This is a genomic window from Streptomyces sp. NPDC057002, assembly GCF_042673825.1.
Classification (GTDB): Bacteria; Actinomycetota; Actinomycetes; order Streptomycetales; family Streptomycetaceae; genus Streptomyces.
In genome coordinates this window covers 1-114,621 of record NZ_JBHURZ010000009.1, presented here as the reverse complement: position 1 = coordinate 114,621, position 114,621 = coordinate 1, and the positions used below count along the sequence as shown (strand labels likewise).

Annotated in this window: 95 protein-coding genes, 4 pseudogenes and 1 riboswitch (1 of these 100 only partly in view); of the genes and pseudogenes, 61 read left to right on the top strand and 38 right to left on the bottom strand. The window is 71.7% G+C overall.

Annotated features, from left to right (window positions below; all coding sequences use genetic code 11):
- From carA to ACFT32_RS35805, 10 genes are all read left to right on the top strand, one after another.
- On the top strand, nt 1–1,090 hold the 3' portion of the coding sequence (carA, locus tag ACFT32_RS35850; RefSeq protein WP_382497584.1) for a glutamine-hydrolyzing carbamoyl-phosphate synthase small subunit. 53 nt of this gene lie to the left of the window's left edge; the window shows 1,090 of its 1,143 coding nt (coding positions 54–1,143); its start codon lies off the left edge, out of view; its stop codon occupies nt 1,088–1,090.
- Entirely contained in the window at nt 1,083–4,391 is a 3,309-nt protein-coding gene (gene carB, locus ACFT32_RS35845) for a carbamoyl-phosphate synthase large subunit (RefSeq protein ID WP_382497582.1), read from the top strand. The genes carA and carB overlap by 8 nt, the downstream gene beginning before the upstream one ends.
- A gap of 70 nt (nt 4,392–4,461) precedes the next feature.
- Nucleotides 4,462–5,568, top strand: a complete 1,107-nt coding sequence (locus ACFT32_RS35840; protein WP_382497580.1) for a quinone-dependent dihydroorotate dehydrogenase — start codon at nt 4,462–4,464, stop codon at nt 5,566–5,568.
- Nucleotides 5,565–6,410: an orotidine-5'-phosphate decarboxylase gene (pyrF, locus tag ACFT32_RS35835; RefSeq protein WP_382497578.1), complete on the top strand. Its 846-nt coding sequence runs from the start codon at nt 5,565–5,567 to the stop codon at nt 6,408–6,410. Before ACFT32_RS35840 ends, pyrF begins: the two co-directional genes overlap by 4 nt.
- Nucleotides 6,411–6,687: 277 nt before the next feature.
- Nucleotides 6,688–7,011: an integration host factor gene (locus ACFT32_RS35830; RefSeq protein ID WP_003977346.1), complete on the top strand. Its 324-nt coding sequence runs from the start codon at nt 6,688–6,690 to the stop codon at nt 7,009–7,011.
- Between the two features lie 37 nt (nt 7,012–7,048).
- Nucleotides 7,049–7,606 (top strand): guanylate kinase, encoded by a 558-nt coding sequence (gmk, locus tag ACFT32_RS35825; RefSeq protein ID WP_382497575.1) that lies wholly within the window; start codon nt 7,049–7,051, stop codon nt 7,604–7,606.
- 70 nt (nt 7,607–7,676) lie between these two features.
- The gene (rpoZ, locus tag ACFT32_RS35820) at nt 7,677–7,949 is read left to right on the top strand and encodes a DNA-directed RNA polymerase subunit omega (RefSeq protein ID WP_003988945.1); all 273 of its coding nucleotides are present in this window, start codon (nt 7,677–7,679) and stop codon (nt 7,947–7,949) included.
- A 115-nt stretch (nt 7,950–8,064) separates the two neighbouring features.
- Complete coding sequence (gene coaBC, locus ACFT32_RS35815) at nt 8,065–9,267, top strand: bifunctional phosphopantothenoylcysteine decarboxylase/phosphopantothenate--cysteine ligase CoaBC (protein ID WP_382497573.1); 1,203 nt, start codon at nt 8,065–8,067, stop codon at nt 9,265–9,267.
- Nucleotides 9,268–9,504: 237 nt separating this feature from the next.
- Entirely contained in the window at nt 9,505–10,713 is a 1,209-nt protein-coding gene (gene metK / locus ACFT32_RS35810; RefSeq protein ID WP_215122649.1) for a methionine adenosyltransferase, read from the top strand.
- 120 nt (nt 10,714–10,833) lie between these two features.
- Nucleotides 10,834–12,987, top strand: a complete 2,154-nt coding sequence (locus tag ACFT32_RS35805) for a primosomal protein N' (RefSeq protein WP_382497571.1) — start codon at nt 10,834–10,836, stop codon at nt 12,985–12,987.
- 102 nt (nt 12,988–13,089) lie between these two features.
- Here ACFT32_RS35805 and ACFT32_RS35800 read toward each other — a convergent pair whose 3' ends face one another.
- A complete protein-coding gene (locus ACFT32_RS35800) occupies nt 13,090–13,641 on the bottom strand; it encodes a hypothetical protein (RefSeq protein WP_382497570.1) in 552 nt (183 codons plus the stop codon).
- A 334-nt stretch (nt 13,642–13,975) separates the two neighbouring features.
- Between ACFT32_RS35800 and fmt the strand changes: the two genes are divergently transcribed.
- Complete coding sequence (gene fmt, locus ACFT32_RS35795) at nt 13,976–14,908, top strand: methionyl-tRNA formyltransferase (protein ID WP_382497568.1); 933 nt, start codon at nt 13,976–13,978, stop codon at nt 14,906–14,908.
- Between the two features lie 65 nt (nt 14,909–14,973).
- Complete coding sequence (locus ACFT32_RS35790) at nt 14,974–16,401, top strand: RsmB/NOP family class I SAM-dependent RNA methyltransferase (RefSeq protein WP_382497566.1); 1,428 nt, start codon at nt 14,974–14,976, stop codon at nt 16,399–16,401.
- On the opposite strand, the gene ACFT32_RS35785 is transcribed toward ACFT32_RS35790, so the two are convergent.
- The gene (locus ACFT32_RS35785) at nt 16,382–18,529 is read right to left on the bottom strand and encodes an MMPL family transporter (protein WP_382497564.1); all 2,148 of its coding nucleotides are present in this window, start codon (nt 18,527–18,529) and stop codon (nt 16,382–16,384) included. The genes ACFT32_RS35790 and ACFT32_RS35785 overlap by 20 nt on opposite strands.
- Nucleotides 18,530–18,612: 83 nt before the next feature.
- Between ACFT32_RS35785 and rpe the strand changes: the two genes are divergently transcribed.
- The 8 genes from rpe (at nt 18,613) to ACFT32_RS35745 (ending at nt 26,207) form a co-directional block, all read left to right on the top strand.
- On the top strand, nt 18,613–19,299 hold the full coding sequence (gene rpe, locus ACFT32_RS35780) for a ribulose-phosphate 3-epimerase (protein WP_382497563.1): 687 nt from the start codon (nt 18,613–18,615) through the stop codon (nt 19,297–19,299).
- 78 nt (nt 19,300–19,377) lie between these two features.
- A complete protein-coding gene (locus tag ACFT32_RS35775) occupies nt 19,378–20,421 on the top strand; it encodes a sugar-binding transcriptional regulator (RefSeq protein WP_382497562.1) in 1,044 nt (347 codons plus the stop codon).
- A gap of 24 nt (nt 20,422–20,445) precedes the next feature.
- The gene (locus ACFT32_RS35770) at nt 20,446–20,799 is read left to right on the top strand and encodes a barstar family protein (protein ID WP_382498116.1); all 354 of its coding nucleotides are present in this window, start codon (nt 20,446–20,448) and stop codon (nt 20,797–20,799) included.
- A 108-nt stretch (nt 20,800–20,907) separates the two neighbouring features.
- Complete coding sequence (locus tag ACFT32_RS35765; protein WP_382497560.1) at nt 20,908–22,350, top strand: GuaB1 family IMP dehydrogenase-related protein; 1,443 nt, start codon at nt 20,908–20,910, stop codon at nt 22,348–22,350.
- A 90-nt stretch (nt 22,351–22,440) separates the two neighbouring features.
- Nucleotides 22,441–22,743 carry a hypothetical protein gene (locus tag ACFT32_RS35760; RefSeq protein ID WP_382497558.1) on the top strand — a complete coding sequence of 101 codons (303 nt, stop codon included), beginning with the start codon at nt 22,441–22,443 and terminating at the stop codon, nt 22,741–22,743.
- A gap of 272 nt (nt 22,744–23,015) precedes the next feature.
- Nucleotides 23,016–24,482 (top strand): amino acid permease, encoded by a 1,467-nt coding sequence (locus ACFT32_RS35755; protein ID WP_382497556.1) that lies wholly within the window; start codon nt 23,016–23,018, stop codon nt 24,480–24,482.
- Between the two features lie 10 nt (nt 24,483–24,492).
- Complete coding sequence (locus ACFT32_RS35750) at nt 24,493–24,945, top strand: Lrp/AsnC family transcriptional regulator (protein WP_184597150.1); 453 nt, start codon at nt 24,493–24,495, stop codon at nt 24,943–24,945.
- A gap of 116 nt (nt 24,946–25,061) precedes the next feature.
- A complete protein-coding gene (locus ACFT32_RS35745; RefSeq protein WP_382498115.1) occupies nt 25,062–26,207 on the top strand; it encodes an MFS transporter in 1,146 nt (381 codons plus the stop codon).
- Here the strand turns inward: ACFT32_RS35745 and ACFT32_RS35740 are convergent.
- The gene (locus ACFT32_RS35740) at nt 26,182–26,739 is read right to left on the bottom strand and encodes a Repetin (RefSeq protein ID WP_382497555.1); all 558 of its coding nucleotides are present in this window, start codon (nt 26,737–26,739) and stop codon (nt 26,182–26,184) included. The two genes, ACFT32_RS35745 and ACFT32_RS35740, sit on opposite strands and share 26 nt — an antisense overlap.
- A 309-nt stretch (nt 26,740–27,048) precedes the next feature.
- Here ACFT32_RS35740 and ACFT32_RS35735 point away from each other — a divergent pair, with 309 nt between their 5' ends.
- Both ACFT32_RS35735 and ACFT32_RS35730 read left to right on the top strand, forming a co-directional pair.
- Complete coding sequence (locus tag ACFT32_RS35735; protein ID WP_382497554.1) at nt 27,049–27,837, top strand: carbon-nitrogen hydrolase family protein; 789 nt, start codon at nt 27,049–27,051, stop codon at nt 27,835–27,837.
- 44 nt (nt 27,838–27,881) lie between these two features.
- A complete protein-coding gene (locus ACFT32_RS35730) occupies nt 27,882–29,579 on the top strand; it encodes a flavin monoamine oxidase family protein (RefSeq protein ID WP_382497552.1) in 1,698 nt (565 codons plus the stop codon).
- Here ACFT32_RS35730 and ACFT32_RS35725 read toward each other — a convergent pair.
- Together ACFT32_RS35725 and ACFT32_RS35720 are read right to left on the bottom strand one after the other, a co-directional pair.
- The gene (locus ACFT32_RS35725; RefSeq protein WP_382497550.1) at nt 29,540–30,484 is read right to left on the bottom strand and encodes a hypothetical protein; all 945 of its coding nucleotides are present in this window, start codon (nt 30,482–30,484) and stop codon (nt 29,540–29,542) included. The two genes, ACFT32_RS35730 and ACFT32_RS35725, sit on opposite strands and share 40 nt — an antisense overlap.
- Nucleotides 30,485–30,557: 73 nt before the next feature.
- A complete protein-coding gene (locus ACFT32_RS35720) occupies nt 30,558–31,256 on the bottom strand; it encodes a DUF5995 family protein (protein ID WP_382497548.1) in 699 nt (232 codons plus the stop codon).
- Nucleotides 31,257–31,431: 175 nt separating this feature from the next.
- On the opposite strand from ACFT32_RS35720, the gene ACFT32_RS35715 reads away from it, so the two are divergent.
- Nucleotides 31,432–32,562 carry a glycoside hydrolase family 6 protein gene (locus ACFT32_RS35715; protein WP_382498113.1) on the top strand — a complete coding sequence of 377 codons (1,131 nt, stop codon included), beginning with the start codon at nt 31,432–31,434 and terminating at the stop codon, nt 32,560–32,562.
- Nucleotides 32,563–32,571: 9 nt separating this feature from the next.
- On the opposite strand, the gene ACFT32_RS35710 is transcribed toward ACFT32_RS35715, so the two are convergent.
- Complete coding sequence (locus ACFT32_RS35710; protein ID WP_382497546.1) at nt 32,572–33,951, bottom strand: uracil-xanthine permease family protein; 1,380 nt, start codon at nt 33,949–33,951, stop codon at nt 32,572–32,574.
- A 107-nt stretch (nt 33,952–34,058) separates the two neighbouring features.
- The gene (locus ACFT32_RS35705) at nt 34,059–35,267 is read right to left on the bottom strand and encodes an MFS transporter (protein WP_382497544.1); all 1,209 of its coding nucleotides are present in this window, start codon (nt 35,265–35,267) and stop codon (nt 34,059–34,061) included.
- A 133-nt stretch (nt 35,268–35,400) separates the two neighbouring features.
- Between ACFT32_RS35705 and ACFT32_RS35700 the strand changes: the two genes are divergently transcribed.
- Nucleotides 35,401–36,687, top strand: a complete 1,287-nt coding sequence (locus tag ACFT32_RS35700) for an ROK family transcriptional regulator (RefSeq protein WP_382497542.1) — start codon at nt 35,401–35,403, stop codon at nt 36,685–36,687.
- A 417-nt stretch (nt 36,688–37,104) separates the two neighbouring features.
- Here ACFT32_RS35700 and ACFT32_RS35695 read toward each other — a convergent pair whose 3' ends face one another.
- Both ACFT32_RS35695 and ACFT32_RS35690 read right to left on the bottom strand, forming a co-directional pair.
- Nucleotides 37,105–37,881 (bottom strand): SDR family oxidoreductase, encoded by a 777-nt coding sequence (locus ACFT32_RS35695; protein ID WP_382497540.1) that lies wholly within the window; start codon nt 37,879–37,881, stop codon nt 37,105–37,107.
- A gap of 121 nt (nt 37,882–38,002) precedes the next feature.
- On the bottom strand, nt 38,003–38,890 hold the full coding sequence (locus ACFT32_RS35690) for an RNA polymerase sigma-70 factor (protein ID WP_382497539.1): 888 nt from the start codon (nt 38,888–38,890) through the stop codon (nt 38,003–38,005).
- 254 nt (nt 38,891–39,144) lie between these two features.
- Nucleotides 39,145–39,275: riboswitch (FMN riboswitch) on the top strand.
- Nucleotides 39,276–39,419: 144 nt separating this feature from the next.
- Here ACFT32_RS35690 and ACFT32_RS35685 point away from each other — a divergent pair.
- The 9 genes from ACFT32_RS35685 (at nt 39,420) to ACFT32_RS35645 (ending at nt 46,833) form a co-directional block, all read left to right on the top strand.
- Nucleotides 39,420–40,028 (top strand): riboflavin synthase, encoded by a 609-nt coding sequence (locus ACFT32_RS35685; RefSeq protein ID WP_382497537.1) that lies wholly within the window; start codon nt 39,420–39,422, stop codon nt 40,026–40,028.
- A complete protein-coding gene (locus ACFT32_RS35680) occupies nt 40,025–40,669 on the top strand; it encodes a nicotinamide riboside transporter PnuC (RefSeq protein WP_382497535.1) in 645 nt (214 codons plus the stop codon). Before ACFT32_RS35685 ends, ACFT32_RS35680 begins: the two co-directional genes overlap by 4 nt.
- A complete protein-coding gene (locus ACFT32_RS35675; RefSeq protein WP_382497533.1) occupies nt 40,666–41,961 on the top strand; it encodes a bifunctional 3,4-dihydroxy-2-butanone-4-phosphate synthase/GTP cyclohydrolase II in 1,296 nt (431 codons plus the stop codon). Before ACFT32_RS35680 ends, ACFT32_RS35675 begins: the two co-directional genes overlap by 4 nt.
- A 56-nt stretch (nt 41,962–42,017) precedes the next feature.
- Complete coding sequence (ribH, locus tag ACFT32_RS35670) at nt 42,018–42,503, top strand: 6,7-dimethyl-8-ribityllumazine synthase (protein ID WP_184597131.1); 486 nt, start codon at nt 42,018–42,020, stop codon at nt 42,501–42,503.
- Nucleotides 42,504–42,537: 34 nt separating this feature from the next.
- Complete coding sequence (locus ACFT32_RS35665; RefSeq protein ID WP_361934420.1) at nt 42,538–42,810, top strand: phosphoribosyl-ATP diphosphatase; 273 nt, start codon at nt 42,538–42,540, stop codon at nt 42,808–42,810.
- Between the two features lie 55 nt (nt 42,811–42,865).
- Nucleotides 42,866–43,714, top strand: a complete 849-nt coding sequence (gene hisG, locus ACFT32_RS35660) for an ATP phosphoribosyltransferase (RefSeq protein WP_382497530.1) — start codon at nt 42,866–42,868, stop codon at nt 43,712–43,714.
- Between the two features lie 13 nt (nt 43,715–43,727).
- Complete coding sequence (locus ACFT32_RS35655; protein ID WP_382497528.1) at nt 43,728–44,180, top strand: PH domain-containing protein; 453 nt, start codon at nt 43,728–43,730, stop codon at nt 44,178–44,180.
- A 245-nt stretch (nt 44,181–44,425) separates the two neighbouring features.
- Nucleotides 44,426–45,760, top strand: coding sequence for a hemolysin family protein (locus ACFT32_RS35650; protein ID WP_382497526.1), 1,335 nt, complete (start codon nt 44,426–44,428; stop codon nt 45,758–45,760).
- Entirely contained in the window at nt 45,757–46,833 is a 1,077-nt protein-coding gene (locus tag ACFT32_RS35645; protein WP_382497524.1) for a hemolysin family protein, read from the top strand. The genes ACFT32_RS35650 and ACFT32_RS35645 overlap by 4 nt, the downstream gene beginning before the upstream one ends.
- A 23-nt stretch (nt 46,834–46,856) precedes the next feature.
- Here ACFT32_RS35645 and ACFT32_RS35640 read toward each other — a convergent pair whose 3' ends face one another.
- Both ACFT32_RS35640 and ACFT32_RS35635 read right to left on the bottom strand, forming a co-directional pair.
- Nucleotides 46,857–48,719, bottom strand: coding sequence for an AAA family ATPase (locus ACFT32_RS35640; protein ID WP_382498111.1), 1,863 nt, complete (start codon nt 48,717–48,719; stop codon nt 46,857–46,859).
- Between the two features lie 433 nt (nt 48,720–49,152).
- Nucleotides 49,153–49,809 carry a uridine kinase gene (locus ACFT32_RS35635; protein ID WP_382498109.1) on the bottom strand — a complete coding sequence of 219 codons (657 nt, stop codon included), beginning with the start codon at nt 49,807–49,809 and terminating at the stop codon, nt 49,153–49,155.
- A 210-nt stretch (nt 49,810–50,019) separates the two neighbouring features.
- Between ACFT32_RS35635 and ACFT32_RS35630 the strand changes: the two genes are divergently transcribed.
- The 3 genes from ACFT32_RS35630 to ACFT32_RS35620 all read left to right on the top strand — a co-directional run bounded on the left by ACFT32_RS35630 (nt 50,020) and on the right by ACFT32_RS35620 (nt 52,391).
- Nucleotides 50,020–51,399, top strand: coding sequence for a peptidase C39 family protein (locus ACFT32_RS35630; protein ID WP_382497523.1), 1,380 nt, complete (start codon nt 50,020–50,022; stop codon nt 51,397–51,399).
- A 91-nt stretch (nt 51,400–51,490) separates the two neighbouring features.
- Nucleotides 51,491–51,631, top strand: a complete 141-nt coding sequence (locus tag ACFT32_RS35625) for an SCO1431 family membrane protein (RefSeq protein WP_382497521.1) — start codon at nt 51,491–51,493, stop codon at nt 51,629–51,631.
- Nucleotides 51,632–51,731: 100 nt separating this feature from the next.
- Nucleotides 51,732–52,391 (top strand): TetR/AcrR family transcriptional regulator, encoded by a 660-nt coding sequence (locus tag ACFT32_RS35620; protein WP_382497519.1) that lies wholly within the window; start codon nt 51,732–51,734, stop codon nt 52,389–52,391.
- A gap of 50 nt (nt 52,392–52,441) precedes the next feature.
- On the opposite strand, the gene ACFT32_RS35615 is transcribed toward ACFT32_RS35620, so the two are convergent.
- A complete protein-coding gene (locus ACFT32_RS35615; RefSeq protein ID WP_382497517.1) occupies nt 52,442–53,710 on the bottom strand; it encodes a glycoside hydrolase family 18 protein in 1,269 nt (422 codons plus the stop codon).
- 331 nt (nt 53,711–54,041) lie between these two features.
- Here ACFT32_RS35615 and ACFT32_RS35610 point away from each other — a divergent pair, with 331 nt between their 5' ends.
- The gene (locus tag ACFT32_RS35610; RefSeq protein ID WP_382497515.1) at nt 54,042–55,214 is read left to right on the top strand and encodes an acyl-CoA dehydrogenase family protein; all 1,173 of its coding nucleotides are present in this window, start codon (nt 54,042–54,044) and stop codon (nt 55,212–55,214) included.
- Here ACFT32_RS35610 and ACFT32_RS35605 read toward each other — a convergent pair.
- Nucleotides 55,177–55,425 (bottom strand): hypothetical protein, encoded by a 249-nt coding sequence (locus tag ACFT32_RS35605; protein ID WP_370869173.1) that lies wholly within the window; start codon nt 55,423–55,425, stop codon nt 55,177–55,179. The two genes, ACFT32_RS35610 and ACFT32_RS35605, sit on opposite strands and share 38 nt — an antisense overlap.
- Before the next feature lie 205 nt (nt 55,426–55,630).
- Nucleotides 55,631–56,065: a hypothetical protein gene (locus ACFT32_RS35600; RefSeq protein WP_382497512.1), complete on the bottom strand. Its 435-nt coding sequence runs from the start codon at nt 56,063–56,065 to the stop codon at nt 55,631–55,633.
- A gap of 268 nt (nt 56,066–56,333) precedes the next feature.
- Here ACFT32_RS35600 and ACFT32_RS35595 point away from each other — a divergent pair, with 268 nt between their 5' ends.
- The 4 genes from ACFT32_RS35595 (at nt 56,334) to fxsA (ending at nt 60,431) form a co-directional block, all read left to right on the top strand.
- Nucleotides 56,334–56,774 carry an Lrp/AsnC family transcriptional regulator gene (locus tag ACFT32_RS35595; protein WP_039932055.1) on the top strand — a complete coding sequence of 147 codons (441 nt, stop codon included), beginning with the start codon at nt 56,334–56,336 and terminating at the stop codon, nt 56,772–56,774.
- A 66-nt stretch (nt 56,775–56,840) separates the two neighbouring features.
- Entirely contained in the window at nt 56,841–58,442 is a 1,602-nt protein-coding gene (locus ACFT32_RS35590; RefSeq protein WP_382497510.1) for an amidohydrolase, read from the top strand.
- 532 nt (nt 58,443–58,974) lie between these two features.
- Entirely contained in the window at nt 58,975–59,778 is an 804-nt protein-coding gene (locus tag ACFT32_RS35585) for a polyprenol monophosphomannose synthase (RefSeq protein ID WP_382497508.1), read from the top strand.
- 77 nt (nt 59,779–59,855) lie between these two features.
- Nucleotides 59,856–60,431 carry an FxsA family membrane protein gene (gene fxsA / locus ACFT32_RS35580; RefSeq protein WP_382497507.1) on the top strand — a complete coding sequence of 192 codons (576 nt, stop codon included), beginning with the start codon at nt 59,856–59,858 and terminating at the stop codon, nt 60,429–60,431.
- Between the two features lie 129 nt (nt 60,432–60,560).
- Here the strand turns inward: fxsA and ACFT32_RS35575 are convergent, their stop codons facing one another.
- The 4 genes from ACFT32_RS35575 to ACFT32_RS35560 all read right to left on the bottom strand — a co-directional run bounded on the left by ACFT32_RS35575 (nt 60,561) and on the right by ACFT32_RS35560 (nt 64,029).
- Nucleotides 60,561–60,938, bottom strand: a complete 378-nt coding sequence (locus ACFT32_RS35575; protein WP_184597099.1) for an RNA polymerase-binding protein RbpA — start codon at nt 60,936–60,938, stop codon at nt 60,561–60,563.
- Between the two features lie 278 nt (nt 60,939–61,216).
- Nucleotides 61,217–62,563 (bottom strand): MFS transporter, encoded by a 1,347-nt coding sequence (locus ACFT32_RS35570; RefSeq protein WP_382497505.1) that lies wholly within the window; start codon nt 62,561–62,563, stop codon nt 61,217–61,219.
- A 48-nt stretch (nt 62,564–62,611) separates the two neighbouring features.
- Nucleotides 62,612–63,379 (bottom strand): glycerophosphodiester phosphodiesterase, encoded by a 768-nt coding sequence (locus tag ACFT32_RS35565; RefSeq protein ID WP_382497503.1) that lies wholly within the window; start codon nt 63,377–63,379, stop codon nt 62,612–62,614.
- Nucleotides 63,376–64,029: a YitT family protein gene (locus ACFT32_RS35560; protein ID WP_382497501.1), complete on the bottom strand. Its 654-nt coding sequence runs from the start codon at nt 64,027–64,029 to the stop codon at nt 63,376–63,378. The genes ACFT32_RS35565 and ACFT32_RS35560 overlap by 4 nt, the downstream gene beginning before the upstream one ends.
- Before the next feature lie 100 nt (nt 64,030–64,129).
- Here ACFT32_RS35560 and ACFT32_RS35555 point away from each other — a divergent pair, with 100 nt between their 5' ends.
- Nucleotides 64,130–65,629, top strand: a complete 1,500-nt coding sequence (locus tag ACFT32_RS35555; RefSeq protein ID WP_382497499.1) for a PLP-dependent aminotransferase family protein — start codon at nt 64,130–64,132, stop codon at nt 65,627–65,629.
- Nucleotides 65,630–65,773: 144 nt separating this feature from the next.
- Here the strand turns inward: ACFT32_RS35555 and ACFT32_RS35550 are convergent, their stop codons facing one another.
- On the bottom strand, nt 65,774–67,462 hold the full coding sequence (locus ACFT32_RS35550; protein WP_382497497.1) for a hypothetical protein: 1,689 nt from the start codon (nt 67,460–67,462) through the stop codon (nt 65,774–65,776).
- 52 nt (nt 67,463–67,514) lie between these two features.
- Nucleotides 67,515–67,709, bottom strand: coding sequence for a hypothetical protein (locus ACFT32_RS35545; RefSeq protein WP_030843336.1), 195 nt, complete (start codon nt 67,707–67,709; stop codon nt 67,515–67,517).
- Between the two features lie 297 nt (nt 67,710–68,006).
- Between ACFT32_RS35545 and ACFT32_RS35540 the strand changes: the two genes are divergently transcribed.
- The 5 genes from ACFT32_RS35540 to ACFT32_RS35520 all read left to right on the top strand — a co-directional run bounded on the left by ACFT32_RS35540 (nt 68,007) and on the right by ACFT32_RS35520 (nt 73,471).
- Nucleotides 68,007–68,399: an ankyrin repeat domain-containing protein gene (locus ACFT32_RS35540; protein WP_382497495.1), complete on the top strand. Its 393-nt coding sequence runs from the start codon at nt 68,007–68,009 to the stop codon at nt 68,397–68,399.
- A gap of 300 nt (nt 68,400–68,699) precedes the next feature.
- Nucleotides 68,700–70,118 carry a HEAT repeat domain-containing protein gene (locus ACFT32_RS35535; RefSeq protein WP_382497493.1) on the top strand — a complete coding sequence of 473 codons (1,419 nt, stop codon included), beginning with the start codon at nt 68,700–68,702 and terminating at the stop codon, nt 70,116–70,118.
- Nucleotides 70,119–70,305: 187 nt separating this feature from the next.
- Nucleotides 70,306–71,433, top strand: a complete 1,128-nt coding sequence (locus tag ACFT32_RS35530; RefSeq protein WP_382497492.1) for a glycosyltransferase family 4 protein — start codon at nt 70,306–70,308, stop codon at nt 71,431–71,433.
- Complete coding sequence (locus ACFT32_RS35525) at nt 71,430–72,608, top strand: glycosyltransferase (protein ID WP_382497490.1); 1,179 nt, start codon at nt 71,430–71,432, stop codon at nt 72,606–72,608. The genes ACFT32_RS35530 and ACFT32_RS35525 overlap by 4 nt, the downstream gene beginning before the upstream one ends.
- Nucleotides 72,605–73,471 (top strand): SGNH/GDSL hydrolase family protein, encoded by an 867-nt coding sequence (locus ACFT32_RS35520; protein WP_382497488.1) that lies wholly within the window; start codon nt 72,605–72,607, stop codon nt 73,469–73,471. Before ACFT32_RS35525 ends, ACFT32_RS35520 begins: the two co-directional genes overlap by 4 nt.
- 110 nt (nt 73,472–73,581) lie before the next feature.
- Here the strand turns inward: ACFT32_RS35520 and ACFT32_RS35515 are convergent, their stop codons facing one another.
- The 5 genes from ACFT32_RS35515 to ACFT32_RS35495 are packed head-to-tail and all read right to left on the bottom strand — an operon-like array spanning nt 73,582 to nt 77,970.
- The gene (locus ACFT32_RS35515) at nt 73,582–74,451 is read right to left on the bottom strand and encodes a biotin-dependent carboxyltransferase family protein (protein ID WP_382497486.1); all 870 of its coding nucleotides are present in this window, start codon (nt 74,449–74,451) and stop codon (nt 73,582–73,584) included.
- Complete coding sequence (locus ACFT32_RS35510; RefSeq protein ID WP_382497484.1) at nt 74,448–75,065, bottom strand: allophanate hydrolase subunit 1; 618 nt, start codon at nt 75,063–75,065, stop codon at nt 74,448–74,450. Before ACFT32_RS35510 ends, ACFT32_RS35515 begins: the two co-directional genes overlap by 4 nt.
- Nucleotides 75,062–75,820, bottom strand: coding sequence for a LamB/YcsF family protein (locus tag ACFT32_RS35505; protein WP_382497483.1), 759 nt, complete (start codon nt 75,818–75,820; stop codon nt 75,062–75,064). Before ACFT32_RS35505 ends, ACFT32_RS35510 begins: the two co-directional genes overlap by 4 nt.
- 15 nt (nt 75,821–75,835) lie before the next feature.
- Nucleotides 75,836–76,672, bottom strand: coding sequence for a putative hydro-lyase (locus ACFT32_RS35500; RefSeq protein WP_382497481.1), 837 nt, complete (start codon nt 76,670–76,672; stop codon nt 75,836–75,838).
- Nucleotides 76,669–77,970 (bottom strand): MFS transporter, encoded by a 1,302-nt coding sequence (locus tag ACFT32_RS35495; protein ID WP_382497479.1) that lies wholly within the window; start codon nt 77,968–77,970, stop codon nt 76,669–76,671. The genes ACFT32_RS35500 and ACFT32_RS35495 overlap by 4 nt, the downstream gene beginning before the upstream one ends.
- A 126-nt stretch (nt 77,971–78,096) precedes the next feature.
- On the opposite strand from ACFT32_RS35495, the gene ACFT32_RS35490 reads away from it, so the two are divergent.
- From ACFT32_RS35490 to ACFT32_RS35475, 4 genes are all read left to right on the top strand, one after another.
- A complete protein-coding gene (locus ACFT32_RS35490; protein ID WP_382497478.1) occupies nt 78,097–78,792 on the top strand; it encodes a GntR family transcriptional regulator in 696 nt (231 codons plus the stop codon).
- Nucleotides 78,793–78,906: 114 nt separating this feature from the next.
- Entirely contained in the window at nt 78,907–80,433 is a 1,527-nt protein-coding gene (locus tag ACFT32_RS35485) for a hypothetical protein (protein ID WP_382497476.1), read from the top strand.
- 106 nt (nt 80,434–80,539) lie between these two features.
- Entirely contained in the window at nt 80,540–81,421 is an 882-nt protein-coding gene (locus tag ACFT32_RS35480; RefSeq protein ID WP_382497474.1) for a hypothetical protein, read from the top strand.
- Between the two features lie 35 nt (nt 81,422–81,456).
- Nucleotides 81,457–86,094, top strand: coding sequence for a hypothetical protein (locus ACFT32_RS35475; protein WP_382497472.1), 4,638 nt, complete (start codon nt 81,457–81,459; stop codon nt 86,092–86,094).
- A 29-nt stretch (nt 86,095–86,123) separates the two neighbouring features.
- On the opposite strand, the pseudogene ACFT32_RS35470 reads toward ACFT32_RS35475, so the two are convergent.
- The 4 genes and pseudogenes from ACFT32_RS35470 to ACFT32_RS35455 all read right to left on the bottom strand — a co-directional run.
- Nucleotides 86,124–86,252: pseudogene (locus ACFT32_RS35470) on the bottom strand (NAD(P)-binding protein); the annotation flags it as partial.
- 10 nt (nt 86,253–86,262) lie between these two features.
- Nucleotides 86,263–87,825 (bottom strand): APC family permease, encoded by a 1,563-nt coding sequence (locus ACFT32_RS35465; RefSeq protein WP_382497470.1) that lies wholly within the window; start codon nt 87,823–87,825, stop codon nt 86,263–86,265.
- A gap of 39 nt (nt 87,826–87,864) precedes the next feature.
- Nucleotides 87,865–88,152, bottom strand: a pseudogene (locus tag ACFT32_RS35460) (aldehyde dehydrogenase family protein); the annotation flags it as partial.
- A gap of 18 nt (nt 88,153–88,170) precedes the next feature.
- Nucleotides 88,171–88,370 (bottom strand): annotated as a pseudogene (locus ACFT32_RS35455) (SRPBCC family protein); the annotation flags it as partial.
- A gap of 6 nt (nt 88,371–88,376) precedes the next feature.
- On the opposite strand from ACFT32_RS35455, the pseudogene ACFT32_RS35450 reads away from it, so the two are divergent.
- Nucleotides 88,377–88,931, top strand: a pseudogene (locus ACFT32_RS35450) (oxidoreductase C-terminal domain-containing protein); the annotation flags it as partial.
- A 76-nt stretch (nt 88,932–89,007) separates the two neighbouring features.
- Here the strand turns inward: ACFT32_RS35450 and ACFT32_RS35445 are convergent.
- Complete coding sequence (locus ACFT32_RS35445) at nt 89,008–89,571, bottom strand: hypothetical protein (protein ID WP_382498107.1); 564 nt, start codon at nt 89,569–89,571, stop codon at nt 89,008–89,010.
- A 420-nt stretch (nt 89,572–89,991) separates the two neighbouring features.
- On the opposite strand from ACFT32_RS35445, the gene ACFT32_RS35440 reads away from it, so the two are divergent.
- From ACFT32_RS35440 to ACFT32_RS35420, 5 genes are read left to right on the top strand one after another with little or no spacing between them, the layout of a single operon-like run.
- On the top strand, nt 89,992–93,072 hold the full coding sequence (locus ACFT32_RS35440) for a nitrate- and nitrite sensing domain-containing protein (RefSeq protein WP_382497468.1): 3,081 nt from the start codon (nt 89,992–89,994) through the stop codon (nt 93,070–93,072).
- The gene (locus tag ACFT32_RS35435; protein ID WP_382497466.1) at nt 93,069–93,503 is read left to right on the top strand and encodes a roadblock/LC7 domain-containing protein; all 435 of its coding nucleotides are present in this window, start codon (nt 93,069–93,071) and stop codon (nt 93,501–93,503) included. The genes ACFT32_RS35440 and ACFT32_RS35435 overlap by 4 nt, the downstream gene beginning before the upstream one ends.
- A gap of 9 nt (nt 93,504–93,512) precedes the next feature.
- On the top strand, nt 93,513–93,908 hold the full coding sequence (locus ACFT32_RS35430; RefSeq protein ID WP_382497464.1) for a DUF742 domain-containing protein: 396 nt from the start codon (nt 93,513–93,515) through the stop codon (nt 93,906–93,908).
- 24 nt (nt 93,909–93,932) lie between these two features.
- Complete coding sequence (locus ACFT32_RS35425) at nt 93,933–97,583, top strand: hydantoinase B/oxoprolinase family protein (RefSeq protein WP_382497463.1); 3,651 nt, start codon at nt 93,933–93,935, stop codon at nt 97,581–97,583.
- Nucleotides 97,564–98,169 carry an ATP/GTP-binding protein gene (locus tag ACFT32_RS35420; protein WP_382497461.1) on the top strand — a complete coding sequence of 202 codons (606 nt, stop codon included), beginning with the start codon at nt 97,564–97,566 and terminating at the stop codon, nt 98,167–98,169. Before ACFT32_RS35425 ends, ACFT32_RS35420 begins: the two co-directional genes overlap by 20 nt.
- Nucleotides 98,170–98,258: 89 nt before the next feature.
- Here the strand turns inward: ACFT32_RS35420 and glpK are convergent, their stop codons facing one another.
- From glpK to ACFT32_RS35395, 5 genes are all read right to left on the bottom strand, one after another.
- Nucleotides 98,259–99,779, bottom strand: a complete 1,521-nt coding sequence (gene glpK, locus ACFT32_RS35415) for a glycerol kinase GlpK (RefSeq protein WP_382497459.1) — start codon at nt 99,777–99,779, stop codon at nt 98,259–98,261.
- Nucleotides 99,780–99,798: 19 nt separating this feature from the next.
- Nucleotides 99,799–100,593 (bottom strand): MIP/aquaporin family protein, encoded by a 795-nt coding sequence (locus tag ACFT32_RS35410; protein ID WP_382497457.1) that lies wholly within the window; start codon nt 100,591–100,593, stop codon nt 99,799–99,801.
- A 715-nt stretch (nt 100,594–101,308) separates the two neighbouring features.
- Nucleotides 101,309–102,961 carry an EAL domain-containing protein gene (locus ACFT32_RS35405; RefSeq protein WP_382498105.1) on the bottom strand — a complete coding sequence of 551 codons (1,653 nt, stop codon included), beginning with the start codon at nt 102,959–102,961 and terminating at the stop codon, nt 101,309–101,311.
- 207 nt (nt 102,962–103,168) lie between these two features.
- Nucleotides 103,169–104,359, bottom strand: a complete 1,191-nt coding sequence (locus tag ACFT32_RS35400) for a lipid-transfer protein (RefSeq protein WP_382497455.1) — start codon at nt 104,357–104,359, stop codon at nt 103,169–103,171.
- The gene (locus ACFT32_RS35395) at nt 104,356–104,781 is read right to left on the bottom strand and encodes a Zn-ribbon domain-containing OB-fold protein (protein WP_382498104.1); all 426 of its coding nucleotides are present in this window, start codon (nt 104,779–104,781) and stop codon (nt 104,356–104,358) included. The genes ACFT32_RS35400 and ACFT32_RS35395 overlap by 4 nt, the downstream gene beginning before the upstream one ends.
- Before the next feature lie 129 nt (nt 104,782–104,910).
- Here ACFT32_RS35395 and ACFT32_RS35390 point away from each other — a divergent pair, with 129 nt between their 5' ends.
- Together ACFT32_RS35390 and ACFT32_RS35385 are read left to right on the top strand one after the other, a co-directional pair.
- Nucleotides 104,911–105,720: a M15 family metallopeptidase gene (locus tag ACFT32_RS35390; protein WP_382497453.1), complete on the top strand. Its 810-nt coding sequence runs from the start codon at nt 104,911–104,913 to the stop codon at nt 105,718–105,720.
- A gap of 47 nt (nt 105,721–105,767) precedes the next feature.
- Nucleotides 105,768–106,304, top strand: a complete 537-nt coding sequence (locus tag ACFT32_RS35385; protein ID WP_382497451.1) for an NUDIX domain-containing protein — start codon at nt 105,768–105,770, stop codon at nt 106,302–106,304.
- A 2-nt stretch (nt 106,305–106,306) separates the two neighbouring features.
- Here the strand turns inward: ACFT32_RS35385 and ACFT32_RS35380 are convergent, their stop codons facing one another.
- A complete protein-coding gene (locus tag ACFT32_RS35380; RefSeq protein ID WP_382497450.1) occupies nt 106,307–108,673 on the bottom strand; it encodes a TIM-barrel domain-containing protein in 2,367 nt (788 codons plus the stop codon).
- Nucleotides 108,674–108,884: 211 nt separating this feature from the next.
- On the opposite strand from ACFT32_RS35380, the gene ACFT32_RS35375 reads away from it, so the two are divergent.
- Both ACFT32_RS35375 and ACFT32_RS35370 read left to right on the top strand, forming a co-directional pair.
- On the top strand, nt 108,885–110,852 hold the full coding sequence (locus ACFT32_RS35375; protein ID WP_382497448.1) for an acetoacetate--CoA ligase: 1,968 nt from the start codon (nt 108,885–108,887) through the stop codon (nt 110,850–110,852).
- 180 nt (nt 110,853–111,032) lie between these two features.
- Nucleotides 111,033–111,923, top strand: coding sequence for a hypothetical protein (locus tag ACFT32_RS35370; protein WP_382497446.1), 891 nt, complete (start codon nt 111,033–111,035; stop codon nt 111,921–111,923).
- Nucleotides 111,924–111,993: 70 nt separating this feature from the next.
- On the opposite strand, the gene ptsP is transcribed toward ACFT32_RS35370, so the two are convergent.
- Both ptsP and ACFT32_RS35360 read right to left on the bottom strand, forming a co-directional pair.
- Nucleotides 111,994–113,664 carry a phosphoenolpyruvate--protein phosphotransferase gene (gene ptsP, locus ACFT32_RS35365; RefSeq protein ID WP_382497444.1) on the bottom strand — a complete coding sequence of 557 codons (1,671 nt, stop codon included), beginning with the start codon at nt 113,662–113,664 and terminating at the stop codon, nt 111,994–111,996.
- A 78-nt stretch (nt 113,665–113,742) separates the two neighbouring features.
- Nucleotides 113,743–114,192 (bottom strand): PTS glucose transporter subunit IIA, encoded by a 450-nt coding sequence (locus tag ACFT32_RS35360; RefSeq protein WP_215122727.1) that lies wholly within the window; start codon nt 114,190–114,192, stop codon nt 113,743–113,745.
- Nucleotides 114,193–114,621: the final 429 nt, after the last annotated feature.

Genomic DNA, 114,621 nt, shown 5'->3' with positions numbered 1-114,621 from the left:
GGACGGCCGGATCTTCCGCGGCCGCGCCTACGGGGCCGTGGGGGAGACCTTCGGCGAAGCGGTGTTCTCCACCGGCATGACCGGCTACCAGGAGACCCTCACCGACCCCTCGTACCACCGCCAGGTCGTGGTGATGACCGCCCCGCACGTGGGCAACACTGGGGTGAACGACGAAGACCCCGAGTCCAGGAAGATCTGGGTCTCCGGGTACGTCGTGCGCGACCCCGCGCGCGTGCCGTCCAACTGGCGCTCCCGGCGCTCGCTGGACGAGGAGCTGGCGAAGCAGGGCGTCGTCGGCATCTCCGGCATCGACACCCGTGCCCTCACGCGGCATCTGCGCGAGCGCGGCGCCATGCGCGTCGGCATCTTCAGCGGGGAGGCGGTGCGGGAGGACGGCGCGCTGCTGGCCCGCGTCCAGGAAGCCCCCCAGATGAAGGGCGCGAACCTCTCAGCCGAGGTCGCCACCACCGAGCCTTACGTCGTCCCGGCGATCGGCGAGAAGAAGTTCACCGTCGCCGCCGTCGACCTCGGCATCAAGGGCATGACCCCGCACCGCATGGCCGAGCGCGGCATAGAGGTGCACGTGCTCCCGGCCACCGCGACCGTCGAGGACGTCTACGCGGTCGAGCCCGACGGCGTGTTCTTCTCCAACGGCCCGGGCGACCCGGCCACCGCCGACCACCCCGTCTCCGTCATGCGGGGCGTCCTGGAGCGCGGCACCCCGCTCTTCGGCATCTGCTTCGGCAACCAGATCCTGGGCCGCGCCCTCGGCTTCGGCACCTTCAAGCTGAAGTACGGCCACCGCGGCATCAACCAGCCGGTGCAGGACCGTACGACCGGCAAGGTCGAGGTCACCGCGCACAACCACGGCTTCGCCGTCGACGCACCGCTCGACCAGGTCTCCGAGACCCCGTTCGGCCGCGCCGAGGTGTCGCACGTCTGCCTGAACGACAACGTGGTGGAGGGGCTGCGGCTTCTCGACCGCCCCGCGTTCAGCGTCCAGTACCACCCCGAAGCGGCAGCCGGCCCGCACGACGCCGCCTACCTGTTCGACCGCTTCGTATCCCTGATGGAGGGCCAGCGTGCCTAAGCGCACCGATATCCAGTCCGTCCTGGTCATCGGCTCCGGCCCGATCGTCATCGGTCAGGCCGCCGAGTTCGACTACTCCGGCACCCAGGCGTGCCGCATCCTGCGCGCCGAGGGCCTCCGGGTCGTCCTGGTGAACTCCAACCCGGCGACGATCATGACCGACCCGGAGATCGCCGACGCCACGTACGTCGAGCCGATCACCCCCGAGTTCGTCGAGAAGATCATCGCCAAGGAGCGCCCCGACGCCCTGCTGCCCACCCTGGGCGGCCAGACGGCCCTCAACACGGCCATCTCGCTGCACGAGGCGGGGACCCTCGACAAGTACGGCGTCGAGCTCATCGGCGCCAACGTCGAGGCGATCAACAAGGGCGAGGATCGCGACCTCTTCAAGGAGGTCGTCGAGGCCGTACGCCAGAAGATCGGGCATGGCGAGTCCGCCCGCTCGGTGATCTGCCACTCGATGGAGGACGTGCTCGCCGGCGTCGAGACGCTCGGCGGCTACCCGGTCGTCGTCCGCCCCTCCTTCACCATGGGCGGCGCCGGCTCCGGCTTCGCCCACGACGAGGAGGAGCTGCGCCGCATCGCCGGGCAGGGCCTCACGCTCTCGCCGACCACCGAGGTGCTCCTGGAGGAGTCCATCCTCGGCTGGAAGGAGTACGAGCTGGAGCTGATGCGCGACAAGCACGACAACGTCGTGGTCGTCTGCTCCATCGAGAACTTCGACCCCATGGGCGTGCACACCGGCGACTCGATCACCGTCGCGCCCGCGATGACGCTGACCGACCGCGAGTACCAGACCCTGCGCGACGTCGGCATCGCCGTCATCCGCGAGGTCGGTGTCGACACCGGCGGCTGCAACATCCAGTTCGCGGTGAACCCCGAGGACGGTCGCGTGATCGTCATCGAGATGAACCCGCGCGTGTCGCGTTCCTCGGCGCTCGCCTCCAAGGCGACCGGCTTCCCGATCGCCAAGATCGCCGCCAAGCTCGCCGTCGGCTACACGCTCGACGAGATCCCGAACGACATCACGCAGGAGACCCCGGCCTCCTTCGAGCCGACGCTCGACTACGTGGTCGTGAAGGCCCCGCGCTTCGCCTTCGAGAAGTTCCCCCAGGCCGACTCCACCCTCACGACCACCATGAAGTCGGTCGGTGAGGCCATGGCCATCGGCCGCAACTTCACCGAGGCCTTCCAGAAGGCCCTGCGCTCGCTGGAGAAGAAGGGCAGCCAGTTCACGTTCGTCGGCGCGCCCGGCGACAAGGCCGAGCTGCTCCGCGAGTCCGTCCGCCCCACCGACGGCCGCATCAACACCGTCATGCAGGCCATCCGCGCGGGCGCCACCCCCGAGGAGGTCTTCGAGTACACGAAGATCGACCCGTGGTTCGTCGACCAGCTCTTCCTGATCAAGGAGATCGCGGACGAGCTGGCCGAGGCGCCCGAGCTGACCGCCGGCCTGATCGCCGAGGCCAAGCGGCACGGCTTCTCCGACACGCAGATCGGCGAGATCCGCGGCCTGCGCGAGGACGTCGTCCGCGAGGTCCGGCACGCGCTGGGCATCCGCCCGGTCTACAAGACGGTCGACACCTGCGCCGCCGAGTTCGCCGCGAAGACGCCGTACTTCTACTCCTCCTACGACGAGGAGAGCGAGGTCGCGCCCCGCGAGAAGCCGGCCGTCATCATCCTGGGCTCCGGCCCGAACCGCATCGGCCAGGGCATCGAGTTCGACTACTCCTGCGTCCACGCCTCCTTCGCGCTGAGCGACGCGGGCTACGAGACGGTGATGGTCAACTGCAACCCGGAGACCGTCTCCACCGACTACGACACCTCGGACCGTCTGTACTTCGAGCCGCTGACGCTCGAGGACGTGCTGGAGATCGTCCACGCCGAGCAGCAGGCCGGACCCGTCGCGGGCGTCGTCGTCCAGCTCGGCGGCCAGACCCCGCTGGGCCTGTCGCAGGCGCTCAAGGACAACGGCGTGCCGATCGTCGGCACCTCCCCGGAGGCCATCCACGCCGCCGAGGACCGGGGCGCCTTCGGACGGGTCCTCCAGGAGGCCGGCCTCCCGGCCCCCAAGCACGGCACCGCCACCACATTCGCCGAGGCCAAGGCCATCGCCGACGAGATCGGCTACCCGGTCCTGGTGCGTCCGTCGTACGTCCTCGGCGGGCGCGGCATGGAGATCGTCTACGACGAGACGCGCCTGGAGGCGTACATCTCCGAGTCGACGGAGATCAGCCCGTCCCGGCCGGTCCTGGTCGACCGGTTCCTCGACGACGCGATCGAGATCGATGTCGACGCGCTCTACGACGGCCAGGAGCTCTACCTCGGCGGCGTCATGGAGCACATCGAGGAGGCCGGCATCCACTCCGGCGACTCGGCGTGCGCCCTGCCCCCGATCACGCTCGGCGGCTTCGACATCAAGCGTCTGCGGGCCTCCACGGAGGGCATCGCGAAGGGCGTCGGGGTGCGCGGCCTGATCAACATCCAGTTCGCGCTGGCGGGCGACATCCTCTACGTCCTGGAGGCCAACCCGCGCGCCTCCCGGACGGTCCCCTTCACCTCGAAGGCGACGGCGGTGCCGCTGGCCAAGGCCGCCGCCCGGATCTCGCTGGGCGCGACCATCGCCGAGCTGCGCGCAGAGGGCCTGCTCCCGGCCACCGGTGACGGCGGCGAGCTCCCGCTCGACGCGCCGATCTCCGTCAAGGAGGCCGTCATGCCGTGGTCGCGCTTCCGCGACATCCACGGGCGCGGCGTCGACACGGTCCTCGGCCCGGAGATGCGCTCCACGGGCGAGGTCATGGGCATCGACTCCGTCTTCGGCACGGCGTACGCCAAGTCGCAGGCGGGCGCCTACGGCCCGCTGCCCACCAAGGGCCGCGCCTTCATCTCGGTCGCCAACCGTGACAAGCGCTCGATGATCTTCCCGGCGCGCGAGCTGGTCGCCCACGGCTTCGAGCTGATGGCCACGTCCGGCACGGCCGAGGTGCTCAAGCGCAACGGCATCAACGCCACCGTCGTGCGCAAGCAGTCCGAGGGCACCGGCCCGAACGGCGAGAAGACCATCGTCCAGCTCATCCACGACGGCGAGGTCGACCTCATCGTCAACACCCCGTACGGCACGGGCGGCCGCCTCGACGGCTACGACATCCGTACGGCGGCCGTGGCACGGTCCGTGCCCTGCCTGACGACGGTCCAGGCGCTCGCGGCGGCGGTCCAGGGCATCGACGCCCTCAACCGCGGCGACGTGAGCGTCCGGTCGCTCCAGGAACACGCGGAACATCTGACCGCGGCCCGCGACTAGCAGCCCCGAGGGGGACACCGGAAACGGTGTCCCCCTCTTCGTGAGGACGTCACGTCTTCGTGAGGACATCATGTACAAGATCTTCTTCAGTCTCCTCTTCAAGCGGCTGGACCCGGAGCAGGCGCACCACCTCGCCTTCCACTGGATCCGCCTGGCCGCCCGCGTTCCCGTGCTGCGCACCTTCCTCGCGGCCGCCCTCGCGCCCCGCCACAAGGAACTGCGCACGGAGGCCTTCGGGCTGCGCATGCACGGCCCCTTCGGGCTCGCCGCGGGCTTCGACAAGAACGCCGTGGGCATCGACGGCATGGCGATGCTCGGCTTCGACCACGTCGAGATCGGCACGGTGACCGGCGAGCCGCAGCCCGGCAATCCCAAGCAGCGGCTGTTCCGGCTGGTCAAGGACCGGGCGCTGATCAACCGCATGGGCTTCAACAACGACGGCTCGCTCCGCGTCGCCGCCCGCCTGGCCTCCCGTACGCCGGTCTTCAGGACCGTCGTCGGCGTCAACATCGGCAAGACCAAGGTCGTACCCGAGGAGGAGGCCGTCGGGGACTACGTGAAGTCCGCCGAGCGGCTGGCGCCCTACGCCGACTACCTCGTGGTCAACGTCTCCTCGCCGAACACGCCCGGTCTGCGCAATCTGCAGGCCACGGAGGCGCTGCGTCCCCTGCTGAGCGCCGTCCGCGAGGCCGCCGACGGTGCGGTGTCGGCGCGGCGTGTCCCGCTCCTGGTCAAGATCGCGCCGGACCTCGCCGACGAGGACATCGACGCGGTCGCCGACCTCGCCGTGGAGCTGGGCCTGGACGGCATCATCGCCACCAACACCACCATCGCGCGTGAAGGACTCGGCCTGAAGTCCGACCCCTCCCTGGTCAAGGAGACCGGCGGCCTGTCCGGGGCGCCCCTGAAGGAACGCTCCCTTGAGGTCCTGCGCCGCCTCTACGCGCGCGTGGGCGACCGGATCACCCTGGTGGGCGTGGGCGGCGTCGAGAACGCCGAGGACGCCTGGCAGCGCATCCTGGCCGGTGCCACGCTGGTCCAGGGCTACAGCGCCTTCATCTACCAGGGGCCCTTCTGGGGCCGCGCGATCCACAAGGGGCTCGCCGCGCGCCTGCGCACCAGCCCGTACGCCACGCTCGCCGACGCGGTGGGCGCAGACGTGAGGAAGACGGCATGAGCGGTCTCGAACCCTTCGGCGCGCGCCTGCGTCGGGCCATGGACGAGCGCGGCCCGCTCTGTGTCGGCATCGACCCGCACGCCTCCCTGCTCGCCGAGTGGGGCCTGAACGACGACGTGACGGGCCTGGAGAGGTTCAGCCGCACGGTCGTCGAGGCCCTGGCCGACCGGGTCGCCGTGCTCAAGCCGCAGAGCGCGTTCTTCGAGCGCTTCGGCTCGCGCGGTCTGGCCGTCCTGGAGGCTTCGGTGGCCGAGGCCCGGGCGGCGGGCGCCCTGGTCGTCATGGACGCCAAGCGCGGCGACATCGGCTCGACCATGGCCGCGTACGCCGAGTCGTTCCTGCACAAGGACGCACCGCTGTTCTCCGACGCGCTGACGGTCTCGCCCTACCTCGGCTACGGCTCGCTCAGCCCGGCCGTCGCACTGGCCCGGGAGAGCGGCGCCGGGCTGTTCGTGCTGGCGCTGACCTCCAACCCGGAGGGCGGCGAGGTCCAGCACGCCGTACGTTCCGACGGCCGGAACGTCGGAGCGACGATGCTCGCGCACCTGTCCGCCGAGAACGCGGGGGAGGAGCCCCTGGGGTCCTTCGGCGCGGTCGTCGGTGCCACTCTCGGTGACTTGTCGTCGTACGACCTGGACATCAACGGCCCGCTTCTCGCACCCGGCATCGGCGCCCAGGGGGCCACGCCGGCCGATCTTCCGGGGGTCTTCGGGGCGGCGGTGCGCAATGTCGTGCCGAACGTCAGCCGGGGAGTGCTACGCCACGGTCCCGACGCGGTCGCGCTGCGTGACGCCGCGGAACGCTTCGCGGAGGAGATCCGTCACGCTGTGACCTCCTCCTGACCACTTCCTGACCTTCTTGTGAGTCCTCCGATGAGTGGCCGGGGGCGGGCTTGAGTCTGAATACATCCTCAAATCCGGGGCAGTATGTCCTAAATGTCTGTTCAGATGAAGGCTGACCAGGACTTTTCCGCTGTTCTCGCTGACTCTGGCGGACTTGCCCGCTAGTCTCCGACGAGAGTCAACGGGCAAGCGTGTTGCTCGTGGCTCCCCAGGTGTGGGGCGACTAGGTTCCTCACCGGTCCGTATCCGACAGTTCGACATCCGAGGTGACGTAGGCGTGGCTCTTCCGCCCCTTACCCCTGAACAGCGCGCAGCCGCGCTCGAAAAGGCCGCCGCGGCTCGCCGGGAGCGGGCCGAGGTCAAGAATCGACTCAAGCACTCCGGCGCCTCCCTCCACGAGGTCATCAAGCAGGGCCAGGAGAACGACGTCATCGGCAAGATGAAGGTCTCCGCTCTCCTTGAGTCCCTGCCGGGCGTGGGCAAGGTCCGCGCCAAGCAGATCATGGAGCGACTCGGCATCTCCGAGAGCCGTCGTGTGCGTGGTCTCGGCTCCAACCAGATCGCCTCCCTGGAGCGCGAGTTCGGCAGCACCGGCAGCTGAGTCCGGACCACTCCGGTTCAACTGGAATAATCGCTGCATGACTGAACGTCCGCGGCTGACCGTGCTCTCCGGCCCCTCGGGGGTCGGCAAGAGCACGGTCGTCGCTCATATGCGCAAGGAACACCCCGAGGTCTGGCTCTCGGTGTCGGCGACGACCCGTAAGCCCCGCCCCGGCGAGAAGCATGGTGTCCACTACTTCTTCGTCACCGACGACGAGATGGACAAGCTGATCGCCAACGGCGAACTGCTGGAGTGGGCCGAATTCGCCGGCAACCGCTACGGCACGCCGCGTGCGGCCGTGCAGGAGCGCCTGGAGGCCGGTGAGCCGGTCCTCCTGGAGATCGACCTGCAGGGTGCCCGTCTGGTCCGGGAGTCGATGCCCGAGGCCCAGCTGGTGTTCCTGGCTCCTCCCTCCTGGGAGGAGCTGGTGCGCAGACTCACCGGGCGGGGTACCGAACCGCCCGAGGTGATCGAGCGCCGGCTCGAGGCGGCGAAGATCGAACTCGCCGCCGAGCCGGAGTTCGACACCACCCTGGTCAACACCGCCGTCGAGGACGTGGCTCGCGAGCTGCTAGCCTTGACGAACGTCGTGTGACCATCGCTGATCGTCCCGGTCCGCGCTGATCACCCCGACAGATTCTTTCCCACCCATCGGAAGGTAGAGCGTGTCCTCTTCCATCTCCGCGCCCGAGGGCATCATCAACCCGCCGATCGACGAGCTCCTCGAGGCCACCGACTCGAAGTACAGCCTCGTGATCTACGCGGCCAAGCGGGCCCGCCAGATCAACGCGTACTACTCGCAGCTCGGCGAGGGCCTCCTCGAGTACGTCGGTCCCCTCGTCGACACCCACGTCCACGAGAAGCCGCTCTCGATCGCCCTCCGCGAGATCAACGCGGGGCTGCTCACGTCCGAGGCCGTCGAGGGCCCGGCGCAGTAAGTAGTATTTCCAGCTTGACGCTGACTTTTCCACAGGCCCGGCAGGTCGACTGCCGGGCCTGTGGTGTGTCATGGAGTCGTACGTTGTGCCGGTTGCCGAGGTCCGGGGAGAAACGGTGGACAAGCCGAAGGTCGTTCTGGGGGTCAGTGGCGGCATCGCCGCGTACAAGGCCTGTGAGCTGCTGCGGCGGCTGACGGAGTCGGGCCATGACGTGCGTGTGGTGCCCACGGCCTCCGCGCTGCACTTCGTCGGCGCCGCCACCTGGTCCGCGCTCTCCGGGCACCCGGTCTCCACCGAGGTCTGGGACGACGTCCACGAGGTCCCGCACGTCCGCATCGGACAGCATGCCGACCTGGTCGTCGTCGCCCCGGCCACCGCCGACATGCTCGCCAAGGCGGCCCACGGCCTCGCCGACGACCTCCTGACCAACACCCTGCTCACCGCCCGCTGCCCGGTCGTCTTCGCCCCCGCCATGCACACGGAGATGTGGGAGCACCCGGCCACCCAGGAGAACGTGGCGACGCTGCGCCGCCGCGGCGCCGTGGTCATCGAACCGGCCGTGGGCCGTCTCACCGGCGTCGACACGGGCAAGGGCCGGCTGCCCGACCCGGGCGAGATCTTCGAGGTGTGCCGCCGGGTGCTGGCCCGGGGCGTGCGGGAGCCGGACCTCAAGGGCCGGCACGTCGTGGTCAGCGCGGGCGGCACCCGCGAGCCCCTGGACCCGGTCCGGTTCCTGGGCAACCGCTCCTCCGGCAAGCAGGGGTACGCCCTCGCCCGCACGGCGGCCGCGCGCGGCGCCCGCGTCACGCTGATCGCGGCCAACAGCACCCTGCCGGACCCTGCCGGGGTGGACGTCGTCCCCGTCGGCACGGCCGCGCACCTGCGCGAGGCGGTGCTGAGAGCCGCCGCGGACGCCGATGCCGTGGTCATGGCGGCGGCGGTGGCGGACTTCCGGCCGGTGACCTACGCGGCCGGGAAGATCAAGAAGAAGGACGACCAGGAGCCGGAGCCGATCGTCCTGGCGCGTAATCCGGACATCCTTGCGGAGATCTCCACCGACCGGGTTCGCCCCGGACAGGTGATCGTCGGCTTCGCCGCGGAGACGGACGACGTGCTCGCCAACGGCCGCGCCAAACTGAAGCGCAAGGGCTGCGATCTGCTGGTGGTGAACGAGGTCGGGGAGCGCAAGACCTTCGGTTCCGAGGAGAACGAAGCCGTCGTTCTGGGCACCGACGGCAGCGAGACCGCGGTGCCGTACGGACCCAAGGAAGCCCTGGCCGAAACCGTGTGGGACCTGGTGGCCGGGCGCCTCGGCTGATGTTTCAGTCGCCCTGCGCCTTCGTGAAACCCGGCCGATCGGGGCGTGGCGCCTCTGGCCAACGCAGGTCGGGATTGGGCAGAATGCCCGTGCCGCAGGTCACAGCACTTCCGAGTGGCGAGACAGGGGGGCCGTGGCCGAAGCGTGACCCGTAAACTGTTCCACGGACGGCGCGAGGTGCAGCCCCCGCCGTCCGCCAATGATCAGCCAGCAGCCGCTGCAACCCCAGGGAGCGTTGTGTCCCGTCGCCTGTTCACCTCGGAGTCTGTGACCGAGGGTCACCCTGACAAGATCGCTGACCAGATCAGCGACACCATTCTCGACGCGTTGCTCCGCGAGGACCCGACCTCTCGGGTCGCCGTCGAGACTCTGATCACGACCGGCCTGGTGCACGTGGCCGGCGAGGTCACGACCAAGACGTACGCGGACATCGCGACGCTGGTCCGGAACAAGATCCTCGAAATCGGCTACGACTCCTCGAAGAAGGGCTTCGACGGCGCCTCCTGCGGCGTCTCGGTGTCCATCGGCGCACAGTCCCCGGACATCGCCCAGGGTGTCGACACGGCGTACGAGTCCCGTGTCGAGGGCGATGAGGACGAGCTCGACAAGCAGGGCGCGGGCGACCAGGGCCTGATGTTCGGCTACGCGACGGACGAGACCCCGACGCTGATGCCGCTGCCGATCTTCCTGGCCCACCGCCTGTCCAAGCGCCTGTCCGAGGTGCGCAAGAACGGCACCATCCCTTACCTGCGCCCGGACGGTAAGACCCAGGTCACCATCGAGTACGACGGTGACAAGGCGGTCCGCCTGGACACCGTCGTGGTCTCCTCCCAGCACGCCTCCGACATCGACCTGGACTCGCTGCTGGCTCCGGACATCAAGGAGTTCGTCGTCGAGCCGGAGCTGAAGGCGCTGCTCGACGAGGGCATCAAGATCGACACGGAGAACTACCGTCTCCTGGTCAACCCCACCGGCCGCTTCGAGATCGGCGGCCCGATGGGTGACGCCGGCCTGACCGGCCGCAAGATCATCATCGACACCTACGGCGGCATGGCCCGCCACGGCGGCGGTGCCTTCTCCGGCAAGGACCCGTCCAAGGTCGACCGCTCCGCGGCGTACGCGATGCGCTGGGTCGCCAAGAACGTCGTCGCCGCGGGCCTCGCCACCCGCTGCGAGGTCCAGGTCGCGTACGCGATCGGCAAGGCCGAGCCGGTGGGCCTGTTCGTCGAGACCTTCGGCACCGCCAAGATCGACACGGACAGGATCGAGAAGGCGATCGACGAGGTCTTCGACCTCCGCCCGGCCGCCATCATCCGCGACCTCGACCTGCTCCGCCCGATCTACGCCCAGACCGCGGCGTACGGCCACTTCGGCCGCGAGCTTCCCGAGTTCACGTGGGAGCAGGCGGACCGTGTGGACGCGCTGCGAAAGGCGGCGGGCCTGTAGGTCCGACGCCCTCACGGCACCGAGTGAGGCCCGGCACCCTTCGGGGGGCCGGGCCTCGTCGTCGCCCGGGGGCTTCGCCGGCCCCGCCGGTTGTCAGTGGTGTTTGGTAAGAATGCAAGCGTGAGCAGCGAGAACGGACAGGCGGACGGCGGTGCGGAGGGTGCGCCGCCCGAGCAGCTCGCGCTCATCCGGGAGAGCGTGCGGAAGGCCAAGACGCCACGGGCCAAGCCGCGGACCTGGCGGGGAGCCGCGCTCGCCAAGGAGCTGCCGGTGGCGCGCGTCCTGGTCGACAAGGGCGTGCTCCATCTCGACCGGTACTTCGACTACGCGGTGCCCGAGGAGCTGGACGCCGAGGCCCAGCCGGGCGTGCGGGTGCGGGTGCGGTTCGGGGCCGGGCGGCACCGGGTGCGGGACGGGCGGCGCGAGGGCGGCGGGCTGATCGACGGGTTCCTCGTCGAGCGACTGGCCGAGTCCGAGTACTCCGGCCCGCTGGCCGCCCTGGCCCAGGTCGTGTCACCGGAGCGGGTGCTGAGCGTGGAACTGCTGGGGCTGGCCCGGGCGGTCGCCGACCGGTACGCGGGCAGCCTCGCGGATGTCCTGCAACTCGCCGTGCCGCCGCGTAACGCGCGCGCCGAGCAGCGCGCCTCGCCCGTCCCCCTGCCGCCGCCTCCGGCCCCCGAGGCGGGATCCTGGCAGCGGTACGAGCGGGGAGCGGCCTTCGTGGAGTCGCTGGCGTCCGGCGGTGCGCCACGGGCCGTGTGGAACGCGCTGCCGGGGCCGCAGTGGAGTGAGGAGCTGGCCCGGGCCGTCGCGGCGACACTGGCCTCCGGGCGCGGGGCGCTCGTCGTCCTGCCCGACGGACGGGCCGTCGCGCGAGCGGACGCCGCACTGACCTCCCTGCTCGGGGAGGGGCGGCACGCGGTGCTCACCGCCGACGCGGGGCCCGAGAAGCGGTACGCGCAGTGGCTCGCGGTGCGGCGCGGTTCCGTGCGGGCCGTGATCGGTACGCGGGCCGCGATGTTCGCGCCGGTGCAGGACCTCGGGCTCGTGGCCCTCTGGGACGACGGGGACGACAGCCACAGCGAGCAGCACGCCCCGCAGCCCCATGCGCGGGAGGTGCTTCTGCTGCGCGCGGCCCAGGACAAGTGCGGCTTCCTGCTGGGCAGCTGGGGTTGCACGGTGGAGGCCGCACAGCTCGTCGAGAGCGGGTGGGCCCGGCCGCTCGTCGCCGGACGGGAGCAGGTCCGGGGAGCGGCTCCGCTCGTGCGCACCGTGGGGGACGGGGACCTCGCCCGGGACGAGGCCGCCCGGGCCGCCCGGCTGCCGACCCTCGCCTGGCAGGCCGTCAGGGACGGCCTGCGGCACGGCCCGGTGCTGGTGCAGGTGCCCCGGCGGGGATATGTGCCGCGCATGGCATGCGCCAACTGCCGGGCACCCGCGCGGTGCAGGCACTGCTCCGGGCCGCTGGAGACACGGGACGGCGGTGCCCTGTGCTGCGGATGGTGCGGCCGCGAGGAGAACGGCTGGCACTGCCCGGAGTGCGGCGCCTTCCGGCTGCGCGCTTCGGTGGTGGGCGCGCGGCGGACCGCCGAGGAACTCGGTCGGGCCTTCCCCGCGGTTCCGGTACGGACCTCGGGGCGTGAACACGTGCTCGACACGGTCCCTGGGGCGCCCGCGCTGGTGGTGAGCACGCCGGGGGCCGAGCCGGTCGCCGAGGGCGGGTACGCGGCGGCGCTGCTGCTGGACGGCTGGGCCATGCTCGGGCGGCCCGATCTGCGGGCCGGGGAGGACGCGTTGCGGCGGTGGATCGCGGCCGGGGCACTCGTCCGGCCGCAGTCGGCAGGCGGCACGGTGGTGGTCGTCGCCGAGCCGACGCTGCGGCCCGTCCAGGCGCTCGTACGGTGGGATCCCGTCGGTCACGCGGTGCGGGAACTCGCCGAGCGGGCCGAGCTGGGGTTTCCGCCGGTCTCGCGGATGGCGGCCGTGTCGGGGCCGGCCGAGGCGGTGGCCGAGTTTCTCCGTACGGCGGAACTGCCGCCGGAGGCGGAGGTGCTGGGGCCGGTGCCGTTGCCCGTCCCCGCCGCGGGGCGACCGCGGCGGACGGGGGCGCCGCCGCCCGGGGAGCAGTGGGAGCGCGCGTTGCTGCGGGTACCGCCCGGGAAGGGGGCCGCGCTGGCCGCCGCGCTCAAGGCCGCGCAGGCAGCTCGGATGGCTCGGGGGAGTGGGAGCGGGGACGGTGTCTGGGTGCGGATCGATCCGGCTGACATCGGGTGAGCCGCAGAGCGGGTGAGCTGTCGCGGAAGGTCCGGCAGGGTGTCGCCCGGATGTGCGACTGCCCTCCCGAAGGCGTCCCGGGAGGGCAGGGCGAGGGGCGGTTCAGCCGTTGCGCGGGCCGGGGAACGCCGTCGGCCGTGCCTCGTCGCGGAGTGCGGGGCTGCCTGCCGTCGGCTGCGTGGGCATGGAGCGGGCGGCGGGGACCGTCGGGACCGTGGGCAGGCCGGTGGGCATACCGACCGCGCGACCGCCCGTCGGCTCCGGTGTGCGCTCCGGCTCGGTGGCGGCCGCCTGGGCCGTGGTCGCGGCACGGCGTGCGCCGTAACGGCGGTGCACCGCCTGTTTGGTGACTCCGAGCGCGGAGCCCACCGCGTCCCACGAGAAGCCGAGTGAGCGGTCGAAGTCCACGGCCGCGGTGACCAGGGTCTCGACACTGTCCCGCAGCTCCTGGGCGAGACGTACCGTCGGGGCGGGGGCGCGTCCGTAGACGACGAAGCCCGTGGAAGGGCCGGAGCGGCGCGGGCGGTAGACATTGCCCAGCTGGGCGGTGAGGGTGCGCAGTGCGTCCACCTGCCGGCGGACCCGCTCGATGTCCCGCACCAGCAAGTGCAGGCTGGCCCGAGCCTGGGCGTCGTGGGTTGCGTGGTCGGCCATGAACAAGCCTCTCGAACCGGCGTTGAAAGGAATGGGCCGTGATCACGGCCCGTTGTGGTCAACTCTGTCTTGACCAACGCGGATTCGCTCCGCGGGTCACGGTGTGGGGGCGTAGGGGCATATGCGTGCGCCTGTTTGCGCGGGGTGTGCGCCTCGGCCTTCGGCCTTCGGCCTTCGGCCTGTGTCTCCCACCCGCGCACCGCCCGTAACAGCCGATGAAGAGGCCGAGCTCTCCCGTGGGGGCCGGGCGCCGTCGGCGGCTTTCCGTGCGGGCCTCATAGACTTGGGCGTTGCCCGTTGTCGATCCCCGCCCCCGAGAGGCCCCCACCACCCCATGAAGCTCGTCTTCGCCGGTACACCCGAGGTCGCCGTTCCCGCTCTGGACGCTCTTCTCGCCTCCGGGCGGCACGAGGTGGCCGCTGTCGTCACGCGGCCCGACGCGCCGGCCGGGCGCGGGCGCAGGCTGGTCGCGTCGCCCGTCGCCGAGCGGGCGGAGGAGGCCGGGATCGAGGTGCTGAAGCCCGCGAAGCCGAAGGACCCCGAGTTCCTGGAGCGGCTGCGGGAGATCGCGCCGGACTGCTGTCCCGTCGTCGCCTACGGCGCGCTGCTGCCCCGCGTCGCCCTCGACGTCCCCGCGCACGGCTGGGTCAACCTGCACTTCTCGCTGCTGCCGGCCTGGCGCGGGGCCGCGCCCGTGCAGCACGCCATCATGGCCGGCGACGAGATCACCGGGGCATCGACGTTCCTGATCGAGGAGGGGCTCGACTCGGGGCCGGTGTACGGGACGGTGACCGAGGAGATCCGGGCCACCGACACCAGCGGGGACCTGCTGACGCGGCTCGCCTTCGCCGGTGCCGGGCTGCTCGCGGCGACCATGGACGGGATCGAGGACGGCACGCTGAAGGCCGTACCGCAGCCGCCCGACGGCATCAGCCAGGCGCCGAAGGTCAACGTCGAGGACGCGCACCTCGACTGGGCCGCCCCCGCGCTGCGCGTCGACCGGATGGTGCGGGGCTGCACCCCGGCCCCCGGCGCCTGGACCACGTTCCGCGGCGAGCGGCTCAAGCTCATCCAGGTCACCCCCGTGCCCGACCGGGCGGACCTCGCCCCGGGGCAGATCTCCGCGGGGAAGAACAACGTGTACGTCGGCACCGGTTCGTACGGTGTCGAGCTGCTGTGGGTGCAGGCCCAGGGCAAGAAGCCGATGAGGGCCGCGGACTGGGCGCGCGGTGTGCGGATCGCCGACGGGGAGCGGCTCGGGGGCTGATGGCCCTGCTCCCGGCGGCGTAGGCTGGACGGCGCACTTCTTCTCACACCCGGAGCACCTTTTTCGTGAGCGAACAGCCCCGTCGGCCCCGTACGTCCGGCAAGCCCTACCGTCGGCCCAAGAAGGACCCCGTCCGCATCCTCGCCTTCGAGGCGCTGAGGGCGGTGGACGAGCGGGACGCCTACGCCAACCTCGTCCTGCCGCCGTTGCTGCGCAAAGCGCGGGAGAACGAGGGACCCGAGAAGTTCGACGCGCGGGACGCGGCGCTCGCCACCGAGCTGGTGTACGGGACCCTGCGGTGGCAGGGGACGTACGACGCGGTCATCGCGAGCTGCGTGGACCGGCCGCTCGGGGACGTCGACCCGCCGGTGCTGGACGTGCTGAGCCTCGGTGCGCACCAGTTGCTCGGGACGCGGATCCCGACCCACGCGGCCGTGTCCGCCACGGTCGAGCTCGCGCGCGTCGTGCTCGGCGACGGACGGGCCAAGTTCGTCAACGCCGTCCTGCGGAAGATCGCGCAGGACGACCTGGACGGCTGGCTCGAGCGGGTCGCGCCGCCTTACGACAAGGATCCCGAGGACCACCTCGCCGTCGTCCACTCGCATCCGCGATGGGTCGTGTCCGCGCTGTGGGACTCCCTCGGCGGCGGGCGGGCCGGCGTCGAGGAGCTGCTGCGCGCCGACAACGAGCGGCCCGAGGTGACCCTGGTGGCGCGGCCCGGGCGGGCCACCACAGGGGAACTGCTCGATGAGGACGCCGCCGTTCCGGGGCGCTGGTCGCCGTATGCGGTACGGCTGACCGAGGGCGGCGAGCCGGGCGCCATCGAGGCCGTCCGGGACGGGCGCGCGGGCGTGCAGGACGAGGGCAGCCAGCTCGTCGCGATCGCCCTCGCCAACGCGCCGCTGGACGGGCCCGACCGGCGGTGGCTCGACGGGTGCGCGGGGCCCGGCGGCAAGGCCGCGCTGCTCGGCGCCCTCGCCGCCGAACGGGGTGCGACGCTGCTCGCCTCCGAGAAGCAGCCGCACCGGGCCGGGCTCGTGGCCAAGGCGCTGGAGGGCAATCCCGGGCCGTACCAGGTGATTACCGCGGACGGGACCCGACCGGCGTGGCGGCCCGGCAGCTTCGACCGGGTTCTGGTCGATGTGCCGTGCACCGGTCTGGGCGCCCTGCGGCGCCGCCCCGAGGCACGCTGGCGGCGTCGGCCCGACGACCTGGAGGGGTTCGCTCCGTTGCAGCGCGGGCTGCTGCGCACGGCCCTGGAGTCGGTGCGGGTCGGCGGCATAGTGGGCTACGCGACGTGCTCGCCGCACCTCGCCGAGACCCGGGCCGTGGTCGCCGATGTGCTCAAGCAGGTGCCGGACACCGACCTCGTCGACGCGCGGCCGCTGCTGCCCGGCGTACCGGATCTGGGCGACGGGCCCGACGTCCAGCTGTGGCCGCATCTGCACGGCACCGACGCCATGTACCTGGCCCTCATTCGCCGGACCGGCTGACCCCCACCCCGACGCTCTCCTGGTGTGCCGCACCGCCGTCCTCCCTGGCCAGCCGGTGCGGCCACCACACCTTCGGTCCTACGTCCAGGAACAGCGACGTCACCAGGACCGAGCGCACGATGAACGTGTCGATGAGGACGCCGAGGGCCACCGCGAAGCCGATCTCGGCGAAGGCGACCATCGGGAGGGTGCCGAGGGCGGCGAACGTGCCGGCCAGCACCAGGCCCGCGGAGGTGATGACCGCGCCGGTGGCGGCGAGCCCCGTGACCACGCCCTCTCTGGTGCCCTTGCGGGCCGCCTCCTCGCGGATGCGGGTGGTGAGGAAGATGTTGTAGTCGATGCCCAGGGCGACCAGGAAGACGAAGACGAACAAGGGGAAGTCGGTCGCCTCGCCCGCGTAGTCGAAGATGTGGCGGAACGCGAGCGCGCTGAGGCCCAGGGCCGCCGTGAAGGACAGGATCACCGTCCCGACCAGCAGCAGCGGGGCGAGCAAGGACCGTAGCAACGCGCACAGGATCAGCAGGACGACCGCCAGGACCAGCGGGATGATCACGATGTTGTCGTGGATCGTCGCTCTGTCCATGTCGATGAGCCCGGCCGTGGCGCCGCCCACCTGGGCGTCCGCGTCCGGCACCGCGTGCACCGCGTCCCGCACCCTGTCGACGGTCTGCTTGGCCGCCTCGCTGTCCGCCGGATCGGCCAGGGTCGCCTCGAACAGCACCTTGCCCTCGTACACGGGTTTCGTGGCCGGGGGCAGGCCGAGCGAGGTCGGCACGACGCCCTCGGTCCCGGCGACCGCGCGGCCCACCTGCCGGGCCTGTGCCTGGTTGGAGACGATGACGAGCGGACTGCCGCTGCCGGCGGGGAAGTACTGCTCGGAGACCTCCTGGCCGACAATGGAGTCCGGCTTGCCCGTGAACGCGTCGGCATTGCTGATGCCCTCCGCGCGCAGCTGGATGAGACCGAGCGAGCAGACCGCGAGGACGAGAGCCGTCACCGCCCACACCGTGCGCGGGCGGCGGGCGATACGGCGGCCGGTGCGGGCCCAGACACCGCGCCCGGTGGGGTCGGCCGAGCCGAGGTGCGGGATCACCGGCCAGAAGATCCAGCGGCCGAAGATCACCAGCAGGGCCGGGAACAGGGTCATCATCGCCAGGAGGGCGACCGCCACGCCGATCGCGGCGACCGGGCCCAGACCGCTGGTGGAGTTCATCTCCGCGACCAGCAGCACCAGCATGCTCAGCACGACCGTCGCCCCGGAGGCGAGCACGGCCGGGCCTGCCCGGTGCAGGGCGAGCGCCATCGCCTCGTGCCGGTCCTCGTGGCGGCGCAGTTCCTCCCGGTAGCGCGCCACGAGCAGCAGCGCGTAGTCCGTCCCCGCGCCGAACACGAGCACCGTGAGGATGCCGGCGCTCTGCCCGTTGACCGTCAGTCCGGCGTGCTCGGCGAGGAAATAGATCAGCGCCTGCGCCGTGAACAGCGCCGCGATCACGGCGAGCAGCGGGACCAGCAGCAGGGTGGGACTGCGGTAGGTGATCAGCAGCATGACGATGACGACGGCCATGGCCGACACCAGCAGCGTCGAGTCGATGCCCTCGAAGGCCTTGGAGAAGTCCGCCGACGTGCCACCCGGCCCGGTGATGTGCACGGCGAGGCCGCCGTGGCTGTCACCGGTGACGTCCCGCATGGAGTCGACCGCGGGCGCGATCCGCTCCCAGCCCTTCTCGTCCATCGTGATCGGTACGAGGATCTCCGCCGCCCGGGGATCGGCCGGCCGGTCGTAGACGGGCCCCCGGGTCTCCGCGCCCCGGATGCCGTGGTCGCTCAGCTGCCTCAGCTCTGCCGCGTCCTCGGTGATCTGCGCACGGTCCTGTGCGGTGAGCCCGCTGTCCCGGGCATAGACGACGACCGCGGGGATCTGCTCGGGCCGGAAGTCCTTCGACAGCTCGAGCACCTGCGTCGACTCCGCGGACCCCGGCAGCCAGGACGCCGCGTCGTTGTCCTGGGCGTCGGTGAGCTTCATCGCGAACGGCGCCACCACGAACAGCACGACCAGCCACAACCCCAACACCAACCACTTGGCCCGCCGCCCGCAGACCAGATGCCCGATGCCCCGGTTGTTCGTCATCCTGACCTCCGCACCGATGCTCCGAAGGGGCCAGTGCCCGGACCCCCACCGCCCGAGCCCGGCGCAGCGCATAGGGTTAGGCCATGGCCGCGCAGATCAACCCCAGCATCCTGTCCGCCGACTTCGCTCGCCTCGCGGACGAGGCGAAGGCGGTGGAGGGAGCCGACTGGCTCCACGTCGACGTCATGGACAACCATTTCGTCCCGAACCTCACGCTCGGGGTGCCGGTCGTAGAGTCTCTCGCCCGTGCGACGGACACTCCGCTGGACTGCCATCTGATGATCGAGGCCCCCGATCGGTGGGCGCCCCAGTACGTGGAGGCGGGGGCCGGTTCCGTCACCTTCCATGTCGAGGCGGCCGCCGCACCGGTCCGGCTCGCCCGGGAGATCCGCGCCAAGGGCGCCCGCGCCTCCATGGCGCTGAAGCCCGCGACCCCCATCGAGCCGTACGAGGACCTGCTCCCCGAGCTCGACATGCTGCTGATCATGACGGTTGAACCGGGCTTCGGGGGACAGGCCTTTCTCGACATCATGCTTCCGAAGATTCGCCGCACCCGCGAGTTGATCAGCAAGCACGGACTGGAGCTCTGGCTCCAGGTCGACGGCGGAGTTTCGGCTTCCACCATCGAGCGGTGCGCCGACGCCGGAGCCGATGTCTTCGTGGCCGGATCGGCGGTCTACGGAGCAAAAGACCCGGCCCAGGCGGTACGTGCACTACGCACGCAGGCTGAGGCGGCGACGGCCAAGGCATCCTGGGCCTGCGACCACTGAGCCACAGCAAAGTGAACGGCTCCGATCAGGGCTGATCAACCGCGCCGGATCTGCAAGGATGAACGGCGAATCCAGAGTGTGAACAGCAGTGAGGAGATCGCCGTGTCGGGTATGTCGGCGGGCCGGTCAGCCATGCGGATGGGACCCGCTGAGCTGGTGCAGGCGGCGGCCATGGCCCGCCGCTTCTACCTCGAGGGCAAGTCCAAGATCCAGATCGCGGAGGAGTTCGGCGTCAGCCGCTTCAAGGTGGCCCGGGTCCTGGAGACCGCCCTCGAACGGGATCTCGTACGTATCGAGATCCGTGTGCCGGCCGAACTGGACGCCGAGCGCTCGGACGCGCTCCGCGCCCGCTACGGCCTCAGGCACGCAGTCGTGGTCGAGTCCCCGGCCGAGGCCGAGGAGACACCCGACCCCGAGAACCTGGGAGAGGTGGCCGCCGACCTGCTCGGCGAACTGGTCAACGAAGGTGATGTGCTGGGACTGGCCTGGGGCCGTTCCACGATCCACATGGCGGCGGCGCTCGACCGGCTGCCGCCGTGCACGGTGGTGCAGCTGACGGGCGTGTACGACGCCGGGACCGCCGAGCGCGGCTCGGTCGAGGCCGTACGCCGTGCCGCCCAGGTGTCCGGCGGTGACGCCCACCCCATCTACGCGCCGATGCTGCTGCCCGACGCGGCCACGGCCACGGCACTGCGCAACCAGACGGGGATCGCCAGGGCCTTCGAGCACTTCGACAAGGTCACCGTCGCCTGTGTCTCCATCGGCTCCTGGGAGCCGGGCATCTCCACGGTGCACGACATGCTCAGCGACGAGGAGCGCGCGCACTACGCCTCCCTCGGTGTCGCCGCCGAGATGTCCGCGCACCTCTTCGACGCCGAGGGCCGCCGGGTCGGCCGCGACCTGGGTGAGCGGTGCATCACCGTCAAGACCCACCAGCTCCGCCGCGTCCCCGAGGTCGTCGCCATCGCGGGCGGGCAGCGCAAGGGGCCCGCGATCGACGCGGTGCTGCGGTCCGGGCTGGTCACCAGCCTGGTCACGGACACGTCGGCCGCGGACTACCTGATGACGGCGGGCCCGGCGCCGAAGTCCGCGCTCAACCGGGCCGACCCGGACGGAGTCTGACGGATGGTGAGCAAGTCGCACCAGGTGCCGGACGACCCGGCGGGCCGGATCGTGGTCGTTCTCGACCTCGACGGGGTCACGGACAAGGCGGGCCTCATGGACCGCTGCGCCCGTGACCTGTCCCTGCCCGACTGGTTCGGCCGCAACTGGGACGCTCTCGCCGACTGCCTGGCCGACCCCGCCCTCTGGCCCGAGGGGTCCGAGGAGCGGGGGCTGCTGGTCGTCGTGCGGGGCTGGCGGACGTACGCCGAGGCGCGGCCCGAGGAGTGGCAGGTCGCCGAGGAGATCTTCGCCGAGGCGACGGACCGGGGTCCGGGCCTCTTTGTGACCCTCGGCCTTGGAGCATCCTCCGAGAGGCCCCCTGACCAGCCTGGATGATCCGCTCAGGGACGTCCGGGCCGTCGTCGTGGGACAATGAAGTACGTGCTCTTTCCCCCGGACCGTCCGGTTCGGGGGTCACCTCTGAACGACTGGGATGTGCAGCACGTGCGTTTCCTCAATGACATCCAGCCCGGGTACGACCTGACGTACGACGACGTCTTCATGGTGCCGAGCCGCTCCGCGGTCGGCTCGCGGCAGGGCGTCGACCTCAGCTCCCCGGACGGCACGGGCACCACCATCCCGCTCGTCGTCGCCAACATGACCGCCATCGCCGGCCGCCGCATGGCCGAGACCGTGGCCCGCCGCGGCGGCCTCGTGGTGATACCGCAGGACATCCCGAACGACGTGGTCACCGACGTCGTCTCCTGGGTGAAGAGCCGGCATCTGGTCCTGGACACCCCGATCATCCTGTCCCCGCACCAGACCGTCGCCGACGCGCTGGCACTGCTGCCCAAGCGCGCGCACAACGCCGGGGTCGTCGTCGACGAGAACCACAAGCCGGTCGGCGTGGTCACCGACGCGGACCTGTCCGGCGTGGACCGCTTCACGCAGCTGACCGAGGTCATGTCCCGGGACCTGCTGCTGATCGACGCGGACATGGACCCGGGCGAGGCCTTCAACACCCTCGACCACGCCAACCGCCGCTACGCCCCGGCGGTGAACAAGGACGGCACGCTCGCGGGCATCCTCACCCGCAAGGGCGCCCTGCGCGCCACGCTCTACAAGCCGGCCACCGACCCGCAGGGCCGGCTGCGCGTCGCCGCCGCCGTCGGCATCAACGGCGACGTCGCGGGCAAGGCCCAGGAGCTGCTGGACGCGGGCGTCGACGCGCTCGTGATCGACACCGCGCACGGCCACCAGGAGTCGATGATCAGCGCCCTGAAGCTGGTGCGCGACCTCGACCCGCGGGTGCCGATCGTCGCGGGCAACGTCGTGGCCGCCGCGGGCGTGCGCGACCTGATCGAGGCGGGCGCGGACATCGTCAAGGTCGGTGTCGGACCCGGCGCCATGTGCACCACCCGCATGATGACCGGCGTCGGCCGGCCGCAGTTCTCCGCAGTCCTGGAGTGCGCCGCCGAGGCGAAGAAGTACGGCAAGCACGTGTGGGCCGACGGCGGCGTCCGCCACCCGCGCGACGTGGCGATGGCGCTCGCGGCCGGCGCGTCCAACGTGATGGTCGGGTCCTGGTTCGCGGGCACCTACGAGTCCCCGGGCGACCTCCAGCACGACGCGCAGGGACGGGCGTACAAGGAGTCCTTCGGCATGGCGTCCGCGCGTGCCGTGCGCAACCGCACCTCGGAGGAGTCGGCGTACGACCGGGCCCGCAAGGCGCTGTTCGAGGAGGGCATCTCCACCTCCCGCATGTTCCTCGACCCGGCCCGCCCCGGCGTCGAGGACCTGATCGACTCGGTCATCGCCGGCGTCCGCTCCTCCTGCACGTACGCCGGTGCCGGCTCTCTGGAGGAGTTCGCCGAGAAGGCCATCGTCGGCATCCAGAGCGCCGCCGGCTACGCCGAGGGCAAGCCGCTGCACGCCAGCTGGAGCTGACACGCCAACGCCCTTCCGTACGGCCCTCGGTGTCCCGCCCTGCGGGAAAACCGGGGGCCGTTCGGCAGGCGCGGGCCCTAGCGTCGGTGCATGGAGATCGCCGCCTGCAGGGCCCAGCACATCGAGGTGCTGGAGCGCCTCATGCCGTCGCACAGCGTCGACGGCCACCACGCCGCCCGCTTCGCGCGGCAGGAGGCAGGGCGGAGCACCTACCTGATCCCGTGGCCGGACGGCCGGCCAGTGGGACACGCGGAGATCCGCTGGACCGGGTGCGAGGCGCCCGAGGTGCGGGCTGCCGATGCCCTGGGAGCGGAGCGATACGGGCCGGACGAACAGGCCGTTGATCTCCGGGCAGCCCGGGACACACCTGGATCCCGACGGCGTCCCGCATGAGCGGGCCGACCCCTGCGCGTTCCGCGTCAAGGCCCTCTGACGGCCCGTCACGCAACGGTCGACAGCCGTCCCGCAACGAACACCCACCGAGACCCGAGGAACGCAACGATCTTGCGGGCATGCGCAAGGTTGCTGAATTTCACCAGCAACGCCGATCCTCGTAGGCTGTCGCCTCGTACGTGGCGTGGCAGGGACCCCGCTCGGTGGGGCTCTGCTCAAGAGGTGCCGCCGGTCCCTGCCGCCCTGACCGGCAGCGATAAGGAGCCCAGCACGTGCTCGACCAAGGCGCACCCCCGCACGGCAGTAGTCAGACCACCCCGCCCGCCACGGGCGTCGGTGCGCGCCTCATGCGTCGCAAGCCGGTGGAACACCTGGTCGCGGAGGGTGGCCAGGGCGAGGGAGGGTCGCTGCGGCGCTCCCTCGGCCTGTGGCAGCTCACCATGATCAGCATCGGTGCCACCCTCGGCACCGGCATCTTCGTCGTCCTCGGCGAGGCCGTCCCCAAGGCGGGACCGGCCGTCACGCTCTCCTTCGTCATCGCCGGCCTCACCGCCCTGTTCTCGGCCCTGTCCTACGCCGAGCTCGCGGGCACCATCCCGGTCGCCGGATCCTCGTACTCGTATGCGTACGCAACGATGGGCGAGCTGATCGCCTGGGTCTGCGGCTGGTGCCTGGTCCTGGAGTACGGCGTCTCCGTCGCCGCCGTCGCGGTCGGCTGGGGCGAGTACCTCAACGAACTGCTCGACGGGACCATAGGCGTCACCATCCCGGCCGCCCTGTCCGCGCCGCCCGGCGACGGCGGCGTGTTCAACCTGCCCGCGCTGATCGTCGTCCTGCTCGCGATGGCGTTCCTGCTGGGCGGCGCCAAGGAGTCCGCCCGCGCCAACACCGTCATGGTCATCGTGAAGATCGCCGCGCTGGTGATGTTCTGCGCCATCGGCGTCCAGGGCTTCCGCTCCGGCAACTACGAGAACTTCATGCCGCTCGGCATGGCGGGTGTGAGCGCCGCCGGGGCGACCCTGTTCTTCTCCTACATCGGCTTCGACGCCGCCTCCACCGCCGGCGAGGAGGCGAAGAACGCGCAGCGCGACCTGCCCCGCGCGATCATGCTGTCGCTGGTCATCGTCACGGCGCTGTACGTCCTCGTCGCCGCCGTCGCGGTCGGCGCCAAGCCCTGGAAGAACTTCACCGACTCCGAGGCCGCCCTCGCCCAGATCATGCGCGAGGTCACCGGGCAGACCTTCTGGGGCACGCTGCTGGCGTTCTGCGCGGTCATCGCCATCGCCAGCGTGGTCCTGACCGTGCTGTACGGCCAGACCCGCATCCTCTTCGCCATGTCCCGCGACGGGCTGGTGCCGAAGGTCTTCTCCAGGGTCCACCCGAAGACCAAGACCCCCCGCGCCAACACCCTGATCGTGTCGCTGTTCTGCGGTGTGCTGGCCGCCGCGATCCCGCTCGGGCAGCTCGCCGACGCCACCAGCATCGGCACCCTGTTCGCCTTCGCGCTCGTCAACGTGGCCGTCGTGGTCCTGCGCCGGACCCGCCCGGACATGCCCCGCACCTTCCGGGTGCCGCTCTCCCCGGTCATGCCGGCGCTGGGCTTCGGCTTCTGCATCTGGATGATGGGCAGCCTGTCGGCCGTGACCTGGGTGGTCTTCGGTGTCTGGATGGCCGTCGGGCTCGTGTTCTACTTCGTGTACGGCTATCGCCGTTCCCGACTCGCACCATCCGAAAAGTGATCAACCCACTGTGCTGAACGATCTCGACGAACGCATCGTGCACGCCCTCGCCGAGGACGCCCGCCGCTCCTACGCCGACATCGGCCAGATCGTCGGACTGTCCGCACCCGCCGTGAAACGGCGTGTGGACCGGCTGCGCGCCACCGGAGCCATCACCGGCTTCACCGTCCGGGTGGACCCGGGCGCTCTCGGCTGGGAGACCGAGGGGTTCGTCGAGATCTACTGCCGGGGCAACACCTCCCCGGAGACCATTCAGCGGGGCCTGGAGCGCTATCAGGAGGTCGTGGCCGCGTCCACCGTCACCGGGGACGCGGACGCGATCGTCCAGGTCTTCGCCTCCGACATGCGGCACTTCGAACGGGTCCTGGAGCGGATCGCCGGGGAGCCGTTCGTCGAGCGGACCAAGTCCGTGCTCGTGCTGTCGCCGCTGCTGCGGCGCTTCTCGTCGGGATCGCCCACGTAATCCAGCGGCGTGATCGGCCCGACCGGCCTACCATCGGTGTCATGACCTGGCGACATTGATCTCCATCCGCGTCCTCCGATGAGCGCCGTGGGCACCGTACGTCCGGTGTCCGCCGGCTGACCGGCACGCTGTACGGCTACGCGTTCCTCGAGGACTTCGTCCTGCTCTACCCGGTGTACGCGCTGTTGTTCCGCGACACCGGGCTGTCGGTCTGGCAGATCTCCTCCCTGTTCGTCCTGTGGTCGATCACCGGCGTGGCTCTGGAGGTCCCCTCCGGCGCCTGGGCCGACGCCGTCTCCCGCCGGCTGCTGCTGTGGCTCGGCCCGCTGTTCACCGCCGCCGGCTTCGCCCTGTGGACGCTCCTCCCGTCGTACGGCGCCTTCGCGCTGGGCTTCGTGCTGTGGGGCGCGGGCGGAGCCCTCGCCTCCGGCGCGCGTGAGGCGCTGGTCTACGACGAACTGGAGCGGCTCGGCGCCGCCGACCGCTACGCCCGTGTCATGGGCCGGGCCCGTGCAGCCGGTCTGGTGGCCGTGATGGCGGCGATGGGACTGGCCGGCCCGGTGTTCGCCTGGGGCGGGGACACCGCCGTCGGCGCCGCCAGCGTGCTGGTCTGCCTGCTGGCGGCGGCGACGGCGGCCCGCCTCCCGGAACACCGGACCCCGGCGGCCGGGCAGGACAGCTGGACCGCGACCCTGAAGGCCGGGCTCGCCGAGGCCCGCGCCGACCGGTCCGTACGCGGAGCGCTCCTGCTGGTCCCGGCCGTGACCGCCGTGTGGGGCGCCCTCGACGAGTACACGCCGCTGCTGGTCCAGGACACCGGTGTCTCCGACGTGCTGGTGCCCTATCTGCTTCTGCTGATCTGGGCGGGCGCCACGGCCGGGGGACTGCTGGCCGGGACGGGCGAGCGCCTGGGCACGAAGGGCCTCGCGGCGCTGCTCGCGTGCGCGGCACTCGCCCTGGCCGTGGGTGCCGGGGCCGGCACCCTGGCCGGAATCGCCCTCGTGGCGCTCGCCTTCGGCGGCTTCCAGGCGGCGAGCGTGCTGGCCGACGCCCGGCTCCAGCAGCGCATCGACGACACCGGCCGGGCCACCCTCACCTCGGTCGCCGGTCTTGGCACGGACCTGGCCACCGTCGCCGTGTACGGCGGCTACGGGGTGCTCGGCACGGCCGGCGGGCATGGCACGGCCTTCGCGTGGTTCGCCGTGCCGTACCTGGTGACCGCGCTGCTGCTGGCCGCTAGAGGTCGGGCTGCCAGGGGATGACCGAGAAGTCGCCGGTGCCCTTCTTGACCTTCTCGAAGGGCGCGGAGCCCACGCACTTGGGCAGGTCCTTCGTCTCGACCGGGGTGCCCGTAGAGGCCCAGCTGTAGCCGAGCCGGTCGCGGTGACCGAGGTCGTGCACGGTGATCCCGACCCGCTTGCCCTTCGCGCCGGGCAGGTCGGAGGAGGTGATGACACCGGAGACGACGGCCACCTTGCCGCCGGTGACCAGGCAGTCCACCTTCGCCTTCGCCCGGGCGCCCTCGCCGTTCAGATAGTGGCTCCACTCGAAGGTGCCGGTCGCCTTCGTCGGATCGGCCTTGTCCTTCGCCGCCAGATGCGCGTCGAAGGAGAAGGTGATGTCGTCCCCGGCCGAGCGGTACAGCTTGGCCTTGCCGGTGAGCGCGGCGGCCTCACGCGCCTGCACCGGGGAGCCGGAGCCGGAGTCGGAGGACGCGGCGGCGGAGGCCGCCGCGGCGGTCGCGGTGAGCAGCAGCGCGGCCCCGAACACGGCGGTCTTGGTACGGCGGTTCATGGCGGTCCCTTCCGCAAGGGGAAACAGGTCGTCGGAACGCTCACCACTGTCCCGGCGCGGCCCTCGCGCCACATCGCTCCGGGGACGTGACCCCGCCTCCGCCGCCCGGCGGGGGAGCGCCGCACCGGTCTGCGCCCACGGGTGGACCGACGTACGACCACGGGCCCGCAACGAATCGCCGCCGAGCCCTGGAGGGACGCAATGATCAGCTCACCGGCGCGCAATGGCTGCTCCTTGTCCGGCCGAGCCCGCCGACCGTACCGTCTATCAGGCCCCCGAAAACCCTCCGCGTCCCGGTGAGGAACACGCATGCGCACCGCCCTGCTCCAGAGCTCCGGCCGCCCCGGCTCCACCGTCGAGAACCTCAAGGTCCTCGACGAGGCCGCGGGCCGGGCCGCCGCCGCGGGCGCCGGGCTGCTCGTCACGTCGGAGATGTTCCTGACGGGGTACGCGATCGGCGACGACATCGGCCGCCTCGCCGAGCCCGCCGACGGAGACTGCGCCGACGCCATCGCCGAGATCGCGACCGGCCACGGTCTGGCGATCGCCTACGGCTACCCCGAGCGGGCGGGCGACGCCGTGTTCAACTCGGCCCAGCTGATCTCCGCCGACGGCACCCGGCTCGCCAACTACCGCAAGACCCACCTCTTCGGCTGCTTCGAGCGCGACCACTTCACCCCGGGGGACCAGCCGGTCGTCCAGGCGGAGATCGACGGCCTGCGCGTCGGCATCCTGATCTGCTACGACGTGGAGTTCCCGGAGAACGTCCGCGCCCACGCCCTGGCCGGCACCGACCTGCTTCTCGTCCCCACGGCCCAGATGCACCCGTTCCAGTTCGTCGCCGAGTCGATGATCCCGGTGCGTGCCTTCGAGAACCAGATGTACGTCGCGTACGTCAACCGGGTCGGCCGGGAAGGCGAGTTCGAGTTCGTGGGACTGTCCACGCTCGCCGGGCCCGACGGGGTCGCCCGCACCCGGGCCGGACGGGGCGAGGAGCTCGCCCTCGCCGACGTCGACCCGGCCTTCCTCGCCGCGTCCCGCGAGACCAACCCGTATCTGCTGGACCGGCGCCCGGGCCTCTACGGGTCGCTCGCCTGATCCCCCCACACCTGCCTGTCTCTTCTGCAAGGAGTCCGTACCCCATGACGTCCACCGTGCCCAACGCCGTCGAGCACGCAGACGCGCAGCAGCCGCCGATCACCATGTTCGGCCCGGACTTCCCGTACGCCTACGACGACTTCCTCGCCCACCCGGCGGGTCTCGGGCAGATACCCGCGACGGAGCACGGCACGGAGGTCGCGGTCATCGGCGGCGGCCTGTCCGGCATCGTCGCCGCGTACGAGCTGATGAAGATGGGCCTCAAGCCGGTCGTGTACGAGGCGGACCAGATCGGCGGCCGGCTGCGGACGGTGGGCTTCGACGGGTGCGACGAGTCCCTCACCGCAGAGATGGGCGCGATGCGGTTCCCGCCGTCGTCCACCGCGCTCCAGCACTACATCGACCTGGTCGGTCTTCAGACGCAGTCCTTCCCCAACCCCCTCGCGGAGGCGACCCCGTCGACCGTCGTCGATCTCAAGGGCGAGTCGCACTACGCCGAGACGGTCGCCGACCTGCCCCAGGTCTACCGGGACGTCGCCGAGGCCTGGAACAGGTGCCTGGAAGAGGGCGCCGACTTCTCCGACATGAACCGGGCCCTGCGCGAGCGGGACGTCCCGCGCATCCGCGAGATCTGGTCCCGGCTCGTCGAGAAGCTCGACAACCAGACCTTCTACGGCTTCCTCTGCGACTCCGAGGCGTTCAAGTCCTTCCGGCACCGCGAGATCTTCGGCCAGGTCGGCTTCGGCACGGGCGGCTGGGACACCGACTTCCCGAACTCCATCCTGGAGATCCTGCGGGTCGTCTACACCGAGGCCGACGACCACCACCGCGGTATCGTCGGCGGCTCCCAGCAGCTGCCGCTGCGCCTCTGGGAGCGTGAGCCGGAGAAGATCGTCCACTGGGCCCACGGGACCTCGCTCGCGAGCCTGCACGAGGGCGGCGAGCCCCGCCCGGCGGTGACCCGGCTGCACCGCACGGCCGGCAACCGCATCACGGTCACCGACGCGCGCGGCGACATCCGCACCTACCGGACGGCGATCTTCACCGCCCAGTCCTGGATGCTGCTGTCGAAGATCGACTGTGACGACTCGCTCTTCCCGATCGACCACTGGACCGCGATCGAGCGAACCCACTACATGGAGTCCTCGAAGCTGTTCGTGCCCGTGGACCGTCCCTTCTGGCTCGACAAGGACGAGGAGACCGGCCGGGACGTCATGTCGATGACGCTCACCGACCGGATGACGCGCGGGACCTACCTCCTCGACGACGGCCCGGACAAGCCCGCCGTCATCTGCCTCTCCTACACCTGGTGCGACGACAGCCTGAAGTGGCTGCCGCTGTCCGCGAACGAGCGGATGGAGGTCATGCTCAAGTCGCTCGGCGAGATCTATCCCAAGGTCGACATCCGCAAGCACATCATCGGCAACCCGGTGACCGTCTCCTGGGAGAACGAGCCCTACTTCATGGGCGCGTTCAAGGCCAACCTGCCCGGCCACTACCGCTACCAGCGGCGCCTGTTCACGCACTTCATGCAGGAGGAGCTGCCCGAGGACAAGCGCGGCATCTTCCTCGCCGGCGACGACATCTCCTGGACGGCCGGCTGGGCAGAGGGAGCCGTCCAGACCGCCCTCAACGCGGTCTGGGGCGTCATGCACCACTTCGGCGGCACGACCGACCCGACCAACCCGGGCCCCGGCGACGTCTATGACGAGATCGCGCCGGTGGAACTCCCGGAGGACTGACGGGCTCGGGCCCCGCGAGCGGTCCGACCGAGGCGTGAGCGCACCCGCCGCACCCGCCGTACCCGCCGCACCGGTCGTGGCCGCGGGCGTCGGCCGGCCTCCGGTGCGGGAGCGGCGGTGCCGGCGTCGTCGTCCGGCTCACCGGCCGGAAGTCTGCGTCGGATCACCATGGCGATCACGGCGGCGATGGCGCTCACGGACACGGCGAGTCCGCCCAGGCCGGTGATCGCCTCGGTCACCTGCCGCCACAGGTCCCCGGCCCAGGAGAGCCAGTCGTCGTCCGCCGGCGGCGCCACCGCGTCCACGCTCCAGATCAGGGGCGGCTTCTCCACCAGCACCGTGTCGGTGTCGCGGAGGTAGGAGGTCACGGTGAGCGCGACGCTGAACGTCCCCGCACGTTCGGCCCGCACTTCCCACAGCCAGACAGCGACGTCCCCGCGGCTCAGGACGCTCTGTCGTTCCGACGACAGTGGCGTGCACCGCACACCGGCACCGGAGCAATGCAGCTTCACGCCTATCTGCGTACCCGCGCTGGCGACCGTCTGGGACTCGCCGGGGCCGGACGCGACCCGGGCGCCCGGAATCTCGACCCGGAACCGGCGCGGCGGCGCATCCGCCACGAGCCCCAGGGCTCGCGGGTCCGTGTGGACGACCGGGACGTCGAAGAGGTGGCGACGCTCCCGCTCGATCTCCTCGGGATAGGAGAACGCGTCGGACGGTGGTGCCGTTCCCACCGCGGCACCACCGGGCCGATCTTCCTCGCTTCGCGTGATGAATCCGACGAAGCTCCCCCAGACCAGGGCGAGCGAGAGCCCGAGCGCCACCCAGGAAACGCCGCCCAGGGCATCGAGGACCACGAGCACCGAGCTGCGCCGGCGAGTCGCCCACGCGCGTAATCCGACCATGCGCGCACAGCGTAGTGAACGATCCTGTCACCAAGCCCACGACCCAAGTCGCCGCCGGGGAAAGCGAGTTGGATCATCTCTGCAACGGCGTGAGCAGCATGCGCCCCGCGAGGCCCGCCGCCGCGTCCAGGTGCTCGGTGAACTCCTGGGCCACGTCGGGGAGTCCGCGCAGTGCCCACAGGGCCCGGGCCGCCGTCCAGGAGGCGTCCCGGGCGCGGTCCAGGCTCCAGGAGCCCAGCAGATGGGTCAGCGGGTCGGCGATCTGGAGGAGATCGGGGCCCGGCATCAGATCTTCGCGGATGCGCTCCTCCAGCGAGAGGAGGAGATCGCCCACCGTGTCGAACTCGTCCTCCAGGTCGGCGGGTGCGCAGTCGAGCGTACGGCAGGTGTCCACCAGGGCCAGCGCGAGATCGTGCCCGATGTGCGCGTTGATGCCCGCGAGGGCGAACTGCAACGGCCGTACCCCGGGATGGCGGCGGAACTGGAACAGCGGCCGCCAGCAGGCGGGTGGGCGCCGCTCTCCGGACGCGGCGTCGACGGCCTCCAGGTACCGCTCCGCGAACCGTACGTCCAGCGTGATCGCGGCATGCGGGTCCGCGAACCGCCCGGTGTCGACGTACCGGTCCACCGTCTCCGTCACGGCGAGGTAGACACGGTTGAAGACCGCCACCCCGTCCCGGGGGTGCAGTGCCGCATCGAGGGCGCGCATACGGGAGATGACTCCGTCGACCGGAGTGTCCACGGCTGAGGGGACTTGTTCGCATCGCGGCATGCGGGCAGAGTCCCAGCTCTAGGCTGGCGGGAGTACCGGCTGGCCCGGCGCTTCCCCGAAACGGGGGAACGCCCGCCGCCGCAGGGGGAGGGGGAGCAGCACCGTGTCAGGCTTACGTGCCCAGCGCCTGGCCGCCCGCAGGGCCGAGCGCAGGCGCGCCGCCCGGCGCGGCGCGATGGTCGTGGCGGCCTCCGTCGTGGTCGCGGCCGGTGTGGTCGCCGGGGCGCTCTCCGCGGTCGACGACCGGCGATCGTCGGACGAGGCCCGGCCCTCCGGGGTGTCCGCCTCGCCCCGTCCGGCGCCCCTGCCCGTGGTGCCGTCGGCGTCCCCGTCGGTCTCCGGCTCCGCCTCGCCCACACCGTCTCCGACGAAGAGCGCCGTCCCCGCGCCTTCACCCCCGAGGGCAGTGACCAAGAAGCAGACGACGGCCGCTGCCGTGACCGGCCGGCTCTACCGCCACCCCGACTCCCAGGTGCTCGACTGGATCCGGGCCCACGACGGCGATCCGCGCCAGGCGGTCATCGCGTCCCGCATAGCCGACCGGCCTGCCGCCGTCTGGTTCGCCGACTACTCCCCGGGCACGCTCACCGCCCGGGTCGCCGCGGTGACGTCCGGCGGCGCGGCACAGGGCCGGGTGCCCGTCGTCGTGCCGTACGCGATACCCGGCCGGGACTGCGGCGGCCACTCCCAGGGCGGAGCGCCCGACCTGGACGCGTACGACGCCTGGATCGACCGGTTCGCGGCCGGGCTGGGCTCCGGCGAGGTCATCGTCGTCCTGGAGCCGGACTCGGTCGCCCAGACCGAGTGCCTCTCCGCCGGTGACCGCGCGGACCGCTTCGCCTCGCTGGCCCGGGCAGGCCGTGTCCTGAAGGCCGCCAACCCGCGGGCCCGCGTGTACTTCGACGCGGGACACTCCGGCTGGAACGCGCCCGGCAAGCAGGCGGCATGGCTGCGGCAGGCCGGTGCCGCCTCGCCCGAGTCCTCCGACGGTATCTTCAGCAACGTCTCCAACTTCCACACCACGGCCGACGAGGTCGCCTACGACCGGCGGGTCCTGGACGCCCTCGGCGGCCCGGCGAGCCTCGGCGCCGTCATCGACACCAGCCGCAACGGCAACGGCGCCCCGGCCGACGGGGAGTGGTGCGACCCGTCGGGCCGCAAGCTCGGCCGGACCCCGACCCTCGGCACCGGCGAGGCCCGGATCGACGCCTACCTGTGGGTGAAGCTCCCCGGGGAGTCGGACGGCTGCAAGGGCAGGCCGGGGACGTTCACGGCGTCGTACGCCTACGAGCTGGCCTCGCCGTAGGACGGGACGCTACGGCTTGCCCTCGTCGTAGGACGAGGTGCCCTCGTCCAGCAGTGGATGCTGTGTCTTCAGATGGGCCGGGGCGAAGGCCCGCAGCGCGTGGTAGCCGGTGATGACGACGATCGTGCCGAGCGCGATACCGCTCAGCGAGAACGTGTCCGTGAACTCCATGGTGACGTTGCCGACGCCGATGATGATGCCCGCCGCCGCCGGGACCAGGTTCAGCGGATTGCGCAGATCCACCCTGGCGTTGAGCCAGATCTGGGCGCCGAGCAGGCCGATCATGCCGTACAGGATGACGGTGATGCCGCCGAGCACCCCGCCCGGGATCGCCGCGACGACCGCGCCGAACTTCGGGCAGACGCCGAACAGCAGGGCGAAGCCGGCGGCGGCCCAGTAGGCGGCCGTCGAGTAGACGCGGGTCGCGGCCATCACGCCGATGTTCTCGGAGTACGTGGTGTTGGGCGGGCCGCCGACCGCGGTGGACAGCATCGAGCCGACGCCGTCGGCCGAGATCGCCGTGCCGAGCCTGCTGTCCAGCGATTCGCCGGTCATCTCGCCGACCGCCTTCACATGCCCGGCGTTCTCGGCGACCAGCGCGATGACGACGGGCAGGGCGACCAGGATCGCCGACCACTCGAAGGACGGGCTGTGCAGCGTCGGCAGCCCGATCCAGTCGGCCTTGTCCACGCCCGAGAGGTCGAGCCGCCAGTGGTCGGTGAGCTTGCCGCTCGCGTCCACCGAGTGGATCTTGCCGAAGGCCAGGTCGAACACCCAGGAGATGCCGTATCCGAAGACCAGCCCCAGGAAGATCGCGATCCGGGACCAGAACCCGCGCAGACAGACGACCGCCAGACCGGTGAACAGCATCGTCAGCAGGGCCGTCCACTGGTCCTGCGGCCAGTACGTCGAGGCCGTCACCGGCGCCAGGTTGAAGCCGATCAGCATCACCACGGCGCCGGTCACGATCGGCGGCATCGTGGCGTGGATGATCCGCGCCCCGAACCGCCGCACGGCGAGCCCCACCAGGAAAAGCGCGGCCCCGACGACGAAGACCGCGCCGGTGACGGTGGCGCTGCTGCCGCCCTGCGCGCGGATGACCGCCGCCACGCCCACGAAGGACAGCGAGCAGCCCAGATAGCTGGGGACGTGGCCGCGCGTGGCCAGCAGGAACACGACGGTCGCGACGCCCGACATCATGATCGCGAGGTTGGGGTCCAGGCCCATCAGGACCGGAGCCACGAAGGACGCCCCGAACATGGCGACCACGTGCTGGGCGCCGAGCCCTGCCGTGCGGGGCCACGAGAGCCGCTCGTCGGGGCGGACCACCGCGCCGGGCGCCGGGGTGCGTCCGTCGCCGTGCAGTTTCCAGCGGACGCCGAGATCCATGGTGCGGTATCGCTTTCGTCGTGCGTGCGAGTGTCCGGACCATTGTCGGGGTGCGTCAGGAGCGGCGGTGACCGGGGCTGACCTGGACGGCCGGGTCGGGGCTCCGCTCAGGGCCGCGGGTCGGGAACCGCCGCCTTCTCCGGACGGCTGATCTTCGCCCGGTCGCCCGGGCGCAGCACCCGCGCGAACGCCACCAGGCCGCAGGACAGCAGCGTCACCAGGCAGAACGACACCATCAGGCTGGTCGCCTGGGCCAGCATGCCGATCGCGCTCGGCGCGATCAGGCCCGAGGTGTACGTGATGGTCGCGACGCCCGCGATGGCCAGGCTCGGGTTGGAGCCACTGCGGCCCGCCGCCGCGAAGCACAGCGGTACGACGACCGCGATGCCCAGCCCCATCAGCGCGAACCCGCTCATGGCCACCGCCGGATGGTCCGCGACGACGATCAGCAGACCGCCGAGAACGGCGAGCACACCGCTGACCCGTACGGTCCGCACGGCACCGAAGCGGTCCACGACCCTGTCACCGGCGAACCGGGCGATGGCCATGGTGAGCGTGAAGCCCGTCGTGCAGGCCGCCGCGAGACCGGCCGAGGTCTCCAGCTGCTCGCGCAGATAGACCGCCGACCAGTCCAGGCTCGCGCCCTCGGCGAACACCGCGCAGAACCCGATCGCGCCGATGAGCAGGGCCGACCGGGGCGGCAGCGCGAACCTCGGCGGCGGCTCCTCGTCCTCGGCGGGCTGGAGATCGAGCACCCCCTGGCAGGCCACCACGCCGATCACGGTGAGGACCGCGGCGGCCAGCACGTGATGCAGCCGGGCGTCCGAGCCGAGGTGCGCGGCGAGCGTGCCGGCCGCCGAGCCGATCAGGGCACCCGCGCTCCACATGCCGTGCAGCCCGGACATGATCGACCGGCCGAGGCGGTTCTCGACCTCGACGCCCAGCGCGTTCATCGCCACGTCCGCCATGCCGGCCGTCGCGCCGTAGGTGAACAGGGCCAGGCAGAGCGTGAGCAGGTTCGGGGCGAGGGACGGCAGGACCAGCGAGAGGGTCCACAGGGCGATCAGTCCGCGCAGCGCGTTGCGGGCTCCGAACCGGTGGCTGACGCTGCCGGCGAGCGGCATCGCGACGGACGCGCCGAGCGCGGGGAAGGCGAGCGCGATCCCCAGCTGCCCGGCGCTCACGCCCGCGTGGTCCTGGATCCAGGGCACGCGGGTGGCGAACGAGCCGGTCACGGCGCCGTGCACGGCGAAGACGGCGGCCACGGCGTACCGGGACCGTTTCACCTCGCGCAGTTCGTCGACCACGTTGCCCATTCTGCGGTCCCCCTCCAGGTCTTTGCCGCGCTCACGTCATGCGGGCGTAAACTATCAGGAACCCTGCCTGATAATAAGAGGGTTTCCCGGCGGGCCACGGCCGACGGACCCGCCGATCTGGAAGGATCCCGGCATGCCCGCATCCCCGAGCACCGCCCGGGCCATCAACGACCGGCTCGCCCTGCGTCTGCTCCAGCAGGAGGGCCCGCTGACGGCAGGGCAGTTGAAGCAGCTCACCGGTCTGTCCCGGCCGACCGTCGCCGACCTCGTCGAACGCCTCACCGCCGCGGGGCTGATCGCGGTCGTCGGGGAGGCGGGGGAGCAGCGGCGTGGGCCCAACGCCAAGGTGTACGGCATCGTCGCCGACCGGGCGCATCTCGCCGCGCTGGACGTGCGCACCGAGGGGGTCTCCGTCACCGTCGCCGACCTCGTGGGCCGGGTCCTGGCCGAGGCCTCGGTGCCCATCGGGGGTGACATGGCCACGGGTCCCGCCGTGGAACAGGCGGTCGCACTGGTCGAGCGGGTGGTGAAGGAGGCCGGCGCCGACCGGCTGCACACCGTCGGCATCGGAGCGCCCGGCCTGATCGACCCGGCCAGCGGCGAACTCCGCGACTCCTCCGGGCTGCCGGAGTGGCACCGGCGCCTGGTCGCCGCCCTCCAGGAACGGCTGCCCGAGGCACGGGTGAGCGCCGAGAACGAGACCAACCTCGCGGCGCTGGCCGAGCAGCGCGACGGCGCCGCCCGGGACCGGGACACGTTCGTCCTGCTGTGGCTGGGCCACGGCACGGGCGCGGCCGTGGTGCTCGACGGCGCGCTGCGCCGCGGTGCCTCGGGCGGCACCGGCGAAATCGGCTTCCTCCCGGTCCCGGGCACGACCACGCTGCCGTCCGCGACGGACTGCGAGGGCGGCTTCCACGGCCTGGCCGCTTCGGCCGCGGTCGTGGACCTGGCGGCGGAGCACGGGGTTCCGGCGGAGCCGGGGCAGGAGCCGTCGACGGTGGGGGTCGTACGGGCGGCGGTGGGTGTGGTGCGGGCCGCGGTGGGCCAGGTGCGGGGGGTGGAGGGCGGGAGGTCTCGGTCTGAGGGCGGGGACGAGGTGCTGGTCCGGCCCGCCTCCGCCGCCCCCGCTGCCCGATTCCTCGACGCCCTGGCCGATCGGCTCGCCGTCGGGGTCGCCTCGGTGGTGGCGATTCTGGACCCCGGGTGCGTGGTGCTCGGGGGTGAGGTCGGGCAGGCGGGTGGCGAGGAGCTCGCCGGCCGGGTGCAGGACCGTATCGCCCGGATGACGCCCCTGCCCACGGAGGTGCGGACGACCACCCTGGGCGGCGACGCCGTCCTGCGCGGCGCCCTCCTCACGGCCCGTGACCGGGCTCAAGAGGAACTCTTCACCCCCGGGGAGCGGCCGGTCCAGCGCTGGTAGGGCGCCCCGGGCCGCCCGGCCGAACCTCTGCACCCGGGACAGCCGCCCCTCGTCCGCACTCCCGCTAGGACCGCGACAGCCGCTCCTCGTCAGCGCCCCCGCTAAGTCCGGGACCGCCGCTCCTCGTCAGCACTCAGCAAAGCCCGGGACCGCCTGCCCTTCGTCTGCACGCCCTACGGCCGGAACCCTCCGGCTATGCCCGGGCCTCCGGCTCCGTCCGGGCCTCTGGCTATGCCCGGGCCTCTGGCTATGCCCGGCCCTCCGGCTACGTCCGGAACCCTCCGGCTATGCCCGGGCCTCCGGCTACGTCCGGAACCCTCCGGCTATGCCCGGGCCTCCGGCTACGGCCGGAACCCTCTGGCTATGCCCGGGCCCCCGGCTACGGCCGGAACCCTCTGGCTACGCCCGGGCCCCCGGCTACGCCCGGGACCGCCCGCTCCCCGTCCGCACCTGCCCGTCCCCGAACCGCGCCGCCAGATACTTCTCGAACGTTCCCGTGCCGACCGCCCGCCCCGGCGTCAGATGACCCCCGCTCCGAAAGCCCCGGTACGCCGCCCCCCACAGCGGTACGTTCACCACCGCACGGCGCCGGCCGGACGCCTTCAGATACGCGCGAGCCAGCGACTCGAACGTCCGTACCTCCGGCCCGCCCAGGTCCTCGACCCGCCCCGCCGGTTCGCCCGCCGCCAGCTCGACCAGCCGGTCCGCGACCTCGGCCACCTCGACCGGCTGGTCCCGGACACCGGCCGGCAGGAACAGGACCGGCAGCTTCGACAGCCCCTGCAACACCATGACCAGCAGGTCGTGGAACTGCGTCGCCCGCAGCACGGTCCAGCCGAGCCCCGACTCCTCGACCAGTTGTTCCACGGCGAGCTTGCTCTTGTAGTAGCCGAACGGCACCCGGTCGACGCCCACGATCGAGATGTACACGAGGTGCCGCACCCCGGCCCCGCGCGCCGCCCTGATCAGATTCGCCGCCGCCTGCTCGTCGCCCTTCTGCGCCGACGCGCAGTGCACGATCGTGTCCACACCGGCGACGGCCGCGTCCAGCGCGTCCCCGCCCTCCCGCAGGTCGACCGCGTACGGCTGGGTGCGCCGGCTGAGCACCCGCACCTCGTGCCCGTCCGTGCGCAGCCGCTCGGCGACGAGCCGGCCGAGTGTTCCGGTGCCACCGGTCACCAGGATCGTGGTCATGCCGTTCAGTCCCTTCGAAGGTCCGGCGCTCCGGCCGGAGCGCCCCTCGTCAGCTCAGACCGAACACCCCCGCCGAATGTGACAGACACACCCGGCGAAACCGCGACCGTGTCCGACGGTCCTAGGGCCGGGCGAGCTGACGCCGTGCGAACGCCAGCTTCTCCGGATTGACCACGGCCCGCACCCCGGTGACCAGCCCGTCGCGCACCTCGAACGCCGCCAGCCCGACGAGCGTGTCGCCCGCCCAGGTCGCCAGCCCCGTCGCGCCGTTGACCTCGGCCGGCGTGAAGTCCAGGCCCACCGAGAACTTCGGGCCCCCGCCCGCCAGGAAGTGGGCGATCCTGGGACCGCCCTCGATCGGCCACCGGGTTGTCGTGACCTTGCCGCCACCGTCGCTCCACCAGGTGGCATCGGCCGCGAGCAGCTTCTCCAGCCCGGCCAGGTCACCTTCGCGGGCCGCCGTGATGAACGACGCGACCAGCTCCTCCTGCTGCTCGGACGCGGGCTCGAAACGGGCCTGCGGCTCGCCCACCCGCCGCACGGCCCGCCGGTACAGCTGACGGCAGTTCGCCTCGCTCAGATCCAGGACCCCGGAGATCTCCCGATGCCCGTACCCGAACGCCTCCCGCAGCACGTACACCGCCCGCTCGGTCGGCGTGAGCCGCTCCAGCAGCACCAGCATCGCCATCGACACGGCGTCCCGCTGCTCGGCCGACTCCAGCGGACCGAGCGCGCCGTCCCCGGTGACCACCGGCTCCGGCAGCCAGGTACCGACGTACCGCTCGCGCCGGGCGCGCGCGGACGTCAGCCGGTTCAGACAGAGGTTCGTGACGACCTTGGCGAGCCAGGCCGCCGGATGCTCGATCCCCGTACGGTCGGCGCCGCTGTAGCGCAGATACGCGTCCTGGACCGCGTCCTCGGCTTCCTCGGCGGAGCCCAGCAGCCGGTAGGCGAGCGAGAACAACCGGGGCCGGTGGACCTCGAACTCGTCGGCGATCGTGGTGGTCATGGGGCTCACCCTGCCAGAACGCCGTCCGCACGGCGTGGGGAGGCCCGGCGACGGGCAAGGGCCGTCGTCACCGTCGCCGGGCCGGTCCGCGGGGGCATGCCAACCCTGGAGCCGACCCTAAAAAGGACTAGACCACACCGTCAATAGGTGCGTACCAATCTCGGTGAGCGGGGCAACACGGTCTGTGAGGCAGGCCACACCGATCGCCTCTTTGAACGTCGATCAGGCGTGGCACACTGGCCGTGTACCAGTAGCAGCGCACTCCGGGGTCGGTGAAAGTCCGAACCGGCGGTTACAGTCCGCGACCCGGTCGCCTCCAGCGATCGGTTGACCAGGTGAAATTCCTGGACCGACGGTTAAAGTCCGGATGGGAGGCAGTGCGCGGCGGGCAGGCATACGTGCGTGCCGCCGAAGAAGTCCGTCCTCGGGGCGGACTCCGTCCGGCGTCGCCCCCGGTGTCCCTGCTCGTACATCTGTCGTCTTCGACAGCCCCGGAGTCCGTGCCCCAAGAGGCAGGAGGACCCGGGAAGTGTTCACCGGAATCGTCGAAGAGCTGGGCGAGATCACCGCCGTCGAGACCCTCGACGACGCCTGTCGCTTCCGCCTGCGCGGTCCCGTCGTCACCCAAGGCGCCAAGCACGGCGACTCCATCGCGGTCAACGGCGTCTGCCTCACGGTCGTCGACCACGAGGGCGACGAATTCACCGCCGACGTGATGGCCGAGACGCTGAACCGCTCCAGCCTGGGCGCCCTCGCTGTCGGCACCCGCGTCAACCTCGAACGCCCCATGGCCGTAGGCGAACGCCTCGGCGGGCACATCGTGCAGGGCCATGTCGACGGCACAGGCGAGATCCTGGAGCGCAAGCCGTCCGAGAACTGGGAGATCGTGAAGATCTCCCTCCCCGCGGACCTCACCCGCTACGTGGTCGAGAAGGGCTCCATCACCGTCGACGGCATCAGCCTCACCGTCGTCGACGCCGGCCCGGACTACTTCACCGTGAGCCTCATCCCCACCACGCTCGCCCTGACCACGCTCGGCCACAAGGGCCCCGGCGACCCGGTCAACCTCGAGGTGGACGTCATCGCCAAGTACGTCGAGCGGATGATGGGCGACCGAGTGCGGGGGGCGGACCGGTGAACTGGCTCAACTCCGAGGCCTTCACGCTCTTCGGCCAGCACATCAAGTGGTCGGACATGATCGGCAACGTGATCGGCCTGATCGGCCTCGCCTTCGGCTGGCGGCGCTCCATATGGACCTGGCCCACCCAGTTCCTCTCCGGCCTCATCCTCTTCGCGGCCTTCGCCACCGCCCACCTCGCGGGCAGCGCCGGCAAGCAGATCGTCGTCATGCTCGTCGCCACCTACGGCTTCTGGCAGTGGAACCGCGGCCGGCAGCAGGCCCAGGACGGCTCCATCGCCGTACGGTTCGCCACTTGGCGCGAACGCGGGGCACTGGCCGGTGCGGCCGCCGTCGGAACCCTCGCGGTCGGCGGCCTGTTCACGGCCTTCCCGACCCTCTCCTGGGACCCCTGGCCGGACGCGTACATCTTCGTCGGCACGATCGTCGCGATGTACGCCCAGGCACGCGGCATGGTCGAGTTCTGGTTCGCCTGGCTGCTGGTCGACCTGGTCGGCGTCCCGCTGAACTTCGCCAACGGCTTCGCCTTCTCCGGCTTCGTCTACATCATCTACGGCGCGCTCGTCCTGTGGGGCATGCGCGACTGGTGGCTGCGCTCGCGCGCGGCAGCACAGCCCACCCTGGAAGGAGCGCCGGCATGAGCGCCGCAACCGTCCTGTACACCGACGACCTCGACGACAACGAGGACTTCGCGCTCGACCCCGTCGAGCAGGCCATCGCAGACATCGCGGCCGGCCGCCCGGTGGTGGTCGTCGACGACGAGGACCGGGAGAACGAGGGCGACCTCGTCATCGCCGCCGAGAAGGCGACCCCCGAGATCGTCGCCTTCATGATGAGCGAGTGCCGCGGTCTGATCTGCGCCCCCATGGAGGGCGACGAACTCGACCGGCTGCGCCTGCCGCAGATGGTCGAGGACAACACCGAGTCGATGAAGACCGCGTTCACGGTCTCCGTCGACGCCTCCGCCGCACACGGCGTGAGCACCGGCATCTCCGCCTCCGACCGCGCCACCACGCTCCAGCTGCTCGCCGACGGCGTCACGGGGCCCGAGGACTTCGTCCGCCCCGGCCACATCTTCCCGCTGCGCGCCCGGCCCGGCGGGGTCCTGACCCGCAACGGCCACACCGAGGCCGCCGTCGACCTCGCCCGCCTCGCGGGCCTGCGCCCGGCCGGGGCGATCGTCGAGATCGCCGGCGAGGACGGCACGATGCTGCGCCTGCCCGAGCTGATCCCCTTCGCCCGCAAGCACGGCCTGACGATCATCTCCATCGAGGACCTGATCGCCTACCGCCGCGGCAGCGAGCCGACCGTCCGCCGCGAGGCCAAGACCCGACTGCCCACCGCCCACGGCACGTTCACGGCGTACGGCTACCGCTCCACCGTCGACGGCGTCGAGCACGTCGCCCTCGTGCACGGCGAGATCGGCGACGGCCAGAACGTCCTCGTCCGCGTCCACTCCGAATGCCTCACCGGCGATGTCTTCGGCTCCGCCCGCTGCGACTGCGGCCCTCAACTGGACGCCTCCCTGGCCCGTATCCAGGCCGAGGGCAGGGGAGTGGTGGTCTACCTGCGCGGACACGAGGGCCGCGGCATCGGCCTGATGTCCAAGCTGCGCGCCTACGAACTCCAGGAGCGCGGCCGCGACACCCTCGACGCCAACCTCGAACTCGGCCTGCCCGCCGACGCCCGCGACTACGCCGCCGGCGCCCAGATCCTGGCCGACCTCGGGGTGCAGGGTGTGCGTCTGCTGACCAACAACCCCGACAAGACCGACGCGCTCGTCCGCCACGGCATCGCCGTCCAGGCGCGGGTGCCGATGCCCGTGAGCGCCGGCGAGCACAACCTCCGCTACCTGCGCACCAAGCGGGACCGGATGGGCCACGACCTGCCCTGGCTCGACACGACCACCGTGCCGGCCTGCAGCAACCAGTAAGACAGCACAGCGAGACAGCACAGCAAGTCAGCAGTGAGAAAGCTCTGAGGAGAGACGTGAGCGGCAAGGGTGCACCGGAACTGTCCGTACGCAATGTGGGTGACCTCAGGGTCGCCGTCATCGCGGCACAGTGGCACGAGAAGGTGATGGACGGTCTGGTCGACGGCGCCCTGCGCGCCCTGCACGACCTGGGTATCGACGAGCCGACCCTGCTCAGGGTCCCCGGCAGCTGGGAGCTGCCGGTGGTCGCCAAGGTCCTCGCGGGCCGCGGCTACGACGCGATCGTGGCCCTGGGCGTCGTCATCCGCGGGGGCACCCCCCACTTCGAGTACGTGTGCCAGGGCGTGACCCAGGGCCTGACCCAGGTGTCGGTCGAGACCGGCGTCCCGGTCGGCTTCGGCGTGCTGACCTGCGATACCGACGAGCAGGCCCTGGACCGCGCGGGCCTGCCCGGCTCGAACGAGGACAAGGGACACGAGGCGGTGACGGCGGCGGTGGCGACCGCGGCCACCCTCCGCTCGGTATCCGAACCCTGGCGCTGACGGAAGCCGGGTGTGGCATAGGCTGAGCGTCACCATGTCCAAGAAGACGTTCGAGGAGCTCTTCACCGAGCTCCAGCACAAGGCCGCCCAGGGCGATCCCGCCACTTCCCGCACCGCAGAACTGGTCGAGAAGGGCGTCCATGCCATCGGCAAGAAGGTCGTAGAAGAGGCCGCCGAAGTCTGGATGGCCGCCGAGTACGAGGGCAAGGACGCCGCCGCCGAGGAGATCTCCCAGCTGCTGTACCACGTCCAGGTGATGATGGTCGCCCGCGGCATCTCCCTCGACGACGTCTACGCCCACCTGTAAGCAGCGGCCCGCCGCACCCGTCCCCGTAAGACACCACGCAAAGGAAGCCGACCTCATGCTGCGCATCGCCGTCCCCAACAAGGGTTCCCTGTCCGGCCCTGCGGCGGAGATGCTGCATGAGGCCGGCTACCAGCAGCGCCGGGAGTCCAAGGAGCTGCGGATCGTCGACCCGGTGAACGAGGTCGAGTTCTTCTACCTCCGCCCCCGCGACATCGCCATCTACGTCGCCTCCGGCCAGCTGGACATCGGCCTCACCGGCCGCGACCTGCTCATCGACTCGGGCGCCGAAGCCGAGGAGATCCTCCCGCTCGGCTTCGCCCGCTCCACCTTCCGCTACGCCTGCAAGCCCGGCACCATCGGCGGCCTGGCGGACCTCGCCGGCAAGACCGTCGCCACCTCCTACGAGGGCATCGTCGCGGCGCACCTCGCCGAGCACGGCATCGACGCCTCCGTCGTTCACCTCGACGGCGCCGTCGAGACCGCCATCCAGCTCGGCGTCGCCCAGGTCATCGCGGACGTCGTCGAGACCGGCACCTCGCTGCGCAACGCGGGCCTCGAGGTCGTCGCCGAGCCGATCATGAAGTCCGAGGCCGTCGTGATCCGCCGCACCGGCGCGGACGCCGACGACCCCAAGGTGCAGCAGTTCCTGCGCCGCCTCCAGGGCGTCCTGGTCGCCCGGACGTACGTGATGATGGATTACGACTGCCGAGTGGAGCAGCTCGAGAAGGCCGTCGCCCTCACCCCCGGCCTTGAGTCGCCGACGGTCTCCCCGCTGCACAACGAGGGCTGGGTCGCCGTCCGCGCGATGGTCCCGGCCAAGGAGGCGCAGCGGATCATGGACGACCTCTACGACATCGGCGCCCGGGCCATCCTGACCACGGCCATCCACGCCTGCCGTCTCTGAGGGGCGTACACCGATGTCCGATCTGCCCGCCCTGCCCGTCACTTTCCGGCCGGGCAGCACCCGGGCGGTGCTGCTCACCGCCGCCGTCGCGATCCTGGTCGTGATCACGGCCGTCGCGATGCTGCTGAAGCAGCTCAGCCCGGCCGAGCGCCTCAGCTTCGTCGTCACGGCGCTGCTGCTGGACGCGGTGCTGCTCCTGCTGGCCCGGCCCAAGGTCGTCGCCGACGAATCCGGCGTCACCGTGGTGAACCTCACGAACAAGCGCCGGCTGGAGTGGGCCGAGATCCTTCAGGTCACCCTCCGGCCCGGCGACCCCTGGGTGTTCCTCAACCTCAGCGACGGCACCAGCCTGCCTGTCCTCGGTATTCAGCCTGGTCTCGCGAGGCAGCGGGCGATCGCCGACGCCCGGGCCCTGCGGGCGCTCGCCGAGGCCCGTTCCGTGGCGGACGAGCGGCATCAGAGCTGACTCGGGCAATCCACAGGGCGGCTGCCACTGCCGCACCGGGCCGTGTCTTGATTAATCTGTTGGCGGAGGCGTGAAGGATGCGCCTCCGCCTCTGCTGCCCCGCCCGGTGCACCGAGGCTCCTGCTAACCGAGGAGTGACCCTCTCCGGCGATGGACGGATCGTCCTGTAGTACCTGCGCCGCCCCCTGCCGACATAGCGCGGACCTCGCTTTCGAGGTACGCGACTTTGCGGAGGCGGCGGCATCATGACCACCCCCCTGCTGCTCCTGGCAGCCGCGTTCCTGCTGATTCTCGCCAACGGATTCTTCGTGGCGGCCGAGTTCGGCCTCGTGACGGTCGAGCGGCCCGAGGCCGAGAAGGCCGCCGCCGAGGGCGACCGGCGCGCCCACCGCGTCGTCGAATCGCTCAAGGAACTGTCCTTCCAGCTCTCCGGCACCCAGCTCGGCATCACCATCACCTCCCTCGTCGTCGGCATGCTCGCCGAACCGGCGCTCGCGGAGCTGCTGCACGGCCCGTTCACCTCGATCGGCATACCCGAGGGAGCCGTCTCCGGTGTCACGGTCGTCGTCGGCATGCTGCTGGCCTCCGCCGTGCAGATGGTGATCGGCGAGCTCCTGCCCAAGAACTGGGCGGTGTCCAGGCCGCTTCAGGTCGCGCGCTTCGTCGCGGGCCCGCAGCATGTCTTCGCCCGGCTGTTCCGCCCGGTCATCGCCGGCCTCAACGCCGTCGCGAACCGGCTCGTACGCGCCCTGGGCATCGAGCCCACCGAGGAGCTGGCCTCCGCCCGCACCCCCGGCGAACTCGTCTCCCTGGCCCGTCACTCGGCCCGGGCCGGCGCCCTGGAACAGGACACGGCCGACCTCTTCGTCAGAACCCTGTCGCTGGGTGAGCTCACCGCGCAGCACGTGATGACGCCGCGTGTGAAGGTCAGCGCCCTGCAGTCCTCGGCCACCGCCGAGGACGTGGTCAACCTGACCCGCGCCACGGGCCTGTCCCGCTTCCCCGTCTACCGGGAGAAGATCGACGAGGTGGTCGGCATGGTCCACCTCAAGGACGCCCTGGCCGTGCCCGTGCGGGAGCGGCTGCGCACCCCCGTCGGCCGCATCGCCCGCCCGGCGCTGCTCGTCCCCGAGACGCTGCCCGTGCGGCCGCTGCTCGCCCGCCTGCGCAGCGAGCAGCCCATCGCGGTCGTCGTCGACGAGTACGGCGGCACGGCCGGCGTCGTCACACTGGAGGACATCGTCGAGGAGATCGTCGGCGAGGTCCGCGACGAGCACGACGGACACGACCTGCCCGAACTGGCCTCCGCACCGCCGGAGGACGGCAGGCCCGCCTGGGACGCCGACGGCAGCTGCCGTGTCGACATCCTGCGGCGGATAGGCCTCGATGTGCCGGAAGGCCCGTACGAGACCGTCGCGGGCCTGATCGCCGATCTGCTGGGCCGCATCCCGGCCGTCGGCGACAGGGCGGAGCTGCCCGGCTGGCGGCTGTCGGTGCGCCAGGTCGGCCACTACCGCGCGGAGCGGGTCCGGCTCGTGCGCACGGCCCCGGTGGCCGCCATGGTGGAGGCCGTCCGATGAGCGTGCTCCAGCTTCTCTTCGCCGCGCTGCTCGTGCTCGCCAACGGTTTCTTCGTCGGCGCCGAGTTCGCGCTCGTCTCCGTACGCCGCAGCCAGATCGAACCGCTCGGCACCGCCCGCGCTCGGCAGGTCCTCTACGGGCTCGAGCGGCTGCCGCAGATGATGGCGGCGGCCCAGTTCGGCATCACGATCTGCTCCCTCACCCTCGGCGCGGTCGCCGAACCGACCGTCGCGCATCTGCTGGAGCCGGTCTTCGAGTGGGTCCACCTGCCGCACGGCGTGATCCACCCGCTGACCTACGTCATCGCCCTCGCCGCGGTGGTCTTCTTCCACCTCGTCATCGGCGAGATGGTCCCGAAGAACCTGGCGATGGCGGCCCCCGAGAAGGCCGCGCTGTGGCTCAGCCCCGGCCTGGTCTGGTTCGCCCGCTTCTGCAAGCCGATCACCGCCGCGCTCGGCGCGGTGTCCCAGGGCATCCTGCGGCTCTTCCACGTCGAGCCCAGGGACGAGGTCGAGGCCGTCTTCACCAGCGAGCAGCTCAACCGGCTGGTGGAGGACGCCGGCCAGGCGGGCCTGCTCGACCCCGAGGAGGCCGAACGCCTGGAGGACGCCCTGGAGCTGGGCTCGCGCCCGGTGACGGACGTCCTGCTGAAGCGCGAGTCCCTGGTGACGGTCAGCCCGTCGGTCACCCCCGGGCGCATCGTCGAGCTCACGGCCCGGACCGGGTACTCCCGGTTCCCGGTCGCGGCGGAGAACGGGGCGTTCATGGGTTATCTGCATGTGAAGGACGTCCTGGACCTGGAGCACTCCGACCGGGCCGTGCCGCAGCAGCTGTGGCGGCCCATGACGACGCTGCGGTCCGAGCTGCCGCTGGACGACGCGCTGACGGTGATGCGGCGGGCCGCGACGCACCTGGCTCAGGTGGCCGACGGTTCGGGGAAGGTGCTCGGGCTGGTCGCGCTGGAGGACGCCCTGGAGCTGCTGGTGGGGGAGGTGCGGGATCCCGCACACCGGGAGGTCCCCGAGATCAGGCTGACCGAGCCGAGGTCGGGCGAGGAGGTACTGGCGACCTAGGCCCGGCCGCCCCACGCCGGTTCTCACAGTCCGGGCGGATCCTGCGGCCCCCGCCCGGACAGCACCTCTCCGTACGCCTGCATCAGATCCGGCAACCGCAACGTCGCCAGATCGTCCCTGCCCAGCACCCCGGGATAGACGGACAACCGCAGATCCCGGTACGCACAGCTCTTCTCGTACAGCGTCCGCAGGAACCGCCCGTTCCCCAGCTCGTCGATCCACCCCTGGTCGACCACGTGCCCGGCGATGGACCGCAACTCGTCGAGGGACTCGTCGTCCCACAGGTCGCCGTTCTCCGCGGCGAGCACCTTGCCGATCTCGGTGAGTTCGAGGGGACGGTAGGACGGGAAGTCGACGCGGGTGGTGAAGCGGGAGGACAGCCCGGGGTTCGCGGCGAGCAGGCGGTCCATGCCCTCCGGGTAGCCGGCCAGGATCACCACGAGATGGTCGCGGTTGTCCTCCGCCCGCTTCAGCAGCACCTGGAGCGCCTCGTCGCCGTACGCGTCGCCCTTGCCGTAGCCCGAGTTGGACAGCGAGTACGCCTCGTCGACGAAGAGGACGCCGCCGAGAGCCGAGTCGATCAGTTCGTTGGCCTTCACGGCCGTCTGCCCCAGGTACTCGCCGACCAGGTCGGCCCGCTGCGCCTCCACGAGATGGTCGCCGCCGAGCAGCCCGAGGGCGTAGAAGACGCGGCCGAGGATGCGGGCGACGGTGGTCTTGCCGGTGCCGGAGGGGCCGGAGAAGACGAAGTGCCGCTTGGGCGGCTGGACCGGCAGGCCCTGCCCGGCCCGCAGCCGGGCCATGTTCAACTGTGCCGACAACGCCTTGACCTGGCGTTTCACCGGCTCCAGACCGACCATGCGCTCCAGCTCGGCGAGTGCCTCCTCCAGTAACGCGGGATCGGTGGGCCCGGCGGGCAGGGACGGGCCCGGGGAGAACCTCTCGCGCACGGCCGGGTCCTCCACCGGCGGCAGGGGAGCGGAGCCCGGCGGCTCGAGGTCGGGCAGCCTCAGGTCGCGGCCCTCGGTGCCGAAGAGCGGGTCGAATCCGTCCGGCCCGTCCACGGCGTCCTGGCCGAGGCCCGGGAGCGTGATCGCCGCGAGGTCGGTGGAGTCGTCGTAGCCGTCGCCCTCGGCGATCGCGGCGAGCCGGGCCGAGGTGTCCATGAAGGCCGGGTCGACGCGGTGCACGGCCCGGTACAGGGGCAGCGCCGCGGCGCTGCGGCCGGTGCCCTCGTGGGCCCGGGCCAGCCAGTAGCGCAGCTCCTTGCGCTGGGGCTGCTCGCTGCGGCAGCGCATCAGCGCGGCGGACAGCAGCGGTTCGGCCTGGCCGTACATCTCCAGACGGACCCGGGCCATGCCGCCGAAGAGTCCCGCCTCGATGCCGAGCATCGGGTCGTCGAGGAGCGGGTCGGTGTGGCGGACCAGCTGTTCCCAGTCCTTGACCAGATAGGCGCGGCAGGCGTGCAGGAAGCGGACCTGGGCGTCGGTGTCCACCGGCGGCAGCCCGGCGAGGGCCCGGTCCAGCTCGGGGACGTGCCGGCCGTCCAGCCAGTGGGAGGCGTGCGCGAGCAGCAGGTCGCGGGGGCTCTCCAGCACGGGCTGCACCCACCAGCCCAGCCAGTACCAGGAGTTGAGGGTGCGGCGGTAGCGGGAGCGCTGCTCCCCGAAGCGGTCCCGGTGCCGGAACATCCTGAGCAGCGCGGTCGTCGTGTCGACGCGCAGCGCGTGCAGCCCGAGCCAGCCGTCGGCCATCCCGGGGTCCATCCGTACGGCCGCGCGGAACTCCTCCTCCGCCTGCGGATAGGCGCCCATGGTGTAGGCATCGACGCCTCGCAGCCAGGCGAGGTCGGCCGGGGCCTGCGGGCCCTGCGTGCCGAAGTCCATCACGTCCCCCACGAACCGTGCCCCCGTCGGTATGCCAACGAGCCGTCCCCCCGGCCGGCTGCTCTGCTCGAACCGCTGTGCCACGGACCGGAGTTGCGAGGTGCGCGGAGCGCCCGTCCGTAGGTCGCGACGAGGGCATCGTACCTTCGGGGGCGGCGCCCCCGAAGGGTGCCGCACGGGCCGTTCGGCGAGGTGGGAGCGGATGCGGCGCACTCGCGCACGGTGACCGAGTGTGAGCGTTCGGCGCCTCGCGGGGGCCGGAAAAACGGAAGAAGACAGAACGAAGCCCCCGATCACGGGGGAACAACCGGGGGCTTCGCGTCTGTGGGCGGCTCCGAATGGCCGCACATTGAGAACGTAAGTCCTGTACGGCCCACCGGTCAAGCCGAGTTGAAGCACTCCGGCAAGTTCCACCGCAAGCGCATTCACAAGTTCAGCACACTGCGGGCGGTCCGTCACCGTGCGTGAGGAACTGGTCCGGTCCAGCGGTCCCGGCAGGTCCCGGAAACACCTCGTACCCCTTCTCTCCCTGCCGTACCAGGAGATCGGCGAAGGGCCGCGAGGGATCGTCGGCGAAGTGCCTGCGCTCCGCAGGGACCCATCCGTCCCAGAACTCCCGCTGTTCCTCCCCGTCCCGCGACCGGCCCCGTGCCCAGGCCTCCTCGCGCGGCAGCTCCATCCACAGCAGCAGGGCCAGGCGGTGGCGCAGCGCCCGGCGTCCCGCGCCGACGCCCTCGACGAGGACCACCGGTGCGGGCGGCAGGGGCTGCGGCGGGCCGAAGCGGCGGGCCCGCCAGTCGTAGGGGGTGTAATGCGCGGTCCGGCCGCCGGCCAGCGGCTCGATCACCTGGTCCAGCAGCCGTCCGGTCCAGCCGAACAGTTCGTCGTGGCTGGCGATGTCGTCGAGGCGCAGCACCGGCGCGCCGTCGAGCTCCCCGGCCAACTGCTCGGCGAAGGTGGTCTTTCCGGATCCGGCGTGCCCGTCGACGCCGACCAGACGGACCGGGCCGCAGGAAGGGGAGAGGCGGCGGATCCGGGAGGCCAGGTCACGGACGGCGGGCCCCGGTGCGGGGCGGAAGGACGGATTCATCTCGCGCAGCACTCTAACGACCCGGGGAGTGACCATGCCGCCCACGGCCCCTGCCACTGGTCGACGCCAATATTGGTGGGCGTGGCGCGGGTCGAAGTGCTGGCAGGACCCGGCGGGCTGTGCTCATATGTGGCGCACACGCATGTGCGACCGACCGTGCAACGGACCTGCCCCGCCCCTGCCCGACTCCGACATCCGGGGGTCCCCGCCATGAGCAGAGCCGAACAGCCGTCCCGCAGAACCGTCCTGGCCGCCGCGGTCGCCGTCGCCGTCACCGCGAGCGCGGGGCCGGCGGCGGCCGACACCGAGATCCCTATGACGACCGACACCGCAGACCCCGCCCGGGCGGTCCCGGCCCGCGCCGTGGACAACCGGGCCTGGGCCTCGTACGACGACTGGCGCGGCGGCACCGCCCGGGGCACCCGCGCCGTCGCGGGCACCCGCCCTGGTCTGGTGATCGCGAAGCCCGCCGGAACCGCCGACTACCGGGACCCGCACACCGGCACCACCGCCTCCTGGGAGTACGGCATCTGGACGTCCCCCGTCCAGCGGCTCGTCGTTCCCGCGACGGAGGCGATCGTCTCCTGGAACGCGCGCACCCCGGCCGGCACCTGGATCCAGGCCGAGCTCAAGGGCACCTACACCGACGGCACCAGCAGCCCCTGGTACGTGATGGGCCGCTGGGCGGCGGGCGACCAGGACATCCGGCGCACCTCGGTCGACGACCAGAACGACGGCAAGAGCACCGTCTGGACGGACACGCTGGCCGTCGACGACCCGGCGACCGGCCTGCGCCTGGCCTCCTACCGCCTGCGTCTGACCCTGTACCGCAAGCCGGGCGGCAAGGCCACGCCCACCGTGTGGCGGCTCGGCGCGATGGGTTCCGACGTCCCCGACCGGTTCACCGTCCCGGCGTCCGCGCCCGGCCTCGCGAAGGAACTGGCCGTCCCGCGGTACTCGCAGGAGATCCACAAGGGGCAGTACCCCGAGTACGACAACGGCGGCGAGGCCTGGTGCAGCCCGACCTCCTCCCAGATGATCGTCGAGTACTGGGGCGGCCGGCTCACCCCGAAGCAGCTGGCCTGGGTGGATCCGTCGTTCGCCGATCCGCAGGTGTGCCACGCGGCCCGGTTCACCTATGACTACCAGTACGCGGGCTGCGGCAACTGGCCGTTCAACGCCGCCTACGCGGCCACCTTCAAGGACCTCCAGGCCGTGGTCACCCGGCTCGGCTCGCTCACCGACCTGGAGACACTGATCGCGGCGGGCATCCCGGCCATAACGTCCCAGTCCTTCCTGAAGGAGGAGCTGACCGGCGCCGGGTACGGCACCGCCGGCCACCTGATGACGGTCATCGGCTTCACGGCCGGCGGCGACGTGATCGCGAACGACCCCGCCTCGGCGAGCAACGAGGCCGTGCGGCGGGTCTACCGGCGGCGCGAGTGGGAGAACATCTGGCTGCGGACCAAGCGGTACAACGCCTCCGGCAAGGTCGTCTCCGGCACCGGCGGCGTCTGCTACCTGTACTTTCCGGCGCGCCCGACCGCGGCCCAGCGCAGGGCGCTGACCGCCGTGGGCGTACGCGTGTGACCAAGCTCTCGGCCGCAAAAGCCGCTCCGGGTGGCAAGGTGGGCGGAACTTCGGGGGAAGTCCGCCCGCCCCACCGGATCAGCGAGAAGCCATGACCGCACACTCCGCCACCGCCGCCGGCGTCCGCACGGGCGGCCCCGAGGACGACGGGCCGAAGATCGCCGAGCATGTCCTGGGCTGGACGCTCGTCGTGGTCGTAGCGATGCTCGTGACGCAGCTCGGGCTGCTGTGAACCCGGTCCGGAGCAATGTGACCTGACCCACGGCCCGGCCCTCCGACCTGCCATACTGCGGATGTCCCGCCTCGCCCGCTTGTTGGAACCAGGGTCGAAATTGAATACCAGTCAACAGCCTGCCGCGCGCCCCAGAGCCCGCGGCACCGAGCGCTCGCTGGCCCGCCGTGCCGAACTCATCGCCATCGGCCGGAGGTTGTTCGCCGACACGTCCTACGACGCGCTTTCGATGGACGACATCGCCCGCCAGGCTCATGTCGCCAAGGGGCTCATCTACTACTACTTCCAGTCCAAGCGGGGCTACTACCTGGCCATCATCCAGGACTCGGTCACCGACCTGGTCACCCTGGCGGCGAGCGGACTCGAACTGCCCCCGGTCGACCGCGTCCAGCGCACGATCGACAGCTATCTGCGCTACGCCGAGCACCACCAGGCCGCGTACCGCACGATCGTCAGCGGCGGGGTCGGCTTCGACACCGAGGTGCACGCGATCCGGGACGGTGTGCGCGAGGCCATCGTCGCCACCATCGCCGAGGGCGCGTACGGCCGTGTCGACATCACCCCGCTGGCGCGGATGGGCCTGCTGGCCTGGGTGTGCAGCGTCGAGGGCGCCACCCTCGAATGGATCGACCGCCCCGAACTGCCCCGAGAGACCATGTGCGAGCTGCTGGTGAAGGGGCTCGGCGGCGCCCTGCGTGCGATCGAGGACCTGGACCCCGCTTACCCGGCCCCGCAGGCGGCCGCCCGCCAGGACGCGTGAGACGGGGGCGGAGGGCCCGTCACGGTCCCTCCGCCCCCGGTCGCCCCGCCTTACCTGATGGCCTTGATCAGCTCACCGTTCGCCGTGTCACCGCTCAGCTCCCAGAAGAACGTGCCGCCCAGACCCTGCTGGTTCTTGTACGTCATCTTGGTCCCGATGGTCGCCGGGGTGTCATAACTCCACCAGTTGTTCCCGCACTTGGCGTACGCCGTGCCGGCCACCGTCCCCGTCGCCGGGCACTTGGACTTGAGCACCTTGTAGTCGTCGATGCCCTGCTCGTACGTGCCCGCCGCCGGGCCGGTCGCGGTGCCGCCGGGGGCCGACCGGGTGACGCCCGTCCAGCCGCGGCCGTAGAAGCCGATGCCGAGCAGCAGCTTCGAGGCGGGGATGCCGAGGCCCTTGAGCTTCGCGATGGTCGCCGAGCTGTGGAAGTCCGCCTTCGGAATGCCGGAGTACGAGGTCAGCGGAGAGTGCGGGGCCGTCGGGCCGGCCGCGTCCCAGGCGCCGAAGAAGTCGTACGTCATCGGGTTGTACCAGTCGACGTACCGGGCGGCGCCCGCGTAGTCCGCCGCGTCGATCTTGCCGCCCGGGGTGGCGTCGGCGGTGATCGCCGCGGTGACGAGGTTGCCGGAGCCGAACTTGGCCCGCAGGGCCTGCGCCAGGTTCCGGAAGGCCGCCTTGCCGCTGGTGTCGCAGGTGGCGCCGCAGGCGTTCGGGTACTCCCAGTCGATGTCGATGCCGTCGAAGACGTCGGCCCACTTGGAGTTCTCGACCAGGTCGTAGCAGGACTGGGCGAAGGCGGCCGGGTTCCGGGCGGCCTCGCCGAAGCCGCCCGACCAGGTCCAGCCACCGAAGGACCACAGGACCTTGAGGTTCGGGTGCTTCTGCTTCAGCTTGCGCAGCTGGTTGAAGTTGCCGCGCAGCGGCTGGTCCCCGGTGTCGGCCTTGCCGTCGACGGACTCGGCGGCGGTGTAGGCCCGGTCGGTCGCCGCGTAGGCGTCGCCCATCGCGCATTTTCCGCCGGTGACGTTGCCGAACGCGTAGTTGATGTGCGTGAGCCTGGCCGCCGAGCCCGACGTCTCGATGTTCTTGACGTAGTACTTGCGGTCGTAGGTGCCCCATTCGGTGAAGTACCCGATGACCTTGGATCCGGCGGCCCTGGGGCCGGGTGCGGCCTTCGTCGCCGCGGCGGCCTCCTGAGCCGAGGTCGCCGCGGTGGCGGTCGAGGTGCCCGCGCCGGCCAGCAGACCGGCGCCGAGGACAGCGCAACAGGCCGCGGACACGATGGCCCGGAAGCGGGAGCGGTGGGGGGTGTGCATCCGGTGTCTCCTCGTGGGGAGAGGGAACGCGCGCCGATTGGCATGAACGCGATGACTCGGTGAAGCGAAACGGTAGGAGGACTAGACCAGTTCGGTCAATGGTGCGGACCAATTTCGATCCGGCGGACGCGCTCGGGTATTACTTGAAGTAAGCGGTCGTTAACTGGTGACTGCATGCCTCCGATCGGGCATACTCACAGCGCACAGCCGCTGGTCAGCAGCTTCCGAGACCCGGGACTGCAAGCATCGGCCAGGCACCAGATCGACCCGGCGGCGCCGCCCCCACCCATGGGCCCGACCGCCAGTGCCCGACAGGGAGGAGAGCGTCGCCATGCCCGACCGCGCCCCGCAGCCGGTGGACCGACAACTGCCCACGGAGGAGGCCCGGGAACTGATCTCACTCGTCCGTGACATCGCGCGGCAGGAGATCACCCCGAAGGCGGCCGAGGAGGAGGACGCCGGCCGCTTCCCGCGCGAGCTGTTCACCCTGCTCTCGCACTCCGGCCTGCTCGGCCTGCCCTACGCGTCCGAGTACGGCGGCGGCGACCAGCCGTACGAGGTCTATCTCCAGGCACTCGAAGAGCTCTCCGCGGCCCGGCTCACGGTCGGCCTCGGCGTCAGCGTGCACACCCTGTCCTCCTACGCGCTCGCCGCCTACGGCACCAAGGAGCAGCAGGTCGAGCATCTGCCCGGGATGCTCGGCGGCGGCATGCTCGGCGCCTACTGCCTCTCCGAGCCGCACTCCGGCTCGGACGCGGCGGCCCTGCGCACCAAGGCGGTGCGGGACGGCGACGGCTGGGTGATCACCGGCACCAAGGCCTGGATCACCCACGGCGGGATCGCCGACTTCTACACGGTCATGGCGCGCACCGGCGAGGACGGCCCGCGCGGGATCACCGCCTTCCTGGTCCCCGGCGACGCGCCGGGTGTGAGCGCGGCGGCGCCCGAGCGGAAGATGGGCATGAAGGGCTCGCCCACCGCCCAGGTCCACTTCGACGGCGTCCGGGTTTCCGACGACCGGCGCATCGGCGAGGAGGGGCAGGGTTTCGCGATCGCCCTGTCCGCGCTCGACTCGGGGCGGCTCGGCATCGCGGCGTGCGCGATCGGCGTGGCGCAGGCGGCGCTCGACGAGGCGCTGGTGTACGCGGCCGAAAGGCGCCAGTTCGGGAAGGCGATCGCCGACTTCCAGGGGCTGCGCTTCATGCTCGCCGACATGGCCACACAGATCGAGGCGGGCCGTGCGCTCTACCTCGCGGCAGCGCGGCTGCGGGACGCGGGCCGGCCGTTCGCCCGGCAGGCGGCCATGGCCAAGCTGCACTGCACCGACACCGCGATGCGGGTCACCACCGACGCCGTGCAGATCCTCGGCGGCTACGGCTACACCGCGGACTTCGCGGTCGAGCGCTACATGCGCGAGGCCAAGGTGCTGCAGATCGTCGAGGGCACCAACCAGATCCAGCGGATGGTCATCGCCCGCCATCTCGTGGGTCCAGAGGAACGCTGAACTGGTCGAGGCCCCGCCAGGGCGCGGCGAGCCGCATCCACTCCGGGTCGTGCCGGCCCGGCAGGGTGCGGCCGCCCTCGGCCCAGGTCCGCATCAAGTCGCGGTAGATCGGCGGGTCCTGGTAGCGCGGCGCGGTCGGCCGAACCGATTCTGCGGGTGCCGGGACGAAGAGGAGGCGCTGACGCCCGGTCGCTGAGGAGATGGGGGTCATACCAGGGCAACGCGGCGGAGGCCGGACAGGTCACCGGATGGTGGAATCGGGCGTGCGTTCACGGGCGTCCGGTCCCGTGTCCCCTCCGGGCCGGGTACGGCGTGCCCCTCGTGTTCCGGGCACGCTGAACCGCACCACGGCAACCTGCGGGCCGTGGTGCGGGGCAGCTACAGGTGGGGAGCGAGCGGGCCGGTGAGGCCCGCGCTCAGGCCGCCTGGCGGCGCATGACGGGGACCCTCATCGGGCGCGAGCCCGGGCCGCCGACGTGCGAGAAGGGCTGGGTCCGCCAGTCGAGCCCCTGAGGGAGCGTCAACAGCAGGGCGGTGTCCTGCTCCTGAGGATCCACGGACTCGTCCGCGGGGCGGGCATCCGTGGCCCTGCGGCCGGTGCCGGCACAGACCGTGAGCCCGAACGGGTTCCACGGCGAGGCGCACAGCGCGTGCTCCGGCAGAACCTCTTCGTCCGCGAGCAGCGCGATTGGCTGAGCGCAGTCCGGGCAGACGACCCGGAACATCTCGAAGGTGTCGTAGGAGTCGAGTTCGTCGTCGAAGGTGTCGGGTTCGACGCCCTCCGGCTCGGGCTCGACGACGAGCTGCGGCCGCTTGGGCGCGGTGCGACCAGGGCGCTTAAGACTCTGCATTGGGTTCTCCCCCTCGGACTGGGCCGTTCAGGCACTGCGGCCTCGACCACAGCAAGCACTTCCCGTCCCCTCTCGGCGGTAATCACGAGAACATCACGGAGACCGTTCGAGCCCTGTGGCGTTCGTCACATGCCGCGCGCAGGTGCCCACTGCGGCGGGTTTGTCCCCCGGACGACTGACCGTCGGCTTCCGGCCACATCACGAACCGGGCATGACCTGGGCTGCTCAGGTATCCGAGGAGATCAACCGCACTGTAGGTTCTTGCGCCATGGAGGAGCTGGACCGACAGATCGTGCAGCTGCTCGTCAAGGACGGGCGGATGAGCTACACCGACCTGGGCAAGGCCACGGGCCTGTCCACGTCGGCCGTGCACCAGCGGGTGCGCCGGCTGGAGCAGCGCGGCGTCATCCGCGGCTATGCCGCGGTCGTCGACCCGGAGGCCGTCGGGCTGCCCATGACCGCGTTCATCTCGGTCAAACCGTTCGACCCCAGCGCGCCCGACGACATCGCGGAGCGGCTCGCGGGCGTGCCGGAGATCGAGGCGTGCCACAGCGTCGCCGGGGACGAGAACTACATCCTCAAGGTGCGGGTCGCGACACCGCACGAGCTGGAGGAACTGCTGGCCCGGGTACGGTCGTTGGCCGGGGTCTCGACGCGGACGACGGTGGTGCTGTCCACACCGTACGAGGCGCGGCCGCCGCGGATCTGATCGCCGCCGGGCCTGGAGGGCGACCCTTGTTCGGAGTGATCGGGACCAGGCGCGAGACTGTTGTCCATGAGTGAGTCCAGCGCCCCGTCGAAGACCGTCCTGCTCCGTCGTGGAGAGGTGCACAGCCCCGCCGATCCGTTCGCCACCGCGATGGTCGTGGAACGGGGGCAGGTTGCCTGGGTGGGATCGGAGGGGGCCGCCGACGCCTTCGTGGACGGGGTCGACGAGGTGCTCGACCTGGACGGCGCGCTGGTCACTCCGGCGTTCACCGACGCGCATGTGCACACCACGGCCACCGGTCTCGCGCTCACCGGCCTCGATCTGTCCGCGGCTCCCACTCTCGAGGCCGCCCTGGCCCTCGTAAGGGACTTCGCCGCCTCCCGGCCGGACGACCGTGTCCTGCTCGGACACGGCTGGGACGCCGCCCGCTGGCCCGGCGGCCGCCCCCCGGCCCGTGCGGAGCTCGACGAGGCCGCCGGACACCGGCCCCTCTACCTCAGCAGGATCGACGTCCACTCGGCGGTCGTCACCACGGCCCTGCTCGACCTGGTTCCCGGCGCCGCCCGCACGGACGGACCGCTCACCGCCGACGCCCACCACGCCGTACGGGCCGCCGCGTTCGCGGCCGTAACGCCGCGGCAGCGCGTCGACGCGCAGCGCGCCGCGCTCGCGCACGCCGTCTCCCTCGGCATCGGCACGGTCCACGAGTGCGCCGGCCCGGAGATCTCCTCCGAGGACGACTTCACCGGCTTGCTGCGCCTCGCCGCCGGGGACCCCGGGCCGCGCGTCGTCGGCTACTGGGCCGAGCGGGACGTCGCCAAGGCGCGGGAGCTGGGCGCGATCGGCGCCGCGGGCGACCTGTTCGTCGACGGCGCCCTCGGCTCGCACACGGCCTGTCTGCACCAGCCGTACGCCGACGCCGGCCACACGGGCAACGCCTATCTGGACGCCGCCGCCGTGGCCGCCCATGTCGTCGCCTGCACCGAGGCGGGTCTCCAGGCCGGCTTCCACGCCATCGGCGACGCGGCGGTGGACGCCGTGGTCGAGGGCGTGCGCACCGCCGCCGGGAAGCTGGGCCTCGCCCGCGTCCGCGCCGCCCGCCATCGCGTCGAGCACGCCGAAATGCTCGCCCCGGACGCGATCGCGGCCTTCGCCGAACTCGGCCTCACCGCCTCCGTACAGCCCGCCTTCGACGCCCTGTGGGGCGGCGAGGACGGCATGTACGCGCAGCGGCTGGGCGCCGAGCGGGCGCGAGCGCTGAATCCGTTCGCCGCGCTGCTGCGCGCCGGTGTGCCGCTCGCCTTCGGCTCCGACAGCCCGGTCACCCCGCTCGACCCGTGGGGCACGGTCCGGGCCGCCGCCTTCCACCGCACGCCGGAGCACCGCGTCTCCGTGCGCGCCGCGTTCACGGCGCACACGCGCGGCGGCTGGCGGGCCGTGGGGCGCGACGACGCGGGTGTCCTCGTGCCGGGCGCCCCCGCCGACTACGCGGTGTGGCACACCGGCGAGCTCGTGGTCCAGGCCCCCGACGACCGGGTCGCGCGCTGGTCGACGGACCCCCGCTCCGGCACCCCGGGGCTGCCCGACCTGACCCCCGGCCGCGAGCTGCCCGTCTGTCTGCGCACCGTGGTGGGCGGACGCACGGTCTTCGTACGGCCGGGCGAGTGATCTACGGGGGTGGCGCGCACGCGATCTTGTGCCGCGCCCCCGGCGCGCGACCTGCGCATCCTCCGCACTGACCAGGCCTTTGCCGGGAGATGCGCAGGTCAAACGGCTGTTGACAGGCGGCTGCCGGTGGCCGGTAGGTTCGGCGGAGTCCACCACCGGACGCCCGACCGGGAACGTCCGCGCACTCGCCGCAGCGCCGCCGGGTCAGGGACGGTGTGCCGCACCGGGCACCGCCACTGGGAGCCAGGCTCAGGCCGGCACAGCGCCGAGGGAACGTTCCGGCCGGTCGGGGAGGTGTGACCCGGGAGGGGCCCGGACGCTCAGTAGACAACGGCTTTCGGTCGATCCGCAGCCAGCGGGTCCCAGGTCGGCCCGAAGGGCGCCGGGCCCCCATCCGCCGTACGCTCGCACGCGAAAGCGCATTCTTACCCGCGCCTTGCGGATTCGACACCACTGTTCGAACATCCGGTCACGTCATCGCAGGCCGGGCCCACTATGGTGGATCCCTGCGTACGGACTTGAAGGGGCATCAGTGAACGACGGCGACGGAACCCTCGCGGCAGGAGCCCAGGGGAGGAAGTTCGGCCCGCTCGGCACGGCCTTGGTGATCATCCCGACCTACAACGAGGCGGAGAACATCAAGAGCATCGTCGGCCGGGTGCGCGAGGCCGTCCCCGAGGCCCACGTGCTCGTGGCCGACGACAACAGCCCGGACGGCACGGGCAAGCTGGCCGACGAGCTGACGGTGGAGGACGACCACGTCCACGTGCTGCACCGCAAGGGCAAGGAGGGCCTGGGCGCCGCCTACCTGGCGGGCTTCCGCTGGGGCCTGGAGCGCGACTACGGCGTGCTGATCGAGATGGACGCCGACGGCTCCCACCAGCCCGAGGAACTGCCCCGTCTGCTCACCGCCCTCAAGAGCGCCGACCTGGTGCTCGGCTCGCGCTGGGTGCCCGGCGGCCGGGTGGTGAACTGGCCGAAGTCCCGCGAGGTGATCTCCCGGGGCGGCAGCCTCTACTCCCGGCTCGCGCTCGACCTGCCGCTGCGTGACATCACCGGCGGCTACCGGGCCTTCCGCCGCGAGACCCTGGAGGGCCTCGGCCTCGAGGAGGTCGCCTCGCAGGGCTACTGCTTCCAGGTCGACCTCGCGCGTCGCTCGGTCAAGGCCGGCTACCACGTCGTCGAGGTGCCGATCACCTTCGTCGAGCGCGAGCTCGGCGACTCCAAGATGAGCCGCGACATTCTGGTCGAGGCGCTGTGGCGGGTCACGGCGTGGGGCGTGGGGGAGCGGGTCGGCAAGGTCACGGGGCGCGGCGGCAGGCCGGCCAAGCCCTAGCGGACCTCCGGAGCACCCACGGGAGCGGCTGATCAGCCCTTATCCCGGACTGAGCCGGGTCCAGGCACACTGGGGGCATGACGACTGGCGCTCAGACTCCCAGTACCCCTGCCCGGCCGCGGCGCTCCCGGCTGCGCACGTTCCTGCCGTTGGGGCTCGCCGCATGGCTCGTGCTGGAGATCTGGCTGCTCACGGTGGTCGCGGGAGCGTCCAGCGGCCTGGTGGTCTTCCTCGTCCTGCTCGCGGGCCTCGTCCTCGGCTCGGTCGTGATCAAGCGGGCCGGCCGGCGCGCCTTCAAGAACCTCTCCGAGGCGCTGCAACAGCAGCAGAGCGGCGCGACGCCGACGGCGGCCCGGCCGAACAGCGAGGGCAACGGCCTGATGATGCTGGGCGGTCTGCTGCTGATCATCCCCGGTCTGGTGTCGGACGCGGTGGGGCTGCTCCTGCTGCTGCCGCCGGTCCAGAAGGCCGTGAGCCGTTCCGCCGAGCGCACCTTCGAGCGCAAGCTCCGCGAGGCCGACCCCGGCACCCTGGGCGGGGCGTTCCAGCAGGCCCGGATGCACCGCCCCGACGGCAAGGTCGTCCAGGGCGAGGTCATCAGGGACGAGCCGGGCGACGCCCCGAGGGAGCCGCGCCCGCCGTTGACGCACTGAGCGTCCGGGCGGCCGTCAGGCACCCGCGAGGTACGCGAGCACACAAACGAGCACGACAAAAACCGCGGGCGACGTACATGACGTACGGCGCCCGCGGTTCAAATGCGCTGTTCGGCCGGGCCCGGAGGGTCAGGCCGACTTGCGGCTGCTGTCCCGGGGATGAATCGCGATGTTCATCGCACCGGAGCGCAGCACCGCCAGGCGCTCCTCGAGGACCTCTTCGAGCTCCTCACGGGTGCGCCGCTCCATCAGCATGTCCCAATGCGTACGCGCGGGCTTGCCCTTCTTCTCTTCCGGGACATCGCCGTCCACGAGGAGTGCCTGGGCCCCGCAGACCTTGCACTCCCACTCCGGCGGGATCTCCGCCTCGACCGAGAAGGGCATCTCGAACCGGTGCCCCTTCTCGCATGCGTACTCCACGGCCTGGCGCGGAGCCAAGTCGATGCCGCGGTCCGTCTCGTAGCTGGTCACCACGAGGCGCGTGCCGCGAAGAGCTCGCTCACTCATGAATCGTGCCTCCCGGGCTTGTCGCCCACAGGACAGGTGTCGCTGTCGTCGTCATCCGGTCAACGTCCGGTCGGCGGTAAAGATTCCCGTTCCGAGTCCCGTTCCGGGTCATGCGTCGCCGTCGTAGCCGCAGCCTTGTCAACCCTTGCAGTACCCACCAGCGCCCGGTTTGTCACATCTGCTAGCAGATGTAACCTAGCGTTTCGGCATCTTTGACGCGCAGTAACGGTACGCCTGGCAGGCCAAACGCGTACACTACAGCCCTTTCGCGCCGAGTGCTAAATCCTGTCAGGAACCGGATTCCCCGCTTCGCGGATCGCACGCCCCACGGGTACCCGGGCGAGCAGGGCGAATCCGATGACGAAGAAGCCCACCAGCGAGATGATCGCGTCCCGGTAGCTCCCGGTCAGCTGGTAGGTGAGCCCGAACAGCAGCGGCCCGAGCCAGCTCATGCCGCGGTCGCTCATCTCGTACGCGGAGAAGTATTCGGCCTCCTTCCCGGGCGGGACGAGATGGGAGAACAGGGAGCGGGACAGCGCCTGGCTGCCGCCGAGGACCAGGCCGATCCCGGCCGCCAGGACGAAGAACCACACCGGCGCCCCGGCCGGCAGGAAATACCCGGCCGCCAGTGTGAGCGTCCACGCGACGAGCGAGCCGAGGATCGTGCGCTTGGCCCCGTACGTCCGGGCCAGCCGCCCCATCGCCAGCGCGCCCGCCACCGCCAGCACCTGCACCAGCAGGATGGCGCCGATCAGGGTGGACTGCCCGAGGCCCAGTTCCTTCGAGCCGTAGACCGAGGCCTGGGAGATCACCGTCTGGACGCCGTCGTTGTAGACGAGGTACGCGAGCAGGAAGGCCAGGGTCAGGGGGTGCCGGCGCATGTCGCGGACGGTCGCCGCGAGCTGCCGGAAGCCGGGGAGGGCCGTCTCGCGCGCTTCGGACCTGCGGTCGCGCAGCCGACGGAGCGGGATGAGGGCGAACGCGCCCCACCACAGCCCGGCCGACGCCAGGCAGATGCGGACCGCCGTGCTCTCGGAGATGCCGAAGCTCTCGTGCCCCGTGTAGAGGACGAGATTGACGACGAGGACCAGCGATCCCGCCGCGTAGCCGAAGGCCCAGCCGCGGGAGGAGACCGCGTCCCGTTGCTCGGGCGGGGCGATCTGCGGCAGGTAGGAGTTGTAGAGCATCATCGCCACGGACTGTGCCGCGTTCGCGACGACCAGCAGGGCCCCGCCGAGCAGATAGCGGTCGCCGTCCAGGAAGAACATGCCCGCGGTGGCCGTGGCCCCCAGATAGGCGGCGGCCGCGAGGAGGGGCTTCTTGCGGCCGGTGCGGTCGGCGGCGGCGCCCACCAGGGGCATCACCAGCACGGCCACGATCACCGAAAGGGACACCGAGTACGCGAAGAAGGACCCGGCGCGCACCGGGATCCCGAGGGGATGGACATACCCGTCGGCATCGGCCGCGGACTCGGCGACCGATGTCAGATAGGGGCCCAGGAAGACGGTGAGCACGCTCGTCGAGTAGACGGAGCAAGCCCAGTCGTAGAAGTACCAGCCGCGCTGCTCGCGTCTGAGATCGGCCGCCCCGTCGTCCGGCGGTGTCCGCACGGTGTCGGTGCCCACCCGTGCCCTCGCTTCCCCGTGAACGCGCGGAGGCGGCGGGGCGGGGTGTCAGACCCAGACGCCGCGGTCCTCCATGACCTTGCGCAACGTGTCGATGTGATCGGTCATGATGCCATCCACACCCAGGTCCAGAAGCCGGTGCATGCTCTCGGGTTCGTTGACGGTCCACACATGCACCTGGAGCCCGCGCGCGTGGGCCGCGTGCAGGAAGCGGTGGTCCACGACCTGGATGCCGGACTGCATCTCGGGAACCTGGGCGGCGACCGCCGAGCGGCGCACCGCCGCGGGCAGCCCCCAGGAGCGCAGCCGCAGACCGAGCACGCCCCGGGTGCCGTACGACGTGGCCAGGCGCGGGCCGGCCAGCCGCTGGGCGCGCACCACGCGTGCCTCGGAGAACGAGCCCAGGCAGATCCGGTCCCAGGAGTCCGTCCGCCCGACCAGGTCCAGGAAGGGCAGCAGGGCGGCCTCCGCCTTGACGTCGACGTTCCAGCGCACGTCGGGGAAGGTCTCCAGGAGCTCCTCGAAGAGGGGCAGCGGTTCCTCGCCCGCCACGCGCGCGTGCCGTACGTCGTGCCACGGCAGGTCCGCGATCCGGCCCGCGCCGTCCGTCACCCGGTCCAGGGTCGCGTCGTGGAAGGCGACGAGTTTTCCGTCCCGGGTCGTGTGGACGTCGGTCTCGATGTACCGGTAGCCCGCCTCGACGGCGCACCGGAACTGCCGCACGGTGTTCTCCAGGCCGTCAGCCGCCCCGCCCCGGTGGGCGAAGGCGATCGGGCCGGGGTGGTCGAGATAGGGATGGCGTATCCGCGGGGTCACGGACGCAGTATCGCTCCTCGGGGTTGACCGGTGGCAACGACCGCGCTGCCGCCGGATGCCGCCGGGACGGCGAACACGCGCAGGAACAGCTGGGCGAGCGGGCCGATCGAGACCGCGTACAGCAGGGTGCCGATGCCCACGGTGCCGCCCAGGGCGAAGCCCGTCGCCACGACCGTGAACTCGATGGCCGTGCGCACCAGGCGGATCGAGACCCCCGTGCGCTGGTGCAGGCCCGTCATCAGGCCGTCGCGCGGACCCGGGCCGAAGCGCGCCGCGATGTACAGACCGGTCGCCGCGCCGTTCAGGACGATCCCCGTCACCATCAGCGTCACGCGCGCCACCGGGCCGTGCGCGTCGGGCACCAGGGCCAGCGTCGCGTCCATGGCCATGCCGATGACCAGCACGTTGGAGACCGTGCCCAGGCCCGGCCGCTGGCGCAGCGGGATCCAGGTGAGCAGCACCGCCGCGCCCACGATCGTCAGCACCACGCCGATCGACAGCCCCGTCCGCTCGGCGAGGCCCTGGTGCAGCACGTTCCACGGCTCCAGTCCGAGCCCCGACCGGACGAGCAGTGCCGAACTCGCGCCGTACAGCGCGAGACCGGCATAGAGCTGGGTCAGCCGCCGGGTGAGGTGGCGCCGCGTGGACATGATGTGCTCCCCTGTGGTGTAAGTGGACTGATGCATGACACCCTGTGGCTTGGATGGAGAGGTCATCCATGGCCAATCCGGGGAAGGTGGACTGATTCCGATGGCTCAGTGGACTTCGGCCGTGGGACCGGCGCAGCTGGCCCGGCTGCTCAACTCCCAGCAGGAGCGCCCGGCAGGGCCCGGCACGCGCCGCCCGCCCGCCTATCGCGCGCTCGCCGACGGCATCCGCCTGCTGGTGCTCGAAGGGCGGATCCCGGTGGCCGCCCGGCTGCCCGCCGAGCGGGAACTCGCCCTCTCCCTGACCGTCAGCCGTACGACGGTCGCCGCCGCGTACGAGGCGCTGCGCGGCGAGGGCTTCCTGGAGTCCCGGCGCGGCGCGGGCAGCTGGACCGCCGTACCGGCCGGGAACCCGCTGCCCGCGCGCGGCCTGGAACCGCTGCCGCCCGAGACCCTCGGCTCGATGATCGACCTGGGCTGTGCGGCGCTGCCGGCCCCCGAGCCGTGGCTGACCCGGGCCGTGCAGGGCGCCTTGGAAGAACTGCCGCCGTACGCGCACACGCACGGCGACTATCCCGCCGGGCTGCCGGCGCTGCGGTCGATGATCGCCGAGCGGTACACCGCGCGCGGGATCCCGACCATGCCCGAGCAGATCATGGTGACGACCGGGGCGATGGGTGCGATCGACGCGATCTGTCATCTGTTCGCCGGGCGGGGCGAGCGCATCGCCGTCGAGTCGCCCTCGTACGCCAACATCCTCCAGCTGATGCGGGAGGCCGGGGCCCGGCTGGTGCCCGTCGCGATGGCCGAGGGGCTCACCGGCTGGGACATGGACCGCTGGCGGCAGGTCCTGCGGGACGCCGCGCCCCGGATCGCGTACGTCGTCGCCGACTTCCACAACCCGACCGGTGCGCTCGCCGACGAGGACCAGCGGCGGCGGCTGGTGGACGCGGCGCGCTCCGCGGGGACCGTGCTGATCGCCGACGAGACGATGAGCGAGCTGTGGCTCGACCCGGACGTGCTGATGCCGAAGCCGGTGTGCGCCTTCGACCCGGCCGGGTCCACGGTGATCACGGTGGGGTCGGCGAGCAAGGCGTTCTGGGCCGGGATGCGCATCGGCTGGGTGCGGGCCGCGCCGGACGTGATCCGCAGTCTGGTGGCCGCGCGGGCCTACGCCGACCTCGGCACGCCCGTGCTCGAGCAGCTGGCCGTGAACTGGCTCTTCGGGACGGGGGGCTGGGAACAGGCCGTGGAGGTGCGGCGGGAGCAGGCGCGGGAGAACCGCGATGCGCTCGTGGCGGCGGTGCGGCGGGAGCTGCCCGGGTGGGAGTTCGAGGTGCCCCGGGGCGGTTTGACGCTGTGGGTGCGGACCGGGGGGCTCTCCGGTTCGCGGCTCGCCGAGGCGGGGGAGCGGGTCGGGGTGCGGGTGCCGTCCGGGCCCCGGTTCGGCGTGGACGGGGCGTTCGAGGGGTATGTGCGGCTGCCGTTCACCGTAGGGGGTGCGGTGGCCGAGGAGGCGGCCGTGCGGTTGGCCGCGGCGGCGCGGATCGTGGAGGAGGGCGGCGCGGGGGCCGGAGAGGCGCCGCGGACGTTCGTGGCGTAGGGCTGCGCGGCTCGGTTGCGGGGTTCTGCGGCTCAGTCGCGCAGGGCGTTCAGCTGCCGCCGGGCCGGTTCCAGCATCCGGTCGGCGTGACCGGGTCGCCTGGCGTGACCGGGTCGCCTGGTGTGACCGGGTCGCCCGGCGTGGCTAGGTCGCCTTCGCCTTCGTCTTCGCGGGCTTCGTCAGAACCGGTACCGGATTCGGGATCGAGTCCTTCGGTTTCGTCAGGACCGGTACCGGGTCCGGGGCGGGTTCCGGCGTCGGGTCCGTGGTGAGCGGCCCGGCGTCCTTGTGCTCCGGCTCGGGGACCGTCTCCCCGTCCGCCGGTGTCGTGCGCGGCGGCAGGAGGTCCAGGACCGCCTGGCGGTGGGCGTCGGACGTGGCGTCGTCGTAGGGGTTCGGCGTGGCCGGGACCTGGACGCGGTGGACCGGGCCCAGGCCGAGGCGGGCGTAGCCGCGGCCGGGCGGGACCTCCTCGACGGGGGTGGTGTGCGGGGGCGCGCCCAGGACGGATTCGAGCTGCTCGGCCGTCGCCGGGCCGAGGACCACGCGCGCGCGGGTGTGCTGCCGCACCGGTTCGCCGAGGGCGTCCAGGGTGTCCAGCTGCTCGGCCACGACCACCGTCACGTTCGCCGGGCGGCCGTGCCGGAGCGGGACCTGGAGGAGGGACTGCGGGTCCTTGCGGTCCTGGGCGGCGGCGAGGTGGGTGAACGCCGTCGGACGGTCCAGGAGGATCCACAGGGGACGCTTGGTGTCGTCGGGCGGCGGTTGGCCCTCCTGGTGGGCACGGTTGGCGGCGATCAGGCGGCGCTCGGTCTCGGTCGCTGCCCACTCCAGGCTCGCCAGCACCCCGGGGAGACCGCATTCGACGGCCAGGACGCCGTCCCGGCCGGTCAGACAGGCGTACTCCCCGGTGCCCCCGCCGTCGACGATCACCACGTCGCCGTGCTGGAGGGCCTGCAGGGCGATGGACCGCAGCAGGGTCGAGGTGCCGGTGCCCGGCTGGCCGAGGGCGAGCAGATGCGGCTCGGTGGAGCGCAGGCCCGTGCGCCAGACGACCGGGGGCACGTCCCGCCGCTGTTCGCCGGAGGCCAGGGGGAGGGTGCGCTGGACCCGGGTGGGGTCGGTGAAACCGAGGACGGTCTCGCCCGGGGCGGTGACGAAGCGCTGGGCGGCGATGTCGACGGCGAGCGGCAGGAGCACGCTGACCGTCAACTGGTTGCCTTCCTCTTCCCACGAGAAGTGGTATTCGCGGCCCTTGCCCGACTTGGCCGCGAGCAGCCCCTCGATCCGGGCGCGCGCCTCGGCCTCGCCGTCGGCGAAGTACGCCGGGTAGTGGAGCACCAGGTGCGAGATCCGGCCGGTGCCGTCGAAGGCGTAGGTGGGGAAGGCCTTCTCCCAGGTGCCCCCGTGGGAGTACAGCGGCTCGGGGTCCTCGGCGGTGGAGAAGTACGGCACGAGCGCCTCGTACAGGGACTGCAGGCGCTGGCTCTGCGACTCGTCGGGCCCGTCGGATGCCGACGCGGCGCGCTCCCGGCCCTGCCATGCGGCCGCCGCCATCAGGGTGATGGCGGCGAGCAGCGGTCCGTACGGCATCAGGGCCACGACGAGGATGACGGAGGCCGCCAGGAACAGCAGCGCTCCCCGTTTCTCCTTGGGGGTCTCGCTCCATCTGCGCCGTCCGGCCGCCGCCAGCCGGCGCAGACCGCGTGTGATCGTGATCAGCGGATGGAGGACGTCGGTGGCGCTGTCGGCGGCCGTACGGGCCAGCTCCCGGCTCCGGACGAGCTGCGCGCTGCCGTTGCTCAGAATGCGGGGGAGGGGGCGCCGGGCCACTGCTGCCTCCAGAGAGTGCGTACGGGCGGGATGCGTACGGGGTGCGGGGCCGTCAGAACTTGATTCCGCCCAGGAGGCTCGCCAGGCTCTCGCCGCCTGCCTTGATGCTCGGCGCGATGGCCGTGCTGGCCAGGTAGAAGCCGAAGAGCATCGCGACCACGGCGTGCGACGCCTTGAGGCCGTCCTTGCGGAAGAAGATGAAGACGACGATGCCGAGCAGGACCACGCCTGAGATGGAGAGGATCATTTGGGTTCTCCTGGTTCGCGGGGACAGTCACCATGAGTACTTCCAGGCTCACAGGATGTATCCATACGATAAAAGGTGCAACTGGGTGGAAATCGGGTGATTTCCCCCGGGCTGCGGCGTGGTCCGGAACCGGTCGAGCTGGGGTGTTGTGCTCGCCCGGGCCTGTGGTGATCTTTACCTCGGGCACATCGGGTCATGTGCCGCGCGAGCCAGTACCCTGGCGATTCACTCGTACGGCTGCACCACTAGCAGACGTGCGCACCCGGCGTGATGAGCAGTGGAGAGGCGGTCCGGCCGATGACCGAAGTCCCCGACCCCGAGGTCGTGGAGCTGGCGACCAAGATCTTCGATCTGGCCCGGCGGGGACGGACCGAGGCGCTCGTGGCGTATGTCGACGCGGGTGTTCCGGCCAACCTCACCAATGACCGCGGCGACTCGCTCGTGATGCTCGCCGCCTATCACGGCCACTCCGAGGCGGTGCGTGCCCTGCTCGCCCGCGGCGCCGAGGCCGACCGGGTGAACGACCGAGGCCAGACCCCGCTCGCGGGAGCGGCCTTCAAGGGTGAGACGGAGGTGATCAAGGCCCTCCTGGAGGGCGGCGCCGACCCGTCCGCCGGCACGCCCTCGGCCGTCGACACGGCCCGGATGTTCGGCCGGACGGAATTGCTCGAACTGTTCGGCGAGCGCTGAGCCGACCAGTCTGACCTGGAACGACACAGAAAACGGGGGAGGCGGTACAGGGCCGCCGAAATTTCGGTCGCGGCAGACGGAAGTGCCGAGTCATCATGACGACGTGGTTCACGGACGTGATGGTTGGGCAGGTGTTGCCGCACCGCGCGGGCCGTGACGCGGTCCGCAGGGGCCACCGACGAGAGGCAGAGGAAGATGGTCTACAGCAAGCAGGAAACGGCGGGCACTCCGACGTGTTGTCACGCGGCCAGGTAGTACACGTCCCCGGTTGCGTCGACGCTTGATGTGAGGCTGTTTCCCATGTTCGATCCGGTCATAGCGCCCAGCGGTACGCTGCTCGGCCTGCTCCAGCGGGGCCGCGGCGACGGCACGCTGCACGCGCTCACCGCCCCGCGCCCCGAGGCGCTCGCGGCGTTGAACCACTGTGTGCTGCGCGATCCCCGCCACGACTGGCAGGTGGAGAACCGCTCCCTCTACTACGCCCGCCTCTACCTCGACCTGAACGGCGAGCTGGACGCGATCGAGGCCCATCTCTTCGACGCCGAGGACGTCCTCGACACCGAGGAGTCACGCACCGGGCTCGCTCTCGCCGTCCTCGGGCACCTCGCCTCCTACGGCAGGCGGGACGCGCTCGAACTGCTGCGCAGGTACGCCGCCCACGGCTCGAACTGGGCCTGGGCCCTCGACGAGCTCGCCCTCAGGGACGACGACGCGGGCCTGCGGGCCCTCGCCGCGCCCGTCCTCGCCCGGTTCCCGGCCGATCCGGAGGGCGAGGCCGAGCTGGCCACCACCGTCCGCGACGCCTTCGAGCCCCGGCCGTGGCGGCTGTGGGCCGAGGATCCGCGCGAATCCATCTCCGCACGCGTGCGTGCCGCCCACGAGGCCGGCTGCTTCGACCGCTGGCAGCGGCAGATGCGCCCGACGGGCCCGCGCCCCGGATGGAGCGTGCAGGCCGTCTTCGAATGGGCCCAGCAGGGCCTCGACCGGGGCGCCGCACTGCATGTCCCGGCCGCCCGCTGCCTCACCGCCGTGGCAGGGCCCGAGGACCGCGCCGAGATCGTCCGGGCCGCGAAGGACGGCGGCGACGGAGCCCGGTGCACCGCCCTGCGCTATCTCGCCGAGGGCAACGATCCCGATGCCCTCGACCTGATCGAGGGCGCCGTGGCCACCGGCTCGACGGTCGTCGTGGAGGCCGCCGTCGACGCCTTCGAACGGATGCGCAGTCTCACCGCGGTGGACCGGGCACGCGGCTGGGCGCACCGGCCCGACGAGCTGGGTGCCGCCGCCGGACGCGTCCTCGCCTGCCTGGGCGGGGTGCACGACCGGGACCTGGTCCTAGCGGCGCTACGGGAGGCGGTGCGCGGCGAAGGCCCCGACGCGCCGACACTCTGGACGCTGGTCGACGGCACCGGACGGCTCGGCATCGCCTGCGCCGCGCCCGTGCTCCGCCACGTCTACCGCGAGACCGCCTCGTCCCAGCTGCGCGGCCGGGCCGCCCGGGCCCTCGCCGCCACCGACCCCTCCTTCGCCACCGGCTTCGCCGTCGAATGCCTGTGGGACTGCGAGGAGACCACCCGCGAACTCGCCGCCCGGCACGCCGAGACCGGCGACACCCGGGTCGTGGAGCGACTGCGCCGGCTCGCCGCCGACCCGGCCGAGGAGGCCGAGGTCCAGACGGCCGTACGCAGCCGGATCGGTCCCGAGGAGACCGCTGTGTGACACCCCCCTCCGGCAGGACGCCGGGGCGGATTCAGGCCGCCCGGGTGAACGCGGGGTGACTCGCGGGTCAGGAGCGTATGGACGCGGCCTGACCTGCGCGGGTGCACCTCAGAACGCTCATAGGACGTTCCTCGTTCGGAAAGATCCACGTTGACGCGGCCACGTCCGGCCCGGCGACAACACCGGTATGCGTGTCGTCATCGTGACCGAATCCTTTCCCCCCGACGTGAACGGCGTGGCCCACTGCGCGCTCCAGACCGCCCGGCACCTCGTCGATCGCGGTCACACCCCCGTCGTCGTGGCCCCGGCCCCGGCGCCCGGGAACAAGCCCGACGCCTCCGCGCCGTGCCGCGTCGTCCACGTCCCCTCTCTCCCCCTCCCCGGCTACCCCCAGGTCCGCGTCGCCCTCCCCAGCCGCCGCCTGGCCGCCACCCTCATCGAGCACCGTGCCGATGTCGTCCACCTCGCCAGCCCCTTCGTCCTCGGCGTGCGCGGCATGGCCGCCGCCGCCCGCCTCGGCATCCCCGCCGTCGCCGTCTACCAGACCGACCTGGCCGGATACGCCCGTACGTACATGGGCGCCGGAGAGGCCGCCGCCTGGCGGCGCATCCGCTCCGTCCACGGCGCCGCCGACCTCACCCTCGCCCCGTCCAGCGCTGCCCTGAAGGACCTGGAGACGCACGGTGTGCCCCGGGTCAAGCTGTGGCCGCGCGGTGTGGACACCGAACGCTTCCGGCCGGACCGCCGCGACGAGGCCCTGCGCCGTGAGCTGGCCCCCAACGGCGAGTTGATCGTCGGCTACGTCGGCCGGCTCGCCCCCGAGAAGCAGGTCGAACTCCTCGCCGGTGCCTGCGGCCTGGACGGCGTCCGGGTCGTGATCGTCGGCGACGGCCCCAGCCGGCCCGGCCTGGAGCAGGCGCTGCCCGGCGCGGTCTTCCTCGGCCGCCGGACCGGTGACGATCTCGCCCGGGTCTTCGCCTCGTTCGACGTCTTCGCGCACACGGGCCCCTTCGAGACCTTCTGCCAGACCGTGCAGGAGGCCATGGCCAGTGGTCTGCCGGTCGTGGCGCCCGCCGCGGGCGGTCCGCTGGACCTGGTCGCGCACGGTCAGACCGGGCTGCTCGTGCCGCCGCGCGACGCGACGGCCGTACAGGACGCGGTGCGGTCCCTGGCCGCCGATCCCGGGCTGCGGGCCGCCTTCGGCGCCGCCGGACGCGCCACGGTCGAGGGCCGCACCTGGGCGGCCGTCGGCGACCAGCTGATCGGGCACTACGCGAACGTGCTCGCCGGGCGCAGGACGGTGGTGGCGGCATGAGCGCGGGGAACGGGACCGGCCAGGCGCTGCGGATCGTCCGGCTCGCCAACTTCGTCGCGCCCGCGTCCGGCGGTCTGCGCACCGCCCTGCGCGAACTCGGCAAGGGCTTCAAGGCGGCGGGACACGAGCCCGTCCTCGTCGTCCCCGGCGAGCGGATGAGCGACCGCGAGACCGAGCAGGGGCGGGTGATCACCCTCCCCGGGCCGCTGCTGCCCGGCACCGGCGGCTACCGCGTCCTCGCCGACAAGCGGCGGGTGGCCCGGCTCCTGGAGGAACTCGCGCCGGACCGCCTTGAGGTGTCCGACCGTACGACCCTCAGGTGGACCGGCAAGTGGGCGCGGCGCGCCCGGGTCCCGGCCGTGATGGTCTCCCACGAGACCGCCGACGGCGTGCTGCGCACCTGGGGCCTGCCCGAGGGGGCCGCCCGGCGTGCCGCCGACGCCCTCAACGTCCGTACGGCCCACACCTACGCGCGCGTGGTGTGCACCACCGAGTTCGCCGAGCGGGAGTTCGTGCGGATCGGGGCACGCAACGTCGTCCGGGCCCCGCTGGGCGTCGACCTGGTGCAGCGGCACCCGGCGCTGCGCGATCCGGAGCTGCGGGCGCGGCACGCGCGCGGGGACGAGACGCTGCTCGTGATGTGCTCGCGGCTGTCCGTGGAGAAGCGGCCCGGCACGGCGCTGGACGCCCTGGAGACGCTGCGGCGGCGTGGGCGGCGGGCGGTGCTGGTGGTGGCGGGCGACGGTCCGCTGCGCGCGCGGCTCGAACAGCGGGCACGCGAGAGCGCCTTGCCGGTCACCTTCCTCGGCCATGTCTCCGACCGCGGGATGCTCGGCGCGCTCCAGGCGTCCGCCGATGTCGCCCTGGCGCCGGGGCCCGCCGAGACCTTTGGGCTCGCCGCGCTGGAGGCCATGGCGTGCGGTACGCCCGTGGTGGCCAGCGCGTCGTCCGCGCTGTCCGAGGTGATCGGCTCCGCCGGGGCCGTCGCCGCGGACCACGGGGATGCCTTCGCGGACGCCGTGGACCTGCTGCTGGAAGGCCTGGAGACGGACCGGCGCGAGGCCGCACGCGCGCGTGCGGAGTGCTTCGGCTGGAACGCGGCGGTCGACGCCTTCCTCGCCGCACACGACGCGGCCGTCCCCGTGCGCCCGTACGTGCCCGGAGGCGTGGCATGAGACCCCCGCGGTTCGTGGGAGCCCCGCGTTTCGTGGCCCTCGGCGACTCGCTGACCGAGGGCGTGGGCGATCCCGTCGGCGAAGGGTGGCGCGGCTGGGCCGCGCTGCTCGCCGACGGGATCGCCGAGGGGCCGGCCCGGTTCGCCAACCTCGCGGTGAGCGGGGCGCAGACCCGGGACGTGCTGGAGCGGCAGCTGCCCGCCGCGCTGGAGATGCGGCCCGAGCTGGTGTCCGTCGTCGTCGGCGTCAACGACACCCTGCGCTGCACCTTCGACATCCAGGCCGTGGCGGCCCGGCTCGACCGGGTGTACCAGGCCTGCACCGAACAGGGCGCGGTCCTGCTCACCGCGTGTCTGCCCGACCCGGGCACGATGCTCGGGCTGCCGGGGGCGCTGGCCCACCCGCTGGCCCGGCGGCAACGGGCCGTGAACGCGGTCGTCCATGCCCTGTCCGACCGGTACGAGGCCCTGCATCTGCACGCGTGCGAGGGCGACTGGACCACGGACCGTGCCATGTGGAGCGCGGACCGGCTGCATCCCGGGGAGCGGGGACACCGGCAACTGGCCCTGCGCTTCCACACGCTGCTCGCGGAGCACGGTCTCGCGACGGGGCCCGCGCCCTCGCCCGAGCCAGACTTCCCCGTTCCCACGAAGTCGGCGAGCCTGTGGTGGCTGGCCACGGCCGGTACCGGATGGGTGGCCCGCCGGTGCACCGACCTGCTGCCCCAGCTCCTGACACTGGCCGCCGACGAACTGCGGCACCGTGCCCGGGGTACCAGCGCCCGGCTCGACCTGCGGGCCTCCGCGGCGGTGTCGGCCGCACTGGCCGCGTTGTCGGTGGTGGAGCAGGCGGATGCGGCCTGACAGGTCGGCAGCCGGACGCGGTCTGACGGATCGGCAGCCGGACTCGGCCTGACGGATCAGCGGCCGCACACGGACCGACGGATGGCGGTGGCCGGTCCGGTCAGGACGGTTCAGCGACGCCGTACGGCCACGAAACGGACCGGTGTGCCCGGGACCGCCTGGGCGGCGGCCGGGAGGTCGGTGGCTCGGACCACCGCGATCACCGGGTAGCCCCCGGTGGTCGGATGGTCGGCCAGGAACACCACCGGCCTGCCGTCGGGCGGGACCTGAACCGCGCCCAGCACCATGCCCTCGCTGGGGAGTTCACCGTGCCGGGCCCGCTCCAGGGCGGGGCCCTCCGTGCGCAGCCCGATGCGGTTGCCCGCGGCGGACACCCGGTAGGCGTGTGAGACGAAGGCGCGAACGGCCTCCGGCGTGAACCAGTCGTCGCGCGGGCCGAGTGTCACCCGCAGGACCAGTTCGGCCGGCGGCGCCGGCCGTGGGGCGACGTCCACGCGCGCGTGCACACCGGTCGGCCGGCCCAGCGGCAGCACCGTGCCGTCCGCGAGCGGGGCCGGGCCGAGCCCCGACAGCAGGTCCGTCGAACGGCTGCCGAGCACGGGCTCGACGGCGACGCCCCCGGAGAGACCCACGTACGCGCGTACGCCCGACACGGCCGGACCGACGTCCAGCAGCGCCCCGTCGGGCACGCGCACCGGCGCACCCCAGGGGACGGGCCGGCCGTCCACCGTGACCCGGCAGTGCGCGCCGGCCACCGCGATCGTGACCGTCGAACGGGGGCGTACGGCACAGCCGTCGAGTGTCGTCTCCAGCACGGCCGCCCCGGGCGGATTGCCGACCAGCCGGTTGACGAGTTCCGCGGCCGGCCCGTCCAGGGCTCCGGAGCGGGGGACGCCGAGATGGGCGTGGCCGGGGCGGCCGAGATCCTGCACGGTGGTCAGGGCCCCGGCCCGTACGACGGCGAGGGCGCGATCCGTCATGGCGCCGCCTCGGGGACGAACCGCACGCGCGTGCCCGGCGACAGCAGAGCGGCCGGCACACGCGCGTGGTCCCACAGGACGGTGTCCGTCGTGCCGATCAGCTGCCAGCCGCCCGGCGACGAGCGCGGATACACGCCCGTGTACGGGCCCGCCAAGGCCACCGACCCGGCGGGGACGGCCGTGCGCGGGGTGGCCCGGCGCGGGACGTCGTAGCGCGACGGCAGCCCGGTGAGATAGCCGAAGCCGGGAGCGAAGCCGCAGAAGGCGACCCGGAACTCCGTCGCCGCGTGGATACGGGCGACCTCCCGCTCCGGCACACCCCAGTGCGCGGCGACATCGGCCAGGTCCGGGCCGTCATACCTCAGGGGGATCTCGACCACCTCACGCGCGCGTGGGGGAGAGGGCGGCAGTTCGGCGGCGGTCAGCTCGGCGGCCAGCCTGGCGGGGGAGTCGAGGCCGTCGAGGAGGACCGTACGGGCCGCGGGGACGATCTCGCGGGCCGACAGCGAGCCCTCCGCACGGCGTCGCAGCAGCTCCGCGTGCAGGGCCTGGGCCTCGTCGCCCGAGGCGACCTCGACGAGCAGCGCGTCCTCGCCGACGGGCCGGACCTTCATGCGAAGGCCTCCACCCGGATCCCCGAGGTCTCCAGCCGTTCCCGCACCCGGCGCGCCAGCTCCACCGCGCCGGGCGTGTCGCCGTGCAGGCACAGGGAACGCGCGCGTACCTCGATGCGTGTCCCCGAGTGGGAGGAGACCTCGCCGGAGCGGGCCAGACTCAGGGACCGCTCCACGACGGCCTCCGGGTCGGTGACCACGGCCCCGTCGCGCGTGCGCGGCACCAGCGTGCCCGCGTCGGTGTACGCGCGGTCCGCGAACGCCTCCGTGACGACCGGCAGTCCGGCCTTGCCCGCCAGGTCGAGCAGACGCGAGCCGGGCAGGCCCAGCACGGGCAGCGCGGCGTCCGCGAGGAGTACCCCGTCGACGACCGCGGCGGCCTGCTCCTCGTCGTGCACGACCCGGTTGTAGAGCGCGCCGTGCGGTTTGACGTAGGCCACTCGGGAGCCCGCGGCACGGGCGAAGACCTCCAGGGCGCCGATCTGGTACGCCACTTCGGCCGCCAGCTCGGCGGGCGGCACGTCCATCGCGCGCCGCCCGAACCCGGCCAGGTCCCGGTAGGACACCTGGGCGCCGATCCGCACCCCGCGCTCGGCCGCCAGCTCGCACACCCGGCGCATGGTGGCCGCGTCCCCGGCGTGGAAGCCGCACGCCACATTGGCGCTGGTGACCACGGACAGCAGCCGTTCGTCGTCGGTGAGCCGCCAGCGGCCGAAGCCCTCGCCGAGGTCGGCGTTCAGGTCGATCGAGGTCACGTGTCGCATCTCCTGTCAGGCCACGCGGTACTGCTCGTCGCGGGCGTCGGTGAGGAACATCTGCCCCGGGGCGTGCGTGAGGGCGAACGGCGGCCGCGAGGCCATCACCGCCGCCTGCGGGGTCACACCGCAGGCCCAGAACACCGGGATGTCGTCCGGTTCGGCGTCCACCGGATCGCCGAAGTCGGGGCGGTCGAGATCGTCGATGCCGAGCCCCGACGGATCGCCGCAGTGCACGGGGCTGCCGTGCACCGCGGGCAGGAGACTGCTCTCCCGGATCGCCGCGGCCAGGTGCGGGGGCGGCACCGGCCGCATGGACACCACCAGCGGTCCGTGCAGCCGCCCCGCCGGACGGCACTGCCGACTCGTCACGTACATCGGGACGTTGCGGCCCTGCTCGACGTGGCGGATCGGGACGCCCGCCTCGCTCAGTGCCCACTCGAAGGTGAAGCTGCATCCGATCAGGAACGACACCAGGTCGTCCCGCCAGTACGCGCGCACGTCCGTCGGCTCGTCCACCAGCTCGCCGTCCCGCCACACCCGGTAGCGCGGCAGGTCGGTGCGCAGGTCCGCTCCGTCGGCGAGCACGGTGGTCCAGGATCCGGTGTCCGTGACGTCGAGGACCGGGCAGGGCTTGGGGTTGCGCTGGCAGAACAGCAGCATGTCGTAGGCCCAGTCGGCGGGCACCGAGATGAGGTTGACCTGGGTGTGGCCGGCCGCGACCCCGGCCGTGGGGCCCGTCAGGCCCTCCCGGAAGCGGGTGCGGGCGGATTCCGGGCTCCACGCGTGCGCGTGCTCGTCGACGAGGACGACGGGGCGGTCCTCGGTCCCGGTGATCGGCGTGCGGTTCATGTGAGCTCCTTCCCGCGCGTCTCCGGCAGCCCGAGCAGTGCGAGTGCCGCGAGGCCGTAGCCGATCGCACCGAAGACCAGCGCGCCGCCGACGCCCCAGCTGTCGGCCAGGAAACCGACCATCGTCGGGAACACGGCACCCACCGCGCGCCCGGTGTTGTACGTGAAGCCCTGCCCAGTGCCGCGCACCGCCGTCGGGTACAGCTCGCTCAGGTAGGAGCCGAATCCGCTGAAGATCGCCGACATACAGAACCCGAGCGGGAAACCGAGCACCAGGAGCAGGGTGTTGGCGCCGCTGGGGATGTTCGCGTACGCCAGGATGCAGATCGCCGACAGCAGGGCGAAGAGCCAGATGTTGCGCTTGCGGCCCAGCTTGTCGGTGAGATAGCCGCCGGTGAGGTAGCCGATGAAGGCGCCCGATATCAAGAACGTCAGATAGCCGCCGGTGCCGACGACGGACAGCTCGCGCTCGGACTTCAGATACGTCGGCACCCAGGTGGCCAGCGTGTAGTAGCCGCCCTGGACACCGGTCGAGAGCAGCACGGAGAAGAGCGTGACACGCAGCAGACCCGGCTTGAAGATCGCCTTGAAGGAACCCTTCTCCGCGCTCTGCTCACGTGCGGCGGCGGCCTCGGGCGCGTCCTGCACACTGCGCCGCAGCCAGATGACGAGCAGTGCGGGCAGCGCCCCGGTCCAGAACATGATGCGCCAGGCCAGGTCGTCCCCGGCCACCGAGAAGACCAGCGTGTAGACGATCACGGCGAGGCCCCAGCCCACGGCCCAGGAGCTCTGAATCGCGCCGAGCGTGCGGCCTCGGTTCTTGGCGCTCGCGTACTCGGCGACCAGGATCGCGCCGACCGCCCACTCGCCGCCGAAACCGAGGCCCTGGAGGGCGCGGAAGACCAGCAGCGTCTCGTAGTTGGGCGCGAAGCCGCAGGCGACGGTGAAGACCGCGTACGTGATCACCGTGATCATCAGCGCCTTCACCCGGCCGATGCGGTCCGCGAGGACGCCGGCGAGGGCGCCGCCGATCGCGGAGACCACCAGCGTGACCGTCGTGAAGAGACCGGTCTGGCCGCTGTTCAGGCCGAAGTAGGCGGACAGCGCGACCATGCTCAGCGGCAGCGTGAAGTAGTCGTACGAGTCGAGGGCATAGCCGCCGAAGGCGCCGGCGAACGCCCGGCGGCCACGCGGGCCGAGGGCGCGCAGCCAGCCGAACGCCCCGTCGTCGGCGGTGCGTTCCGCCGCGTCGGTGCGTGTCTCGTCGGTCAGGGCCTGCGGTGGAGGGGTCGTGCTCATGGGCACCTCGCAGAGGGGGGACGGAGAGTGCTTCGGGCCGAGCCGTGTCCAGCACCGTAGGGGATTGTTCAACGATCCCTCAATACCCATGTTGGTTCTTCTTGTGATCTGCGATTGAATTCCGGCATGGCAGAGCAACTGAAGGACCTCGCCGACGACCGGGCTCTCCTGGGGCGCACCAGCACCGCCGAACGGGTCTCGGACATCCTCAGGAGCCGGATCGCCGAGGGCTACTTCCCACCCGGGACGCGCCTGTCGGAGGACAGCATCGGCGGCGCGCTCGGCGTCTCCCGCAACACGCTGCGCGAGGCGTTCCGCCTGCTCACACACGAACGCCTGCTCGTCCACGAGCTGAACCGGGGCGTCTTCGTCCGGGTCCTGACCGTGGAGGACGTCGAGGACATCTACCGCACCCGCCGGCTGGTCGAGTGCGCCGTCGTCCGCGGCCTCGGTGAGCCGCCGTACGGCCTCGACGGGCTCGCCGGTGCCGTCGCCGAGGGGCGGCGGGCGGCTCGGGAAGGTGACTGGAAGGGAGTGGGTACGGCCAACATCCACTTCCACCGGGAGCTGGTCGCCCTCGCCGTGAGCGAGCGCACCGACGAGTTGATGCGCAGTGTCTTCGCCGAACTGCGGCTCGCGTTCCATGTGGTGGACGAGCCGCAGCGGCTGCATGAACCGTACATCGCGCGAAATGTCGCGATTCTCGACGCTCTTCAGGCCGGGGAGCGCGGGAAGGCCGAGCGTCTGCTCGCCGGCTACCTCGACGATTCGCTGAAGCGGGTCGTGGAGGTGTACCGGCGGCGGGTCGGCGAGGACGGCTGACGGGAGCGCCGAGGACGGTTGACGGGACTGCCGAGGACGGTTGACGGGACCGCCGAGGGGGGCGTACCCGCGTCGTTTGGGTGGTTGTCAGACCCAGGACCTAGTCTGTGCACCGTGACTTCGCCTGCATCGACGGACAGCGTTCCGCCCCAGCTCAGCGCGGGGCCGCGCCCCGCGCCGGGGCCGGCCGCCGACGAGGGCCTGGCGCGGCGCCTGCGTGCGCTCGCCTGCACGGCGCCGCTGCACGACCTGGACGCGCGCAAGGCCAACCTCGCGGGTGAGTACTCGGTGTACGGCATGGCGGAGGTCGCGCTCGCGGCCATCGACCTGGTCACCCTGAACATGGACTTCGACACGGGCGCGGACCACGACCAGATCGTCGCCCGCCTCATCCCGCGCATCGCCGCGCAGGCGTCGCGGCGGCCCGCCGCCGAGCACGAGCGGGTGGCCCGCTGGGTCCTGGAGAACCTGATCAACGTCGGCAGCGTCGACCGCGGCTTTCGCGCGGTGTACGGCACGTTCGGGGCGGACGGCACCTATGTCCGCCGTGACTACGACTTCAAGCTGATCGAGGAGGTCCCGGGCCCCGGCGGCACGGTGTATCTCCGTACGACGGACGAGGCGGTCAACGTCCTCGTCGGCGCCCTCGACACCGATGTCACCAGCGCGCAGATCGCCGCCGAGGTCAAGCTGGAGGTGCTGATCAGCCGCGGCCGGCTCGCCGACGCCCAGCTCGCGGCCGAACAGGCCCGCTACCGCACCGTGCAGTACTCGGAGACCCTGCGCAGGGCTCTCGACGCGACCCGGCGCAATGTGCGCGCGGTGGACTGGCTGACCACCGTGCCCGACATGATCGCCGAGGCGCTGGAGCACGTCGCCGACCGCTATCGCCACGAGAACGCGATCTTGACCAACATCCGCAAGGCCCGTGACGAGTCCGAGGACCCCGAGCACAAGCGCCGGGCCGCCGAGCTCGTCGACATCGTCAAGGACTGCATCCGCCGGCACACGCAGTTGCAGTCCCGGTTGCTGGAGGCCGGACCGCTGTTCCGCGCCGAGCAGGACCGGCAGGCCTTCGCCACACCGATGACCACGTCGGGGATCGACCTCTACGGCCATCTCGTCACCCCCGTCCTGCCGCTGTCGCTCGAGAAGGCCGTCCGCGTCACGGACGCCTTCTTCGCCCGCGGCACCGGGCTGCGCACGCAGGTGTCCGTCCGGGTCGGCGACCTCGTCGACATACTGCTGACGCCGCCGGTGGAGCGGGAGCACCTGGGCGCGGAGATGCCCGAGCCGGACGTGATCGCCACGCCCGACGACAGCCGGTTCAGCGAGGAGCAGATGGCGGCCGCGCAGGAGCTGCTCGACCTGCCGGCCGACGCGCCGCGCCGACTGTCCGGGCTGCTCGCCGAGGCCCGCCGGCAGGACCCCGAACTGCCGTACCTGGTGGCCCTGCTGGCGGTGCACGCGGCCAGTCCACCGGTCGGTACGGCCTATCGGCAGGGCGAGCAGAAGCTGCTCTTCGCCGTGGACGACGGAGCCGAGCTCGATGATCCGGAGTTCGGCGGGGCGGACCTGATCGTCGGGACGGCGCTGCTGGACGCGGCGGGGATGGCGGCGGACCGGACCGAAGCGGCATGAGTGAGTACCGGCGGAGTGAGTGAGTACCGGCGGTATGAGAAGTACCAGCGTCATGAGTAAGTACCAGCGCCATGAGTGACCACCAGAGGAACAAGGAGCCCCGACCGTGAGCGAGCACGTCGAGTGGAGTGAGCCGGAGGGACCGACGCCGACGGCTACCGCCGCCGTCACCCCCGCCGACGCCGCCGACGCGGCGCGGCTCGTGTCCTTCGGGCTTCAGCCCAAGCTGCAGCCCGCCCGCGACCAGGAGTACACGGACCTGCTGCGGCGGTACCGCGAGGACCCGCCCTTCGCGCGGCTCGCCGACGCCGTGGCGACCGGTCTGGGGCTCATCGTGCTGGAAGTGTCCCCGCGCGCGGGCATGGCCGTGACCGCAGCCGAGGACTCGGTGTTCGCCGTCCGCATGGGCGACTACGCGCGTCGTACGTCCGCCGACGGGGGCGACCGGTTCCTGCACGGTCTCGCCCATCTCGCCGTCGCCGCCATGGCGTTCCCGCGTCCCGAGGACCTCGCCGACGACGGCTACATCGGCCGGGTCACGGTCAACGGCGTCGACGCCTTCGTGCGCCAGGCCTGCCGCCGCCTGGAGGAGCGCGCCGCCGAGCAGGGCGAGAACACCGACCCGGCCACCGACACGCCCGGCCTGGAGGCCGCCTGGCGGATCTGGGTGCGGCGCAGCGCGACCGGGGCCACCAAGGACGCGCGCAGGCTCGCCGGTTCGACCACCGGCATCGTCGCCAAGGCCGTCGCCTTCCTCACCGAGTCCGGCTTTCTCCAGCGCACCGGCGACGACAACGGCGGCACGTACCGCACCACCGCCCGCTACCAGCTCCAGGTGCGCGACATGGCCGGCAGTGCCGCGATGGCCGAGCTGCTGGAGCTGGGCGTCGTCCCGGTCACCGACGGCACCCCGACGCTGCTGCCCGCCGAGGAGAGCGACGACCTGGAGCTGGTGGCCGACGCCGGACTGCCGTTCCACTCCTCCTGAACTCCCCACCTCACGAAGACTTACGAGAGTCCGCCATGTACGAGCTGTCCCGGGTCCGCCTCTACTCCATCGGGCCCGCCGGTGCGCGCTACGCCGACACCGTGCTTGACCTGCGCGGTGTGGGCGAGGCCGTGCCCGACCCCGCGCCCACGCAGGCGGAGTTCTTCGAGGAGGAGCCCGTCGGCCCGCCGCGCCGGCCCGCGCCCGCGGGTGTGCTCTTCCTGGAGAACGGCGGCGGCAAGTCGGTCCTGCTCAAGCTGATCTTCTCCGTGATGCTGCCGGGCCACCGCAACACGCTCGGCGGCGCCAGCTCCGGTGTGCTGCGCAAGTTCCTGCTGGCCGACGACTGCGGACACGTCGCGCTGGAATGGCAGCACGTGCTGACCGGCGAGTGCGTCGTCGTCGGCAAGGTCAGCGAGTGGCGCGGGCGGCAGGTCTCCAACGACCCGCGGAAGTTTGCCGAGGCCTGGTACTCCTTCCGGCCCGGGCCCGGAATGAGCCTCGACAACCTCCCCGTGGCCGAGTCCACCGCCGTACGGGCCCCGGTCGAGGGCCAGTCCGGCGCACGCGGCCGGCGTCGCACCATGAAGGGCTTCCGCGACGCCCTCACGGAGGCGGGCAAGACCTACCCGCACCTGGAGGTGCACTGGGAGGAGATCCACGACCGCTGGATCGAGCACCTGGGCGACCTCGGCCTCGACCCGGAACTCTTCCGCTACCAGCGGGAGATGAACGCCGACGAAGGCGAGGCCGCCGGTCTCTTCGCGGTCAAGAAGGACGCAGACTTCACCGATCTGCTGCTGCGTGCCGTCACCGACACCCGCGACACCGACGGACTCGCCGACCTGGTCGGCGGCTTCGGCAACAAGCTCGGCCGGCGCGCCGAGCTCATCGCCGAACGCGACTTCACCGCCGGGTCGGTCGACCTGCTCGGGCGGATCGTCGAGGCCGCCGAGGCCCGCACCCGCGCGCGGGACATCCACGCCGGAGCCGAGCGGCGTACGCGGAACCTGGCCCGCAAGCTGTCCGACCGAGGGGTTCAGGAGCGGACCCGGGCCGCCGACCTGGCGCAGCGGGTCACCGCAGCGGCGTACGCGGTCACGCAGGCCGAGGCGGCCCGCGAGCGCAGCGCGCTGATCTCCGCCGAACTCGCCTACCGGCACGCCTCGCTGGCCCTCGCCGCCGCCGAGAAGTCCGCCGCCGCGCAGAAGCGCGAGCTCGCCGACGCCCGCACGCTGTACTCCGCGTGGCAGGCCGCCGAGGCCGCACTGCGCCACCGAGCCGCCGCCGACCGCGTCGCCCGGGTGTCCGCCGCGATCCAGGAGGCGGAGCGCGATGCCGCCCCCGCGCTGGCCGCCCGCTCCAAGGCCGCCGTCGATCTCGTACGGGCCCTGCACGCGGCCGCCGGGAACGCCGAGAACCTCGCCAACGAGGAGGAGGAGCGCTCCGCCGCCCTCCAGGAGGTCAGCGACTCGGCCTATCGCGACTCCACGGCCGCCGCCACCGAGGCACAGCGCGCCCGCAGCGAGGTCGGGCACCTCAAGCAGCGCCTCGCCGAGGTCGAGCAGGAGACCGCCGAGGCCGTACGGGCCGGCTGGCTCGACGACAGCGCGCCCGACGCCGACCCGGCCCGCGCCGCCCTCGCCGCCAGCGACGCCGAGAAGACCGCCGTGGCGGCCTGGGACGCGGCCCGCGAGGCGTCCCACCGGGCCGCTGAGCACGCGCGTGAGGCAGCCGCCACCGAGAACCGCGCGGAACTCACCGCGGCCCGCGCGGCGGACGCGGCCACGGCGGCGGAGCGGTCGTACGAGGCCGAGCGCCGCACCGCCGAGGCGCTGGCGGGGGAGGAGCGGCTGGCGGAGCTGCTGAGCCTCACCTCCGAGACCCGCCCGGGCATCCCGCAGCCCCGCCACGGCTCGGACAGCGAGCCGTCCCTCCCGGCCGCGTCCGGCGAGCAGGGGTTCAGCCCCGAGGAGCTCGACCGCTTCGCCGACGACCTGCGCGACCTGCTCGACGACGCCGTCGGCTCCGCCGAACGCCAGCTGTTCGACCTGCGTACGGCCGCCGCCGACGACTCCCGGATCCTCGGCGCGCTCGGTGACGGCGGGCTGCTGCCGCCCGGCCCGGACGTGCTGGCCACCGTCGAGTACCTCGGCGAGCACGGCATCCCCGCGCTGCCCGGCTGGCGCTATCTCGCCCAGGCCGTCGACCCGGCCGACCACGCGCGGGTGATGGCCGCCCGGCCCGAACTCGTCGACGGCGTGATCATCACCGACCCCGACTCCCACGCACGCGCCCGTGAGGCGCTGGGCGACGCGGCGCTGCTGCCGCGTTCCGCCGTGGCCGTGGGCACGGCGGCCGCCCTGCTCGCCCCGGCCCCCGCCCCGGACGCCGACAGCGGCGACGTGTTCCTCGTCCCGCCGAACCCGGCCATGCACGACGAGCACGCCGCCGACGAGGAGCGGCAGACACTGCGCGCCCGGGCTACCGAGCGCGACGAGGAGATCCGCGCGCTCGCCGCCCGCCTAGGCAAGGACCGGGAGCTGGCCGCCCGGCTCGCCTCCTGGCGCACCGGCTGCCCCGCCGGCCGGCTGGCCGAACTGGCCCGGGCGGCACACGACACCCGTGCCTTCGCCGAGGAGTCGGAGGCCGAGCTGGCCGAGGGGCGCACGGTGCGGGCCGAGGCCGACGAGACCGCCACCGAGGCCGCCCGGGTCCGGGACGAGCGCCAGGAGGCCGCCCAGAAGGCCCGCCGCTCCGCCGATGCCCTCGCCGGGCTCGCCTTCCGGCTGCGCGAACGGGCCGGCTGGCAGGTCAAGCTGCGGGAGTTGGCCGACGAGGCGACCGAGGCCGAGGCGGGTGCCCAGACCTGCCTGGAGCGCGCCCGCGCCGCCGACGAGGACCGGCGTGGCGCCCAGCGCGCCGCCGACGACGCGCGCCGCACCGCCCGCGCGCTGCGCGCCGAGCGCTCCGAGATCGCGGGCGCCCCCGACGACGTGCCCGAGGACGAGACCCAGACGCCGAAGGCCTCCTTGCCCGCCCTGCGGGAGGCCTACCGGGCCGCGTCCCAGGTGTACGAGAAGGTCGGCGTGGGCGCCGACCTGCGGGCCGAACAGGCCCGCGCGGAGAGCGACGAGAGCGCGGCCCGCGCGGAGCTGGACCGGCTCAGCAACAAGGTCCGTACGCGCGCGGAGCAGCTCCTCGAATCCCCGGACGGGTCCGACGGCCCCAGCCGCCAGGCCGCCGCAGCCCGGGCCGAGGAGCTGGTGCAGCTCCTGGAGACCCGTATGTCGAACGCGAGCGAGCAGCTCGGGCGGCTGCGCGGCGAGGCCGAACGGCACGCACCGGAGGACGGCGAGGCCCACACCGAACTCCCCGAGGAATCGCAGCCCCGCGACGCCGAGCACGCGCAGACCCTGCTGCGCACCGCCACGGGCGAACTGGCCTCCCACACCGAGGCGCTCAACCAGGCACGGGAGGCGCACACCGAACTCCTCGACGCCCACCGCGCCGCCGAGGACGCGGCGGGCGGCTTCGACGAGATCGCCGCCATGCTCCGCGACCTGCTGCGCGAGCACGCCCCGGACGAGGAACACGAAGAGCCCGAGCCCTACCCCGGCAGCCCGGAGGAGGCCCGGCAGTCGGCCGCCGAGGCCCGCCGCTCGCTGCGCGGCTGCGCCGCCGACCTGTCCGCCGCCGAGGCCGCCGTCCGCGAGGCAAGCGACATCCTCGTCCGGCACGCCAACTCCACGCGCTACGAGCAGGTCCGCACCCCGGCACGACAGCAGATCCGCGAACTGCCCGCCTCCGCGCTGCCCGAGCACGCCCAGAAGTGGGCGGACGCCTTCGCGCCGCGGCTCCGCGTCCTGACGGACGAACTGGAACAGCTGGAACGCAACCGCGACTCGATCGTGGACCGTCTGCGCGGCCTGGTCGAGTCGGCCCTGGCCACCCTGCGCTCCGCCCAGCGGCTCTCCCGGCTCCCGGAGGGCCTCGGCGAGTGGTCGGGGCAGGAGTTCCTCCGCATCCGCTTCGAGGAGCCCGACCAGGCCACGCTCACCGAGCGGCTGGGCGAGGTCATCGACGAGGCGACTCGCGCGGCCGTGAAGAAGAACTCCGACCTGCGGCGTGACGGCATGTCCCTGCTGCTGCGGGGCGTCGCCGCGGCGCTGCAGCCCAAGGGCGTCGCGGTCGAGATCCTCAAGCCCGACGCGGTGCTGCGCGCCGAGCGCGTCCCCGTAGGGCAGATGGGCGACGTCTTCTCCGGCGGTCAGCTCCTCACCGCCGCCATCGCCCTGTACTGCACGATGGCCGCGCTGCGTTCGAACGACCGGGGCCGCGACAAGCACCGGCACGCCGGCACTCTGTTCCTGGACAACCCCATCGGCCGCGCCAACGCCACCTACCTGCTGGAACTCCAGCGGGCGGTGTCGGACGCGCTGGGTGTCCAGCTCCTGTACACCACGGGCCTGTTCGACACCACCGCGCTGGCCGAGTTCCCCCTCGTCATCCGTATGCGCAATGACGCCGACCTGCGGGCCGGCCTGAAGTACATCAGCGTCGAGGAACACCTCCGCCCGGGCCTGCCGCAGCAGGCCCAGGCGGGGGAGACGGTACACAGCGAGATCACGGCGACCAGGATGTTCAAACGCCCGGCGTCCTCAAATCCTTAGGGACGCGGGAAACTGCGCAATCAGCCACAACCGACGTCGCGCGGGTCGGCCTCCAGCACGCACACCGTGACGCAGGGGTCCTCGGACAGCCGGGCCGCCACCACGCTGCCCGCGGTGCCGCCGCCGACCACGACATAGTCGAACTCATGCGTGCTCATGGGTCCTCCCTCAGTCGCCCGCCGGGGCGGAGAGGGGAGACGAGGCCGTGGTGTCCGAGCGGTGCTCGGCGAGCACGCCGGTCCGGTGCCGCTGGACGAACCAGTAGTAGGCGAAGCCGCCGCCCGCGATGACGGCGACGAACAGCACCGCGCCCCAGCGCAGGTACCAGTGGTAGGGAGCCGCGGCGTTGTAGACCGCGGCCCGCGGCCAGATGAGGTTGAGCGTCATGGCGCCGCCCCACAGCACGGCCAGGATGTTGACCGGCAGACCCCAGCGGCCCAGGGAGAAACGGCCCTCGCTCGCGGGCTGCCACTTTCCGCGCAGCCGGGCGACGAGCAGCGGCACCGTGACACCGAGGTAGGCGAGGTAGATCATGATGATGCCGATGCTGGTGACGACGGTGAAGATCTGCGGCTGGCGGATGTTGACCACCAGGATGGCCAGCGCCAGGATCCCGATGATCACGGTCGGCAGGACCGGCGTCTGGAACCGCGGGTGGCACTTGGCCAGCTTCGAGGACGCGGGCAGGTTGTTGTCGCGGGCCATCGCGAAGGCCAGCCGGACGGCCGCCGTGTGGACCGCCAGGGCGCACACCGTCACCGCGATCAGCACGCACCACAGCATCGCCTTGCCGGCCGTCGGGCCGAGCACGTCCAGGACGATGTACTGCAGACCGTCGGTGGACAGCTTCTCGCCCTTGAGGCTGGACACGCTCATCAGCGCGAGCAGCAGGATCAGACCGCCGAGCACGAAGGACGCGACGATCGCCCGGATGATCGCGCGCGGCGCGTTCCGGGTCGGGTCCAGGGACTCCTCGCCGAGCGAGGCCGCGGTGTCGAAGCCGTACATGACGTAGGCGGAGGCCAGCGAGGCCACCAGGAAGGCACCCAGGTACCCGTTTCCGTACCCCGCGCCGGTGCCGTGCGTCTCCATGACGACCTGCGGGCCACGCGTGATGTGGACCGCGAACAGGACGATCAGTACGACAGTGGCGATCAACTCGATGAACACGCCCGCCGTGTTGATCCTCGCCATCAACTTGACGCCGAAGGCGTTCACCAGGGTGGTGAACAGGATCAACACCGCGGCCAGGATGACCGCGTTGGTCGCCACGTCGTACGTACCGGTGCCGTCCCCCACGAACTGGAAGAACGACGAGATCTGCGGCAGCGTCAGCTGGTAGGCCAGTGCCACGGCCGCGATGGACACGATCGAGGCGATCAGCATCATCCAGCCGGCGAGCCAGCCCAGATGCGGATTGCCTATCTTCTTCGACCAGTTGTAGACGGAGCCCGCGACGGGATAGCGGGCTGCGAGCTCCGCGAAGCAGAGCGCGACCATGAACTGGCCGGCGAAGACCATCGGCCATGACCACCAGTAGGCGGGGCCGCCGCTGCCGTAGCCGAAGTAGAACAGCTGGAAGGTGCCGGTCAGGATCGATATGTAGCTGATCCCGGCGGCGAAGGTGTGGAAGTTGCCGAGAGTGCGCTTGAGCTCGGGTCTGTAGCCGAACTCGGTGAGTTCGGCGTCGTCCTGGCCGGGGGCGTCTGTGGACTGCGCGGTCGGTCTCATGGGCGGTTCCTCAATGGGTGTTCCTCGGAGCGGATTCGATCAGTCGAACCAACCCTGGGGGGTGGGCCGGGTGTTGCGCCATATGTGCTTCGTCTCGCGATACTCGGCGAGCCCCGCGGGCCCGAGTTCGCGTCCGAAGCCGGACTGCTTGAAACCGCCCCATTCCGCCTGCGGAACGTGGGGGTGGAAGTCGTTGATCCAGACCGTCCCGAGTCGCAGCCGGTCCGCGACCCGCGCGGCCCGGGCCTCGTCGCTCGTCCACACGGCGCTCGCCAGGCCGTAGATCGTGTCGTTGGCGAGGCGTACGGCCTCCTCCTCGTCAATGAACAGGTCGGCATGCGCGCCTCCCAGCCGTTCGACGAGCCACTCGTGGAAGATCCCGATGTGGTGCTCGTCGGGCACGAGTACACCTCCTTATCGGTACACCCGGGAAGCCATCGCCGGCTGCGTTCGTCCACAGGCTCCCAAAGCTTGGAGGTTCACCCGATGGAAGAGCTCCACGGACTCGAGACGTCCGCCCCTGACTCGACCACGTCGGGCGCGTACGAGGCGGGGCGGACCTGGTCACCGGCACCGGAGTGACCGGACTGCGAGGCACCACCACCGTCACGGGTGTGGCCCTCACCGACGGCCGCACGCTCCCCGCTGACATCGTGATCGTCGGAATCGGCGCCGGCCCCGACACCGCCTGGCTGGTCGGTTCGGCCCTGGCCCAGGTGAGGTGGTCGCCGTCGGCGACGTCCACTGCGTCGGCGGCACCCGCGCCGAGCACTGGACGGCGGCCACCCAGCAGCCCAGAGCCGCCGTGGCCAACCTGCTCGTCGGACGAACCGTCGAGACCGCGACCGCCGTGCCCTACTTCTGGTCCGACCAGTACGGCGCCCGCATCCAGTTCGCCGACCGGCGCGCGGACGGCGACACCGTCCGCGACGGAGGGCGAGCTCTACGACCGCGCACCGGCCGAGGGCGGCTTCCTCGCCCGCTACGAGCGGGACGGCCGGACGACCGCGGTGCTCGCCGTGGACCGCCCCCGCCCGTTCATGCGGGCGCGACGCGAACTCGCTAGGGGCGCGGGGGAGGAACGGGTGCAGTCCGCCGCACGGTGAGTACTGGCCGGGGTATCCGGTCGGGCGTCCGTTCCAAGGTCCGGACGCCTCGCCGGGGTTCCCCGGCCGTCACTCCTTACGAGTGGGACAACTGCCCGGCCCCGCCCCGCCGGCGTATCCGCCCCTGGGCCCGCACGGCCGCGCGTGCCTGCCGTCGGGCCCGACGGCGCTCGCGGCGCAGGGCCCGTGCTGTGCTGCTCGGCATGGACACCACGCCGTTGCGCTGGTTCCAGACCTGACGCGTCACCCACACGTCGAGGGCTCCCCAGGTGGCCGCGATCGTGCTGACCACGCTGCTGATCACCATGGGGAACGCCAGCCAGGACCCGGCCATCGTGCACAGGAAGGCCACCATCGCCTGGATCAGCGTCAAGGCTATGAGGAGCACCGCCCGCACGGCCGCCGTCCGTACCGGATCCGGCAACCGCCGTCGCCGGGCCGGCTCCTCGACCCACAGGGGCCGGTTGTACTGCTGCTCGCGTACGCCGCGGCCCGTCTCGTGAGCCAGGGCTTCTCTTTCGTGGGCCCTCGTCCCCGCCTCGTCGGCCGGATTGTCGCGATCAGCCGCCTCGCGATTCCGATGCCCCGGCACATGCGCCCCACCAGCCCTGGGCGTCCCGTGCCGCTCCGCCGTGCCCATCAACGTGTCACTCCCCACCGCCAGCAGACCGCTCGCTCGCATCCGAAGACCCGTGCTCCCCAGTGGCTGCCCGGCTTGCGCTGTTTTACGCCGCCCAGGTGCGGGATGCGGCTCCTGTGGCCGATTCCGCCCCCAACTCCCGTAGAGAAGGACGAACAACCCACCACGAAGATTCCCAAGAACCGAAAAATTTCAGCCAACCGCCCTGGCGGATCACGGTGCTCGGCCCGCACGGCCGCCCTCGGTTTCGGGGAGACAACTCCCGCAATGCCCGGACAACTCCCCATGCCTCGTGGCTGGCGCGGAAGTTCACCTTCCGGACCGGTCTTCGAGTTCCCTGTGGGTCGGTAGTAGGCTCGCGCCGTTTGTTGACGCACATGTGTACCCCCGGTAGGCCGGGGGCCCGAGCTGGGGGAGGCCATGCGCTTTCGCGGGAAGTCCATCCGCCGGAAGATCGTGGCGCTGCTTCTCGTGCCGCTGGTGTCCCTGAGCGCGATCTGGGCCTTCGCCACGGTGCTCACAGGGCGTGAGGCGGCCGACCTGTTCAATGTGTCGTCCGTGGTGGAGAAGATCGCCTACCCCATGGAGGACACCGTCCGCGTCCTCCAGGAGGAACGCCGCCAGACCCTCGTCTACCTCGCCGACCCCCGCGCCTCCGACGGGCTGGCGGCGCTCCGGCGCAGCAGGGCCGCCACCGACAAGGCCGTCGGCGGCATTCGCGACAACGCCCGGAATCCTGACGTGCGCGACGCGATGGGCGAGGACACCGACGAACGGCTGACCGCCGTCCTGGACGCCTTCGAAGGCATCGAGTCGCTGCGCAGCAGTGTCGAGGACGGCACCGTCAACCGCTCTCAGGCCCTCGACCTCTACAACCGGCTGGTCGACCCGTGCTACGTCCTCCTGGCCAACCTGCACGTGGTCGACAACGTCGAACTGGACAAGCAGTACCGCGCGCTGGTCAGTCTCGCCCGTGCCCGCGAACTCCTCTCCCGTGAGGACGCCCTCCTCGGCTCCGCCGTGATCGTCGGCGAGATCTCCCACTCCGAAGAGCGCGACATCTCCGACCTCGTGGCCCAGCGCAGCCTGATGTACGACGCCAACCTCCCGCTGCTGCCCGTCGCGGAGCGCGACCGCTACGAGAGCTTCTGGAAGAACGCCTCCTCCGCTCCGCTGCGCGTGGCCGAGGAAGCGGCCGTCTCCTCCGGGTCCGGAGCTCCCCGCGGTGTCTCCGCGAAAAGCTGGGACAGCGCCGCCGGCAACGTGCTCGACGAGCTCGGCACCCTCAACGACCAGGCCAACGACCGCTACCAGGACCGCGTCGACCCGGTGGCCATGGGCGTCATCGCCAAGGCGGTCATCGCCGGCGTACTCGGCCTGCTCGCGCTCCTGGTCTCCCTCTTCCTGTCCGTGCGCGTCGGCCGCACCCTCATCCGCGATCTGCGGCAGCTGCGCCTGGAAGCCCACGAGGCGTCCGGGGTGCGACTGCCCAGCGTGATGCGCCGGCTCTCCGCGGGCGAGCAGGTCGACGTCGAGACAGAGGTCCCGCACCTCGAGTACGACAAGAACGAGATGGGCGAGGTCGGCCAGGCCCTCAACACCCTGCAGCGCGCCGCCGTCGAAGCCGCCGTCAAACAGGCCGAGCTGCGCGCCGGCGTCTCCGAGGTCTTCGTCAACCTCGCGCGCCGCAGCCAGGTCCTGCTCCACCGGCAGCTCACCCTGCTCGACGCCATGGAGCGCCGGACCGAGGACACCGAAGAACTCGCCGACCTGTTCCGCCTCGACCACCTGACCACCCGCATGCGCCGGCACGCCGAGGGCCTCGTGATCCTCTCCGGCGCCGCCCCCTCCCGTCAGTGGCGCAAGCCCGTCCAGCTCATGGACGTCGTACGCGCCGCCGTCGCCGAGGTCGAGGACTACGAACGCATCGAGGTCCGCCGCCTCCCGCGGATCGCCGTCACCGGCCCGGCCGTCGCCGACCTCACCCATCTCGTGGCCGAACTCCTGGAGAACGCCACGGTCTTCTCGCCTCCGCACACCGCCGTCCAGGTCCTGGGCGAGCGGGTCGCCAACGGCTTCACCCTGGAGATCCACGACCGCGGCCTCGGAATGGCCGCCGAAGCGCTCCTGGACGCCAACCTCCGGCTCGCCGAGACGCCGGAGTTCGAGCTGTCCGACACCGACCGGCTCGGTCTGTTCGTGGTCAGCCGTCTCGCCCAGCGACAGAACGTCCGGGTCTCCCTGCAGCCCTCGCCGTACGGAGGGACGACCGCCGTCGTCTTCATCCCCGACGCGCTGCTGACCGACGACATCCCGGACACGAACGGCATCGGATTCCGCCTCGACCGCCCCCAGCTGGCCGGCGAGAGCGAGCCGCAGGACAGCCGCCGCGCCGCGCTGTCCCAGGCGCCCGCACCGCGTGCGGGCCTGCCCGCCTCCCTCCTGGACGGCCCGGTCGAGCTGGAGGCGCCGGTGGACCTGGACGCCATCAGCGGGTTCTCCGGCTCCCTCGAGGACGAGAGCGGTGAACACGGCGCTCTGTTCCGCTCCCGCCACTCCCTCACCCGCGCCCAGGACGAGACAGCCGGCCGCCCCGACCCGCAGCAGAGCGACGCCCCCGGCGGACGGGACCGGACCGACACCGGCGACGAGCTCGGCGCTCCGGCCGTCCCGCCCAGGCGCCACACTCCCAAGCTGGTCAGCTCGCACGGGCGCCCGGTCACCGAGCAGCGCCCCCGCCGGGCCAAGACCGACGAGGAGCCGACCACGGCCACCGGCCGAGCGGAATCGGGGGCCGCATCCTCGCTCCCGTCGCGTCGCCGGGGCGAGGAGTCCCCGAGCGGCCGGGCCATGGGCCGGTCCGGGCCGGAGCACGCGCTTCCGGCCAGGCGCCGCACCGAGGACTCCGCGACCGGAAGCCGCCGAGGCGAGGCGCAGACCGACGCACCCCCGCCGCTGCCGGCACGTCGCCGGGGGACGGAATCCGCTCGCCCGGCCATCGGCGCGGCCGGCCGCGCCGCCGACCGCACCGAATCCCCGGTCATGCCCGGCAGTGCCGACGGCGACCGGTCGGAACCGCCCGCTCTGCCCAAGCGCACCCGCCGAGCGGAGATCGCATCCAGTGGCCCGGACACACCCGACCGCGGCTCCGGACCCACGCCGGAGAACACCGGCGGGCCCACGCGCCCCGAGGCCGGCTCCGGTGCCGCGCCACAGGACACCGGCTCGGCACCCGGTGCCCCGCTGCGGGGGGCCGGATCCGGCCTTGGGGCGCTGCCCCGGCGCGTCCGGCAGGCCAACCTGGCTCCGCAGCTGAAGCGGGGGACCGAGCCGCGTACGGAGGACAAGGCCGAGCCCGTCGAACGCGACGCCGAGGAAGTACGCAGCCGCATGGCCTCGCTCCAGCGCGGCTGGCAGCGCGGCCGTGATGAGAACGCCGCGGGCGATGCCGCCCACAGCGGCGCAGCACGACAAGGAACGACAGAGGGGGACGGTCGATGACCGCACCGAAGGCGACCGGCCACACCGCGACCATCAAGGGGGAGCTGAACTGGCTCCTCGACGACCTGGTGGACCGCGTCGCGAGCATCCGCAAAGCCCTCGTGCTCTCCAGCGACGGTTTGGCGACGGGAGTGTCCAGGGATCTGACCAGGGAGGACAGCGAGCACCTGGCTGCCGTCGCCTCCGGGTTCCACAGCCTCGCCAAGGGTGTGGGACGCCACTTCGAGGCCGGCAACGTCCGTCAGACCGTCGTCGAGCTCGACGACGCCTTCCTGTTCGTGACCGCCGCCGGTGACGGCAGCTGCCTCGCCGTCCTCTCGGACGCCGACTCGGACGTCGGCCAGGTCGCCTACGAGATGACGCTCCTCGTGAAGCGGGTGGGCGTACATCTGGGTGCCGCTCCGCGCACCGATCTGCCCGCAGGCGGGTAGTGGGATGACATGAGCGCTGACGGTCAGGGAAGAAGCCACTGGTTCGACGACGAAGCCGGACCGGTCGTCCGTCCGTACGCCATGACACGCGGCCGCACCAGCAGCCAGGGCCAGCACCGTCTGGACCTGATCGCGGTCGTCGTCACGGAACCGCACGGGGACGACCCGGAAGCCGACCACATGCTCTCCCCGGAGCATGTGGACATCGTCGAGCTGTGCCGTGACGTCCCGCAGTCGGTCGCCGAACTCGCAGCGGAACTCGACCTGCCGATCGGGGTGGTACGGGTCCTTGTCGGAGATCTCGTGGACTCGGAATTCGTCCATGTGAACCGGCCCGTACCCCCTGCCGAACTGCCGGACGAGAGTATTCTGCGCGACGTGATCAACGGCCTCCGGGCGCTGTGAGCAGCGCGGAAGCGGGGTACTGACGTGACTGGCTGGCAGTTCTGGGTCGACCGAGGCGGCACCTTCACCGATGTCGTCGCGCGACGCCCGGACGGCCGGCTGCTCACGCACAAGCTCCTGTCGGACAACCCGGCCCGCTACGCCGACGCGGCGGTCGAGGCCGTCCGCACCCTGCTGGCCGACTCGGGCGACCCCGTCGAGACCGTGCGCATGGGGACGACGGTCGCCACCAACGCCCTCCTGGAGCGCAAGGGCGAGCGCACCCTGCTGGTCATCACCCGCGGTTTCCGCGACGCCCTGCGCATCGCCTACCAGAACCGCCCTAGCATCTTCGCCCGCCGTATCGAACTGCCCGAGCTGCTGTACGAACGAGTCGTCGAAGTCGACGAGCGCATCGCCGCCGACGGCACCGTGCTGCTCGCGCCCGGCCTCGACGCCCTCGCCGGGCCCCTCCGGGAGGCGTACGACGACGGGATCCGGGCCGTGGCCGTGGTCTGTATGCACAGCCACCTCCACCCCGCCCATGAACAGGCCGTCGGGGAACTCGCCGCCCGCATCGGCTTCCCGCAGATCTCGCTCTCCAGCGAGGCCAGCCCCCTGATGAAACTCGTCCCCCGCGGGGACACCGCCGTCGTCGACGCCTACCTTTCGCCCGTACTGCGCCGCTACGTCCGCCACGTCGCCGACGAACTCGAAGGCGTACGGCTGATGTTCATGCAGTCCAACGGCGGTCTCACCGAGGCTGGGCAGTTCCGTGGCAAGGACGCCATCCTGTCCGGGCCGGCCGGTGGCATCGTCGGCATGGCCCGCATGTCGCAGCTGGCCGGCTTCGACCGCGTCATCGGATTCGACATGGGCGGCACCTCCACCGACGTCTCCCACTTCGCGGGCGAGTACGAGCGCGTTTTCACCAGCCAGATCGCCGGCGTCCGGCTGCGCGCACCCATGCTCGACATCCACACCGTCGCGGCCGGCGGGGGCTCGGTCCTGCACTTCGACGGCTCCCGTTACCGCGTCGGGCCGGACTCGGCGGGCGCGGACCCCGGGCCCGCCTGCTACCGGGGCGGCGGCCCGCTCGCCGTCACCGACGCCAATGTCTTTCTCGGCCGCATCCAGCCTGCCCACTTCCCGAAGGTGTTCGGCGCGAACGGTGACGAGCCCCTCGACGAAGCCCTTGTCCGGGACCGCTTCACCGCCCTCGCGGGCGAGATCCGCGAGCAGACCGGCGACGACCGCACCCCCGAGCAGGTCGCCGAGGGGTACCTGCAGATCGCCGTCGCGAACATCGCGTCGGCGGTCAAGCGGATCTCCGTCCAGAAGGGCCACGACGTCACCCGCTACGCCCTCACCACGTTCGGCGGCGCCGGCGGCCAGCACGCCTGCATGGTCGCCGACTCCCTCGGCATCCGCACCGTCCTCGTGCCGCCCATGGCCGGCGTCCTCTCCGCACTCGGCATCGGCCTCGCCGACACCACCGCCATGCGCGAACAGTCCGTCGAGGCGCCCCTGGAACCCGCCTCCATGCCCGGCGTCCGCAAGACCGCCGACGACCTGGAAGCGGCGGCGCGCGCCGAACTCCGCGCCGAGGACGTCCCCGAGGAGCACATCGAGATCACCCGCCGCGCGCAGCTCCGCTACGACGGCACCGACACCACCCTCACCGTCGAGCTGACCGAGCCCGACACGATGCGGCGCGCCTTCGAAGAACGTCATCGCGCCACGTACTCCTTCACGCTCGACCGACCGATCGTCGTCGAAGCCCTCTCCGTCGAAGCCACCGGCATCACAGAACCCCCCGATCTCTCCGCTCTCGCCCCCTACGAAGCCACCACCGACGGCAGCCCCGCGGCGCCCCAAAGCGTCCGCCTCCACACGGGCGGCGCCTGGCACGACGTACCCCTCCACCGCCGTGAGGGCCTTCCTCCCGGCGACACCGTCACCGGCCCGGCGATCATCACCGAAGCCGGTGCGACGACCGTCGTCGACGACGGCTGGCAGGCCGCGGCGACCGACGACGGGCATCTGGTCATGGAACGCGCCGCGATTACGCAGAGTTCCGATCTCGACACGAAAGTCGACCCGGTTCTGCTTGAGGTCTTCAACAACCTCTTCATGTCCATCGCCGAACAGATGGGCGCCCGCCTCGAGTCCACGGCCCAGTCGGTCAACATCAAAGAGCGCCTGGACTTCTCCTGCGCCCTGTTCGACCCGGACGGGAACCTGGTGGCCAACGCCCCACACATCCCCGTCCACCTGGGCTCGATGGGCACGAGCGTCAAAGAGGTCATCCGCCGGCGCGGCTCCCGCATGCGCCCGGGGGACACCTACGCCGTCAATGACCCGTACCACGGCGGCACCCATCTGCCCGACGTCACCGTGATCACCCCGGTCTTCGACGCCGCACCGTCGGACGTCACGGAGAGTGACCCGGAGATCCTCTTCTACGTCGCCTCACGCGGCCACCACGCCGAGATCGGCGGTATCGCCCCCGGCTCCATGCCCGCCGGCAGCCGCACCATCGAGGAGGAGGGCGTCCTCTTCGACAACTGGCTGCTCGCCGAGGACGGCCGTTTCCGCGAGGACGAGACTCTCCGCCTCCTCACCGAAGCGCGGTACCCCTCCCGTAATCCGAAGACCAATCTCGCCGACCTGCGCGCTCAGATCGCCGCCAACCGGAAGGGCGTCGACGAGGTCGGCCGCATGATCGACGACTTCGGCCTCGACGTCGTCCAGGCCTACATGCGGCACGTCCAGGACAACGCCGAAGAGGCCGTACGCCGAGTCATCGACGCCCTCGACGACGGCGACTACGCCTACGAGACCGACTCGGGCGCCGTCATCCGCGTACACGTGCGCGTGGACCGCGAGAACCGTGCGGCCACCATCGACTTCACCGGCACGTCGGCGCAGCTGCCCACCAACTTCAACGCGCCCTTCTCGGTCGTCAACGCGGCCGTCCTGTACGTCTTCCGCACCCTCGTAGCCGACGAGATCCCCCTCAACGACGGCTGCCTGCGTCCCCTGAGCATCGTCGTACCGCCCGGCTCCCTGCTCGCCCCCGAGCCGCCGGCGGCCGTCGTGGCCGGCAACGTGGAGACATCCCAAGCCGTCACCGGTGCCCTCTACGCAGCGCTCGGTGTCCAGGCCGAGGGCTCCGGGACCATGAACAACGTGACCTTCGGGAACGAACGCCACCAGTACTACGAGACCGTCGCCTCGGGCTCCGGCGCGGGCGACGGCTTCCCCGGTGCCCCCGTCGTCCAGACCCACATGACCAACTCACGCCTCACCGACCCCGAGGTCCTGGAGTGGCGGCTGCCCGTGCGCCTCGAGGAGTTCGCGGTCCGGCCCGGCAGCGGCGGCCCCGGCCGGTGGCGCGGCGGGGACGGTGCCGTGCGCCGCATCCGCTTCCTGGAGCCCATGACCGTCTCCACGCTGTCCCAGCACCGCCGTGTGCCCCCGTACGGCATGGCGGACGGCGAGCCGGGAGCTCTCGGCACCAACCGGGTCGAACATGCCGACGGCACCGTGACCGAACTCGGCGGCAGCGACTCCGCGGACGTCGTCACCGGCGACGTACTCGCCATCGAAACCCCAGGCGGCGGAGGCTACGGCCCGCCGTCGCCCGACCCCCATCAAGCAGGAGAAGAGATCGATGATCTTCGGGCGTTCTGAGCGCGGCAAGCCTCCGGTCGAGCCCGTCACGCTCAAGATCCTGGTGGCCGGCGGCTTCGGCGTGGGCAAGACCACGCTCGTCGGCGCGGTCAGCGAGATCAGGCCGCTGCGCACCGAGGAACTGCTCACCGAGGCAGGCCGCCCGGTCGACGACACCAGCGGCGTGGAAGGCAAGCACACCACGACCGTGGCCATGGACTTCGGCCGCATCACACTCCGCGAAGACCTGGTGCTCTACCTCTTCGGCACGCCCGGCCAAGAGCGGTTCTGGTTCATGTGGGACGAGCTCTCCGAAGGCGCGCTCGGCGCCGTCGTCCTCGCCGACACCCGCCGCCTGGAGGACTGCTTCGCAGCCGTCGACTACTTCGAACGGCGGTCGATCCCCTTTCTCGTCGGCGTCAACTGCTTCGAGGGCGCCCCGCGTTACCCGATCGAGGACGTCCGCGCGGCCCTCGACCTCGACGACGGCGTGCCCCTCCTGATGTGCGACGCCCGCGACCGTGAGTCGGTCAAGGAGGCGCTCATCGGCGTCGTCCAGCACGCCATGGCGTACGCGGCCGGCCAACGCCATACGGTGACCACCTGACGCGGGCCCGACCCATCGGCACGGCCCGCACCCCCGCCGACCGGGGTACGGGCCGCGGTCCGCAGAAACGAGGCTCCACGCGCGCGTGGTCAGCTCTCGCCGTCCTCCTCCCAGCCGAAGCTCTTCTCCACGGCCTTGCGCCAGTTGTGGTACTCGCGGTCTCGCACCGACGCCTCCATCGACGGCGTCCACTCGACGTCCTTCTGCCAGTGCGCCTTGAGCTCGTCCAGGTCGTTCCACACCCCGGTGGCCAGACCGGCCGCGTACGCGGCGCCCAGACAGGTCGTCTCGGAGACCTTGGGCCGCACCACCGGAACATCGAGCACATCCGCCTGGTGCTGCATGAGCAGGTTGTTCTTCGTCATGCCGCCGTCGACCTTCAGGGTGGTGATGTGCACCCCCGAATCCTGGTACATGGCGTCGACGACCTCACGCGTCTGCCAGCTCGTCGCCTCCAGCACCGCGCGCGCGAGGTGCGCCTTCGTGACGTACCGGGTCAGCCCGGTGATCACGCCACGCGCGTCGGAGCGCCAGTACGGCGCGAACAGGCCCGAGAACGCCGGCACGATGTACGAGCCGCCGTTGTCCTCCACGCTCGCCGCCAGAGGCTCGATCTCGTCGGCGGTCCGGATGATGCCGAGCTGGTCGCGGAACCACTGGACCAGCGCACCCGTTATGGCTATCGACCCCTCCAGACAGTAGACCGGCGCCTCACTGCCGATCTTGTAGCCCATCGTCGTGAGCAGACCGCTCTTCGACGGCACCGGGCGGTTGCCCGTGTTGAGCAGCAGGAAGCTTCCCGTGCCGTACGTGTTCTTCGCCGTGCCGACGTCGTAACAGGCCTGGCCGAACACGGCAGCCTGCTGGTCGCCCAGCGCGGAGGCCACGGGCACGCCGGCGAGCTGGCCGACCGCGGTGCCGTACGCCTCGGCGGAGGACCGGATCTCGGGCAGCATCGCTTCGGGGATGTTCATCGCGGAGAGGATCGAGGAGTCCCACTGGAGGGTCTCCAGGTTCATCAGCATGGTGCGGCCCGCGTTGGTCACGTCGGTGACGTGGTGCCCGCCGTCCGTGCCGCCGGTGAGGTTCCAGATCAGCCAGGAGTCCATCGTGCCGAAGGCGATCTCACCGCGTTCGGCACGCCCTCGCAGGTCGGGCACGTTGTCGAGCAGCCAGGCGGCCTTGGGGCCCGAGAAGTAGGTGGCCAGCGGCAGCCCCGTCTGCTCGCGGAACCGGTCCTGCCCGTCCGAGCCGCCCAGCTGGTTGCACAGCGCCGCCGTCCGCGTGTCCTGCCACACGATGGCGTTGTGCACCGGCTTTCCCGTGGCGCGGTCCCACAGGAGGGTCGTCTCGCGCTGGTTGGTGATCCCGAGCGCGCTCAGCTGGTCGGCGCGCAGTCCGGCCTTGGCGATCGCCCCGGCCACCACCGCCTGCACCTTGGACCAGATCTCGGTGGCGTCGTGCTCCACCCAGCCGGGCTTGGGAAAGATCTGGCGGTGCTCGCGCTGGTCGACGGCGACGATCGCGCCGTCCTGGTTGAAGACGATGCAGCGGCTCGATGTGGTGCCCTGGTCGATTGCGGCGACGTACTTTTCTGCGTTGTCCGTCATGGCTACCCCTTGGGCTGGTTCAGAAGGCTGCGTTGTAGATGACACCGCCGAGCAGTCCGCCGATCAGTGGGCCGACGATGGGGATCCACGAGTAGCCCCAGTCGGAGGTGCCCTTGTTCGGGATCGGCAGGATGGCGTGGATGATGCGCGGGCCGAGGTCACGCGCCGGGTTGATGGCGTAACCGGTCGGACCGCCCAGGGACAGGCCGATGCCGACAACCAGGAGGGACACCAGAAGGATCGCGATACCGGACCCGTAGATGCCGCCACCACCCTCGATCAAGCCGATACCGATGCCCTCGACATGCCTGTCCTGGCCGACCAGGGCGAGGATGGGCAACACCAGGGCGATGGTGGCGAGGATCTCGGTGACCAGGTTGGCGACCGGGTTCCGGATCTCCGGGATCGTGGAGAAGATGCCCAGCGTTGGAACAGGTTCGTCCGCTGTGCCCTCCGTGGTGCCCGTCTTCCGCACGTTGGCCGCGAACTGGGCGTAGTACACGAGGTAGCACAGGACCGCACCGATCATGGCGCCGGTGATCTGGCCCAGCAGATAGACCCAGACCTTGCTCCACACGCCGGTGTCGACGGCGAGACCGAAGGTGACGGCCGGGTTGATGACCCCTCCGGAGAGGGGAGCGGCGGTGTACGCGCCGGCCAGCACGCCGAAGCCCCAGCCGAACGCGATCACGATCCACCCGGAGGCCCGTGCTTTCGAGAATCGGAGGGTGACGGCGGCACACACGCCGGCACCGAACAGGATCAGGATCGCCGTGCCGATCATCTCGCCGAAGAAGATATCTCCGTTAGTCATGGCGGCTCCTAGGCCGTGGCCCGGGACGATCCGCCCCGGTCCTCACGTGCAGGGTGCGTTTCCCATGGCGACTTCAGCCGAATGCGGGGAGATCCCGCGATCCCGTGTCCCGCCCGGCATCCGTGACGAGCGTGCCGTCGCAGCCGAATCGCCCGTGGAGGAATGGGCCTTGGCGCAGGCGCGCCCACGCGCCGCAGTGCCGGAATACGCCGAGTATGTACGGCGATGTCGACTGACACCGGAAGTGTTCACCGGCACCCAAGGGGCGTCAAGGTCGCCGACCGCAATGGTTGGCGGCCCAGTGACGGCGGCCGGGCTCCTGCCGGGCCGGGTGGCCGGTTGCACGGCCTGACGGCGCCCGGTCGGGTCGTTGTTCAGATCTGGTCGGGGCCACCGCACGGCCTGGGTGAGCCGTGCGAGGCTCTGGTGGTGGTGTCCGGCCACCGCTGAGCTCCGCCGTCGGCATTCGCCCAGCCGCACCTGACTCCTCGCTTGCTAGCCACCAGCATCCACCTGACCTGGCGGTTTCTCAACCGCACGAGTCATGCACGGCCTTAGACCTCGGTGTGGGGCCCTGGCGGGCGGGTAGCCACCCCGCCGGGCCCCCCGTCGCGCGACAGCGTCAGAGCCCCCACGAGCGGCCGTACGGGCCCCTCACAGCCCAGCACCTGCCTCTCGGTCCTTCCCCTTGACCGGCTCGGGCGCCGGTACGCCCTCAAACGCCACCGGGCTCCGCCACGCCACACCCCGCAGCCGCCGATGCCGGCTCGGCGCCTCGACGGGTCTCGTGTCCGGGCAGGCCCGCCCGGCCCAGCACCCAACTCGCCCCGCGCAACGACTTCGCCGCCTTCTTCAGGGGGGCCAGGCAGGCCGCCACCTGCCGGTGGTCCGTCACTGTGCCCGGCGCGCACAGCACCGTGGCGAGCGACAACGTGACCGGCCGGCCCCCCGCCGACCAAGGGGCGTCCAGCACAGACGCGGCCAGCGGATCAAGACCCTCCGGATCGGCGAGCACCAGGAAGTCGTCCCCACCGATGTGCCCCACGCGCGCGCTGTCCTTCGCGGCCTGCTGAAGCGCCCGTCCGACCGCCCGGATCAGCTCGTCCCCCGCCGCGAAGCCGGCCCCGTCGTTGACCTGCTTGAAGTGATCGACGTCCAGCCAGCTGAGCGCGAACGGCCGCCCGGCCGCGATCCGCCGGTCCACCTCACCGGTGATCGCGTCCGAGCCGGGCAGACGCGTCAGCGGATTGAGCCCCGCCGCTTCCTCCACTCGTGTCTCGGCCAGCGCTCGCACCAGGTCCGCGAGCCGTACGACCCCCACACACCGCCCGTACTCGTCCACGACGGCCACATCGTCCGACGTACGGTCGCGCCCGCCGACCGCCACCACGTCCAGGACCTCCCAGGCGGTGGCGTCGACGCCCACGGTCCGCGGCGGGTCGCCGAGCTTCGCCGCGGGCCGGTCGGCGTACAGGGCATGCCCGTAGCGCCCCGACATCGACAGCAGGAAGCGGGACCGGTGCACCGACCGGACCGGCATGCCCGCGGGGTCCACGAGCAGCACCCCTGACACGTCCGGCGACCCGGTCAGCAGCGCTCGCACCTGCCCCGCGGACGCCGCGGCGGGCAGCAGCGCCGCGGGCCGCACGAACTCCCGCACCGACGGCCCGGACCGTGGCACGGCCGGATCGGCGGGGGAGCGGGGCGGGACGTAGACGTCCGCGGCGGGCAGCCGTGCCGGCGGCGCGAACAGTTCCCCCTGCGCCAGCTGTGCCCCGGCCGTCAGCGCCGCCGCGCACTGCCCTTCGGTCTCGACGCCCTCGACGGCCAGGAGTGCCCCCAGTTCGTCGCACAGCGTCCGCATCGACCGGACCACGGCCGGCCGAGCCAGCAGCGACGCGTCCAGCTTCACCAGGCCGGGCGCGATGTCCGAGAGCAGCCGCAAGGGCACGTCCCCGTCCCCGACGCCGTCCGCGCAGATCCGGAAGCCCTGGGCGCGCAGCGCGGCCACCGCCTCCAGCAGCGCCTGCTGCGGCACATGCGTGTACGGCGGGCAGACATCGATCGTGACTTCCCACGGCAGCCGCCCCGCCTCGCGCACGGCGTCGTGCAGCGAAGGGAGGCCGCCGAGGTCGGCGAGGGTGCCGGCGAACACGTTGACGAACAGCGGAAGCAGGGTCTCCTTGCGCACCGCCGCGCGGACCGCCGACACCGCCAGCCGGCAGTCGAGCTCGGGATCCCGGCGGGCCTCGGCCAGGATGTCGCCGGTCTCCGGGCGGGCGAGTATCTCCAGCCCCGCGACCGCGCCGGTCGTCAGATTGACCACCGGCTGGAAGGCGAAGCGGAGAGTATCCGTCCAGGAGTGCACGGGAAGCATGATGACTCCACCGGCGCACCCCCAAGCCCAGTTCATGAGACGTTCACACAGGATTTCGGCGTGGTCACACAGCGTATGACCAAGCCCGCCGCGGCCGCACGGCCAGCCCACCCGTGCCGGCACCGCGGCCCGCTTCGCCAGCTCGGCGCGCCCGCGCCCGGCACCGTGATCACCGCACCGCGATCACTGTCCTCGTGATCACCGCACCGCGATCACCGCCGACCCGTGCCCGAACAGCCCTTGATTCGCGCTGATCCCCACGCGCGCCCCGGCGACCTGCCGGTCACCCGCATCGCCCCTCAACTGCCAGGCCAGCTCGCACACCTGGGCGATCGCCTGCGCCGGCACCGCCTCGCCGAAGGAGGCCAGTCCACCGCTGACGTTCACCGGTATTCGCCCGCCCAGTGCCGTCGCCCCGTCCCGCAGCAGCTTCACGGCCTCGCCCTCGCCGCACAGCCCCAAGTCCTCGTACCACTGCAACTCGAGCGCCGTGGACAGGTCGTAGACCTCGGCCACTGACAGGTCCTCCGGTCCGACTCCCGCCTCCTCGTAGGCCGCCCGGGCGATCGACCTCCGGAACGTCTCGCCGGGCGGATCCACCGCCACCGCGGAGTCCGTGGCGATGTCCGGCAGGTCCAGCACGGTGTTCGGGTAACGCGGCGTCACCGTGGACACGGCCCGGATCCGCACCGGCTCCGCATGCCCGTGCCGCCGCGCGAACTCCATGCTCGAAAGCACCACCGCAGCACCGCCGTCGGAGGTCGCACAGATGTCGAGCAGCCGCAGCGGATCGGCGACGACAGCGGAGGCGGCGACCTCCTCGGCGGTGACCCGGCTGCGGTAGCGCGCCTTGGGGTTCCGCGCGCCCATCGCCGCGTTCTTCACCTTCACCTGTGCGAAGTCGTCCGTCGTATCGCCGTGCAGAGCCATACGCCGTCGGGCGTACAACCCGAAGTACACGGGGTTGGTCGCCCCGAGGATCCGGAAGCGCAGCCAGTCGGGATCGTCGGGCCGGTCCCCTCCCGCAGGGCGGAAGAAGCCCTTGGGAGCGGCGTCGGCTCCTACCACGAGCACCACGTCGGCGAGCCCGGAGAGTATCTGGGCCCGCGCGGTGTCGACGGCCTGCGCCCCGGACGCGCACGCCGCGTACACGCTCGTGACCCGGGCCCCCTGCCAGCCCAGTGCTTTCGCGAACGTCGCTCCGGCGACATACCCCGGATAGCCGCCCCGCACCGTGTCCGCCCCGATGATCGAGCCGATGTCCCGCCAGTCCAGCCCTGCGTCGGCGAGCGCCACCCGGGCCGCCGCGATGCCGTACTCGACGAAGCTCCGCCCCCACTTGCCCCACGGGTGCATGCCCGCGCCGAGCACCGCCACCTCTTCTGTCATGCCTTCACCCCCGTCGGCCGCCAGTGCCACGTCGTCCAGGTCGTCTCCGCGTCCTCATGGAGCACCCCGGGCACGACCTCCGCCTCCATACCCACCGTCAGATCCGCGACGGTGACCCCGGGAGCCGCCTGTCCCAGCACCACGATCCGCTCGGCCACCAGCTCCACAGCGATCAACGCGCACGGCTCCCACGGAAGTTCCGGATCGCTCACATAGGGTGACGGCGGCCGATACCGGCTGTCCGTGTACGACCAGACGCGCCCCCGTCGCGACAGCGCGATCTCTTCCAACTCCCCGCCCGTGCAGGAGGGGTTGCGGCAATGGCGGTCCTCACGCGGGAAGAAGACCGAGGCGCACGCCGCACAGCGCGTGCCCAGCAGCCGGAAGGCGTCACCGTCCCCGGCGAACCACCCCGCCACCACAGGTGTTCGTGAACGCGACACAGTCCCTCCCCGCAACCGGATCTGACGGAACGTCAGAAGTCTGCCACGGCATTCCGGAATTGGGCATCCCTTCCCCGCCGGGGCCATCTCCTGGTAGACGCAAGGGCCATGACACGACTGACCGCCGTGGCACGCGGCCTCATCACGGTGTTCGCCGCCCTGCTGGCAGCGACCGCCTCCACCGCGACCGCCCAGGCCAAGCCCGAGCCCAAGGCGCCGAAGGACTTCGTGGCCCTGCGAAGCGTGGACCCGACGATCATCCAGGAGATGCGCTACGTCACCCCCCACAACTTCGTCGGCGAGCGCATCGACGGCTACCTCCAGCCGACCTGCATCCTCACCCGCCCCGCCGCACGAGCCCTCCACAAGGCCCAGAGGAAGCTCCTGCGCCAGGGCTACACACTCAAGGTGTACGACTGCTACCGCCCGCAGCGCGCGGTGGACCACTTCGTCCGCTGGGCCGAGGACCTCGACGACGAGGCGATGAAGGGCGAGTTCTACCCGAACGTCGACAAGACCAGGTTGTTCGCCGACGGCTACATCGCCGAGAAATCCGGCCACAGCCGCGGATCGACCCTGGACATCACCCTGGTGAGGCTGCCGGCGAAGCCGACCGGGCCGTACCACCCCGAAGAGCCCCTCGTGCCGTGCTTCGCACCCAAGGGCGAACGGTTCCCCGACAACTCGATCGACATGGGGACCGGCTTCGACTGCTTCGACACCCTCTCGCACACCCTCGACCCACGCGTCCAGGGTGAACAGCGCGCCAACCGGCTGCTGCTCAAGAACGCGCTGGAAGGCCTCGGCTTCGTGAACCTGGCAGAGGAGTGGTGGCACTACACCTACAAGCCCGAGCCCTACCCGGACACCTATTTCGACTTCCCCGTGTCCAGGAAGTCGCTCACCGGCGCCCACTGAGCCGCCTGCCCGAGACGCCCTCTCCGTGATCGGCTACAGTCCGCCGCGTGTCCGAAACTCAGCACTCCAGTTCCAACTCCGCGCCGGACTCCCACTGTTCGAGCTGCGGCGCGCCCTACGGAGAGGGCGTCTCCGGCTGGCCCCGCACCTGCCCTGGGTGCGGCGCCGTGGCCTACCGCAATCCACTCCCGGTCGCGGTGGCCCTCCAGCCCGTCTACGACACCAAGGGCACCGCCTTGGTCGTCATCACCCGAACCGTCGCTCCCGCGCGCGGGGGCACGGCCCTGCCCGGCGGCTACATCGACGACCGGGAGGACTGGCGGCAGGCCGTCGTACGCGAACTCAAGGAGGAGACCGGCATCGACGCGGCCGCCCGCGAGGTACGGCTCGCCGACGCGATGAGCTCACCCGACGGGCACCTGCTGCTCTTCGGTCTCCTGCCGGAACGCCCGGTCGAAAGCCTGCCGCCCTCCGCCGCCACCGACGAAACGGAGGGCTGGCACCTCCTGCGCAGGGCGGAAGAGCTCGCCTTCCCGCTGCACACCGTGGCCGTACGGGCCTGGTTCGAGGGCCGGTACATCTGAGCTCAGCCTTCCCCGGCCCCGCGGACGCGCACCGGGTAGGACGGCTCGCCCCCGGAGTCCTCACCCTCCCGCTCGACGACGACACGCGAACCCATCCACCGAGCGGTGTACCGCTCGATCTCCGGCTCGTCCCATCCCTCGCCACTGTCCGGCACGACCAGCCCGCCCCCGGTCCGTCCGCGGGCGGGCGCCCACACCTCCAGTGCGAGCCCGCCGTCCTCCTCACGTACGGGAAGAACGGCACCCGCGCGCGCGAAGACGGGGATGCGCGACAAGGGGGCGTCGACAAGCACCTGCGCCGGCCCCTCGTACGCCCGCTCCGTCACCGTGTCGTACCAGCGCCCCCGCGGCAGCTGCACCGCACGCCGGTCCGCGCCAGGATCCAGCACCGGCGCCACCAGCAGGCTGTCGCCCAGCAGGAAGGCGTCCTCGCAGTCACGCAGCGTCCGATCCTCCGGCGCGGCCCACCACAGGGGCCGTACGTACGGCGCTCCGGTACGCCGCGCCAGATGCGCCAGCGTCATGAAGTACGGCAGCAGCCGCCGGCGTTCGACGAGCGCCACGCGCGCGTGCTCCAGCACCTCGGGACCGAACTCCCAGGGCTCCCTGCGCCCTGCCCTGAGACTCGCGTGCGTACGGAACAGCGGCAGATACGCGCCCAGCTGGAACCACCGTAGATACAGCTCGGGCGAAGGATCCCCGTCGAAGCCACCGATGTCCGGCCCCGAGTACGGCACGCCGCACAGCCCGAGCCCCATCACCAGCGCCAAGGACGCCCGCAGTCCCGGCCAGCCGGTGGCCACGTCCCCCGACCATGTCCCGCCGTAGCGCTGCATGCCGGCCCACCCGGAGCGGGAGAACAGGAACGGCCGCTCCTGGGGTGCGAGTTTCCTCAGCCCTTCGTAGCCCGCCCTGGCCATGCACAGCGCGTACACGTTGTGGGCCTCACGATGGTCACCGCCCCGTCCCTCCAGGCAGTGCCGCGCCGAACGCGGCAGTGTCGATTCCCCGAACGCGGTGAACGACGTCGGCTCGTTCATGTCGTGCCAGAAGCCCGAGAAACCCTGCGCGAGCCGCTCCTGGTAGAGGCCGCCCCACCACTCACGTACACGCGCGTGCGTGAAGTCGGGAAACACCGCCTCCCCGGGCCACACGACCCCCTGCACGACCTGCCCCGACGCGTCCCGCACGAACGCGTCCTCGGCCGCACCGCCGTCGTACACGGCATTGCCGGGCAGGGCCCTGACGGCCGGGTCGACGATCGACACCAGCCGGATGCCGTCCCGCCGGAACTCCTCGGCCAGCACGGGCAGCTTCGGGAAGCGGTCCTGGTCGACGGTGAACACCTGATGCGCGTCGAGGTGGTCGATGTCCAGGTGCAGGGCATCGAGCGGCAGACCGTGCTCCACATAGCCCGCGACGATCCGCCGCACCTCCTGCTCGCTGCCGAACCCCCACCGCGCGTGCTGGTGGCCGAGCGCCCACGTGGGCGGCAGCGCGGGCGCCCCGGTGAGCGAGGCCCAGGCGAGCAGCACGCGCGCGGGAGTGCCCACCATCACCCAGCAGCGCAGCGGACCGCCGTCCATCCGCAGCTCGCTCGACCCGCCGCGGTCGTGCCCGGAACCCGCGCCCTCCTCGCCTTCCCGCAGCGTCACCGCGCCGTCCCACGAGCTGTCGTGGAACACCAGATGCGTACCGCCGTCGGACACCACGAACTGCACAGGCATCGTGATGTACAGCGGGTCGTCGCCCGGCGCGAAAGCGTGGCCGGGGTCGGTGTTCCACAGCCGGTACGTGCCGTCCGGCAGCCGCGGACCCGCGGCACGTCCGCCCAGGCCGAAGAAGCGCGCGTCGGCAGCCACCTCCGACCGTTGCAACCACCGCGCCGGGCCGCCGTCGACCGGCTCCCACCACCGCGGCGGCAGATCACGCCGCAGGGTCACGCCACCTGGCGTACGCACCTCCACCGCGCCGTGCCGCGAGACGACGACCGTCACCCGCTCGGCCACCACCCGCCAGCCGCCGTCCTTGTCCGGCTCCAGCACCGCCCGGGGATCGGGCTCCGGACAGCGGCCGGCCAGCGCGTACGACGGCTCGGGCTCCGCCCCGTCCCAGCCCCAGAACACGGCCCCGTTCACGGCGACGAGAATCCGCAGCTCCGACCGGCTGAAGCGGACGACACCGCCCCCCGGCCCCGGCTCCACCTCCCGCACGGGCCCGGGCACCCGCGCACGCTCCGCCCCGCGCGACGGCAGCCCGGTGGCGTCGGCCCGCCGCCTGCGCCACGCTGCTCGTACGGTACGCACACCCTGCGCCGCCCCCACCGAACCCACCGCTTTCACCGAACGCACCAGGTCACGACCGTTCATGCTGCTCACCCTGCCATTGACCGCGCCACACGTGCGTGGCGTTCAACTGCCGTTCACCCGTGTCAGGACCACATCTTCACGAGGCCGACTATGTGGGACGCACCCTGGTGTCGAAGTCGATCACATGGCATTGTCCGTGCCAGCCGCTCACGCGCACACCCCAGCCCGTGCGCGGAGGACGCACACGACGCGCACAGTCCGGGAGCCGACCATGTCGACCGCTAGTCCCCAGCCGCTCTGGCAGCCAGACCCCGAGCGCATCGACCGGGCACGGATCACCAGGTTCCAGGCCTGGGCCGCCGAGCACCACGGCGCCCCCGCCGAGGGCGGCTACGCGGCTCTCCAGCGCTGGTCCGTCGATGACCTGGACGCCTTCTGGAAAGCCGTCACCGAGTGGTTCGACGTCCGTTTCTCGACCCCGTACGCGCGCGTGCTCGGAGACCGAGCGATGCCAGGCGCCCAGTGGTTCCCCGGGGCCACCCTCAACTACGCCGAACACGCCCTGCGCGCCACCGATACCCGCGCGGACGAACCGGCCCTCCTGTATGTCGACGAGACGCACGAACCACGCCCTGTCACCTGGGCCGACCTGCGCCGCCAGGTCGGCTCCCTGGCCGCCGAGCTGCGCGCCCTCGGCGTACGCCCCGGAGACCGCGTCAGCGGCTACCTCCCCAACGTCCCCCAGGCCGTGGTCGCCCTCCTCGCCACAGCCGCCGTGGGCGGCGTCTGGACCTCCTGCGCACCCGACTTCGGCGCCCGCAGCGTCCTCGACCGCTTCCAGCAGGTCGAACCCGTCGTGCTGTTCACGGTCGACGGCTACCGCTACGGCGGCAAGGAGCACGACCGACGAGAGACCGTGGCCGAACTGCGCCGCGAACTGCCCACCCTGCGCGCCGTCATCCACATCCCCCTCCTCGGCACCGAGGCACCCGAAGGGGCCCTCGACTGGTCGGCCGTCACCTCCACCGACACGGACCCCGTCTTCGAGCAGGTGCCCTTCGACCACCCCCTGTGGGTGCTCTACTCCTCCGGCACCACCGGCCTGCCCAAGGCCATCGTCCAGTCCCAGGGCGGCATCCTGGTCGAGCACCTGAAGCAACTCGGCCTGCACTGCGACCTGGGCCCCGAGGACCGCTTCTTCTGGTACACGTCCACAGGCTGGATGATGTGGAACTTCCTCGTCTCCGGCCTGCTCACCGGCACCACGATCGTCCTCTACGACGGCAGCCCCGGCTACCCGGACACCGGCGCCCAGTGGCGGATCGCCGAACGCACGCGGGCCACTCTCTACGGCACCTCGGCCGCCTACGTCATGGCCTGCCGCAAGGCCGGCGTGCACCCGTCACGCGACTTCGACCTCTCCACCGTCCAGTGCGTCGCCACCACGGGCTCGCCCCTGCCGCCCGACGGCTTCCGCTGGCTCCACGACGAGGTCCGCGACGATCTGTGGATCGCCTCCGTCAGCGGCGGCACGGACGTGTGCTCCTGCTTCGCCGGAGCCGTCCCGACCCTCCCGGTCCACGTCGGCGAGCTCCAGGCCCCCTGTCTCGGCACCGACCTACAGGCCTGGGACCCGAGCGGCAGCCCTCTCGTCGACGAGGTCGGCGAACTCGTGGTCACCAACCCCATGCCGTCGATGCCCGTCCACTTCTGGAACGACCCCGACGGCAGCCGCTACCACGACAGCTACTTCGACACCTACCCCGGCGTATGGCGGCACGGCGACTGGATCACCGTGACCTCCCACGGTTCCGTCGTCATCCACGGCCGCTCCGACTCCACGCTCAACCGCCAAGGCGTACGCATGGGCTCCGCCGACATCTACGAAGCCGTGGAGCGCCTCCCCGAAATCAGAGAGTCCCTTGTGATCGGCATCGAGCAGCCCGACGGCGGCTACTGGATGCCCCTCTTCGTGCACCTGGCCCCCGGATCCACCCTCGACGAGGCCCTGCTGAAGCGCATCAAGCAGACCATCCGCGAACAACTCTCGCCGCGCCACGTCCCCGACGAGATCATCGAGGTACCCGGCGTCCCGCACACCCTCACCGGCAAACGCATCGAGGTCCCGGTCAAACGCCTCCTCCAAGGCACCCCACTGGAGAAGGCGGTCAACCCCGGCTCCATCGACAACCTCGACCTCCTGACCTTCTACGAGGACCTCGCCCGCAAACGCGCCTGACCGAGGGCGTCCACGATCGCGTCAGGCCACTCCCCGTCACCATGGTCGCGGACGGGGAGTGTGTGGCTGAAGCATGCTGACCTGCGACTTTAGTGGCCGTCCGCCTTCACCAGCCTCCATTGTCAGTGCCGTCGATTACTGTGAGTGAGCATTGATCGACTGTGCACAGGGGGAAAGAGAATGGCGCACACCGACAGCCGGACCATGCGACGCGTCCTGCGCCGCGAAATCGCCGGCACCATCGGCCTGCTGACCGACGAGCACGACTTCCGAGCCATGCGCTGCTACCGCAGCTTCACCTTCGACGACCACGCGACCTACCTGAAACAGGTGGAAGCCCTCCTCAGGACACGGACTCTCCAGGGCAGCCACACCACCGTGGCCCTCTTCGACCCCGAGGAGTACGCCGAGTTCTGCACGCAGAGGAGCCTGGACCCCGACAACCCGTCGAGCCGCACCCGCTTCACGGCCCAACTCGCGGTGACAGGCCCGACTCTCCCGTACGAGGGCCAGCCTCTGGCCGACCTCCTGGCGGCCCTCGTCGACGAGGGCGTACGACAGGCCACCTGGGAGTACGCGACCACACTCCTCGCTCGCCTGGGCGCCTGCACGTCATGCGGCGAGGACCTCGGACGCACAGCCTTCGCCCGGGCTTCGGACCTCATCGTCCGCATCCTCGACACGGCCCCACCCGGCGACCGGCACCTCGTCTGCAGCGTCACCGGACCACCCGAAACCCTCATCGCCGCACTCCACGCCGCCGACACGGGCGGCACCCTGAAGCTGGACGAGACCGAAGCCCTCGAGTTCACCACCGTCCTCGCTCTCGGCCTGGCCACCGAGAGCCCAGGCGGACTCGTCATCCGCGCCAGCGCCCCGGCCATGCCCGACCGTGTCTACGGCTGGCGCCTGCGCGCCTACGGACTCGACCCCCTCACCGCGGGAGAGGTCTTCGACGCCTACTGCACCGACGTCGAGTCCGGCGACCTCATCTCCCCGGAATCCAACGTCGACTACTGCGAGCCGCCCGACCTCGGAGAGGAGAGGCCCGCCCAGGGACACAACCACTGAAACGCGGGAGGGGCGCCCCACCTAAAGTGGGGCGCCCCTCCCGGGCAGTCAAAAGCCGATCAAGCCCGGCCTACTCGCCCGACAACACCGCCTGCGCCGCGCTGCGCGCGTCCTCGGCACTGTCCGACGCACGAGCCGCCGCAGCCGCCCGCTCACACTGAGCCAGCGTGTACTTCGCCAGCGTCGCCCGGACATAGGGAATCGACGCCGCACCCATCGAAAGAGAGGTGACACCCAGACCAGCCAGTACACAAGCGAGCAGCGGATCGGAGGCGGCCTCACCACAGACACCACAGCTCTTGCCCTCGGCCTTCGCCGACTCGGCGGACAGCGCCACCAGGTCGAGCAGTGCGGGCTGCCACGGGTCCTGCAGACGGGAGACCGCACCCACCTGACGGTCGGCGGCGAAGGTGTACTGCGCCAGGTCGTTCGTCCCCAGCGACAGGAACTCGACCTCCTGCAGGATCGAGCGGGCCCGCAGCGCGGCCGAGGGGATCTCCACCATCGCGCCGAACTTCGCCCGCAACCCAGCCTCACGGCACGCGTCCGCGAAGGCCCGGGCATCAGTACGGTCCGCCACCATCGGGGCCATGACCTCGAGATAGACCGGCAGCCCTTCCGCGGCCTTCGCGAGCGCGGTCAGCTGCGTGCGCAGGACCTCCGGGTGGTCGAGCAACGTCCGCAGCCCCCGCACGCCGAGCGCCGGGTTCGGCTCGTCGCCCGGAGTCAGGAAGTCGAGCGGCTTGTCCGCACCCGCGTCCAGCACCCGCACCACGACACGTCCCTCGGGGAACGCCTCGAGCACCTGCCGGTACGCCGCGACCTGCTTCTCCTCGGAGGGCGCCTGCTTGCTGTCGTCCAGGAAGAGGAACTCGGTTCGGAAGAGACCGACGCCCTCGGCACCGGCGTCGACGGCGGCCTCCACGTCCGCAGGACCACCGATGTTCGCCAGCAGCGGCACCTTGTGACCGTCCGCCGTGGCACCGGGACCCGTCGAGGCCGCCAGCGCGGCCCTGCGCGCGGCGGCCGCGGCCTCGAGCTGAGCCTTCTTGTCCTCACTCGGGTCCACGAAGATCTCACCCGTGCTGCCGTCGACGGCGATCATCGTGCCTTCGGCGAGCTCACCGGCACCCGGCAACGCCACCACGGCCGGCACCCCGAGCGCCCGCGCCAGAATCGCGCTGTGGCTGGTCGGACCGCCCTCCTCGGTGACGAATCCGAGCACCAGAGTCGGGTCCAGCAGCGCGGTGTCGGCAGGCGCGAGGTCACGCGCAACAAGGACGTAGGGCTCGTCGCTGTCCGGGACACCCGGCATCGGCACGCCCAGCAGACGGGCGACGATTCGATTCCGCACGTCGTCGAGGTCGGCCACACGGCCGGCGAGATACTCACCGGCACCCGCCAGCAGCTCGCGGTACGCGGCGAACGCGTCGTACACCCCGCGCTCGGCCGTGCTCCCGACGGCGATCCGTCGTTCCACGTCGGCCATCAGCTCCGGGTCCTGGGCCATCATGGCCTGCGCCTCGAGCACCGCCTGGGCTTCGCCGCCCGCCAGATTGCCGCGCGCCATCAGGTCGGCCGCCACAGCCTCCACGGCCTTGCGGGCGCGCCCCTGTTCACGCTCCGCCTCGTCCGCCGGGATCTGCTTCGCAGGCGGCTCGAGCACCGCCGTTCCCATATGCCGAACCTCGCCGATCGCCACACCGTGGCTCACGCCGACGCCTCGCAGCGTTGTCTCCATCTCACCCGTCTCCGATAGTGCGGCGGCACCGGCCGCCGTGTTGGTAGTCCTACTCGCCGTCATAGGACGGCACTGACGTCACTTCCAGAGGAAGAGACTGTCGCCGGCCTTCACATCGCCGTCGATACGAAGATCGGAGAGGGCTTCGGCCGTGGCCTCCAGCGCCACGATCGGGCAGATCGCGGACTTGCCGGCGGCCTCGACGGCAGCCGGGTTCCAGCGCACGATGCCCTGACCGCGCCTGACGGTGTCGCCCTTGTTCACCAGCAGCTCGAAACCCTCGCCGTTGAGCTGCACGGTGTCGATACCGAGGTGCGTGAGCACGCCGTGTCCGCTCTCGTCGACGACGACGAACGCGTGCGGATGCAGGGAGACGATGACGCCGTCCACGGGCGAGACGGCCTCGGAAGGCTCACGTACGGGGTCGATCGCTGTGCCCGGGCCGACCATGGCGCCGGAGAAGACGGGATCCGGCACGGCTGCCAGTCCGATGGTGCGTCCTGCAAGCGGGGACGTCACGGTGGTCATGGGAAGCCTCCCAGGGGTGGAGATCGTTATGGGCCGTCCCTGTCGGTACCGGGCGGCACACTGTTCAGCAGGGTATGTCACCTGAAGTGCCGGTTCCGCGTGGGCACTCCAGAATGGTCTAGACCATACCGCAAATGGATTTGCACGCGCTCTGCGGCCGCGTGTACAGTCGTACTCCTGCCTGGGGCTGAGCGACACAACCTCGTGTCCTTGCCTGGCAGCACCCAAACTTGTCAGATCCTATCTCGGGGTCACCTTCTGCATGTCTGCAGGATGGTGGTCAGGGGGCCGGAAAAACACTGATAGAGTTTGGAACACCGAAGGGAAGCGCCCAGAGGAAAGCCCGAGAGGGTGAGTACAAAGGAAGCGACCGTTCCTTGAGAACTCAACAGCGTGCCAAAAGTCAACGCCAGATATGTTGATACCCCG

Excerpts from the sequence above, each read along its gene's own strand:
- ACFT32_RS35435 (WP_382497466.1), top strand. The coding sequence starts at position 93,069 with ATGACCGCACCGAAGGCGACCGGCCACACCGCGACCATCAAGGGGGAG.
- ACFT32_RS35735 (WP_382497554.1), top strand. The coding sequence starts at position 27,049 with ATGCGCACCGCCCTGCTCCAGAGCTCCGGCCGCCCCGGCTCCACCGTC.
- ACFT32_RS35590 (WP_382497510.1), top strand. The coding sequence starts at position 56,841 with ATGAGTGAGTCCAGCGCCCCGTCGAAGACCGTCCTGCTCCGTCGTGGA.
- ACFT32_RS35665 (WP_361934420.1), top strand. The coding sequence starts at position 42,538 with ATGTCCAAGAAGACGTTCGAGGAGCTCTTCACCGAGCTCCAGCACAAG.
- ACFT32_RS35640 (WP_382498111.1), bottom strand. The coding sequence starts at position 48,719 with ATGGACTTCGGCACGCAGGGCCCGCAGGCCCCGGCCGACCTCGCCTGG.
- ACFT32_RS35615 (WP_382497517.1), bottom strand. The coding sequence starts at position 53,710 with ATGCACACCCCCCACCGCTCCCGCTTCCGGGCCATCGTGTCCGCGGCC.
- ACFT32_RS35500 (WP_382497481.1), bottom strand. The coding sequence starts at position 76,672 with ATGAACCGCACGCCGATCACCGGGACCGAGGACCGCCCCGTCGTCCTC.
- ACFT32_RS35730 (WP_382497552.1), top strand. The coding sequence starts at position 27,882 with ATGACGTCCACCGTGCCCAACGCCGTCGAGCACGCAGACGCGCAGCAG.
- ACFT32_RS35370 (WP_382497446.1), top strand. The coding sequence starts at position 111,033 with ATGGCGCACACCGACAGCCGGACCATGCGACGCGTCCTGCGCCGCGAA.
- ACFT32_RS35390 (WP_382497453.1), top strand. The coding sequence starts at position 104,911 with ATGACACGACTGACCGCCGTGGCACGCGGCCTCATCACGGTGTTCGCC.
- ACFT32_RS35605 (WP_370869173.1), bottom strand. The coding sequence starts at position 55,425 with ATGACCCCCATCTCCTCAGCGACCGGGCGTCAGCGCCTCCTCTTCGTC.
- ACFT32_RS35740 (WP_382497555.1), bottom strand. The coding sequence starts at position 26,739 with ATGAACCGCCGTACCAAGACCGCCGTGTTCGGGGCCGCGCTGCTGCTC.
- ACFT32_RS35510 (WP_382497484.1), bottom strand. The coding sequence starts at position 75,065 with ATGAAGGTCCGGCCCGTCGGCGAGGACGCGCTGCTCGTCGAGGTCGCC.
- ACFT32_RS35525 (WP_382497490.1), top strand. The coding sequence starts at position 71,430 with ATGAGCGCGGGGAACGGGACCGGCCAGGCGCTGCGGATCGTCCGGCTC.
- ACFT32_RS35610 (WP_382497515.1), top strand. The coding sequence starts at position 54,042 with ATGCCCGACCGCGCCCCGCAGCCGGTGGACCGACAACTGCCCACGGAG.
- ACFT32_RS35720 (WP_382497548.1), bottom strand. The coding sequence starts at position 31,256 with ATGCCGCGATGCGAACAAGTCCCCTCAGCCGTGGACACTCCGGTCGAC.
- ACFT32_RS35715 (WP_382498113.1), top strand. The coding sequence starts at position 31,432 with ATGGTCGTGGCGGCCTCCGTCGTGGTCGCGGCCGGTGTGGTCGCCGGG.
- ACFT32_RS35490 (WP_382497478.1), top strand. The coding sequence starts at position 78,097 with ATGGCAGAGCAACTGAAGGACCTCGCCGACGACCGGGCTCTCCTGGGG.
- ACFT32_RS35785 (WP_382497564.1), bottom strand. The coding sequence starts at position 18,529 with ATGACGAACAACCGGGGCATCGGGCATCTGGTCTGCGGGCGGCGGGCC.
- ACFT32_RS35375 (WP_382497448.1), top strand. The coding sequence starts at position 108,885 with ATGTCGACCGCTAGTCCCCAGCCGCTCTGGCAGCCAGACCCCGAGCGC.
- ACFT32_RS35840 (WP_382497580.1), top strand. The coding sequence starts at position 4,462 with ATGTACAAGATCTTCTTCAGTCTCCTCTTCAAGCGGCTGGACCCGGAG.
- ACFT32_RS35530 (WP_382497492.1), top strand. The coding sequence starts at position 70,306 with ATGCGTGTCGTCATCGTGACCGAATCCTTTCCCCCCGACGTGAACGGC.
- ACFT32_RS35655 (WP_382497528.1), top strand. The coding sequence starts at position 43,728 with ATGTCCGATCTGCCCGCCCTGCCCGTCACTTTCCGGCCGGGCAGCACC.
- ACFT32_RS35575 (WP_184597099.1), bottom strand. The coding sequence starts at position 60,938 with ATGAGTGAGCGAGCTCTTCGCGGCACGCGCCTCGTGGTGACCAGCTAC.
- ACFT32_RS35380 (WP_382497450.1), bottom strand. The coding sequence starts at position 108,673 with ATGAACGGTCGTGACCTGGTGCGTTCGGTGAAAGCGGTGGGTTCGGTG.
- ACFT32_RS35520 (WP_382497488.1), top strand. The coding sequence starts at position 72,605 with ATGAGACCCCCGCGGTTCGTGGGAGCCCCGCGTTTCGTGGCCCTCGGC.
- ACFT32_RS35690 (WP_382497539.1), bottom strand. The coding sequence starts at position 38,890 with ATGACCACCACGATCGCCGACGAGTTCGAGGTCCACCGGCCCCGGTTG.
- ACFT32_RS35705 (WP_382497544.1), bottom strand. The coding sequence starts at position 35,267 with ATGGGCAACGTGGTCGACGAACTGCGCGAGGTGAAACGGTCCCGGTAC.
- ACFT32_RS35495 (WP_382497479.1), bottom strand. The coding sequence starts at position 77,970 with ATGAGCACGACCCCTCCACCGCAGGCCCTGACCGACGAGACACGCACC.
- ACFT32_RS35645 (WP_382497524.1), top strand. The coding sequence starts at position 45,757 with ATGAGCGTGCTCCAGCTTCTCTTCGCCGCGCTGCTCGTGCTCGCCAAC.
- ACFT32_RS35760 (WP_382497558.1), top strand. The coding sequence starts at position 22,441 with ATGGAGATCGCCGCCTGCAGGGCCCAGCACATCGAGGTGCTGGAGCGC.
- glpK (WP_382497459.1), bottom strand. The coding sequence starts at position 99,779 with ATGACGGACAACGCAGAAAAGTACGTCGCCGCAATCGACCAGGGCACC.
- ACFT32_RS35440 (WP_382497468.1), top strand. The coding sequence starts at position 89,992 with ATGCGCTTTCGCGGGAAGTCCATCCGCCGGAAGATCGTGGCGCTGCTT.
- ACFT32_RS35360 (WP_215122727.1), bottom strand. The coding sequence starts at position 114,192 with ATGACCACCGTGACGTCCCCGCTTGCAGGACGCACCATCGGACTGGCA.
- ACFT32_RS35445 (WP_382498107.1), bottom strand. The coding sequence starts at position 89,571 with ATGGGCACGGCGGAGCGGCACGGGACGCCCAGGGCTGGTGGGGCGCAT.
- ACFT32_RS35630 (WP_382497523.1), top strand. The coding sequence starts at position 50,020 with ATGAGCAGAGCCGAACAGCCGTCCCGCAGAACCGTCCTGGCCGCCGCG.
- ACFT32_RS35695 (WP_382497540.1), bottom strand. The coding sequence starts at position 37,881 with ATGACCACGATCCTGGTGACCGGTGGCACCGGAACACTCGGCCGGCTC.
- ACFT32_RS35675 (WP_382497533.1), top strand. The coding sequence starts at position 40,666 with ATGAGCGCCGCAACCGTCCTGTACACCGACGACCTCGACGACAACGAG.
- ACFT32_RS35600 (WP_382497512.1), bottom strand. The coding sequence starts at position 56,065 with ATGCAGAGTCTTAAGCGCCCTGGTCGCACCGCGCCCAAGCGGCCGCAG.
- ACFT32_RS35540 (WP_382497495.1), top strand. The coding sequence starts at position 68,007 with ATGACCGAAGTCCCCGACCCCGAGGTCGTGGAGCTGGCGACCAAGATC.
- gmk (WP_382497575.1), top strand. The coding sequence starts at position 7,049 with ATGACTGAACGTCCGCGGCTGACCGTGCTCTCCGGCCCCTCGGGGGTC.
- ACFT32_RS35800 (WP_382497570.1), bottom strand. The coding sequence starts at position 13,641 with ATGGCCGACCACGCAACCCACGACGCCCAGGCTCGGGCCAGCCTGCAC.
- ACFT32_RS35475 (WP_382497472.1), top strand. The coding sequence starts at position 81,457 with ATGTACGAGCTGTCCCGGGTCCGCCTCTACTCCATCGGGCCCGCCGGT.
- fxsA (WP_382497507.1), top strand. The coding sequence starts at position 59,856 with ATGACGACTGGCGCTCAGACTCCCAGTACCCCTGCCCGGCCGCGGCGC.
- ACFT32_RS35545 (WP_030843336.1), bottom strand. The coding sequence starts at position 67,709 with ATGATCCTCTCCATCTCAGGCGTGGTCCTGCTCGGCATCGTCGTCTTC.
- ACFT32_RS35625 (WP_382497521.1), top strand. The coding sequence starts at position 51,491 with ATGACCGCACACTCCGCCACCGCCGCCGGCGTCCGCACGGGCGGCCCC.
- pyrF (WP_382497578.1), top strand. The coding sequence starts at position 5,565 with ATGAGCGGTCTCGAACCCTTCGGCGCGCGCCTGCGTCGGGCCATGGAC.
- ACFT32_RS35420 (WP_382497461.1), top strand. The coding sequence starts at position 97,564 with ATGATCTTCGGGCGTTCTGAGCGCGGCAAGCCTCCGGTCGAGCCCGTC.
- ACFT32_RS35430 (WP_382497464.1), top strand. The coding sequence starts at position 93,513 with ATGAGCGCTGACGGTCAGGGAAGAAGCCACTGGTTCGACGACGAAGCC.
- ACFT32_RS35650 (WP_382497526.1), top strand. The coding sequence starts at position 44,426 with ATGACCACCCCCCTGCTGCTCCTGGCAGCCGCGTTCCTGCTGATTCTC.
- ACFT32_RS35700 (WP_382497542.1), top strand. The coding sequence starts at position 35,401 with ATGCCCGCATCCCCGAGCACCGCCCGGGCCATCAACGACCGGCTCGCC.
- ptsP (WP_382497444.1), bottom strand. The coding sequence starts at position 113,664 with ATGGAGACAACGCTGCGAGGCGTCGGCGTGAGCCACGGTGTGGCGATC.
- ACFT32_RS35515 (WP_382497486.1), bottom strand. The coding sequence starts at position 74,451 with ATGACGGATCGCGCCCTCGCCGTCGTACGGGCCGGGGCCCTGACCACC.
- ACFT32_RS35400 (WP_382497455.1), bottom strand. The coding sequence starts at position 104,359 with ATGACAGAAGAGGTGGCGGTGCTCGGCGCGGGCATGCACCCGTGGGGC.
- ACFT32_RS35560 (WP_382497501.1), bottom strand. The coding sequence starts at position 64,029 with ATGTCCACGCGGCGCCACCTCACCCGGCGGCTGACCCAGCTCTATGCC.
- rpe (WP_382497563.1), top strand. The coding sequence starts at position 18,613 with ATGGCCGCGCAGATCAACCCCAGCATCCTGTCCGCCGACTTCGCTCGC.
- ACFT32_RS35465 (WP_382497470.1), bottom strand. The coding sequence starts at position 87,825 with ATGAGACCGACCGCGCAGTCCACAGACGCCCCCGGCCAGGACGACGCC.
- ACFT32_RS35535 (WP_382497493.1), top strand. The coding sequence starts at position 68,700 with ATGTTCGATCCGGTCATAGCGCCCAGCGGTACGCTGCTCGGCCTGCTC.
- fmt (WP_382497568.1), top strand. The coding sequence starts at position 13,976 with ATGAAGCTCGTCTTCGCCGGTACACCCGAGGTCGCCGTTCCCGCTCTG.
- hisG (WP_382497530.1), top strand. The coding sequence starts at position 42,866 with ATGCTGCGCATCGCCGTCCCCAACAAGGGTTCCCTGTCCGGCCCTGCG.
- ACFT32_RS35555 (WP_382497499.1), top strand. The coding sequence starts at position 64,130 with ATGGCTCAGTGGACTTCGGCCGTGGGACCGGCGCAGCTGGCCCGGCTG.
- ACFT32_RS35710 (WP_382497546.1), bottom strand. The coding sequence starts at position 33,951 with ATGGATCTCGGCGTCCGCTGGAAACTGCACGGCGACGGACGCACCCCG.
- ACFT32_RS35595 (WP_039932055.1), top strand. The coding sequence starts at position 56,334 with ATGGAGGAGCTGGACCGACAGATCGTGCAGCTGCTCGTCAAGGACGGG.
- ACFT32_RS35410 (WP_382497457.1), bottom strand. The coding sequence starts at position 100,593 with ATGACTAACGGAGATATCTTCTTCGGCGAGATGATCGGCACGGCGATC.
- ACFT32_RS35725 (WP_382497550.1), bottom strand. The coding sequence starts at position 30,484 with ATGGTCGGATTACGCGCGTGGGCGACTCGCCGGCGCAGCTCGGTGCTC.
- ACFT32_RS35635 (WP_382498109.1), bottom strand. The coding sequence starts at position 49,809 with ATGAATCCGTCCTTCCGCCCCGCACCGGGGCCCGCCGTCCGTGACCTG.